79 protein-coding genes and 1 pseudogene are annotated in these 94045 nt (G+C 48.0%); 48 read left to right on the plus strand and 32 right to left on the minus strand.

The window, feature by feature from the left end; genetic code table 11:
* Positions 1 to 99: 99 nt before the first annotated feature.
* A pseudogene (locus FJM67_RS09005) lies at positions 100 to 294 on the plus strand (SMP-30/gluconolactonase/LRE family protein); the annotation flags it as partial.
* A 101-nt stretch (positions 295 to 395) separates the two neighbouring features.
* On the opposite strand, the gene FJM67_RS09010 reads toward FJM67_RS09005, so the two are convergent.
* The 3 genes from FJM67_RS09010 to FJM67_RS09020 form a co-directional block, all read right to left on the minus strand.
* Positions 396 to 1376 carry a TauD/TfdA family dioxygenase gene (locus FJM67_RS09010; RefSeq protein ID WP_140588587.1) on the minus strand — a complete coding sequence of 327 codons (981 nt, stop codon included), beginning with the start codon at positions 1374 to 1376 and terminating at the stop codon, positions 396 to 398.
* 174 nt (positions 1377 to 1550) lie between these two features.
* On the minus strand, positions 1551 to 2675 hold the full coding sequence (locus FJM67_RS09015; protein ID WP_140588588.1) for a Gfo/Idh/MocA family protein: 1125 nt from the start codon (positions 2673 to 2675) through the stop codon (positions 1551 to 1553).
* Positions 2676 to 2705: 30 nt separating this feature from the next.
* On the minus strand, positions 2706 to 3422 hold the full coding sequence (locus tag FJM67_RS09020; RefSeq protein ID WP_140588590.1) for a GntR family transcriptional regulator: 717 nt from the start codon (positions 3420 to 3422) through the stop codon (positions 2706 to 2708).
* Between the two features lie 313 nt (positions 3423 to 3735).
* Between FJM67_RS09020 and FJM67_RS09025 the strand changes: the two genes are divergently transcribed.
* From FJM67_RS09025 to FJM67_RS09045, 5 genes are all read left to right on the plus strand, one after another.
* Complete coding sequence (locus FJM67_RS09025; protein WP_140588591.1) at positions 3736 to 4638, plus strand: aldo/keto reductase; 903 nt, start codon at positions 3736 to 3738, stop codon at positions 4636 to 4638.
* Positions 4639 to 4680: 42 nt separating this feature from the next.
* Entirely contained in the window at positions 4681 to 5235 is a 555-nt protein-coding gene (locus FJM67_RS09030; RefSeq protein WP_140588593.1) for a TRAP transporter small permease, read from the plus strand.
* Positions 5236 to 5284: 49 nt separating this feature from the next.
* Positions 5285 to 6574 carry a TRAP transporter large permease gene (locus tag FJM67_RS09035; protein ID WP_140588595.1) on the plus strand — a complete coding sequence of 430 codons (1290 nt, stop codon included), beginning with the start codon at positions 5285 to 5287 and terminating at the stop codon, positions 6572 to 6574.
* 41 nt (positions 6575 to 6615) lie between these two features.
* Positions 6616 to 7686 carry a TRAP transporter substrate-binding protein gene (locus tag FJM67_RS09040; RefSeq protein ID WP_140588596.1) on the plus strand — a complete coding sequence of 357 codons (1071 nt, stop codon included), beginning with the start codon at positions 6616 to 6618 and terminating at the stop codon, positions 7684 to 7686.
* Positions 7687 to 7760: 74 nt separating this feature from the next.
* On the plus strand, positions 7761 to 8756 hold the full coding sequence (locus FJM67_RS09045; protein WP_140588598.1) for a YeiH family protein: 996 nt from the start codon (positions 7761 to 7763) through the stop codon (positions 8754 to 8756).
* A gap of 48 nt (positions 8757 to 8804) precedes the next feature.
* Here the strand turns inward: FJM67_RS09045 and FJM67_RS09050 are convergent, their stop codons facing one another.
* The 5 genes from FJM67_RS09050 to FJM67_RS09070 form a co-directional block, all read right to left on the minus strand.
* Entirely contained in the window at positions 8805 to 11675 is a 2871-nt protein-coding gene (locus tag FJM67_RS09050) for a ligand-binding sensor domain-containing protein (RefSeq protein WP_140588599.1), read from the minus strand.
* 248 nt (positions 11676 to 11923) lie between these two features.
* Positions 11924 to 13054: a DUF4147 domain-containing protein gene (locus FJM67_RS09055; protein WP_140588601.1), complete on the minus strand. Its 1131-nt coding sequence runs from the start codon at positions 13052 to 13054 to the stop codon at positions 11924 to 11926.
* Positions 13055 to 13166: 112 nt separating this feature from the next.
* Positions 13167 to 16142: an NAD(P)-dependent oxidoreductase gene (locus FJM67_RS09060; RefSeq protein ID WP_140588603.1), complete on the minus strand. Its 2976-nt coding sequence runs from the start codon at positions 16140 to 16142 to the stop codon at positions 13167 to 13169.
* 406 nt (positions 16143 to 16548) lie between these two features.
* Entirely contained in the window at positions 16549 to 17796 is a 1248-nt protein-coding gene (locus FJM67_RS09065; protein WP_140588604.1) for an HDOD domain-containing protein, read from the minus strand.
* A gap of 26 nt (positions 17797 to 17822) precedes the next feature.
* On the minus strand, positions 17823 to 18173 hold the full coding sequence (locus FJM67_RS09070) for a hypothetical protein (RefSeq protein ID WP_140588606.1): 351 nt from the start codon (positions 18171 to 18173) through the stop codon (positions 17823 to 17825).
* Between the two features lie 682 nt (positions 18174 to 18855).
* On the opposite strand from FJM67_RS09070, the gene FJM67_RS17960 reads away from it, so the two are divergent.
* The 13 genes from FJM67_RS17960 (at position 18856) to FJM67_RS09135 (ending at position 34268) form a co-directional block, all read left to right on the plus strand.
* On the plus strand, positions 18856 to 19512 hold the full coding sequence (locus FJM67_RS17960) for a methyl-accepting chemotaxis protein (RefSeq protein ID WP_407943598.1): 657 nt from the start codon (positions 18856 to 18858) through the stop codon (positions 19510 to 19512).
* Between the two features lie 30 nt (positions 19513 to 19542).
* On the plus strand, positions 19543 to 19821 hold the full coding sequence (locus FJM67_RS09080; RefSeq protein ID WP_140588611.1) for an STAS domain-containing protein: 279 nt from the start codon (positions 19543 to 19545) through the stop codon (positions 19819 to 19821).
* 9 nt (positions 19822 to 19830) lie between these two features.
* A complete protein-coding gene (locus tag FJM67_RS09085; RefSeq protein WP_140588613.1) occupies positions 19831 to 21492 on the plus strand; it encodes a fused response regulator/phosphatase in 1662 nt (553 codons plus the stop codon).
* A gap of 9 nt (positions 21493 to 21501) precedes the next feature.
* Positions 21502 to 21867 carry a response regulator gene (locus FJM67_RS09090; protein ID WP_140588615.1) on the plus strand — a complete coding sequence of 122 codons (366 nt, stop codon included), beginning with the start codon at positions 21502 to 21504 and terminating at the stop codon, positions 21865 to 21867.
* A 36-nt stretch (positions 21868 to 21903) separates the two neighbouring features.
* Positions 21904 to 24069: a chemotaxis protein CheA gene (locus tag FJM67_RS09095; protein ID WP_140588617.1), complete on the plus strand. Its 2166-nt coding sequence runs from the start codon at positions 21904 to 21906 to the stop codon at positions 24067 to 24069.
* Positions 24047 to 24529 carry a chemotaxis protein CheW gene (locus FJM67_RS09100; RefSeq protein WP_140588619.1) on the plus strand — a complete coding sequence of 161 codons (483 nt, stop codon included), beginning with the start codon at positions 24047 to 24049 and terminating at the stop codon, positions 24527 to 24529. The genes FJM67_RS09095 and FJM67_RS09100 overlap by 23 nt, the downstream gene beginning before the upstream one ends.
* 74 nt (positions 24530 to 24603) lie before the next feature.
* Positions 24604 to 26493: a methyl-accepting chemotaxis protein gene (locus FJM67_RS17910; RefSeq protein ID WP_140588621.1), complete on the plus strand. Its 1890-nt coding sequence runs from the start codon at positions 24604 to 24606 to the stop codon at positions 26491 to 26493.
* Positions 26494 to 26638: 145 nt separating this feature from the next.
* Complete coding sequence (locus tag FJM67_RS09110) at positions 26639 to 28408, plus strand: methyl-accepting chemotaxis protein (protein ID WP_140588623.1); 1770 nt, start codon at positions 26639 to 26641, stop codon at positions 28406 to 28408.
* 3 nt (positions 28409 to 28411) lie between these two features.
* Positions 28412 to 29209, plus strand: a complete 798-nt coding sequence (locus FJM67_RS09115; RefSeq protein WP_140588626.1) for a CheR family methyltransferase — start codon at positions 28412 to 28414, stop codon at positions 29207 to 29209.
* A 9-nt stretch (positions 29210 to 29218) separates the two neighbouring features.
* Positions 29219 to 29830 (plus strand): chemoreceptor glutamine deamidase CheD, encoded by a 612-nt coding sequence (cheD, locus tag FJM67_RS09120; protein WP_140588628.1) that lies wholly within the window; start codon positions 29219 to 29221, stop codon positions 29828 to 29830.
* 18 nt (positions 29831 to 29848) lie between these two features.
* Positions 29849 to 30874 (plus strand): protein-glutamate methylesterase/protein-glutamine glutaminase, encoded by a 1026-nt coding sequence (locus tag FJM67_RS09125; RefSeq protein ID WP_140588630.1) that lies wholly within the window; start codon positions 29849 to 29851, stop codon positions 30872 to 30874.
* 143 nt (positions 30875 to 31017) lie between these two features.
* Complete coding sequence (locus FJM67_RS09130; RefSeq protein WP_219845944.1) at positions 31018 to 32637, plus strand: sensor domain-containing diguanylate cyclase; 1620 nt, start codon at positions 31018 to 31020, stop codon at positions 32635 to 32637.
* Between the two features lie 251 nt (positions 32638 to 32888).
* On the plus strand, positions 32889 to 34268 hold the full coding sequence (locus FJM67_RS09135; protein WP_235890024.1) for a peptidoglycan DD-metalloendopeptidase family protein: 1380 nt from the start codon (positions 32889 to 32891) through the stop codon (positions 34266 to 34268).
* Between the two features lie 74 nt (positions 34269 to 34342).
* On the opposite strand, the gene hisA is transcribed toward FJM67_RS09135, so the two are convergent.
* Together hisA and FJM67_RS09145 are read right to left on the minus strand one after the other, a co-directional pair.
* A complete protein-coding gene (gene hisA, locus FJM67_RS09140) occupies positions 34343 to 35107 on the minus strand; it encodes a phosphoribosylformimino-5-aminoimidazole carboxamide ribotide isomerase (protein ID WP_140588632.1) in 765 nt (254 codons plus the stop codon).
* A 138-nt stretch (positions 35108 to 35245) separates the two neighbouring features.
* The gene (locus tag FJM67_RS09145; protein ID WP_140588634.1) at positions 35246 to 35590 is read right to left on the minus strand and encodes a carboxymuconolactone decarboxylase family protein; all 345 of its coding nucleotides are present in this window, start codon (positions 35588 to 35590) and stop codon (positions 35246 to 35248) included.
* A gap of 215 nt (positions 35591 to 35805) precedes the next feature.
* Between FJM67_RS09145 and FJM67_RS09150 the strand changes: the two genes are divergently transcribed.
* The 6 genes from FJM67_RS09150 to FJM67_RS09175 all read left to right on the plus strand — a co-directional run bounded on the left by FJM67_RS09150 (position 35806) and on the right by FJM67_RS09175 (position 42793).
* Entirely contained in the window at positions 35806 to 36126 is a 321-nt protein-coding gene (locus FJM67_RS09150; protein ID WP_140588636.1) for a hypothetical protein, read from the plus strand.
* 387 nt (positions 36127 to 36513) lie between these two features.
* Positions 36514 to 38091, plus strand: coding sequence for a cytochrome ubiquinol oxidase subunit I (locus tag FJM67_RS09155; protein ID WP_140588638.1), 1578 nt, complete (start codon positions 36514 to 36516; stop codon positions 38089 to 38091).
* Position 38092: 1 nt separating this feature from the next.
* A complete protein-coding gene (gene cydB, locus FJM67_RS09160; RefSeq protein WP_140588640.1) occupies positions 38093 to 39229 on the plus strand; it encodes a cytochrome d ubiquinol oxidase subunit II in 1137 nt (378 codons plus the stop codon).
* A gap of 68 nt (positions 39230 to 39297) precedes the next feature.
* On the plus strand, positions 39298 to 39408 hold the full coding sequence (gene cydX / locus FJM67_RS09165; RefSeq protein ID WP_140588642.1) for a cytochrome bd-I oxidase subunit CydX: 111 nt from the start codon (positions 39298 to 39300) through the stop codon (positions 39406 to 39408).
* 3 nt (positions 39409 to 39411) lie between these two features.
* Entirely contained in the window at positions 39412 to 41151 is a 1740-nt protein-coding gene (gene cydD / locus FJM67_RS09170) for a thiol reductant ABC exporter subunit CydD (protein ID WP_140588643.1), read from the plus strand.
* Complete coding sequence (locus tag FJM67_RS09175) at positions 41117 to 42793, plus strand: amino acid ABC transporter ATP-binding/permease protein (protein ID WP_140588645.1); 1677 nt, start codon at positions 41117 to 41119, stop codon at positions 42791 to 42793. Before cydD ends, FJM67_RS09175 begins: the two co-directional genes overlap by 35 nt.
* Positions 42794 to 42864: 71 nt before the next feature.
* Here FJM67_RS09175 and FJM67_RS09180 read toward each other — a convergent pair whose 3' ends face one another.
* From FJM67_RS09180 to rnt, 4 genes are all read right to left on the minus strand, one after another.
* On the minus strand, positions 42865 to 43131 hold the full coding sequence (locus FJM67_RS09180; RefSeq protein ID WP_140588647.1) for a YdcH family protein: 267 nt from the start codon (positions 43129 to 43131) through the stop codon (positions 42865 to 42867).
* 148 nt (positions 43132 to 43279) lie between these two features.
* On the minus strand, positions 43280 to 46753 hold the full coding sequence (locus FJM67_RS09185) for a DUF748 domain-containing protein (protein WP_140588648.1): 3474 nt from the start codon (positions 46751 to 46753) through the stop codon (positions 43280 to 43282).
* A 3-nt stretch (positions 46754 to 46756) separates the two neighbouring features.
* Entirely contained in the window at positions 46757 to 47158 is a 402-nt protein-coding gene (locus FJM67_RS09190) for a YbaN family protein (RefSeq protein WP_140588650.1), read from the minus strand.
* 106 nt (positions 47159 to 47264) lie between these two features.
* The gene (gene rnt, locus FJM67_RS09195; RefSeq protein ID WP_140588652.1) at positions 47265 to 47936 is read right to left on the minus strand and encodes a ribonuclease T; all 672 of its coding nucleotides are present in this window, start codon (positions 47934 to 47936) and stop codon (positions 47265 to 47267) included.
* A 97-nt stretch (positions 47937 to 48033) separates the two neighbouring features.
* Between rnt and FJM67_RS09200 the strand changes: the two genes are divergently transcribed.
* The 4 genes from FJM67_RS09200 (at position 48034) to FJM67_RS09215 (ending at position 52328) form a co-directional block, all read left to right on the plus strand.
* Entirely contained in the window at positions 48034 to 48933 is a 900-nt protein-coding gene (locus FJM67_RS09200; protein ID WP_235890025.1) for a flagellar protein MotY, read from the plus strand.
* A gap of 114 nt (positions 48934 to 49047) precedes the next feature.
* Complete coding sequence (locus FJM67_RS09205; RefSeq protein ID WP_140588655.1) at positions 49048 to 50277, plus strand: argininosuccinate synthase; 1230 nt, start codon at positions 49048 to 49050, stop codon at positions 50275 to 50277.
* A 180-nt stretch (positions 50278 to 50457) separates the two neighbouring features.
* Positions 50458 to 51363: a ribokinase gene (locus FJM67_RS09210; RefSeq protein ID WP_140588657.1), complete on the plus strand. Its 906-nt coding sequence runs from the start codon at positions 50458 to 50460 to the stop codon at positions 51361 to 51363.
* A 20-nt stretch (positions 51364 to 51383) separates the two neighbouring features.
* Positions 51384 to 52328, plus strand: coding sequence for a nucleoside hydrolase (locus FJM67_RS09215; protein WP_140588659.1), 945 nt, complete (start codon positions 51384 to 51386; stop codon positions 52326 to 52328).
* A 42-nt stretch (positions 52329 to 52370) separates the two neighbouring features.
* On the opposite strand, the gene FJM67_RS09220 is transcribed toward FJM67_RS09215, so the two are convergent.
* The 10 genes from FJM67_RS09220 to metG all read right to left on the minus strand — a co-directional run bounded on the left by FJM67_RS09220 (position 52371) and on the right by metG (position 63490).
* The gene (locus tag FJM67_RS09220; protein ID WP_140588661.1) at positions 52371 to 52697 is read right to left on the minus strand and encodes a hypothetical protein; all 327 of its coding nucleotides are present in this window, start codon (positions 52695 to 52697) and stop codon (positions 52371 to 52373) included.
* 158 nt (positions 52698 to 52855) lie between these two features.
* Positions 52856 to 54178, minus strand: a complete 1323-nt coding sequence (locus FJM67_RS09225) for an aspartate aminotransferase family protein (protein WP_140588662.1) — start codon at positions 54176 to 54178, stop codon at positions 52856 to 52858.
* Between the two features lie 118 nt (positions 54179 to 54296).
* Entirely contained in the window at positions 54297 to 54932 is a 636-nt protein-coding gene (nth, locus tag FJM67_RS09230) for an endonuclease III (RefSeq protein ID WP_140588664.1), read from the minus strand.
* Positions 54933 to 54954: 22 nt separating this feature from the next.
* Positions 54955 to 55719: an electron transport complex subunit E gene (locus FJM67_RS09235; protein WP_140588666.1), complete on the minus strand. Its 765-nt coding sequence runs from the start codon at positions 55717 to 55719 to the stop codon at positions 54955 to 54957.
* Between the two features lie 9 nt (positions 55720 to 55728).
* Positions 55729 to 56346, minus strand: coding sequence for an electron transport complex subunit RsxG (gene rsxG / locus FJM67_RS09240; protein WP_140588668.1), 618 nt, complete (start codon positions 56344 to 56346; stop codon positions 55729 to 55731).
* Positions 56346 to 57404 carry an electron transport complex subunit RsxD gene (gene rsxD / locus FJM67_RS09245; RefSeq protein ID WP_140588669.1) on the minus strand — a complete coding sequence of 353 codons (1059 nt, stop codon included), beginning with the start codon at positions 57402 to 57404 and terminating at the stop codon, positions 56346 to 56348. Before rsxD ends, rsxG begins: the two co-directional genes overlap by 1 nt.
* Positions 57405 to 60008: an electron transport complex subunit RsxC gene (gene rsxC / locus FJM67_RS09250; protein ID WP_140588671.1), complete on the minus strand. Its 2604-nt coding sequence runs from the start codon at positions 60006 to 60008 to the stop codon at positions 57405 to 57407. It abuts the gene before it with no gap.
* Positions 60008 to 60604 (minus strand): electron transport complex subunit RsxB, encoded by a 597-nt coding sequence (gene rsxB / locus FJM67_RS09255; protein ID WP_140588673.1) that lies wholly within the window; start codon positions 60602 to 60604, stop codon positions 60008 to 60010. Before rsxB ends, rsxC begins: the two co-directional genes overlap by 1 nt.
* Positions 60605 to 60614: 10 nt before the next feature.
* Positions 60615 to 61196 (minus strand): electron transport complex subunit RsxA, encoded by a 582-nt coding sequence (gene rsxA, locus FJM67_RS09260; RefSeq protein WP_140588674.1) that lies wholly within the window; start codon positions 61194 to 61196, stop codon positions 60615 to 60617.
* A 257-nt stretch (positions 61197 to 61453) separates the two neighbouring features.
* Positions 61454 to 63490, minus strand: a complete 2037-nt coding sequence (metG, locus tag FJM67_RS09265; protein ID WP_140588676.1) for a methionine--tRNA ligase — start codon at positions 63488 to 63490, stop codon at positions 61454 to 61456.
* A 256-nt stretch (positions 63491 to 63746) separates the two neighbouring features.
* On the opposite strand from metG, the gene apbC reads away from it, so the two are divergent.
* From apbC to FJM67_RS17970, 15 genes are all read left to right on the plus strand, one after another.
* On the plus strand, positions 63747 to 64586 hold the full coding sequence (gene apbC / locus FJM67_RS09270) for an iron-sulfur cluster carrier protein ApbC (protein WP_140588678.1): 840 nt from the start codon (positions 63747 to 63749) through the stop codon (positions 64584 to 64586).
* Positions 64587 to 64594: 8 nt separating this feature from the next.
* Entirely contained in the window at positions 64595 to 65182 is a 588-nt protein-coding gene (gene dcd / locus FJM67_RS09275) for a dCTP deaminase (protein ID WP_140588679.1), read from the plus strand.
* Complete coding sequence (locus FJM67_RS09280; RefSeq protein WP_140588681.1) at positions 65183 to 66229, plus strand: CobW family GTP-binding protein; 1047 nt, start codon at positions 65183 to 65185, stop codon at positions 66227 to 66229.
* Positions 66230 to 66354: 125 nt separating this feature from the next.
* Complete coding sequence (locus tag FJM67_RS09285; protein ID WP_140588683.1) at positions 66355 to 68169, plus strand: acyl-CoA dehydrogenase C-terminal domain-containing protein; 1815 nt, start codon at positions 66355 to 66357, stop codon at positions 68167 to 68169.
* A gap of 21 nt (positions 68170 to 68190) precedes the next feature.
* Positions 68191 to 68505, plus strand: coding sequence for an SCP2 sterol-binding domain-containing protein (locus FJM67_RS09290; RefSeq protein WP_140588684.1), 315 nt, complete (start codon positions 68191 to 68193; stop codon positions 68503 to 68505).
* 69 nt (positions 68506 to 68574) lie between these two features.
* Positions 68575 to 70248: an AMP-binding protein gene (locus FJM67_RS09295; protein ID WP_140588686.1), complete on the plus strand. Its 1674-nt coding sequence runs from the start codon at positions 68575 to 68577 to the stop codon at positions 70246 to 70248.
* Between the two features lie 83 nt (positions 70249 to 70331).
* The gene (fadB, locus tag FJM67_RS09300) at positions 70332 to 72503 is read left to right on the plus strand and encodes a fatty acid oxidation complex subunit alpha FadB (protein WP_140588687.1); all 2172 of its coding nucleotides are present in this window, start codon (positions 70332 to 70334) and stop codon (positions 72501 to 72503) included.
* On the plus strand, positions 72500 to 73678 hold the full coding sequence (gene fadA, locus FJM67_RS09305) for an acetyl-CoA C-acyltransferase FadA (protein ID WP_140588689.1): 1179 nt from the start codon (positions 72500 to 72502) through the stop codon (positions 73676 to 73678). Before fadB ends, fadA begins: the two co-directional genes overlap by 4 nt.
* A gap of 115 nt (positions 73679 to 73793) precedes the next feature.
* Positions 73794 to 74261: a hypothetical protein gene (locus FJM67_RS09310; protein WP_140588691.1), complete on the plus strand. Its 468-nt coding sequence runs from the start codon at positions 73794 to 73796 to the stop codon at positions 74259 to 74261.
* Complete coding sequence (locus FJM67_RS09315) at positions 74258 to 75418, plus strand: GGDEF domain-containing protein (RefSeq protein ID WP_140588692.1); 1161 nt, start codon at positions 74258 to 74260, stop codon at positions 75416 to 75418. Before FJM67_RS09310 ends, FJM67_RS09315 begins: the two co-directional genes overlap by 4 nt.
* A 116-nt stretch (positions 75419 to 75534) precedes the next feature.
* The gene (locus tag FJM67_RS09320; protein ID WP_140588694.1) at positions 75535 to 76989 is read left to right on the plus strand and encodes a TrkH family potassium uptake protein; all 1455 of its coding nucleotides are present in this window, start codon (positions 75535 to 75537) and stop codon (positions 76987 to 76989) included.
* 7 nt (positions 76990 to 76996) lie between these two features.
* Positions 76997 to 77974 carry a sensor histidine kinase gene (locus tag FJM67_RS09325; RefSeq protein WP_140588695.1) on the plus strand — a complete coding sequence of 326 codons (978 nt, stop codon included), beginning with the start codon at positions 76997 to 76999 and terminating at the stop codon, positions 77972 to 77974.
* Between the two features lies 1 nt (position 77975).
* Positions 77976 to 78665 (plus strand): response regulator, encoded by a 690-nt coding sequence (locus FJM67_RS09330; RefSeq protein WP_181161465.1) that lies wholly within the window; start codon positions 77976 to 77978, stop codon positions 78663 to 78665.
* A 164-nt stretch (positions 78666 to 78829) separates the two neighbouring features.
* Entirely contained in the window at positions 78830 to 79288 is a 459-nt protein-coding gene (locus FJM67_RS17965; protein WP_407943595.1) for a glutaminase, read from the plus strand.
* A complete protein-coding gene (locus FJM67_RS17970) occupies positions 79189 to 79695 on the plus strand; it encodes a glutaminase (RefSeq protein ID WP_407943597.1) in 507 nt (168 codons plus the stop codon). Before FJM67_RS17965 ends, FJM67_RS17970 begins: the two co-directional genes overlap by 100 nt.
* A gap of 86 nt (positions 79696 to 79781) precedes the next feature.
* Here the strand turns inward: FJM67_RS17970 and oadA are convergent, their stop codons facing one another.
* Both oadA and FJM67_RS09345 read right to left on the minus strand, forming a co-directional pair.
* A complete protein-coding gene (oadA, locus tag FJM67_RS09340; RefSeq protein ID WP_140588699.1) occupies positions 79782 to 81578 on the minus strand; it encodes a sodium-extruding oxaloacetate decarboxylase subunit alpha in 1797 nt (598 codons plus the stop codon).
* 21 nt (positions 81579 to 81599) lie between these two features.
* Positions 81600 to 83015 (minus strand): acetyl-CoA carboxylase biotin carboxylase subunit, encoded by a 1416-nt coding sequence (locus tag FJM67_RS09345; protein ID WP_140588700.1) that lies wholly within the window; start codon positions 83013 to 83015, stop codon positions 81600 to 81602.
* Between the two features lie 129 nt (positions 83016 to 83144).
* Here FJM67_RS09345 and FJM67_RS09350 point away from each other — a divergent pair, with 129 nt between their 5' ends.
* Complete coding sequence (locus FJM67_RS09350) at positions 83145 to 84083, plus strand: LysR family transcriptional regulator (RefSeq protein WP_140588702.1); 939 nt, start codon at positions 83145 to 83147, stop codon at positions 84081 to 84083.
* Here FJM67_RS09350 and FJM67_RS09355 read toward each other — a convergent pair.
* On the minus strand, positions 84029 to 85531 hold the full coding sequence (locus tag FJM67_RS09355) for a glycosyl hydrolase family 79 N-terminal domain-containing protein (protein ID WP_235890026.1): 1503 nt from the start codon (positions 85529 to 85531) through the stop codon (positions 84029 to 84031). The genes FJM67_RS09350 and FJM67_RS09355 overlap by 55 nt on opposite strands.
* Before the next feature lie 192 nt (positions 85532 to 85723).
* Between FJM67_RS09355 and FJM67_RS09360 the strand changes: the two genes are divergently transcribed.
* On the plus strand, positions 85724 to 87061 hold the full coding sequence (locus tag FJM67_RS09360; protein ID WP_140588703.1) for a DUF3422 family protein: 1338 nt from the start codon (positions 85724 to 85726) through the stop codon (positions 87059 to 87061).
* Between the two features lie 127 nt (positions 87062 to 87188).
* Here the strand turns inward: FJM67_RS09360 and trpA are convergent, their stop codons facing one another.
* Positions 87189 to 87977 carry a tryptophan synthase subunit alpha gene (gene trpA / locus FJM67_RS09365; RefSeq protein WP_140588705.1) on the minus strand — a complete coding sequence of 263 codons (789 nt, stop codon included), beginning with the start codon at positions 87975 to 87977 and terminating at the stop codon, positions 87189 to 87191.
* Between the two features lie 2 nt (positions 87978 to 87979).
* The gene (gene trpB / locus FJM67_RS09370) at positions 87980 to 89236 is read right to left on the minus strand and encodes a tryptophan synthase subunit beta (RefSeq protein WP_140588707.1); all 1257 of its coding nucleotides are present in this window, start codon (positions 89234 to 89236) and stop codon (positions 87980 to 87982) included.
* 256 nt (positions 89237 to 89492) lie between these two features.
* On the opposite strand from trpB, the gene FJM67_RS09375 reads away from it, so the two are divergent.
* The gene (locus tag FJM67_RS09375; RefSeq protein ID WP_235890027.1) at positions 89493 to 90251 is read left to right on the plus strand and encodes a siderophore-interacting protein; all 759 of its coding nucleotides are present in this window, start codon (positions 89493 to 89495) and stop codon (positions 90249 to 90251) included.
* 1 nt (position 90252) lies between these two features.
* Here the strand turns inward: FJM67_RS09375 and FJM67_RS09380 are convergent, their stop codons facing one another.
* The 3 genes from FJM67_RS09380 to FJM67_RS09390 form a co-directional block, all read right to left on the minus strand.
* Entirely contained in the window at positions 90253 to 91326 is a 1074-nt protein-coding gene (locus tag FJM67_RS09380; RefSeq protein WP_140588711.1) for a CobW family GTP-binding protein, read from the minus strand.
* Between the two features lie 11 nt (positions 91327 to 91337).
* Positions 91338 to 91769, minus strand: a complete 432-nt coding sequence (locus FJM67_RS09385) for a cytochrome c (protein ID WP_140588712.1) — start codon at positions 91767 to 91769, stop codon at positions 91338 to 91340.
* A gap of 67 nt (positions 91770 to 91836) precedes the next feature.
* Complete coding sequence (locus tag FJM67_RS09390) at positions 91837 to 92733, minus strand: homocysteine S-methyltransferase family protein (RefSeq protein ID WP_235890028.1); 897 nt, start codon at positions 92731 to 92733, stop codon at positions 91837 to 91839.
* Between the two features lie 268 nt (positions 92734 to 93001).
* On the opposite strand from FJM67_RS09390, the gene FJM67_RS09395 reads away from it, so the two are divergent.
* A complete protein-coding gene (locus tag FJM67_RS09395) occupies positions 93002 to 93799 on the plus strand; it encodes a transporter substrate-binding domain-containing protein (protein WP_140588714.1) in 798 nt (265 codons plus the stop codon).
* Positions 93800 to 94045: the final 246 nt, after the last annotated feature.

Raw genomic sequence — 94045 nt, forward strand, 5'->3', positions numbered from 1 at the left:
GCATTCATATTGTGTGCTCCGTGGATGAATAGACGAAACACAGTTTGGGCGGGGTTAAGCGCGAAAACTAGAGGCTGATTTAGTGACGCTTACGGTGAAACTATAGGAGAATATCGCTTTCCCGCGTCCCAGGTAAGCTGCCCAGCTTTCGGTGGCCCTGACAACCGACACCTCTATGTTACTACTGCTGCTGAAGGTTTAACTGCTGAGCAAATTGCCGGGGAACAGGCTGGCCAAGTATTCGTTACGCAAACAGAATGCTCCGGTAAACCGGAGCCTCAAGTTATCCTTTAAAATTTAGACCCTCTTAGTGGAGGGTCTGACTGCCACCTGCTGTAGTCTGAAGATTAGGCTAGGCAACACCATTCAATTATCTACTAGCCACGTAATTGCCATTATTTAAAAGAAATAGAAGCCAATATACGGCGTTCGCCTTCAAATGGCTGCCGGGCATGAAGTACAGTGTGGTTGTTCACCCACAGCACATCTCCAGCTTGCCAAGGAAAGTTGACGCATAGTTCGTCCATTTCTTGCACGAGTTGATCCAATACCGCTTCATCCATGGGTTCACCATCAGCAGTGGTCACCGCCTTTTTACCCTCATTGCGGGCGTCGTTCCAACCGGTAAAAACAGCCACAATAGAGTTGAAAAAGACCTTTTGTTGAGTTTCTTCATCAAAGCGAATTGCAGGCAGAACGCGAGTCTCGGTACGCACGTCGCCATTTTCTAACCATTCCCAATTCATGCCAGCTTCGCGCATTTTTTCTTCCGCCTGTTCTTTTGTCGTAACATGAAAAGTGTCTTTCCACGAACGGCCTATAGCTGAGCTATTGTCGGTTGTTTCTGGCATTACCCGTACATAGCGCACCCCCTGTTCTTCCACCTTCTTGGCGAATTCTGGGGCGATCTCAAAGAAGCGTTGGCAGATCTCTGCAGAGTGCAGTATAGAGGTTGCACCGCCTTTGGCAGCGGAGGTTTCGCAATAGAAGAAAATATAACCAGGAGGTGTCGGAACTTGCGCCATTTCGTGGTGGAATGGGATTTTCTCCGAGGCTGGGGATTCATTCGCCGTCACAATGCGCGATTGCGTAACTTGAGCCCGGGGAGCAGCGCCGCCCACATAAGGCATATTTTGATAATCCGTTTGATCTAGCATTTGCTCAAAATCTTCGGAGCTAGCCACAGGAAAGCCTCGGAATAGAAGTGTCCCGTGTTTAATCAAATGATTATGTAGTTCTGTTTTATGCTCGGATATCCACTGAAGAAACGCGGCTTTGTCTGTTTTTACGGCATCGTTATGTGGTACCACCAGTAATGGAAAATCCAACCCATTTACTTGTTTTTGTTCTGCAAGTTTGGAAATTGCCACACTCATAATTGCTCCCCTAAATTGCTACTAATTAAATAAAGAATTCATTTATTGATATGAATCAATAGTAGATGAATTATAAATCACTCTAATCGCTGCTGAGAAAAAAGTAAATCAATAGTGAATGAATTTTATGTAAATTTTACCTTTTCCATTCTTAGCTATTGATTTACTTATATTTTATTTAAACGAAAAGCCGGACTCAGTGATCTCGACAGCCTGACCCGTTTGCGCAGAATGCTGGGCAGCTAAGCCTATTACCACTGCTTTTAGTCCGTCTTCGATCGAGACATCAACAGGTTGCCGTTGTGTGACTGCCGCGAAGAAACCAACGTGCTGATAATAGGTCGAGCCGTTATGGTCTCCGGCGGCTAACAGCGTATCATCGACGGGGATGTCGGCCTCAATTGGCCCTTTGGGATGGCGCGGGCTGAGTATGACCTTGGGTACCGGTGCCTCACCTAGCGTTTCAGTTGGCCAGAAGCGTCCAGGTCCTGGTACAAAGCATTCTAGTTTGGCTGTAGGGCCGATGGCGCAGATTTCCTCTTGGTAGCGAGATCCTTCAGCGAACATATTGAGATCCAAGCAAGCACGTTTACCGTTGGCAAAGTCTACGATGACAAAAGCATTGTCGATGATGTCTGGCGTTTGTCCGGCGTAGCTTTCATCCAAATGATTACAGTCTTGACCGGTTGAGGCGTAAACCCGTTTAGCTTCACTTTGTGTGAGCAAGCGCATTAGGTCGAAAAAGTGACAGCATTTTTCTACCAGTGTACCGCCGGTTTTAGCGTTGAAACGATTCCAGTCATCCACTTTTTCTAGGAATGGGAAGCGGTGCTCGCGGATATTGAGCATCTTCAGGTCACCGATATCGCCAGCGAGTAATTGTTCTCGAAATTTCGCAACGGGTGGCATATAGCGGTATTCCATTGCAACCCAAACTGGCGCAGGATGGCGACTGGCAGCTGCCCGTACCTTTGCTATTTGATCCAGACTACTTACTACTGGTTTTTCCACCAAAATGGGGAGGTGAGTACGTTCGAATAATGTCAGTAGTTGGTCTGCGTGCTGGTAGTTGGGTGTAGCGATTACCAGGGCCTCAAGTTTCAGGTCAGCCTTCAGCATTTCTTCCAGCGTGTCAAAAAAGATCGCATCGGGCACCAATTGCAAACAGCTTTGCCGCATCTGAGCGTTGGGCTCAGTGATCGCAACGACTTCAGCTCCGTCTATAAGGGCAAGGTTGCGCAGGTGCTCCTGCCCCATCATGCCACAACCCAGAATGCCGTACCGGACGGTTTTTCCCATGGTATAAACCTCTTATTGTTATGAGTTGGTTTAATGCCATCGGGCAATGTACCTACATCTGGTTGGGTCATACCAAGTAAAAGAAAATTCCTCGATAAGACCCTCATTCGACCAGCTGCGACGATGCACCTTTGGCAATATTGTTTCTTGGGGTAATCCCAAGTGATCTGTCACCCAATTTGGAGCGACAGCGCAGTCTATTTCATCCTCTACCCGACTGATCCAAAACGAAAAGTGATCTCGGTAGTGCAAGTACAAGGATTCATGTAAATCCTTGGGTTTAAGATTTGGAGCGTGGGCATGCTTAAACCAAATTTGCTCCATTGCAACAAGCTCCCGATTTAGGTAACGGGCTCGTTTTACACACCAAAGCTTGTCATCACCCGCTACCCCTAACTGTTGCCGAGCAAAACTATCATCATCTATGCTCACAGCGAGAGTATCTGCGGTAGGTACGCCGCCTCCGGTAAGTGTTTCCAAATGAAAAAACTGATAAATGGCGCGTCCCCCCGGAGCTCGCTTTACATAGTTACCAGAGCCCTGGCGACGCTCAAGTAAGCCATCGTCTTCCAATTTTTTCAGTGCTTTACGCAGTGTGCCAACTGCTACTCCAAGGGTTGCCGCAAGTTCCGCCTCGATTGGCAGACGATCTCCTGCTTGCCAGTGACCGGCAGCGATCTCTCGGTGCAACAATTCACTGATTTGGATGTACAACGGCAACTGTTTGGTCTTGTTTTTTTTATCCATAGCGCTTTCCGATACTGTGTTTCTGCATTGGTATTATCTTACCTGCCGTTGCTGTCACTGTAAGCATAAAGCGCCATCGGCGATGATTTTTCCCTACAAAATCGCCGTCATCTGTCTGCATTTTTCCTCTTCGAGGAGATTTTTTTTAAAATTCATTCACTATTGATTTACATCATTAGAATACACTGTTAGGGTAAATATACAAGCTCCTGACAAGCCGATTCCTACTACGGTGTCTATGACGGGAGTCAAAATAAAAACAAATCCAAAGAAAATGGCCGTTGATAGGCTTTTCGAAATTGGGAGATCCGTAATGCAAAAGGTGCAAATTGGTAGTACACAGGTTCAGTTGAGTCGACTCGTGTATGGCGTGTGGCGGTTAGCCGATGATAGTGATGTCACTTTGTCTCATGTAAATAAAAAGATCGATTTGTGTCTCGAGCAAGGAATCAGCACCTTTGATCATGCCGATATTTATGGCGACTACGAGTGTGAACAGTTATTCGGCCGTGCTCTAGCTACTGGCGGGGCTCGACGGGAACAGATGCAATTAGTGTCAAAGTGCGACATTGCACTGTTATCCGAGAAATTCCCAAATCGCCGAGTCAAATTTTACGATACCAGCCCAACTTACATTACTCAGAGTGTGGAGCAAAGCTTACGTAACCTGCATACCGACTATCTAGATTTGCTTTTGATTCATCGTCCAGACCCGTTTATGGATGCGGCGCAAACGGGAGCAGCATTAGATGCTCTTGTGGACAGTGGCAAGGTACGTGCAGTAGGAGTGTCGAATTTCAATGTATGGGACTGGCGTTTGCTACAAGCGAATATGCGTCATCAATTAGCGGTCAATCAAGTGGAGATGAGCCTCCTCAAACAGGATGCCTTCATTGATGGCACCCTAAGTGCCATGCAGATTGATGGTTTAACACCAATGGCTTGGTCACCTTTAGGTGGTGGGGCACTATTCGGGGATACGCCTGCTGCCCAGAGACTGCGTGATGTCTTTCATAAAATCTCGGCAATTACTGGTGTGACTGACGATCATATTGCGCTAGCTTGGTTGTTGGCACACCCTGCGAATATCTTGCCAGTAGTCGGCACCAACAATTTAGAACGAATCCAAAAACTGTCCCAAGCAGTAAGCGTTCATATGGAAAGGGAAACTTGGTTTGAACTCTGGACTGCTGCTAACGGACAAGAAGTGCCTTAAGACTATTCGAAAAAAAGAATAACAAGATTGGGAGAACGTCTCATGGCTCTGTTACACACTTTGGTGGCGTGGTTAACGTCCCTTAATTTGCTGCTACATCGCATCGGTAGAAATATTGCTTGGATATTGGTTGCGCTAATGATTAGCGTGATTCTGTTGCAGGTATTTTGTCGTTATGTATTGGGTAATGCTCTGCCTTGGCCAGAAGAAGCGGCTCGGGCACTTATGATTTGGATGATGGCGATGGTGGCTGGAGAGGCCTATCGTAAGGGCTCTTTCGTTGCCATTGACATGTTTCTCTATGCCTTACCCAGAAGAGCGTCAAGTTTGCTAAAGCTTTTGCTCTTACTCACTGCTGGTGCTGTCTTGGTAAAACTTTCCATGATGGGGGTTGAGTTCTTCGAGCGAGGATTCCGCTCCCGTGCCGCCTCCATTCATATTTCACGTGCATGGATCTATTTGGCAATGCCGGTGTGTTTTATCACCATGCTGCTGGCGAATATCGAATTATGCCTCAGGGAAATTGGGGTGTTGTTTGGGCGTCGAGACGATTTTGCATTACGCGGCGAAGTACGTGCTGACGCTACAGCAGACTAATCAATAAGCTCATCTGACAGAACTTACAATAACAACAAGAGACAAAACTATGTTAGCGCTGTTCTTACCTCTATTTTTAATTCTGCTGCTTATCGGGATGCCGGTCTTTTTCGCCATGTTGGCAGCGCCGGGAATTATGCTGTACGCCACCGGTATGGAACGGGACATTTCCCTACTATTTCGGAATATCTACAACGGTATAGACTCCTTTCCGTTAATGGCCATTCCGTTCTTCATGTTGGCCGGAGAACTGATGAATCGGGGTGGCATTACGATGAATCTGGTGCAGTTTTCCCAATCATTTATTGGTCATGTTCGCGGCGGGTTGGCTCACGTCAACATCCTATCTAGTATGCTATTTGCCGGACTTTCCGGTTCAGCAGTAGCTGATACTTCGGCAATTGGCTCGATGATGATTCCAGCCATGGAGAAGAATGGCTATTCGCGTAAATTCGCAACGGCTATCACCGCAGCTTCTTCGGTAATCGGACCAATAATCCCCCCATCCGGCATTATGATTATTTATGCCTATACCATGGAAGTCTCAGTAGCCGCCTTATTTGCCGCTGGTATCGTCCCTGGAATCTTAATTGGCCTCGGACTGATGGCCATGGTTGCCATGATGGCGAAGAAATATGATTTTCCGGTGGCTGGCCCCAAAGCAACTTGGCGTGAGCGGGGGAGTGCCACACGTAACGCGGTGTTTCCTTTATTCGCTCCGGTGATTATCTTGGGGGGAATTATTGGTGGTGTGTTCACACCAACAGAGGCATCTGCCGTAGCGACTGCCTATGCATTGATTATCAGTGTGTGGGTAATGAAAACGGTCAAGCTGAAGGATTTACCGGATATCTTTATTAAAGGAGCCAAAGCATCAGCTGTTGTGTTGCTGCTAGTTGGGTCCGCTATTGCTTTTAAAACGGTCGTTAGCCTGTCTCACAGCGCAGAGATTCTCGCAAATTGGGTGTTAACCATAAGTGAAAACCCACTAATGCTACTGTTTTTGATCAATATCCTGTTGTTCATTGTCGGTATGTTTTTAGATGCTGGTCCGGCCATCATTATCTTAGGGCCGATTCTGGGACCCATCTTTGTCAATCTGGGAATCGATCCAATTCATTTTGCCATCATTATGAGCGTGAATCTGACCGTGGGACTGGCTACGCCACCTATGGGGTTGGTGCTGTTCGTGGCCTCCAGCGTGTCGGGCGAACGCATCGAAACTATCTCCCGAGCAATTCTGCCGTTTTTGGCAGTCGAAGTTGCCGTCATATTTCTGGTGACTTTCTTCCCATCTCTATCGATGACAGTACCTAGATTACTAGGGCTGGCGACCTGATAGACATAACGCAAAGCAAAAAACCAAAAGAGGACTGATCAATGTTCACGAAAACAAAAATAAATGGTGTGGTTGCCGCTACGTTAATTGGTGCTGGAGTTCTGCTATCTGGCTTAAGCCAAGCGGCGGAGTTTAACCTGCGTGCGGTGGCAAACTCTAACGAGAATGACGAAGACTACGACGGTTTGGTCGTGTTTAAGGACTTTGTAGAATCTCACTCCAATGGGCGCATCGGTGTAGATATCTATATGGGCACTCAGCTTTGTGGCAACGGTGTAGAATGTCTGGAGGGATTGGAGTATGGATCGCTAGATATTTACATCTCGACATCTGGTGGAGCATCAGCCATGTACCCTTATGTACAAGTGTTGGACTTGCCTTATGTACTGCGTGATGACCGTATTGCTGAAGAAGTGCTAACCGGTGATTTCACCCGTGAATTACGTAAACAAATTCTCGAAGATTCGGATAATACCGTACGCTTGATGACCATCGGTAACACAGGTGGCTGGCGTAACTTTGCGAATACCAAACGTACAATAAAAGAACCGGGTGACCTGAAAGGGTTGAAGATCCGTACCGTGGTATCCGATTTACCGCAGGAGTTAGTACGTTCGTTGGGGGCAAGCCCAACGCCAATTCCATGGGGTGATTTGTTCACTTCATTCCAAACTGGTGTTGTTGAGGGGTCAAAAAATGGTATCACCGACATCATGGGCATGAAGTTCACTGATGCTGGTCTCAAATATGTCACCCTAGATGGTCATGCGTACATGTCTGCTCTTTGGTACATGAATAACAATACGTTCATGGACTTGCCTGAAGACCTGCGTCGTGTAGTCGTCGACGGTTTTTCAGCCCTGCAACAAGCTACCTTTGCTTCGCCAAAGCGTAAGTCAATCGCGGCATACAAAGCCTTTAATGAAGCAGGGGGTGAGCTTTATGTACCAACGCCTGAGCAAAAAGCAGAGTTTGCCAAAGCTGCGGCCCCAGTTTATGACTGGTTCAAAGAGAACGTAGAAGACGGCGAGAAGTGGTACAACCTGCTGAATGATGCCGCGCAAAAAGCGGAGCAAAAAGTCGCAGCCGAGTACGCTGCTGATCTTAAGTAATACCTACTCATATTAGGGGCAGTGTTCTCTGCCCCTTTCTCCAACAACTTGATACTTTCCTAAATGGGTGATTTATGTTCAACCCAATTGGCTTTTTTGCGCCCAAAATTCGTGGTGTGATGCTAGCAGCAATGATGGGGCTATCGGCAGCGTTCCTTAGTGAGCATTATGGTGCCCCAGTGATGCTGATGGCACTGCTACTTGGCATGAGCTTTAATTTTATGTCTGAGTCAGAGGCAACCGTAAAGGGCGTCGAGTTTAGTGCAACAACCATCCTTAGAGTCGGGGTAGCGCTCCTCGGGGCTCGTATCACCTTCGGCTCATTGACTGATTTTGGTGTTCCCATATTAGTTGCAACGGCGACCTTGGTTGTTGCCGTCATTTTGCTTGGAGTTGTGCTTGGGAGACTAATGAAGTTACCCGCCAATATGGGTCTACTGGGGGGATGTGCTGTCGCTATTTGTGGTGCATCCGCTACTGCCGCAGTGGCAGCCATTTTACCTAAAAGCCAAGATGCTGATCGGTCCGTCGTGTTCACTATCGTGGGTATTACTGCAATGAGTACTACGGCGATGATTTTTTACCCGATGCTAGCAAACTGGCTGGGAATGGATGAGAGGGCCATCGGATATTTTTTGGGAGCAACGATTCATGACGTTGCCCAGGTAGTCGGGGCTGGCTATGGGGTATCTGAATATGCAGGAGACACGGCTACGGTGATCAAACTGTTTAGAGTCGCTATGCTGGCACCTATTGTATTTTTTCTGGCGCTATTTTTTGCTCGTCATCAATATGAAAGTCGGGCAACGCGAACCTTCCCAATACCGGGTTTTCTAGTGGTGTTCATTCTGCTTATGTTGGCAAACACTATGGGATTAATCACTCAAGATCTAAGTGAGATGGTGGCTAGTCTATCACGATGGTGTCTGATCGTGGCGATTGCCGCGATTGGTATGCGTACCCAGCTAAATAAACTACGTAAAGTCGGTATGGCCGCTATCTTACTGCTGGTTATAGAGACCATTTTTATGGCTGTGTGTGGCTCTGCGTTGGCACTAATGTTTTTGTAGGATGAGAACCGCCCGATGAATTACTAGTATTCACCGGACAGTGATGGATTACCAATGCACAACTCGGTTACGCCCACTTTTCTTAGCTCGATACAGCGCTTTGTCAGCGAGTTGCAGTAGCTCGCTGTAATTTCTGCTTTGAGAGCTACTGGCGACACCGATACTCACGGTGACACTTAAGCGCTCCTTGCCAATATCTACTTGAGTCTGAGCAATGCTGTTGCGAAGTTGTTCGAATTGCTTAAGCACGGACTCGGTGTCACCGTAAACTAGACAGGCAAATTCCTCACCGCCCCAACGTGCGGTAATGTCTAAATTCGGGAAATGCTTTAACGTGTCTGCAACAGCATTGATTACCTGATCACCAGCCACGTGACTGTAGGTGTCATTAATCTTCTTGAAATGGTCAATATCTAGAATCGCCAAGGTAAGTGGGGTTTCCGCGCTAGTATTGCTTAAGTGCTGACGCAATGCAGTATCAAAGGCACGTCGATTGGCAAGTCCAGTTAATACGTCTTCGTTACTTAGGCGTTCAAACTCTTCTGATTGCTGACGCAAGGCTTTTGTTTGAATATCGACTTGTTGCTGGAGGTGACGCTCTCTCTGTTGCAATGAGTAGATGCGTAAGTAAATGATGGCGCCCAAACCAACCAGTGTAATCAATACTAGGCCAACGCGTACGTCCGCACGCTGCCACCAAAATGGTTCTACCGTGAATGCGTAGTGAAAATCTGCCTCACTCCAGGTGCCGTAAGGATAACGAGCCGCGACGCGAAATTCATAGTTTCCCGGTGGTAAGTTGGTATATTCCGCGACGCTTTGTGCTCCTTTAAAGCTCCAGTTCTCCTCAAACCCCAATAATTGGGTGCGGTATTCCAATCGACTTGGCATCAGGTAGCCTAGTCCTGCATAAGAGAAACGAATACGGTCTGTGCCTGCTGGTACAATATTGTCATGGGATGGATTAATAGCGTTCTCGCCAAAGGCGACTTCTTCGATCACCACCGGAAGTAGATATTGATCTGCCTGACTAAGTGCAAATGGATTGACCCGAGAAACACCTAATGCCGTTGCTACATACATATTGCCATCTGGGGACATTGTTAAAGCAGGGTTGGAGCCACCATTAGCTTGGCTGCTTCCCATGCCATCCCCACGTCCAAATCGATCAAACGGGATAGTCGCTTGTTTCCCATCGGCTACATTATGAGCTTGATCATAGGGAATACGCCACAAGCCACGGTTGCTAGATAGCCACAAGCTGCCGCTGTTGTCTTTTACAACTTGGAAGAATTTGTCGATCGGGAGTCCATGGGAGCGGCTTATGATAGCCAACGATTGATCCGCTTGTTTGAAGCGAATAATGCCACGGTCGGTTGCTATCCACACAAAGCCGGGCTCGATTTGAAAGCCGAAGCTAAACTGGGCTTCTTCGTAGTCTTCAATCGGCAGTGCAGTGACTTTACCATTCTCGATATAACCGGCACCAATACCCGTACCAAACCAGATACGACCAAATTCATCTTCTGCTAAAGCCACCACATAGTCATCAGGCATAGCGCTATTGGCTTTGGTGTAGATTTGAACCTGTTTCGTAGCTACGGAATAATGTGCTAGACCAACTGGCGTGCCAAACCAAAGGTCGCCACTTTTATCCTGCAATATGGCGCGTACTTCTGTAGTTGGTAATCCTTCAGCCATACTCATAAATGGAGTGAGTTGATCTCCAGCAAGTCGATAAACTCCATGTAAATAAGTGCCCACGAGCACATCGCCATTTTTTAGCGACGCTAAACTTAGGACTGATAACGTTGGCGCTGGCGCTGGAGTAAATGAGCGGATCTGATCACCAACGATAAGGTTTAAACCCGCATCTGAGCCAACTAAAACGCCTTCGTTCCCATAGGGCAATACCGCTCGAACGAAGTCACCATAGAGCCCATCTGTTTTGGTAAAGGCAACAAAAGGGGCTTCCCGTAAGCGCATCAAACCGCCATTTGTTCCGACCCAAATACTGCCTTCTAGATCTTGGAAAATAGAGATGACCCGGCTATTTGGTAGTCCATCAGCGACCTCCATGCGTTCCACGATCTCCCCATCAACTCGAATCAGACCAGAGGCGATGGTGCCCAACCAAAGGTTGCCATCGCTGTCTTCTTCAATGACAGTAATCGATTCGTTAATCAGGCTTTCATGGACTGGGGTAAGAACCTGATTATCCATGCGCCAAGCTCCCATTTCTGTCGCAACCAGCAGTCGCCCTTGGCTATCGGTGGCAACATGCATGATGCGCTTTGGCGTAATCCCATCAGGGAAATGAACGGGTTGCGCCTTTTCATCATGAATGCGGTATAGACCTAGATCTGTTGCCGCATAAATATCCCCATTGGGGAGTTGGGTCAGGCGATAGCCGCTGAAACCAGTAACGATGGCTTTCTCGGCTGCATATTGGTGGGTTGCTGTGTACTCACGTTTAAAAATTCCTTTGCCTTGAACGGCAATCCAGAGATTTTTAGCTTGGTCAATCATGACGTGATTCACTAGGCTAGTTGCAGCTGGTTGCGGAAACCAGTCATAGCTTTCGCGCAGGGTCAAACTCCCTCGAGCACCGCCTATCCAAAGCTGGTTATTGCTGTCTGCGACCAAAGCTCTCGTGCCAGAATCCAGTATGCCGTTAACCGCATCGCGCCCTAAAAGCTTAAAGTCTCGACCATTGTATTGCGCTACACCTTCCCATGTAGCAAACCAAAGATAGCCGTCTTCAGATTGAGCAATGGCATTAATGCTATTGTGAGGTAAGCCATCGTTAGAGGTCCATGTTTCGATAAAATAATCAGCAAGTTTAGCTGCATAGCTGGTTGATCCTGCCAACATGACAACTAATACTAAAGCTGACGACAACCAGCTGCGCATATTCATGGGAAACTCCCTTTCAGTGACTTTTTTAGGCGGATATGGGAAAGCTGACAAACTCGTGCCGCAGGCTGTGCATCCGCTTTGATAAATGCAGACCAAGATGATAGGAGATAACCGTGGAGCGTACCAATATATAGTGGTTGCTTATGGTATGAGTTTGGTAAAGATTTGATATAACTCGGTACTTTAAAGCAAAGAAACTCCCCCGGACGTTATTGATCGCCGGGGAGAGCTTTTGTTATGCGAAAAGGTTAGCTCACGATCGCAACCACAATATCCATGACATTGGTGTTGGTAGGTCCTGTTATAAAAATGCCGCCGTGTTCGCGGAGGTAAGTTCCCGCATCGGCACGTTTAAGCGCATTATTTGCTCCTGCAACATCCGTTGCCGTGGTTCCATCGACGATACCGCCAGCTGCATCGGTTGGACCATCACTACCATCGGTGCCAGCGACTAAAATGGTTACGTCATTTCGACCTACAATATGTTGTGCTAAACCAAGCGCTAACGCTTGGTTACGGCCGCCACTGCCTGGGTTTTCAGGTAGTTTTACAGTGGGTTCGCCACCGAAAATATAGACGCCAGTTTCTGCTTGTGCGATTTCTTTACCCAAGCGCTCAGATAAGACGGCAACATCATCGTATAGGCATTCCCGATTTTGTTTTACCTCAAAGCCGAGTTCGCTTGCCTTGGCGGCTGCAGCCAGTCGGGCCACTTCATTGGTGGCAATTAAATCAATGCTAGATTGGGTTGGGCATCGCTTAGTGTCGCCGGTGCCAGAGCCAATGGTGCTAATGCTATCACCTTCTACATCGGAAATGGCTAGCACGCGAACTTCTTTTCCCTTGAAGTTTTCCAGCAATTTACCATCTTTGATCAAAGAGGTTTCTTTGCGGCGCGCGTTAATTTGACCGATGTTAAAACCTGCCGCCAGCATTTGATCGGTCAGTTGCTGCCAGTCTTCTAGCGTCACGTCATCAGGCAACGCTTCGGATAGGGCGGATGTACCCCCCGATACCAATAGCAATAAATGACTGCCGATCGGCATTTCGTTTACTGTCTCTAGCATCTTTGTACCGGCATCTAACGAGTGCTGATCCGGTACGGGGTGCGCAGATTCAATGACAGTAACATTTTCTGCTGCCCACATTGCTGCGTCAGTGTGATCGTATTTTGTGACCAAGAGGGCAGGGCAGTGATAGCCTAATGCGGCTAACGCACCGGCACACATACCGCTCGCTGCTTTTCCAACGGCAATGATTTGGTCGGGTTTAAAGTCATCAAATGCACTTACTGCTCGTTGGGTTGCGTTGTAACCGGCAACCGCATCAATGGCCGCATTAAAAATGGCGATGGCAGACTCTTTTTCTACGGTTTGCAAATCTACTCTCCTTTATACGCTTTCCAGCATAAGAACATAAAAAAGCCGCATCAACAAAACCATTTATGGTGTTGATGCGGCTTGTTGGTCTATCTAGTCAACCAAATGGCTGTTATTTACCGAAAGGTCCTTGCAAACCGTTCTGAGCCATCAAGGTGCCGTAGATATTAGAGTTCAACACCATCATTTCAGTGTACTCAGCTACTAGAGCTGCACGCTTGTCTGCGTCTTGAGTTGCATTGATCGCGCCCCAGTAAGCCGCCATTTTCGTTGCGCTGTCAGCAAGTTGCTTGATCTGCTCGTCAGATAGGTTCGCAACAGAGCTAGAGTTAACTTTGCCCACACCATTAACAGTCTTCGCACCACCATCTGTGTAACCTTCTGGTAGATTACCTTTTAGGTTCACTACTTTACGGTACTTGATCACAGATAGAATCTGATCAACTGCTTGCTTAGCGCCTTCTACACGTGAAACGTGCTCAGTGTCCGCTGCCGCGTGTGGTAGTAGCTCCATTTTACCTACGTGTTTCTCGTAGATATTGCGGTAAGGCACCATTGGGCCAGACAAAGCACCAGTTTCTGGGTCTTTGAATAGGTCCGCGTCGATAGCTGCGTAGCGGATCTGACCGCTCGCAAGTGCTGCATCAAGGGCTTCGATGTCAACCACTTCACCACGATCATAGTTTACTAATACTGCTCCTTGCTTCATGGCAGAGAATACTTCTGCATTGATGATGTCGGAGTTAGCAAATTTGCCTGTTTCTGCGTTGAATGCACCAAGACCAGTGTGTGGGCTAAGTACGTCAGCGTCTTGTGCTGCTTCAACGATGCTAGCAGCGTAGGTGAAGCCTTCAGACTCGATCCACTGTTGGTGAGCTGGACGAGCATAAACGGATACTTTCATACCGAACGCTGCGCCTAGTTTCGCCACTTCACGACCGATGTTGCCGTAACCGATGACAGCAAGTTTCTTGCCTTCAAGTTTAGTGGTTGGGAATTCCGCTAGGTTTTTACCTGTGTCGAAGTCGCCAGCCACAACGCGATCGTGCATTGCGCTTACTTGCAGGTCTGGAAGTACTTTTAGAAGCGCTTTCATGGCTGCTTGTGCAGTGGCACGAGAGTTGAAGCTTGGTGTGTTCATCAGTGGTGCAACACCACCTTCACCGTTACCGCCACCCCAGCTAGCAGAACCCATGTTGCCAGTACCCGCACCGATACGTACGCCGCCTAGCTCGAATTTAGCTGCAGCAGGGAAGAAGGTAGCAGCTGCGATTACCGCGTCGTATTGACCTTCTCCAGTTTCTGCTAGTAACTCGTCTTCACGGCTTAGGCTTGGCTGATAGAAGAAGTGAACTTTACCTTTTTCTAGATCGCCTGCTTCTGAAACAGAACCGAAATGGAATTCGCCACCTTGAGATTTAATGTAAGCAGCCACTTCAGAGCAGTCAGCTTCCCCATCAGCATTGAATACCATACCAACAAGATCAGCGATCAATACTTTGTAAGCGCGGTTCGCGTCATCAAAACGCACTTCTTCGGAAGAAGAGGCAGATACGGCGCTTTCAAAAGACTCGCCTTGAGCTACTAACATGTCTTCAAGTACCGCATTTTTTGCACGTAGGTAGCAGTACTGGATGTTTTCCAATAGGGCAACGATGTCTTGAGTCGGACGGATGCCACCGATCCACGCACGGTAATCACCAGGCGTGCTTGGGAAAGCGTTTACGTAGCGGGCTACATCAAGACCTTTCTCGTGGGTGCCATCGGCATGAGTGATACCCTCATAACCAAGCATCTGCTTAGATTTTGCGATGATCTTAGCGTGTACTTCTGGGTCAGTAATATCACTGTCGGTCACTTTCAACAGAGTTACTGCAGCACCGCGAGAATCAGCATTCGCAACACCAAGCTCGAATAAGTCGTTGTTAGCAATCCATTCATTTACCAAATCACGGTTTGCTTTAGAACGAGCGTTTAGCGCGTAAACATCACCGATCATGCGCTCATTACGGAGAATTGCGAAAGTGGTTTCGGCAAATGCTAATGTACTGAAAGTGTTGATAATGCCGCCAAGCATTTGATCTTTTTCAGCATCGTAGATAGGACCAAGGTCCGTTGTTTTCTCACTTGTTAAAGGTGCTTTTGCATCACGAGGCACAGCGATTTTTAGCTGACGTGGGATCGCCCAAGAAGGATCCTTTTGGTTCGCATTGATGCGAGCAAGCGCTGGCTTGGTTAGGGATACGATGAAGTAACCAGAAATACCACCGATTGCTTTTTGGAATGGCATGAACATATTACATTTCGTCAATACGCCATCAACTAGCTCTTGTGCCCAAGGCATAGCGCCTAGCAGAGAAGTCGCATCGATTACCGCATGGTGCTCTTCTGGGTTTGCGTCAACCCACTCAAGTAGATTGCGGATTTCTTGTTCAGTGTAAGTGGTTGCGCCAGTGGTCTCGTGACCTACACCGAAGAATAGCTTAACGCCCTTTCCTAGTAGGAAAGATGCACTTGGAATCGCGCCTTCGCCTTCAGCGAAGATAATGCGACTTTCGTCACCATTCGTGGCGTAGCGTTGTAGTTCAGTCAGCTGTGTGCCCCAAGACTGACGGAAGAAACCGCCTGCTTTACCCTCTGCAGATTCAGGTTTAGGCGTGTCAACGAAAACGATCTGAGATGGATCGTTAGCCGTCATGAGGTGTAAAGCGGCAGCTGTAAAACCGCTGTGACCACCACCAAGACCAACAGCCATGCTGTTAGATTTTGGGAAACCGAAGTAGCGGTGGATTTCGCGCATCATGTCGTTTAATACTTTATCTGCAGGATAACCACGGTGCATACCACGACCGATTTCCGCCGTAGTAAAGCTGCCGATGCGGTTACCTTTGTCATCCAATTTCGGGTAGTTTTCTTCCAACCATGCGTCGAACTCGAAACGCAACAAGCGTGCGTCTACTTCGTTCAAAGTCATATCGGTGATTGGACCTACACCAAAAAATTGGTTGCTAGTAGCCTGAGGTGCGCCGTTCTTAGTTAAAGAAACTGCGCTCTCACGAGCAGCTTTTAATTGTTCAATTGAAGTCATCTTTTCGTTTCCTGCAAGATAGTTAAATGCCTAGTTCTGGAGTAATTCCTCTCCCGTGGTTAGGCCAAAAAGACTTGTGAAAAAGCGCAAAATGCACTGACAAAGTCTTGGCTGAAACACTATGAGGCAGACATAAGTCTGCATTACACCTGTGCTATCTCCACAGTTTAATCTTGTTTAAACCTCCAATTGTTTTCTGAAAACGGCAGAATTATGCATTTACACTACGTTTGTTATGCGTAAATTTTGGGCAGGTAAAGAGGCTTGAAACGCCATATTGAGGAGTAGTGTGGAGTCTTTGTGGCACTATTATCGGAGTATGAAACCGATAATAGTGCAATATATTGTGTGGCGCGGTTTCCGACGGGGATTCCTCTGGAGGGACAGTTTAATGAGACAAGCTGAGTTAGCTGCCAATTAGCTGCGTAAAAATTTCATCGGCCTGTTTCAAAGCCTTGAGGTAAAGTTGATTTAGCAACGGTTGCTCTAAATTGCTACAGCTGCGTAATGCTTTAAAATCAAGATCGCCGCTGATCTCAGCGTTTTCGAGCGCTTGAAGAGCTAAGCCAAGGGGGCCCTGCTTGTAGAGAATAGCTAGCTCAACGTCTTCCGGTAAACCGAGATTGGCGATAAGGTTCTTTTGATTAACCTCTAGGATCAAATCCAAAACAGAGAATAGCCCGACAATATAGCCATGAAACACATTCCCTTCATCCAAGGCTTCGGCAACGCCTTCGCAGAAAGCGGCGTAGGTAAATGCTGTTTTTAATAAGGCGTGGGGCTTGCCACGACCTGCCTCGGTGACAATAAACAGCGAGATAATTTTTTTAACTTCTATTTGTCCAAGATATACCAGCGCGTGCTCAACGCTCGATATCATCACCTTGGAGCGACCTGCGGCGTTGGCCACCTTTAAAAAGCGATACATCATATTGATATCGCGTTTGACCACCTCAGCCACTTTCTTAAAATCGAAGTTGACGCCCAGATCTAATTGCAATAATGCATTTAAATTGCTGCCGGAAAGAGAGAAGTCCTTACGTACGTATACGCTACGATCTGAAAAGATTGGCCCTTGAAAGCGCTTAATCCCAAGCCCGGCAAAAAAATCAATTAGATCTCGACTATTGATACCGTCTACCAAGATTCTATCCACATCGACTTGGCAAGCCTTTAAGTGATAGATTGCAGCGGTACTGGCTTCCATGCTGGAAAAGTGCACGCGAAACTCGGAGAACAGATCACAAGCAGCACGGCTAGGGCGCCGATGATCCTCAAAATCTAATAGAAACCTATGGTTGGCTATAGTGCCTTCTTCTAGGGTTTGGCGTATAAGCGGGTTTTGCAGCAGCGTGTCATTCACTACCATGACCGTATTGCCGGGTGCTTGCACCCGTAGCGAAGCCTTCAGCATATTGACGCTGTGAGTAGTCAAATAACTTGGAAGAGTCTCCGTCAATTCTATCTGAGCGGTAAATTGGACAATTTCATCCATTACGTCAGCATTAGTCTCATTGCCTTTGAGCATCACCTCGTAAGCTACAGGCTCAAGCTTGCAGTTTATAATGGTACGTCTTGCCACTGCACCATCTGGCAATAATTCGTCATTTTTTATACGTTCGTAAAAAAGATCAATAATCGACTGATTGCTCATACAACTACTCTAAAACAAGAATGGGGCTATCCTGAAACTTTGCTTAGCAAGCTTTCACCAGCTTTGCAGGCATAGGTCAGATTTAACTGTAACCGATAACTGTTGTCTTTGAGTATACAGCTTGCGACTTTGCCGATGAAATCGACCTGATTTTTGACGCCATCAATCAAGACGACGGCTCTCACTTTGATCATGGATGCAATCGTTACTTTGATGTCTGAACGAATGAGAAGCTTGCGACTTCCCAGATGCGTCACGCCAATATCGTAGACTTTGAAGTCCTGCGTCAACATTTTGGCGCCAAAAGGGAAAGCAACCAGACGTTGGTTGTCGGGTGATTTTTGGGCCTGAGGGTAATGTTTTTCACTAAGTGCCATTTTGGAGAGACTACCTGTCAGAATAAGTAAGGATGATCCTTGGTGCCTCCTAGACTTCCTGTGACACGAGTATGTCAGAGAAACTTAAGATGAATCTGTAGTGAGTTGGCGTATTTCAGGTGCGTTTTTGCAGACAAATGTATGGGAACGCAACAGAGTGTAATCTTTCGTGTAATAGATCACTTTTACTTGCGTTGGATCCTTCATGCTAAAAATAGCCTCCATTCATCTTTTTGCAGTTGTTGTTGCAGGTGTACTTGCGTTCTCTCAATTCCACTGGCCAGCCTTCATTGTGTTAGCTTTATCTGGGATCCTGCTGGTTTTTCTATCCCGCCCTCAAATCGAGAAGATTGAGGAGGCTCCTGTCACTACACAGTTGAACAATGCCCATGAAGAGGCGCAAAAGCTGTTTCATGACGAATTGGTGCCGATCATTGAAGTGTGTACCGATGACCTTAACAATGTATTAACTACCCAAATGAGTGCTGTCTCGCTGTTGAGTCAATCATTTGAAGAAACCAATCGGCTGATTGGCAACCAATCTGACTGTATTCGTACGTTGGTGTCTGACGGTCAGAGTGACGGGCGTAGTTATAGTGAAGTCATGCGTGATTTTGCTGATCATACTGCGAATACCTTAGACCGATTTATCAATAGCACAGTGGAAATGTCAGCGGCTTCCATGGAGCTCCTTACCAAGGTTAACGCAATCCATGACGAGATGCCTCAGATTACCAAGGCGCTAAAAGATATTGATGATATTGCAGAGCAAACGAACTTGCTTGCTTTGAATGCAGCGATCGAAGCTGCCCGCGCCGGTGAAGCAGGACGTGGCTTTGCTGTGGTAGCAGATGAAGTACGGTCATTATCAAACCGTTCAGCGGGTTTCAGTGTCGCAATTCAAGGGCGTTTGCAAAAGATGCAGCAACAGGTGGCAGACCTGACCACTTCAATGGAACGTCTAGCGGCTCACGATGTAACTTACATTATGGAATCCAAGAAAACCATGCAGCAAGCCTTGGATCATATCGTTGATAAGGCAGAATCCGATGCCGAGGTCACGCGTGAATTGGATGCTTTGGCTAGCAGTTTGGAATCGTCCATTTTTGCAGCTACTCGAGGTCTTCAGTTTGATGATATCAACCGTCAAAATATTCAATACACGTTGGACACACTCCAGTTTATTGCCGATCACTTGCAAAGTATCAAGCAGCATTCCTTTGAGGATCTAGAACGAGTTCTTGGTGAAAAACTTGAAGCGATCAGGACGAGAAACAAAGACAAGCATAATCCCGTGTCACAACAGGATATTGAGAGTGGTGACATCGATTTGTTCTGATGTCCGTTTACAGAGTAGTAGGTAGAGGCTATGTCACAATCAGCAGTTATTAGCATTCCCGAGCGTTTCGACTTTAGTACCCACAAGTGGTTTACGGAGGCGTACGACAAAGCGTTAGCGACTTCAAAAGAAATCGTGCTCGACTTTTCTCGAGTGACTTATATCGATTCTTCTGCGTTGGGGATGATGGTTTTATTGCATCGAAAAATCACCACAAATGGTGGTAAGGGTGTTATTCGCAACGTCACCGGTACCGCCAAAGATATTCTGGATATGGCTAACTTCTCGACTCTTTTTAAGTACGAGTGAGTCTAGGTTATGCAGACTCCACCACGAGTCCTAATTTTAGAGGACAATGCCACTACCCGCATGATCATTTCCAAATCTCTGGAAGAGCAGGGAGTGGACGTGGTAGTAGCTTGTACGTTGGCAGAAGCAGAACAGCATTTTCACGATGCTAGCATTGATTTGTATTTGTTGGATGTGAATCTTCCAGATGGGGATTCAACCTCTATTTTACCAAAGATACGCCTCTTGTATCCTATGGTGCCCGTGTTGATCATGACAGCAGATCATGAGCATTCTCGTATCTCGGAGTTTTTCGCGGCTGGAGTCCGTGACTTTATTCGGAAGCCGATTCATCCACTTTTGCTGGCGAGTAAAGTGCTGAGTTTTATTAAGGCCTATGAGACTGAAAAGGCATTATTCGAAGCCAACGAGATGTACCAACGAATCTCTCATGAGAAAGAACAAGAGGAGCAACTGGCTCACTATGTGTATGACCACATATTGATGATGCACAACACGCCGGTTTCTGGTCTGCAAGTGGTTGAGCGCTCCAGTGGGCGTTTTTGTGGTGACATTCTTGTGTCATCAAAGGCACCTAATGGCAGCTTGATTGTGATGCTAGCCGATGCAACTGGTCATGGAATGGCAGCAGCATTAACTATTTATCCGATGGTTTCCACCTTTTCGGCAATGGTAGGCAAAGGCTTATCACTTGGGGCAATCATCAAAGAGTTAAGTGTTAAGCACTCTCAAAGTATTCCTCAAAACCGCTTTGTGGCGACTATCCTGATGGAGGTTTCTCCTTCCTCGGACACCATCCGAATCTGGAGTGGTGGTATGCCTAAAGTGCTGGTGTTTGATCATGACGGACGCTTGGTTAACAAAGTTGCTTCACAAAATATGGCGATTGGGATTTTGCCCGCTGATATGGTTAGCACCAAGATGGAAACGTTGCCGCTCAGGGGGGTCGGGGCGTTAGCCTTGTTTAGTGACGGACTCATCGAGAACAAAGTCATCGAGGGGCGTAAAATTTCATTTGATGAAGCTTACGAGATGATTGCTGACGGTATTTCTGACCTACCTGGGTTGGTAGAGCGAATGCACTCTTATGAAGATTATATCAATCTATCTAAAGATCATGATGATATTACCTTGGCGCTACTGAATGTTGCCGAGGTCGTAGACGAACTTAATTCGTCAAAAGAAGTACACGAGCCAGTAAGAGGCGATTTCAAATTCCATTTTGAACTATCTGGGAAATCATTAAACAACGAAAAATTCCCATTCAGCCTATCCGAAATGTTGTCAGGTTATGGATTCAAAAAAGATTTTTGTCAGCGTATTTTTACCGTAATCACCGAGCTTTTCTTGAATTCTGTAGATCACGGCTTGTTTGGTATATCGTCGGATACCAAAGAAAATGACTTTATCAACTACTTAACCTTACGCGATGAAGCGAAGCTTGCTATTGCAAAAGATGCTAAGGTTTGTATAGACATCGCTTGGGACGAACAAACACAAACATTGACATTAGCTCTGTCTGATAGCGGCAGCGGCTATGTGCTAGATATTAACAAAAGCGGCTCTGAAGGAGCAGCCCATGGTCGTGGACTTAAGCTGATTTCCACCCTTAGTTCACGCTTCCACTATGACCAAATTACAAATACCACTCATGTCACTTTGGAGTATTAGGTAACCGTTATGAGTAAAAATTTACTGATCGTTGATGACTCGCCATCAGTACGTCAGATGGTAGAAATGACGCTTAAAGGCGCTGGTTATGCTGTTAAATCAGCGAAAGATGGCCAAGAAGCGTTAAATATGTGTCGCTTGGAGCGTTTTGATTTTGTCCTTACAGATCAAAATATGCCGAATATGGATGGCATTACTTTAATCAAGTCATTGCGTACTTTACCTGCCTACGCCCGTACTCCACTTATTGTCTTGACGACGGAAGCGAGTGACGCGATGAAGCAGAAAGGCAAGGCGGCGGGTGCGACAGGTTGGATGGTGAAGCCATTTGATCCGAAAAAACTGTTAGACGTGGTTGCCAAAGTACTGCGCTAAGGCGCGGGTGTCGTTTGTTAGCGCTTGGGGTTAAGCATGGATAATATGGGTCAATTCAATGAGGTCTTCTTCGAAGAAGCACAAGAACACCTCGAGACCATGGAAACACTGTTATTAGACTACGATATCGTTGCGCCGGATATCGAAGTATTAAATAGTGTGTTCCGGGCCGCCCACTCGATTAAAGGTGGTAGCGGTATTTTCGGCTTTACCGCCATGACTGGCTTGATCCATGTAATGGAAAACATGCTGGATCTAGCTCGTAATGAAGAGTTGCACCTAACGAACGAATTAATCACAGTTCTGCTGGAAACCGTAGATGTTCTCAAAGATATCCTCGATCGTTACCGCAACGAGGAAGAAATCGACTGGGAAGAAGTGGAATCTAGTAAGGCTAGACTGGAAACGGTGCTCAACTCTGCAACTGCTTCTGACAGTCCTGCCACTTCTCCAAGTGCGACTGACTCAGCTACAGACGAAGGTTTCGGCTTCTTCGATGACGACGAGGAAGATGAAGGTTTTGGCTTTTTTGATGATCTTGATGAACCAGTTAGTGCAACATCTGATGATGAAATCGAAGGCTTTGGCTTTTTTGAAGACGATGATTCAGAAGTGGCGACTTCTGTCCCTAGTGACAACTCAGACGAGGAAATAGAGGGATTTGGTTTCTTCGACGATCTCGAACCACCTACTAACAATACGATAGTCAAGTCGAGTGTAGATTCTAACGCCCAAGTTAGTGCGCCGAATGTTTCCCAGCCAGAGCAAACGACGGATAGGGATGGATTCGGTTTCTTTGACGAAACTCTCAAAGCACGTCACGAGCAAGATATTGAGGACAATGCCCGAGGATACGGTTTCTTTAAAGAGGGTGCGCAAGAAAGTAATAATTCTAAAAAGCACGAGTCATCAGCTGCTAGTACCAATCCCGCTGTTGTGGCAAAAAGCTCTGTAAGCTCCGAGCGCAAGGCGAAATCGTCTTCTGAACATAAGCACACAGAAGCCACCAGTATTCGTGTTGAAACGAATAAAATTGACAAGTTGGTGAATTTAGTGGGTGAGCTGGTTATCACTCAGTCCATGCTCAACTTGATCGGTAATGATGTTCATGATGCGATAGCGGACAAAATGCAAGCCGCTTTGGCAGAGCTCGAACGGAATACCCGAGAAATTCAAGAAGCGGTTATGTCCGTCCGTATGTTACCTATCTCTTTTGTATTCAATCGATTCCCACGATTAGTGCGCGACTTGTCGGTGAAGATGAGTAAAGACATAGAGCTCGTGATAGAGGGCGGTGGTACTGAAATTGACAAAAATTTGGTGGAGAAAATCTCAGATCCATTGACGCACTTAATTCGCAATAGTGTCGATCATGGCATCGAAATGCCGGATGTGCGCGTTGCGAATGGTAAACCCGCCAAAGGAACCGTGCGCCTAACCGCGGCGCAGAAAGGCGGAGAAATTGTTATCTCCATTCTCGATGATGGTGCTGGTCTGAACTGGGATAAAATTGTCGCTAAAGCCGAAGAAAAAGGCGTAGAGCTGCCAGAGCCATTAACCGACGAAGCGGTTTGGCAGTTGATCTTCGCTCCCGGTTTTTCTACTGCTGCTGAAGTGACAGATGTGTCTGGTCGTGGTGTTGGAATGGACGTGGTGCGTCGTAATATCGAATCCCTAGGTGGTCGCGTCGAAATTAATTCATCTCCAGGTCTAGGCACTGAGTTCGTGATTAATTTGCCACTGACTCTGGCGATACTAGACGGCATGTGTGTGGATGCCAATGAACAGATTTTTGTTGTTCCGTTAGTGAATATTGTTGAAAGTATTCAACCTGCGGCTGACCAAGTACGAGTGATAAAAGGTAGTCGCATCCTTTATGTGCGAGAAGAATACTGGCCCTTGGTTGATGTAGGTAAAGTACTAGGGGATCGTGACGCTAATGTTGCCGATCTGACGCAGGCAATAGTGGTGCTCGTGGAGACGTCTAAATCCCGATTTGGTTTAGTTGTCGATAACCTTGTGGGTCAGCAGCAAGTCGTTATTAAGAGTTTAGAACGTCATTACCGCAGAGTAGAGGGTGTGGCCGGTGCCACCATAATGGGTGACGGTAGTGTCGCCCTAATACTCGATGTGGATTCATTGACTCAGTTTATCAGTTTTGATCAAGGAGACCAGACTTATGGCATCCGCGCAGCAGGCTAGTGTTTCATCTGGACCGTCACGAGAATTTCTCACATTTGTCCTAGGGGACGAAACCTACGCCCTTGATATTATGACCGTAAAAGAAATTCGCGGTTATGAGGCAACGACCAAGATCGCAAATGCCCCATCTTATATCAAAGGGGTGATCAATTTACGTGGTGATATTGTTCCTATTGTTGATTTACGCACTAAGTTTGGTATCGGGGAAGCGACCTACAATGAGTGGACGATAGTGATTATGCTCAACGTCCGTGATCGGATCGTAGGGATTGTCGTGGACGGCGTATCGGATGTTATGAATCTTGAGGACGAAGATATTAAGCCGGCACCTGAGTTTGGTGTGGCATTTGATAGTCGTTATTTGCAAGGTCTAGCAGCATTGCAAAATGAGATGGTTATCATCGTAGATATTGAGGCATTAATCTCAAGTGACGAGTTAGGTATCTTTGAACCAGCTTAGTAATGTCTTGCGGCGATATATCGATTATCAGTCATCATATGACTTGTAGGCGAACAAATTAGGAAGGCGAGAGTATGTTTAAAAATTTATTTGCAGCGCCAGTAGATGACACCAAAACGCTAGTGTCAAAGGAAGAGTTAATTAGTTTACGTGGCCAGATTGAAGCCTTGTCACGCTCGCAAGCTGTTATTGAATTCGATCTACAGGGCAATATTGTTCATGCCAATGATAACTTTCTGAAAACGCTTGGTTATCAGCTTAGTGAGATTGTTGGTAAACACCATAGTATTTTTGTAGATGCTAGCTACAAGTCTAGTAATGATTATCGCCTATTTTGGGAAAAACTCCGCGCGGGAGAGTTCCAAGTCGGCGAGTTTTGCCGAATTACTAAGACGGGGGAGCGAGTTTGGATAGAAGCGAGCTATAACCCAATTTTTGATTCATCTGGCAAGCCGTATAAAGTGGTCAAGTATGCTTCAGATATTACTGCGAAAAAGAATGCAGCGGCAGATATGAATAGTCAGCTTACTGCCATTTCTAAGGCTCAAGCGGTTATATCCTTTGACCTTGATGGCAAGATTCTAGACGCCAACGATAACTTTCTAGCATGTCTTGGATACCAGTTAAAAGAGGTACAAGGTCAACATCATAGCTTGTTTGTAGACAAGGATTACCGCCAGTCAGAGGAGTATCAATCGTTCTGGCGTCGTTTGCGCAGTGGTGAGCATTTCGTTGGGCGTTTTCCGCGTATAGCTAAGACTGGTCAAGTCATTTGGATTCAAGCGAATTACAGTCCGATTGTTGATGCATTAGGTAATATTTACAAGGTTGTTAAATATGCTACGGATATTACTGCCCAAGTAGAAGCGGAACAGCAGCTACAAGCGGTAGTAGCAGAGGTTAACCTTGCCATAGAAGCCGCAAGTGCTAATGACTTGACTAAGCGTATTCCACTGGATGGCAAGGACGGCGCCTTATTGAGCCTATGTGAAGGTGTAAATGGTCTGCTAGTCACTATGACCGAGATTATTTCACAAATTAAGGAAGCGTCGGATGCGGTTTACACCGGTGCTCGTGAAATATCGAATGGTAATAGCGACCTGTCTAGCCGTACCGAGCAACAGGCATCTAACCTAGAGGAAACCGCTTCCAGTATGGAGCAGTTGACTAGTACTGTGCGCCAGAACTCAGATAATGCCAAGCAGGCTACCAGCCTTGCCAGTAGCGCTGTCAATGTCGCTACATCTGGTGGGGATTTGATCGAGGAAGTGGTACGAACCATGGCTTCTATCAATGAGTCCAGTCAGAAAATCGCCGATATTATCGGAATGATTGATGGTATCGCCTTCCAGACCAATATTTTGGCCTTGAACGCTGCGGTAGAAGCAGCGCGAGCTGGTGAACAGGGAAGAGGCTTTGCCGTGGTTGCCTCTGAGGTGCGTACGCTAGCTCAACGTTCTGCGAACGCCGCCAAAGACATAAAAGACTTGATTTCAGAGTCTGCTGCGAAAATAGCAACAGGTAACGAACTGGTTGGCAAGTCTGGTGAAACCATGCGCGAGATCGTCACCTCAATTAAATCTGTTAGCGATATTATGTCGGAAATAGCGGCAGCTTCGATCGAGCAATCCTCTGGGCTTGATGAAATCAGTAGAGCGGTTGCGCAGATGGATGAAATGACTCAGCAGAATGCGGCGCTGGTAGAGGAAGCTGCAGCTGCCTCCGAGAGTCTGCTCAACCAAGCAGACCAACTGTCAAGTAACGTAAACCAGTTCATCGTGGATGATGGTAGGAGCGCTCCGCGTTTGTCTGCTTCTGCTTCATTTGCAAAACCTAAATCGCAGCCGCTCAAAGGTATCCCCAAGCAGCTATCGAAACCGGCCACCAAGTCTGCATCGAGCTCGGCACGTAAACCCCTGCCCAAGCCAAAAGTGCAGGATGACGATGGCTGGGAAGAGTTTTAATTGTAGTTTACGAGTTGGCAGGAGCTAACAATTGGAACTCCATTACCGGACTTAGTTTGGCGTGGAAGGATCCAAGTAAAAAGGATGAATATCAACAAAATTCATCACAGCTTGTTGTTATCGAATCGCTGACGCAAATGACAAGATGGTGCTGAATTTTACACTCATTGGAGTAGGGGTTCTTGCTCTGGCGATAATATCTATTGTTGTTGTTCGTGGTCTACGTCAGTCCCTCAACGCTCTGTCTAAGGCCAGTGAAGCGATCGCTAATGGTCAGTTTGCGGTGACTCTTGATACGAAGCGTAACGATGAAATTGGGCCGATTAACCAGGCGATCACAGCTATGGCACAGCGTTTACAGCAGGCCCGTGATGAATCCGAGGCTCATCAAGCGGAAATGCAAGAGCGCTTGATTGAGTCAACACGAATCCTAGAAGCATTGAATGCGACGTCAACTAACGTAATGATCGCTGATGCTGACCGCAATATCATATACATGAACCGAGCTGTGACTGCTATGTTGCGTGGCGTTGAAAAGGATCTGCAAAAAGCGCTTCCTCACTTCAAGGTAGACACCGTTATCGGTTCAAACATGGATATTTTCCACAAAAATCCTGCTCACCAAGCCGATTTGTTAGCTACCCTAGAAAAACGTCACCAAACTCAGATTCAAGTCGCGAATTTGCACTTCCGCCTCACAGCAAATCCAATTTTTGACAAAGAAGGCAAGCGTCTTGGCTCAATCGTAGAGTGGTTGGATCGTACTGCCGAAGTCGAAGCCGAGAAAGAGATTGGGCATCTCGTTAATGAAGCAGCTGCTGGTAACTTTACTATCCGTGCTAAAGAGCAAGGTAAAGCGGACTTCATGCTCTTTATGGCTCAGTCTCTTAACAAACTAATGAGTACTGCGGATCATGGTTTGGCAGATGTTGCCCGAGTTTTGATGGCACTCTCGAATGGCGATTTAACCCAGCGGATTACTCAAGAATACAGTGGTCAATTTGATGATCTGAAGCGCTACTGTAATGAAACTTGTGAGAACCTAAGCGAAATGATTGGCGAAATTCGCACCGCAGCAGAGACTATTAGTCATGCCGCGAGTGAAATTGCCCAAGGTAACGCAGATCTGTCAAGTCGTACCGAAAACCAAGCATCCAACTTGCAAGAAACCGCTTCAAGCATGGAAGAGATGACCAGTACGGTGCGTCAGAACTCAGAAAATGTTTCTCAGGCGAGTAGCCTTTCCAGTGAAGCAAGCGAAATTGCTCAAGCTGGCGGCCAGCAAATCCGCGAAGTGGTCAATACCATGGCGGCAATTAATGAGTCTGCTCAGAAAATTTCGGACATCATTGGTGTTATTGATAGTATTGCTTTCCAAACTAACATCTTGGCGTTGAACGCAGCGGTTGAGGCGGCTCGGGCAGGTGAACAAGGTCGCGGCTTTGCTGTGGTTGCTTCAGAGGTTCGTACATTAGCCCAGCGTTCCGCAGATGCCGCAAAAGATATTAAAGAGCTTATCTCTGACTCTGTGGCTCAAGTTGCAGATGGCAACAAACGGGTCAATGCCTCTGGTGAAACTATGGCGCGGATTGTTTCTGCCATTGAACGGGTGAGTAACCTGATGGAAGAGGTGTCAGCCGCTTCTAAAGAACAAGCTTCAGGTATCGATGAAATCAATCAGGCCGTATTGCAAATGGATGAGATGACGCAACAAAACGCGGCATTGGTAGAGGAGGCCGCGGCTTCTGCTGACAGTATGCGCGGTCAGGCTGCTACACTAAGAGAGAGCATGTCCCGCTTTAAACTAGACCAGAATAATGGCGGCAGTCACTTCTCTCTACCAGCACCTAAAGTTGCTTTATCCAAGCCAAAAGCTGCATCCAAGCCGGCGCAAGATGAATGGGAAGAATTATAATAAATGGATAGAGAATTTGCCTATACAGAGTCGGACTTTAACAAGGTCCGCTCTGAACTCAGGGATTTGACCGGCATTAACCTTGCGGACAGTAAAATATCCCTGGTCTATAGTCGCTTAGCACCTAGGGTGAGGAAACTCGGACTAACGGAGATACGCCAGTATCTCCGTTATCTTGAAACCCATGCAGATGAACAGGAGCATTTTATTAATGCTCTAACGACCAACCTGACTTCTTTTTTTCGCGAGCCCCATCACTTTGATCTGCTCAAAGACTTTATCGCCAGTGGCGAGAGAGTAGAGCGTATTTGGTGCGCGGCTTCGAGTACCGGTGAAGAGCCTTACTCCATTGCAATGACTTTGGTTAACACCTTCGGTAGCTTTGATATCAAAACCCGTGTTGTCGCTTCTGATATTGATAGCAATGTACTAAATACGGCAAGTCTCGGCGTATATCCATTACAAAAAGTAGACACGTTAGAAAACAAAAAGCACTTTTTTTTACGGGGCAAAGGTAATAATTCAGGCTATGCTAAAGTAGTTCCACAGTTAAGACAGCTGCTGGATTTCCAGCGAGTCAACCTGCTGGATGAGAACTACCCAATAAAGCCGGATCTTGATGTTATTTTTTGCCGTAACGTGATGATCTACTTTGATAAAGATACCCAAGCCAAAATATTGAAGAAGCTCTTAAGCAAGTTGCGTCCAGGCGGATTGTACATTGCAGGTCACTCAGAGAACTTCAATAATTTTGCTGAGCTGATGCAGCCGGTGGGCCGCACGGCCTATGTAAAACGTTAGGATGTACCCATGGCTCTGAGCGCTGCTGCTCGCGAACACTTAGCTACTCGCAAATACCACGATCGACAGTTTGACATCATGGCGGTAAAAGTACTGCCAGGTGAGTACTACGCCACTCAAGACGACGTGATGATCACAACACTGCTTGGTTCATGTGTGGCGGTATGTTTATATGATCCAAAAATTCATGCTGGTGGTATGAATCATTTCCTTTTACCTGAAGGTGACGCCAGTGATTTCCTATCTGAGTCGGGCCGCTATGGTGTTTACGCCATGGAGATGCTGATAAACCATTTATTAAAATTAGGAGCTCGTCGGGAGCGATTTAGAGCGAAGATTTTTGGTGGTGGTAACGTAATCAGAGGTATGACCCATAATAATGTGGGTGGTAATAATGCCGACTTTATTCAGACCTATCTGAAAAATGAGGGTATTCCTATTGAAGCATCTGATTTGCTCGATATTTACCCACGACGAGTTAACTTTTTTCCGGCCTCTGGACGGGTGATGATGAAGAAGTTGGTGAATCATTATGATAATGAGTTCATCAATGAAGAAATGCGCTATAAACAAGCGGTTACAAAAAGCCGTCAGGAAACTGGCGATATTGATTTGTTTTAATTTGGAACAAAGGAAGTCATGGAAACTCAGCCGATTCGTGTATTAGTAGTCGACGATTCCGAGCTTATTCGACGTATTCTAACTGAATTATTAAACTCCGATCCGACTATTAGGGTCGTCGGGGTTGCTCGTGATGCTTTTGAAGCCAAGGAACTGGTAACCAAACTGCAACCGGATGTGATTACCCTTGACGTTGAAATGCCGGAAGTGGACGGTATTCGCTTTCTTGAAGTTCTGATGAAGGCGCGCCCTACTCCGGTGATCATGATTTCTACGCTAACTAAAGCGAATGCTGATGTTACATTAAAAGCCCTTGAATTAGGGGCGGTTGACTACATCGCCAAACCTGTCATTGACGAAATTTCTGTTTTTAATCGCTATGCGAGCACTGTTATAAGGAAAGTTAAAATGGCAGCGGAAAGCCACGTAAGTAACCGAATTGGTATTAAACATCAGCCTAGTGTTGCTTCTATTCACGCTAATCGGGTACTCGCTATAGGTGCTTCTACTGGCGGAACAGAAGCCATAAAAGCCGTGTTGCAGCAACTGCCGGCGAAAAATTTTGCCGTTGTAATGACCCAGCATATGCCAGCGGGTTTCACCACCACTTACGCTGCACGTCTCGATAGAATTACCGACTTCACAGTAATTGAAGCTCAAGGTGGTGAGTTGATCAAACCAGGTCATGCATACCTTGCGCCTGGCAACCTGCATATGCGAGTTGTACGCAAGGGGAATCAGCTCTACACGGACGTATTTGATGGGGAAAAAGTCAGCGGACATCGCCCATCAGTTGATGTCTTGTTTGATTCTGTCGCCAAGGAGCTTGGCAAGCAATCGTTAGCAACGCTTCTTACCGGGATGGGCAGGGACGGTGCCGACGGTTTAAAGCGTATCCATGATGCTGGCGGGTATACCATCGCCCAAGATCAGGCCAGTTGTGTGGTATTTGGTATGCCACGAGAAGCCATTCGTCTCGGTGCGGCTAGTGCCGTGGTAGACTTGGATTCAATCGGGGCTCAGTTACTCGGTAAGCTTTCCTAATTCCAACAGAATTTATTTTTCTGAACCGTATGACGGTTAGATTACAAATACTTACTCCTGGTGTTCTGTTACTTGTTGCGAGTCAACAAATTACTTATTCAGGAACGTAGAATTACAGAATACTCCATGGATTGTTGAGCCCTATGCCTGTTGTTCGCTATTTCTTTCGCTTTGATCTGCGCCGCTTGATATTGGCCTTAACGGTAGTTAGTGTCTTGGTTACCCTCGGCAACAGTTACTACTCCATTTATCACGTACAGAAAAAGCTTCTTATAGAGCAGACTCTAGCTGCAAATCAGGTATATGCTACCAAATTAGCGGAGTCCGCCGATGTGATGCTCCGCTCTGCTGAAAAGGTCGTGGCTTATTCCGCGCAAACTTTGCAACAGCAGGGCATGAGTCAGAAACACATGGATGAAGAAGTGGCGCGTTTAGTCTCCCAAGCGGATATGTTCAACTCCGCTGTCGTAGTAGACGCCAACGCCACTATCGTAGCTGTGTATCCAGACACTTTGGCGCTGAAAAATACCCAGTTATCCCCAGCCTCACGGCAGTCTTTTGACCTTCGATTACCATTAATTACCAAACCGTTTTTTTCGCCATCGGGCAATACTTTAGTCAGCGTTTCCCACCCCATTTGGAGTTCTAGTGGCAGTTATCTTGGTTATGTATCGGGGACGATTTATCTCAATAAGTTAGGCTCGTTAACTAAGTTGCTACAAAGCCGTGATGAGGCCGGAGCCAGTTACTTCTTTGTGGTCGATGAAGATCGTACGTTAATATTTCATAGAGATTTGGCTCGAGTTGGCCAAACAGTGTCTGATAATCGATTTATTGATGAAGTACTGATGGGGCGCATTGGCCAAGGGCAAGGACTCAATAGTCAAGGAATTGAAATGATTGCAGGATATGCCCCAATTGAGTCTAGCGGTTGGGGTGTTGTAGCGCAAAGCTCGTTAGAATCCACTATGGTGGCGTTACGCCAGCAAATGCAGGATGTATTTATTCGAAGTTTGCCTTTGGCGCTGGTGACACTGGCAGGAATATGGTTGTCCGCTATGCTAATCGCGCGACCGCTACGACAACTCGCTAGTAACGTGGGGCGGGTAAACGACAAGGATCTACAACAACGTATTTTGGATATTCGCTCCTGGTATTTCGAGGCGACGCAATTAAAAATGGCGATCCTCCATGGCATTGGTCTCTTTAATGAGCGAATCCACAAGCTAGATAGTGACAGCAATACCGATCCTTTAACACGACTGTCGAATCGCCGAGGTATGCAGAAATACCTGGATGAATTTGCCGAAACTCATAGTGAATTTGCCGTGATTGCTTTGGATATTGATCACTTTAAGAAAGTGAATGACACCTTTGGTCACGGGGTCGGTGATATGGTGATCGCAAGACTAGCAGACATAATGCGTCGCCATGCTACCGATGGGGATGTGCTCTGTCGTATTGGTGGTGAAGAATTTCTGATGTTTCTACCCAATACCGATATGGAAGAAGCCCGCTACATTGCCGAAGGACTACGGCAAGACATCGCCGATAGCAAAATGCCTAAGGTGCGTAAAATTACTGTCTCCCTTGGGGTCAGTTTAGTCAAACCTCACCCAGACAATAAAGATATTGATATAGCGATAAAGAACGCAGACGCTGCCCTGTACCAAGCCAAAAATGATGGCCGTAACTGCACCCGTGTCTATCCCTTTTCTGTAGTGACTGGCATTGATGCAAAGGTATCTAACTTAGCTATTTGATAGGGCGAGTTTGCTTAAGATTATCGGACTCGCAATGTAAAGGTTCTTTGGATTGCTTAGCAAAACTGTCATTTTCATTCCATTTGCGGCAAGATGTGTCTCCAGAGTTGGGGCGTAGCTGCCAAGCTGGTAATATGTCTCCAATATTGATCAGTACGATCATAGACACTATTGGCAAAGTAGAAGTGATAAGTTAAGACCCTATGCTCCCATCCCAAAGGAAAATGCGCTGGCTGCCCCGTGGGCCACGATTGTGGATTCTGGTAATTGTCTCGGTATTTGTGGCTCTTTTGGCTGTTTACGAATCCTCGGTGCCAGTGCAAGACCGCCAAGCGGAGTTTGATGCACTGCCTTCAACTACTATCCAGCTACAGCCAATAGGTAAACAAGCCCCTACCGCTCCGGTGGCATTGCCTCCACTTATGCCTATTGCGCCAGCTCCGGTGGAACCGCAACCAGAAGTAGCCGATGATTTGGTAGCGGACCCACTACCTGCTCCTATGCCACCGGTTGTCTCCGTCGATCCAGTAGAAACAATCCAAGAATCGGTACTCAAACCCAAATTGGTGGAACACATTATCGAGAGTGGCGATACCCTCGAAGCCATTTTTGTGCGCTATGGCTTCCCGGTAAACACCCTCTACAATATTTTGGAAGCGGATCAAGAGTACTTGGTGCTAGAACCGTTACAAGTAGGTGATCGCCTCAATTTTGAGACCGATAAGCATGGCGAATTGGTCAAACTATCGCGCCGTATCGACCCGAGTAAAACCATTAGTTACGTTTCCCATGACAATGGTGGGTTTGTTTACGAAGAAGATGTAAAGCCAATCAGTTGGAGTCAGCTGACCCGTCATGGTGAAGTGAAGGGGAGCTTTTATGTATCGGCAAAACGCGCAGGTCTGAGTGACCGCAATGTCATGGTGGTGAGTGAACTGTTGAAAAATCGTTTCGATTTCCGCCGAGATTTACGGGCTGGTGATACCTTCGATGTGGTTCTCAAACAAGGTGATGTTGACGGTGAATTAGTCGGAGCAGAGATACTGGAAGCGGTTCGCATCAGTGTGCGAGGTAATTACTATCAAGCTTTTCTACACAGCGATGGGCGTTTCTACGACGAAAATGGGAATAGTCTGACACCGGCGCTACGCCGTTGGCCTACCTCCACTACTTATCGCATTAGTTCAGCTTTTAACCCAAGACGTATGCATCCGGTAACAGGTCGTCCTTCACCACACAATGGTACCGATATCGCCACACCTAATGGCACCCAGATATTGGCGACCGGTGATGGTGTGGTGACGCGCACGGCAGACCACCGTTACGCCGGTAAATACATTGAAATTGATAATATTGGTAAATACAGCACGCGCTTTTTGCACCTAAGTAAGATTTTGGTGAAAAAAGGCCAGCGGGTGAAGCGCGGGCAGGTCATTGCATTGAGTGGCTCAACGGGACGAGTTACTGGCCCTCATTTGCATTATGAGCTACATATTAATGGTCGTCCGGTAAATCCGATGACGGCGAAAATTCCGACTATGCAGGCAATCGCTAAAGATGAGCAAGTTGCTTTTAATAACAGCAAAAAACAATGGACGCAGATGATGGATGCAGGTGCTGTGTCTTTGTAGTAGCTTAATTGCTTAATCGTACACAACAAAAAGCCACCCAAGGGTGGCTTTTGCGTAGAACCTAAACTGGCAAGTTATTTTTGCTGATTCCAGCGTATGCACTCTTCGAGTGTCACCCCTTGACCACCGAAGATGTCTAGGGCGCTACCGATGGTTAAATCTACTGTGCCATTGGATAGGTCATGCACGCGTTTCAAATCTTCTAGGCTACGAGCTCCACCTGCATAGGTCACGTCAACTGGGCAGCCTTGTCCCAGCAATTTCACAAGATCTTCATCAATACCTGCTTGTAAGCCTTCCACATCGGCAGCATGGATAAGAAACTCATCACAGTGATTCGCCAATTCGATAAGATTATCCATGGTGACTTGAGTTGAGGTAACGGTTTGCCAGCGATCGGTAGCGATAAACCAGCCGTCTTCCGTGCGACGGCAGCTCAGATCGAGAACGAGTCGGTCTGTCCCTGTTTCTCGTTTGATTTTATCTAAGCGATCCCAAGAGAACTCGCCGTTCTCAAACAAGTAAGACGTGACAATTACATGGGACGCACCAGCATTAAGATAGTCCGATGCATTTTTAGCAGTAACGCCACCACCATATTGCAGTCCTTGGGGGTAAGCTTTAAGAGCGCTGATCGCTTCACGCCGCGTATCATCATCCTTGCCGAGGGCGATCACATGTCCACCGGTGAGTTGATGCTCTCGATATAGACCGGCGTAATAGGCTGCGTCGTATTGACTGACAAAATTCTCTTTGGCTCCAGCGTCATTTAGGCTACCGCCAACGATTTGCTTAACTTTCCCCTGATGCAGGTCGATACACGGACGAAACAGCGTCACAGATAACTCCATAATTCCTAGAAATAAGATAAGGATTGTAGCGCAACTTTTGAGAAGGCTAGAATGATAAAAGCAAATTTAATCGTTGCAGATCAAATTTGCTTTTATTTAGGGCATGATTACTTGTGATTGAGTGGCTTAGGCGGCAAGAAACTCATCCACAGCCGCTAGGGCCTGAGTTCCGTATATCACAGACGGGCCACCGCCCATCATGATCGCCACATCAATGGTTTCGATAAGCTCTTCGCGATTGGCGCCATGGCGCACTGCAGCGCGAACATGAGCAGCAATGCAACCGTCACAGCGAGCGGCTATACCAATAGCCACGGCCATCAACTCTTTGTGTTTAACCGATACCGCTCCTTCGCGCATAGCGGCTTTATGCATCGCCATAAAACCGTCCAATATTCCAGGTGCCGCCTGACGATAGGCCTTTGCTAGGGCATTTTGATCTGCTTGAATTTCTTGGTAACTCTTTGGCATGGGAGCCTCCTAATTAGTGAATGTGGTCTACCAAAGATTCTATAGTTTTTTCTAATTTAGTTTTTGTTTGATTTGTTGGTTGTTGATTTAAGGCAACGGGGGAATGATTTTAGATTTTCCAGCTTTGTCTGAAAGCGCCTCCTGCCCGGGGAAATGTTTGACTAAGCTAATATTCCTACTATGATGAACGCGCATTTTTACTGGTTGGGCACATTTTGCAGCATATTGTTTCCCGTTTCACCATTCTCTACCTTTACGCTCTATTGAGCTTTTGGGCGATCCCCATTGCTAATGGCACGGCCACGGGCGATGGCGCTTTGCGTATTTGTACGCTTAAAGGTGTGGAGATTGTTGAAGTCACTGCCGATGGCAATGTTCAGGAAAATAATTGTCCTTGCGTACAAGCGACCCACCTTGCTCATACTGCGGAATTGATTCCGAATCCACCCAGTTCACCCCAGTGTCTGGAGCGTTCCAGCTCCATTACGCTTGCCTCTTCACTGGCCTATTTTTCTCGGGCGCCACCCTTTATATAGTTTTTATTATGTAGGCAATAAACAATATGAATAAACTCGTTTTTACTTATTCCAAAAAGATATAAACTTATTCAATTTAGAGTTTACTAATTTAATCTGATTGGGTTTAATACTCTTTAGCCCTTTTATGACGTGGCTTCCAGCGATTTACAGACGTTATCAATAAGTGTGTAAATACTATGAAGCTATTTGCTAGATTTATACATAAATTATATTTATTGATCTGGGGCAACAAGTCATAAATGGTGCTAATGAATAATGACGGTGAACGCTGCATTCTACGGTGTGTATCGTCAAGAGTTAGGCGACAACAAACAACAAGAGCACACGGGTTGATGTGCCTGGCAAGCTGCCGCCCCCAATCAACTAGAAACATGGATTCAAACTATGATTAATGAAGCAGTTGTAGACCTCTCGCGGTTACAGTTCGCTCTTACGGCCATGTACCACTTTTTGTTCGTACCACTGACCTTGGGCTTATCGTTCTTGTTGGCAATTATGGAGTCGGTGTATGTGATCACCGGCAAGCAAATCTATAAGGATATGGTGAAATTCTGGGGTAAGTTGTTTGGTATCAACTTTGCTCTTGGTGTAACCACCGGTCTCACCATGGAATTCCAGTTCGGTACCAACTGGTCGTACTATTCCCACTATGTGGGTGATATTTTCGGTGCGCCACTGGCAATCGAAGGTTTGATGGCCTTCTTCCTAGAGTCTACCTTGGTCGGTTTGTTTTTCTTTGGTTGGGATCGCCTCAGCAAAGTAAAACACTTGATGGTGACTTGGGGGGTAGCATTAGGCTCGAATTTGTCCGCTCTTTGGATTTTGATTGCCAATGGCTGGATGCAAAATCCTGTAGGTTCCGAATTTAACTATCAAACCATGCGCATGGAATTAGTGGACTTCGGTGCTCTGTTACTTAACCCTGTGGCTCAAGTGAAATTCGTACACACGGTTTCTGCAGGTTACACCACTGGGGCAGTGTTCGTCCTAGCAATCTCTGCCTACTACCTGTTGAAGAATCGAGATCTCGCTTTCGCTCGCCGTTCTTTCGCGATTGCTGCAGCCTTCGGTTTGGCGTCATCCATTAGTGTCATCATTCTTGGTGACGAGTCTGGTTACGAGCTAGGTGAAGTTCAGCGCGTTAAACTGGCTGCTGTAGAAGCTGAGTGGGAAACCCACGAACCACCTGCACCATTTACGGTGATTGGCTTTCCTAATCAAGAGTTAGAAGTCACCGAGTACGCGATTCGTATTCCCGCTTTGATGGGCTTAATCGCTACCCGTTCCTTGGACGAGGAAGTGGTCGGTCTGAAAGATTTGAAAGAATACCACCGTCAACGCATTATCAATGGTATTTATGCCAACCAGTTGCTGGCTAAGTTACGTGCTGGCGATGAAGATCCGGTGTTGAAAGAAAACTTTGAAAAAGTAAAAGATGACTTGGGTTACGGTTTGCTAGTCACAGCTTTTACCAATGATTTCAACAATGTCACTGAGGAACATATCAACAAGGCGGTGGAATACTCGATCCCTCAAGTCGCTCCACTATTCTACGCCTTCCGTATTATGGTGGCAGCGGGCTTCTTTATGTTGTTGGTATTTGCCATTGCTTTCTACCAAAACGCACGTCGTCGCATTGGACAAAATCGCTTCTTCTTAAAAGTGGTGTTGTTCACGCTACCTATGCCGTGGATTGCCTCCGAAGCCGGTTGGTTTGTGGCAGAATTTGGTCGTCAACCTTGGGCCATCGGTGAAATCTTACCAGTTCATGCAGCTGTTTCCTCGTTAACGGCAGGAGAAATCTTGACCTCACTGCTACTGATGACTGGGTTATACACAGTGTTCCTGATTGCAGAAATGTACTTGATGATTCGTTTTGCCAAGCAGGGGCCGTCCAGTCTGCATACCGGACGCTATGACTTGGAAAAAGAAGCCGCGCAGTTAAAAGGTCAGGAGGTGTAACATGGATTACGAATTACTGAAAATCATTTGGTGGGTGTTGGTTGGCGTGTTGCTAATCGGCTTCGCCATTACCGACGGCTTTGATATGGGGGTCGGTAGTTTGCTCAACGTGATTACCAAAGATGATAATGAACGTCGTGTCATGATCAACTCCATTGCCCCCCACTGGGACGGCAACCAAGTTTGGTTTATCACCGCGGGTGGTGCGTTATTTGCGGCTTGGCCGGTGGTGTATGCGACGTCTTTCTCTGGTTTTTACTTTGCCATGGTGCTGACTTTAGCAGCATTGTTCTTCCGTCCGATCGGTTTTGATTACCGTTCGAAGCTGGAAAATAGTCAGTGGCGTAAATCTTGGGACTGGGCTATCGGCTTTGGTTCCGCCGTTCCGCCACTGATCTTTGGTGTGGCGTTCGGTAACTTGTTGCAGGGTGTGCCCTTCCAGTTCGATGAGTACCTACGTGTCACCTACACCGGTTCATTCTTCGCACTATTGAACCCTTTTGCCTTAGTCGCGGGATTGGTCAGTGTGATGATGCTGGCTACTCAAGGTGGTGCTTGGTTGAGCATGAAGACCGAGGGTGCGTTGTTGCGTAAGGTTCAAGCAGCGACCTTCCTTTCTGGGTTGCTAACAGCGTTGTTGTTTATCTTGGCAGGTGTTTGGTTAGCATTCGGTATCGATGGCTATGTCATTACCAGTGCCATCGATGGTAATCAAGTTTTAACCCCGGTCATGAAAACCGCAGAGGTCGCAACTGGTGCTTGGCTCGCGAACTACAGTAAGTTTCCACTATTGATGTTGGCTCCAGCATTGGGTATAGCCGGCATGGTGATTGCTGCACTAGCGGCGAAAAGTGGTAAGGGTGGCGTGGCTTTCTTAGCGTCCTCTCTTGGCATTGCTGGGATTATCTTAACCGCAGGTGGCTCTATGTTCCCGTTCTTGATGCCATCCTCCAGTTTCCCAAGCATGAGTTTGACCATGTGGGATGCCACTTCGAGCGAGAATACCCTGATGATCATGTTTGTAGTGGCCTGTATTTTTGTGCCGATTGTGCTGAGTTATACCGTCTGGAGTTACTTTGTTATGTTCGGGCGTTTAAGCAAAGAACATATCGAGAAGAATAGTCACTCCCTGTACTAGGTCGATGTGACTAACAACAAAAGTATCTGAAAGGGGCGGGCTTAGCGCCCGCCAAGAGGAGAAAAATTATGTGGTATTTTGCTTGGGTTTTAGGTGTGTTATTAGCCTGTTCATTTGGCATCATTAATGCTGTATGGCTTGAATTCCAGGGCTACGAAGGGGAAGCGGAACAGGATTAATCCATGCCCAAATCTCCAACTAAGGGGCGCGCCCAGCGCGCTCCTTTATCACCTGAAAAGACATTTCTTAATTTGTTGGCGACTGATCAGCAATCGACATTTCGACGGGTTCATCTTCTTGGGCTGCTGCAAAGTGTTTCTATCATGCTGCAGGCGCTCGGTTTTTCCCTATTATTAGCCCATCTGGTCTTACATCAGTCTCTCGATTTGTTTGGCAGTGGGTTGGCTATTACAGGTTTTGTGCTGCGTTATTTGTGCCAGTGGGGGCGTGAACTACTTAGTGCAAAAGCGAGCCGGGAGATTCGATTTCCATTACGCCAACGCTTGGTAAGCAAGCTTGCTCACCTGGGGCCGCAACGCCATAGGCTTGACGAGGACGCTGGCTTATCGACTAGGATTTATGAGCAAGTCGACGCGTTAGATGACTATTTCGCCCGCTATCTTCCGCAAACTGTCATGGTGGTGTTGATTCCAGCGGTGCTGCTAATTGCTACCGCCTTGGTGTCATGGATCGCCTTCTTTATCTTCTTGTTCACCGCTCCGCTTGTCATCTTCTTTATGATTTTAGTGGGGCATAAAGCCGCACAAGCCAATCGCAAGCAATTCGCGGTGTTAGCTCTGTTGTCGAATCAATTTCTCGATTTAAGCCGTGGCCTCAGTGAATTAAAAAGATTGGGAGCGGTGGATCAAGGTCGTGAACGCCTTGAATTTAGTGCCGATGCTTATCGCAAAAGCACCATGTCAGTATTGCGGTTGGCTTTTCTGTCGACAGCGACGTTGGAGTTATTCGCGTCAGTTGCTATTGCTATGGTGGCATTGTATCTGGGGCTGGGCTTGGTGGAGCAGTTGCCTTGGGCTCAAGGAAATACCCCCGTTCCGTTGCAGCCAGCCTTCTTCTTATTGCTGATGGCTCCGGAGTTCTACTTACCATTACGGCAACTCGGCAATGATTATCATGCTAAGCAAAAAGCAGAGGCGGCAGCCTCCCAGTTACTTGCCATTGATTCGGCCCAGCTCAGCAGTGCAACAAAGCAAGCTCTTGCTGTCAGTAGCCAAACTGATAACGCTAGGGTTTACTTCAACGCAGTAACTTGGACGCAAGATGGCAGGGTAAGGCTTGAGCAAGTGACCCAGAAAATTGCAGCGGGACAAAGAGTCTGGCTACGGGGACCATCTGGAGCGGGTAAATCAAGCTTGATGGCGCTATTGCTGGGTTTTGAGCAGCCTACTCAGGGCCAGATCTATATTGATGGTGAAATATTAGACGCTCAGCAGTTACCGAACTGGCGCAAACGTTTGGCATGGCTACCACAGCAAGCGGAATGGATTCAGGGAACCATTCGTGCAAATTTATTGCTTGGGCTCCCATCGGTGGATGAGACTGCAATCAATCGAGCTTTGGTGCTATCAGGATGTGACGAGTTTATCCGGCGTTTGCCTTTAGGTTTAGATAGTCAATTAACTGAACTGGGAGCAGGGGTATCGGGTGGCCAGCTACAGCGTATTGCTATTGCTCGAGCTTTGCTAAGTGATGCGGATGTTTGGTTATTAGATGAACCTTGTGCCAGCCTCGATCCGGAAACAGCGGAGGCGCTACTGAATACCCTAGATGAAGTGACGCAAGGAAAGACCTTGCTCATCATTAGCCATGATACTCATCCGGTGGTCTGGGCAGATGCCTATTGGATTATGAAAGGAGGGGAGCTATATGTCGAAACGCCGGACAAATGCGCTTTCTTTTAAACAGGTATTAGCGGCAAACTCGCTCGGGTTAATCATCGCCATCCTAGTGGGTGCGGTTGCTAGTATCGCGGGTATCGCTCTGCTGGGTATTTCCGGCTGGTTTTTATCGGCAGCAGGCCTTGCTGGTATGGTCGGTGGCGCTTTGGTATTTGATTATCTTACTCCCGGAGCCATGATACGCTTGATGGCAATATTGCGTACCGCCGGGCGCTATGGAGAGCAAGTATTTTCCCATGATCATCTATTACAGGTTCTGAAGCAGTTACGCTTGTGGGTTTGGGATCAGCGCGTCAGCGCGCCTGCTTGGCGTAGTCAGCGGCAGGCTCAAGGGGATTTACTACAACGCCTAATTGGCGACTTGGACCACCTTATTAAATGGCCATTGGCAGTAGTGATGCCGCGTATTTACGCCTGGCTAGTTCTCGCTCTCGTAGCTTTGTTTGCCTTTTGGTTAGCACCGCAGTTGTTGATTCCCATTGGGGCGTTAGGGGTGATCCAGCTGATGATTATACCTTGGTGGTTGCGGCGGCAAGTTACTTTACCGGTTTACCGACAGCAGGCACTAGCGCTACACCGGCGCCAGCGTTTCCTGAGTCTCATGCGCAGCTTGGTTACACTCACTATCCGTGGGCGCTGGCAAACCTATGCAAAACGACTGGATACCCTCGACCTACGTCAAAGGAATGATCAGGCTCGTATTCAGTTCTGGATGAGCACTGCGAGAGTTCTCGCTCATCTGACGACTCTACTATGTTTAATAACTTCTATTGCTTTGGTGATGACACCTAGCGCCAATGGTTGGCAGTTACAGCCAGATGTATCAGCCACCCTATTAGCTGGGTTTGTGCTGTTGCTACTTGGGGCGAACGAAGTACTGCAAATCAACCTAAATGGGCAAATAGCGGCGGCAGAGGCCAAACTCGGTCTGCACCGTTTGAATCAAATCGTGAGTGAAGAGGAAGCCATTGAATCCACATCTATTAGTGCTAGTCAGTGCCTCAATTTAGAAGCAGTGGCTGGAGTCTATCCCCAGGTGTTTGGTCCATCCCTGCTTGCTCATCAGCCTGTAACCGTCACTTTTGATTATGGCCATAACTATCGCCTACAGGGAGCCAGTGGTACGGGTAAGAGTACTTTACTCGGTGTTATTGCCGGTGACCAGAGCTATGAGGGACGCCTGTTGTGGGGCAACGAACTACTCAATCCGAGGCAGTCTGAATGGCGTAGGCAGCTTGCCTATTTGGCCCAACAGCCAGTGTTGTTTCAACAAACTCTCGGCGCGAATGTGCGTTTAGGGAATGAAGAGGTTAGTGACGAGGAAATCCGAGGATTACTGACTAAGTTAGGTTTGGGGGTTTGGTTGGATAGTTTACCGCAAGGGCTCGATACCTTGATAGGCGGACAGGGACGAAGTCTTTCAGGTGGTCAGGCGCGGCGTATCGCGCTAGCCCGTGTGCTATTACGTAGAGCGCCGATACTGATTCTAGATGAACCCTTTGATGGGCTAGATCGGGTTAGTATCAGTCAGATTTGTGATCTATTGGCACAGGGACCATACCAGCCGAAAATGCTAATTTATGCTAGCCATGTGGCGTCAGATCTAGATCACGATGTGACAACGATCAATTTAATGTCACCCTAGGAACTTAAAAGCTCCGGTGTATAAAAAATGGGAGCACTAGGCTCCCATTTTAGTACTTGGTGTTCTATCCGTTACACGGCTTGTGAATCGCGCTCGTGCTTCGCTTTTTTCAAGTAATCGTAAAGGGTGTCTTTTAATAGTAGACGACGCTTCTTAAACTCTTCTTCTTCCATAGTAGTCGCCAATACGATTTCTTGCTCCATGTTCTCAATTTCGCGAGTTAGGAAATGGTACTCGTCGAACAGTTTACGGAAATGGGCATCGCTCATCTTTAGCTCGTGAATCTCTTCCTTGAATTCAGGTAGCTCGTTTGCAAGGCTGTGGTTCTCTAGTGACATGGGTCTTTCTCCTATATTTTGTTTGCCTTATGAGCTAAGACTACGCCTATATGAGAGAAGTTAAATTGACCTTGGTCATGTATCGCGCCGTTGTCACTGATCAGTAAACACCGACTTGTATCAACTTTTCCAGATGCCAAGAAAGCGGCTAGAAATTCAACTCTACCCTTGGCCTATCGTCCTCTTGATCAAGCTCTGGTGCGCAAATATATAGGCGTGTTGACGAGATGCCTTGGGCGACTAGTTGTTGTTTCAAGGCTTGCGCACGCGCTTCTGCTAGACCGTAGAGTTGTTGGGTTAAGAGGTTTTCATTCCCTATGGTTGCGTCAGTCAGAGTTGGTTTATCGGCATTAGTGGCGTAGCCGCATAATCGTGCTTCACTGGCAGATTTATCCTGCATCAGTTTGGCTAACTCATCGATGTAGGCTTGCTGGTTAGCGTTGATATCACTACTACCCGCGTCGAACAGCAGCGGTTTAACACGAATACGCAGTAGCTGTTCCCCTGCAATTTGGGCAATGCTAACGACATTTGCATAGGGCACGAAGGTTTGCATAACGTAGCTGGTTGAGGCTTTGTAGAGTGCCTGTCTGATCGGTAACATCAGGAAGCTTTGTACCTGGAATTGCGGGTTATTGATGTCGCCTTTAAGGGGTACATCCAGTTCAATTACTCCATCCCCATCCTTTAGAAAATCTACCGCTAGGTTGAGAGGAATGGCTCCCACTTGCATCACTTTGCCGGAGTTTACTTCGCTGCCCAAGTCTAGTGAGCGCAGAGCAATTTGCGTTTGTCCGTTTAGTTCACCTGATTGAGAAGATAACACCAGCTGCATATCCAACTGGCCAGAAGCGATTTTGTAGCCAAGCACGTCAACCAAATAGGGTGAGAAAGGTGGCAGCTCAGCCTCATTGACATTGACCTTGAGATCTATGTCTAGTGGTGTTTTAAAAGGAAATAGGCTGCCGCTGGCGGTAAGTGTGGCATAGGTGCTGTTGGTTAGTCCGACAGTAAATTGGGTAGGTTGATCTGGCAGCTCAGAGTTTATATCTGTCACTTCAAATTGTTGAATCTGCACATCATTGCGTAGCACCGGCGTGACACTTTGATCGGTAAGCTGTAGGCGGCTAGCCCCCAAAACTCGAATCTTACCGACCTGTAGGGCCGGTGCCATAGCCGTATCCGACGCTTCTAGCGGTGCTTGGGTAGGTTCGGTTGACGTCTCTTCCTCGATCTTTGACTGCACCGGGAGAGTGACCAGATTATTTAGAGTGCCATCTGGGAGAATGTCGATCGTACTATTTAGGTCGATAATATCGAGACTGTCCACTTGAATTTTGGCTGGTGTAACTCGGATATTATGAGCTTCTAATTCACCGACGTTCACAAGAGGGATACTTGCTGTCTGAACCTGTGACAAAGCAAGGCCGGATAGCAGCTGAGAGTCGAGTTGAATTGACCAGTCTTGCGCAGACCAATTGAGATCCTGTAGTCGCGTAGTAGATTCCGTAAGGGATACTAATTTATCGCCATTTGGCTGAAGGGCTGCAAAGTTGTTGAGGTAGGTGGTTGCCTGTTTCAGCACCACATGTAAAGGCGAGTCCTGACCTTGTTGAACGTTAAGTAGGTCCCACTTTAGGGTGAATAGGTCACTTGTCCCGTTGATTTCGGCGGTATTGAGCCTTAGATCTCGCCATTCACTTTGGTAGTCCGCTAGGCTGACGGAGAGGCTATTGTTTGACTCATCTGCAGCTTGCAAGTCAGTCTTGATGCTCAGTCCAGAAAGGCTTGCTTGAGTATCATTTTGTTGCAGGGATAAGTCTGACAGAGAGGTGTCCAATTGGGTTGTTAATGACCATTGGGGCGACTTGGGAACAGAATTTACCACACCGCTGCTATCGGTTAGGTCAGTTTGCCAGTGTTCGTAAGCCACCGATTGATTGGTGCTATTCAGTGCTACCCCTTGGCTTAGTAAACTAATCAAGCTGCTGGAAAATTCGGTCTGCAGTGCTTGTTGTGACAGGTTGATGCCTTCCGTTAGTAAATCAAGCCTGTCAGCCTTTAATTGGCTGTCATCATAGGTCGCTATGACTTGGTCGATCTCGCTACGTAGACTTCCCTGTAGGGACAATCCGGTATCATTTTGTTGCAACACAAGATCAGGAGACGATAAATAGATCGCAGCGATGTTTGTCTCGGCACTCGGAGAATCCGTACTTTGGCTGTTGAGTTGGATTTGCTGAATCTGGGAGAGTAGTTTCTCTAGCTGCAACTCCGTCAGATTAGGGGCGATTGTTCCGCTGCTCAGTACACTGGATATGGCAAAGGAGGCTAGGCTGGCTTGATTAATACCATCGGTTAAGTCTGCGTTTTTCAGATTTAGCGCAGCAGTATCCAAGTTGATCTTGGATTGGTTGCTAGCCAGATCCAAGGTGATCTGATTACTGCCGAAGGCAAGTTGCTGCAATCTCAACTGATTCTCTTGGTGCTTTGCGTTTAGCTCGTTAAGCTCAGCCGAGAAATTTAGCCATTCAACTGACGAACTATTTGGAGTGAATTGAGAGTGAACGAGGGAGTGGAAATTCGCCTGTTGCAATTCAAGATTTGTCGTATTGTCTGATTGGAATACCAGTCCAGTAACCGCTAGATTGGGTCTAAACTTCAAATCCAGTACATCTTTCGATTGTAAAACGTGTACTGAGGAGACCAGTTCGGCCTCAGGTAGTTCTAATGACAGCTCACCGGTTAGATCCTGGTAGGTAATATTTTTAGCATTTAACTGGGTGCCCGTGCTGCTTAATGCAACCGCTAACTCTGATTCACTTTGATCAAGCACAAGTTCAATAGCAGCGGTTAGTGCAACGTTTCCACTTAAATGACCAAACTGTGTCTCTATCCATGGTGCCCAATCCGCCAAAGGGATTTGCAGTCTATTATCGAGACCATCAAGACGAATCTGGTTATGACTAAAGCGAATATCGCCTAAGCTATTAAAGGTGGAATTCTGGTTGACGCGCAAATCTAGCTGATAAGAGGCATCACCGCTAGCATTAACTAAGTCGTAATGGGCGTTGCTTACTAGGGCTTTCTGCAGTGTAGCCGTCAGCTGCCGATGCTCTTGGTCATGGTAAATGACTTGGATGTCCTTTAAAGACATGGCGTCGAGTTGCATGGCGAGATTTAGCGGATCGGTCGCAGCGGTACTGGATTCCCGGGGCAAACTGGAGTTTTCACTGGTAGGAAGTGCAAAGCCAGCGACCATAAAAGCGTCAGCCTGCTGCTTGATAGTGAGTTGCAAGCCTTCTACCTGAACTTGTGAGATGGTTAATTTATCTTGTAAGAGCTCAGTGGGACTGAGTTCCAGGTAAAGGGTTTTCAGTGATGTCTCTGGTTTCGACGAGTCACTTGATGTGGGTGATAGGCGCACATCATCCGCAATCAAGGCGAGTGGAAACAGATTTAACGTAAGCGTTTGAAAAGATAACTTAAGACCATGATCAGCAAGATAGTGATTGGCCCCGAAGCGGGCAATGCTAGGCAAGGCAAACCATAGGATCAACAACCCAGCCAAGAGGCTTGCTATTATCCCTGTTAACAAGCGCCTTAAAATCGTTGATCCCATTGTCTACCTCTTGTTGTCCTCATCGTGAAGAACCGTCTCATTTCGCAAGGGCATACGCAGTAAATGCCAACTCACTGCTGTACCAATGGCAATCAGACCAACTGTGGCCCAAAAACGCCACACTAATATCATCGACAGCCCCATACCGCACCACATAAAAATCAATGCTCGGTTGCGAGTTTTACGGGGAATACCGTCAGCTGACTGCCAGTCCCGCACGATCGGGCCAAAATACTTATGGTTAAGCAGCCAATCATGGAAGCGCTGGGACGACTTTGAAAAACACCAGGCGGCTAACAAAACTAGCGGTGTGGTAGGCAACAAAGGAACGAAGATGCCAATAACACCGGTAACTAAGGAAAACCAACCTAAGGCCAGATACAAGTACCGCTTAATGCCAGTCACTAGGATTTACCCGAACACAATTCAGGGACTGCACCACAAAGCCTGACGAATAGTATAAAGGGCATGGCTAGTCTCAGTTGACAAATAAGGTGCAGTAATCGAGGGATTACTGCCCACTAGCAAAAATATCTGACATGGTTGGCTCACTATGTTGATTGGTGGCCATGGCCCAACCGCCAAGGCGTTTCCAGCTATTGACGATATCACAAAACAATTCTGCCGTTTTCTCGGTATCATACTTAGCACTATGGGCTTGGGAATTGCTGAAGGCAATGCCAGCTGCTTCACAGGCTTTCGCTAACACGGTTTGACCATAGGCCAACCCCGCCAAGGAAGCCGTGTCGAAGCTAGAGAACGGATGAAACGGATTGCGCTTGATATCACAGCGTTCAATAGCGGCATTTAAAAAGCCTTGGTCGAAAGCTGCATTATGGCCGACCAAAATAGCACGCTTGCAGCCTACGGATTTCAGCTCCTTACGCACCTTTTGAAACATTTGCGTCAAGGCTTCTTTTTCATCAATCGCATCACGATCTGCGGCAAACGGATCAATTCCAGTGAAATCTAAGGCAGATTTTTCCAGATTTGCGCCAGCGAATGGGGTAATGGCGAACTCCATGGTTTCATGAACATACAACTCGCCATTGTCATCCATGCGGATGATACTGGCAGCGAGTTCTAGAAGGGCATCGGTTTTTGCATTAAAGCCAGCGGTTTCAACGTCGATAACAACAGGTAAGTAACCGCGGAACCGATCTTTGATTGCATGATTTGACAAAAGAGGATCCTTAATTCTGCCACTTGCTCAGAAAAATTTAGGTAGATAAGATCGCATGATAACACACATAAATAGACCAGAACGAGAACTCTTCAATATGGTCCCAGTGCTCCCCAAAGCTATATTCTGCCTACTACTGGGCGGCTTGCTTGCTGCTCCTGCAAGCGCGCTCACCCGTTATCAATCCGGTATTGAGGATTCGGAGTGGCGCCTATCCGGTGATATTTTTGCCTGTACATTACGGCATCGCATCCCTCATTTTGGTGAAGGCGAATTCATCAAGGAAGCGGGGGAGCCGATGAAATTCATCCTGAACCCGGAAAACGAAAAAATGGGGCCGGGGCAAGTATTTATCCTCGCCCAAGCGCCCAGCTGGATGCCGGGACTATCTACTGAAACCTTGGATGTTTTGCCATATCCAGGTTATGGCTTGACCGTCGAGGTTGGCGGTAAAGTGGCCGAGCGAATGCTTACCTTCCTTGATAATGGCCGTCATCCAGTTGTGGCGGGTACTGCGTGGGAGAACAACGGTGAAAACGTTGAAGTAGCATTAAGCAACATCAACTTTGCTCCCGCCTACAACGAGTTTCGCCGTTGTATGGCTTCGTTACTACCTGTGAACTACGATCAGATCGCTCGGACGGCGGCCTTATTCCCGAGTAATGCATCCGACCTTACAGATCGTATTAAGCGGCGATTGGACCTCGTTGCTGTCTACGTCGCGGCGGATCCGACGATTGAATACATTTACATCGATGGCCATACGGATTTAATCGGTAGTCGTCGGGATAACCGAGAGCTATCCAAACAAAGGGCAGAGAAAGTCACCGCTTATTTGCTGGAAAAAGGCGTGCCGCCGGAAATGATTGTTTCCCGTTATCATGGTGAACGCTATCCGGTTGCGACAAATAACAACGCGGATGGTCGCGAGCGGAACCGTCGGGTAACAATCCGCTTAGAACGTGCCAACCCTAACGTGAAGTCGCTTTCTGAGTAGTTCTGCCCTTGCTTAGCGCTGGGCGAAAATTTACACTAGGCGCCTATTTTGAAATTCATATAGCGTGCAGACACTGTGCCTGCGCGCCTCATCCCGTTAAGGAGAATCGCAATAATGTCTGACGTGAAGAAGGTAGTGCTTGCCTACTCGGGCGGCCTAGATACTTCTGTTATCGTGAAGTGGCTTCAAGAAGAGTATCAGTGTGAAGTGGTAACTTTTACCGCTGACTTGGGTCAGGGCGAAGAAGTGGAGCCAGCTCGCGCGAAAGCTCAAGCGTTGGGCGTTAAAGAAATCTACATCGAAGACCTACGTGAAGAATTCGTACGTGATTTCGTATTCCCAATGTTCCGTGCGAACACCGTATACGAAGGCGAATACTTACTAGGTACTTCTATTGCACGTCCCTTGATCGCTAAGCGCTTGATCGAAATCGCAAACGAAACCGGCGCCGATGCCATCTCTCACGGCGCAACCGGTAAAGGTAACGACCAAGTTCGTTTCGAGCTAGGTGCTTACGCACTTAAACCCGGCGTTAAAGTAATCGCACCTTGGCGTGAATGGGATCTGACTTCCCGCGAAACCCTAATGAACTACTGCAAAGAGCATAACATTCCAGTTGATTTCTCTAATGCGAAGAAGAAATCTCCGTACTCAATGGATGCTAACCTGCTACACATCTCTTACGAGGGTGACTTGCTAGAAGACCCATGGGCGACAGCGGAAGACGATATGTGGCGTTGGTCTGTTTCTCCGGAGCAAGCTCCTGATGAAGCGACTATCATCGAGCTTGGTTTCGAAAAAGGCGATGCTGTTTCTATTAACGGCGAGAAGATGTCTCCTGCAACTATCCTTGAGACACTTAATAAACTGGGCGGTGCCAACGGTATCGGTCGTGATGACCTAGTAGAAAACCGTTTCGTTGGTATGAAGTCTCGTGGCTGTTACGAAACCCCAGGGGGCACTATCCTTCTGAAAGCGCACCGTGCTATGGAGTCTATCACTCTAGACCGTGAAGCAGCACATTTGAAAGACGAGATCATGCCACGCTACGCGAAAGTCATTTACAACGGCTTCTGGTGGTCTGAAGAACGTCGTATGCTGCAAGCCTTGATCGACGCTTCCCAAGAGTTCGTAACTGGCTCTGTACGTTTGAAACTGTACAAAGGCAACGTCATTGTTGAAGGCCGTGAATCACCATACAGCTTGTTCGATAGCAAAGTTGCGACTTTTGAAGACGATGCTGGTGCTTACGATCAGAAAGATGCGGCAGGCTTTATCAAGCTAAATGCTCTGCGCATGCGCATCGCGGCTCAGAAAGGTCGTACCTTCCTAGACCGTAAGTAATAGATACGACTTTAGGTATTGCGTAAAACGCTTGTCTCACTGAGACAGGCGTTTTTTTTCGCCATAAATATCCATAATTGGTTGCAAAGCTATCCGTCAGTTAGGATAAATACCAACAAATAGGTGATTTTTTTGACTCTTTGGTTAATATTGTCTGTCCATTGAAAAATAGGTGACCCCATGACGGTTTTTAACATTGGCTCGATCAACATCGATCATTTGTATCAGGTTGGTCATTTTGTGCGTCCCGGTGAAACGTTGGCCTCCACCCAATACCAGCAATTGCTTGGCGGTAAAGGGGCAAATCAGTCCATTGCCATTGCCAGAGCTGGGGGGCAAGTATGTCATGTGGGAGCCGTTTTTCATGGTGATGACCAAGTGCTCCACAGTTTGAATAATCATGGTGTGGATACTAGCTTGGTGGCGAAAACCGATACCCCAACGGGTCACGCAATTATTCAGCTAACCCCAGAGGCGGAAAACGCCATTATTCTTTACCCCGGCGCCAATCACTCCCTGACCCAAGAGCAAATTAGCGGAGTTCTTGCACAAACGTCCGTTGAAGATTGGGTATTGCTGCAAAATGAAACCAACCTCGTTCTAGAAACATTACAACAGGCCGCAGCCAGTCCTGCCCAAGTCGCATTTAACCCTGCTCCTATGGATTTGGAACTGACCCGTGCAGCCTTGTCATATATCGATCTTCTAGTTGTGAACGAAGTGGAAGCCATGGATTTAACTCGTACAGAAACCATAGAGGCGGCCACCACAGCGCTGGAGCAGGACTTTCCGCAGCTCTCTATTTTATTAACATTGGGTAAGGATGGCGTACGCTATATTAGCCATGGCCAAAATGACTTTGTACCGGCATTCAAAGTAGAGGCAGTGGATACGACAGCGGCAGGAGATACCTTTATTGGTTTTTATCTCGCCGCCTTAAGTGAAGGCAAAGCCCCTAATGCTGCCATGACCATAGGTTGTGCCGCTTCTGCATTGTGTGTGACCCGCCTTGGTGCTGCCGATGTGATCCCAACCAGAGATGAAGTAAATCAGTTTTTAGCAGAGCATCCGACTGCTTCCTTATAATTCGTCTACAGGAAACCTCCATGACACGTAAAATTATTATCGACACCGATCCCGGCATTGATGATGCGATGGCGATCTTATTTGCCTTTCAATGTTCGGAGCTAGAAGTGCTTGGTTTAACCACAACGTACGGTAATGTTCCGGTAGAAATTTCTACGAAAAATGCCATTACCTTAACCGAGATCGCCGGTGTGAACGTACCTGTGGCTCAAGGTGTGGCGGTGCCTTCAGTGATTGCTCCCCGTCCGTTCCCCGATTTTGTCCATGGCAAGGATGGTTTTGGCGATATCAACTACCCAGATCCAAAAGGCAGTGCCCATGCCTTATCTGCCGCAGAATTTATTATCGAGCAGGTGAAAGCCCACCCAGGGGAAGTCACTATTGTTGCGTTGGGGCCATTGGGAAATTTGGGGAAAGCATTGGAACTGGCTCCAGAAATCGCCGATTTAGTGGATGAAGTGGTACTGATGGGCGGCGCGGCGAAAGAGTATGGCAACGTCTCGCCGGTGGCAGAAGCGAACATCATCAACGACCCCCATGCGGCGGATAAAGTGTTCACCGCTCCATGGCAAGTAACCATGATTGGCTTGGATGTTACCCACCAGGTTTGCCTAGGCAACGATGTGTTGGAGCGAATTCGTGCCAAAAACCCAAGCCAAGGTGGCTTCCTTTACGATTGTGCTCAGTTTTATATCAACTTTTATAGCGATCGTTTTAACATGGATGGTTGCTACTTCCATGATGCTTCGACCATTGCCTACGTACTTGATCCGAGTATTTTCGAAGTCGAACTGGGAGCAGTACGCGTGGCCTGTGAAGGTATCGCCATGGGACAGACGATTTTCCGCCCCGAGGGTGTCAGTTACCCGGAACCTCACTGGGATAATATGCCTGTGACTCAAGTGTGTATGGAAGTGGATGGTGAGCGGATGCTCAAGCTATTCGAGGACAAGCTATCTGCCTAGATAGAGTCGATAGACAATAAAAAAGCGCCATTTGGCGCTTTTTTAACTATGAGCTTTGATAAAGTCGGCAATGAAGGATTTCTCTGCTTCGCCAATACTATGGAACTTTAGCGTAATGTAATGCTGGTCATGCTCGTTGAGAACGTCCAATATGGGGTCGCAGATAGTCTTAATCAACATAGTGCGGCCTTCGTGCATGGCCTGTAATTCGAGCTTAACCAATTTTGAACCTTGTAGACCAAATGGAGATTCTACTTCGATACTGGTTTTGGTTAGATGGGTACAGTGAACTGCCATGGACTTACCATTAGTCAGAAACATGGTACCTGTCCAAAAACAACGTACTTTAACTGGGCCAGATTTGCTCATTGATTCACCTGTGTGCTGTGAAAAAACGTCTTTATGATCAATCCATTATAGAGCAAAGGCGGCTTGAAGCCAGCTTTTCCAGACGCGAATACGCGCCCAAAAAAACGCCATCTGCCGCAAGCTGGCTAGATGGCGCGAAGTGGAGGCCAGCGTAGTGATTACGCTAGTTTATGGAAACTGTCCGATAGGGCATCGATTAGACGGTCGATTTCTTCTGACTCGGTAATGAATGGTGGAGCAAGCTGAATCGTGTCGCCACCGAAGCGCACGTAGAAGCCTTTTTCCCACATATCCATCGCTACTTGGAACGGGCGCTTAGCCGGTTCCCCGTCTGGCGCAGCTAGGGTGATCCCCGCAGCAAAGCCATAGTTACGAATATCAGTAATTAAGGTAGAGCTAGAACGTAAGCTATGTACCGCATCACCAAAATAGCCGCTCATTTCTTTTACGCGGGCGATCAGATTTTCACTACGAATTTTTTCGAGGGATGCCAAGCCCGCCGCACAGGCAACCGGATGAGCCGAATAGGTATAACCATGTGGAAGTTCCAACATGTATTCGGGGCCGCCGTGCTCCATAAAGGTGTCGTAGATTTCCTGTTTGAATGCCACTGCGCCTAGGGGAATTGCACCATTGGTAATTTGCTTCGCCATGGTCATCACATCAGGTGTCACTCCAAACTCGATGGCGCCACAGTCACCGCCCATACGACCAAACCCGGTAATAACTTCATCGAAAATCAGCAGAATGTTGTGCTGATCACAGATTTCCCGCAGGCGTTCCAAATAGCCTTGTGGGGGGACGATGACGCCCGCAGATCCAGACATGGGCTCCACGATCACCGCGGCGATATTGCTGGCATCGTGCATGGTGATTAGGTTGAGCAGATCATCAGCTCGTTCCGCACCCTGTTTTGCCATGCCGTTGGTGAACTCTGTCCCCGGCACTTGAGTATGTGGCAGGTGGTAAGAGTCTAAACCTTGGCCATATAGAGTGCGGTTAGCTGGGATACCGCCAACAGAAAAACCGGAAATCCCTGCGCCATGGTAGCCCTTGGCACGGCCAATGAATTTGGTCTTGGTGCCCATGCCTTTTTTACGCCAGTAAGCACGCGCAACTTTTAGCGCCGTATCCACGGACTCAGATCCTGAGCCAGTGAAAAACACACGATTCAATTCGGTCGGTAGAAATTCAGTAATCTTTTCCGAGAGTTGAAAGGATTTTTCATGGCCAAACTGAAACGCCGGAGAGTAATCTAACGTCTTGATTTGCTCGGCAACCGCTTCATTAATCTCGGCTACGTTGTGTCCTAGGCCACACGTCCAAAGACCAGATAGACCATCAAAAATTTTACGCCCTTTGTCGTCGGTGTAATAAGCACCAGAGGCCTTGGTGATGATACGTGGATCTTGTTTGAACTGACGGTTACCGGTGTAAGCCATCCAGTGGGAGTCAAGTTGCTTTTGGGTTAGATTGGTCATGGTGCATTCTCAGCTAATCATTGTTTATTAGTAGAGAATGCCCGTGGGGAAAGTTTAGTTAAATGACAAGTTTATTAAACTTGCATAAGTGTTTGATTAACTAAACCGGAATAAGAATTTAGGAAGAAGTCTTTTCCCGAAACTCGCACAAATCTTCGATAATACAGGCGTCGCATTTGGGTTTGCGGGCAGTACAGATATAGCGCCCATGCAAAATTAACCAATGGTGGGCATCGAGAAGAAACTCTTTGGGAACAAAACGCAGCAGCTTTTCTTCCACCTCGAGCACGTTTTTACCGGGGGCGATCTTGGTGCGATTGGATACCCGAAATATGTGCGTATCTACCGCCATCGCAATCTGACGAAACGCCGTATTCAGCACCACGTTAGCGGTCTTGCGCCCGACACCGGGCAGTGCTTCCAGAGCCTCCCGATTATCGGGAACTTGACTGCCATGTTTGTCGATTAACATCTGGCAGGTTTTGATGACGTTTTCTGCTTTAGCATTAAACAAGCCAATGGTTTTGATGTATTCCTTAACACCGTCCACTCCCAGCGCCAACATGGTTTCAGGGGTGTTGGCCACGGGGAACAGCTTGCGAGTCGCTTTATTGACGCTGACGTCGGTTGCTTGGGCGGAAAGCAACACGGCAATTAATAGCTCGAACGGTGAGCTATATTCTAATTCGGTCTGCGGATTTGGATTTTCATTACGCAGCCTAGTAAAAATTTCCTGACGCTTTGCTTTGTTCATTATCCGCCCCGATTGTTATGCGTTAGGTAATTTTACCGGTTACCCGCACCCGACGAGAGACTTTTTCTTTGCCCGCTTCGGCAGCCGCTTTGCGCTGTTTCTCACGCTCATCAAAGAAGTTTTTCAAAGCGATCAAAATACCCAAGCCGATGAAAGCACCCGGTGGCAAAATGGCAAAGAGCATGTCAGGGTAATTAGGAAATAGGGTAAGTTTCCAACTGGCTGCGGCTTCGCCAAACAGTAAGTGCATGTCACTAAACAGAGTGCCTTGGCCAATTAACTCACGCATTGCCCCCAACAGCACCAGTACCACCGTAAAACCAAAGCCCATGGTTAACCCATCTAGGGCTGATGGCAAAACTGGGTTACGACTGGCGTAGGCGTCGGCACGACCCAAGATGGCACAGTTGGTCACGATCAACGGGATAAAGATGCCGAGAATTTGGTATAGCTCGTAAGTAAAGGCCTGCATGATCAATTCAATACAGGTAGTAAACGAAGCTATGATCATCACAAAGGCGGGTAAACGTACCGCATCGGCAACATAATTACGAATTAAGGATACGGCAATGTTGGAGCCGATCAACACCACCATAGTGGCTAAACCCAAGCCAAGGGCGTTGACCACGGTGCTGGTTACGGCCAACAGCGGACAAAGACCTAATAGCTGGACGAGTGCTGGGTTATTTTTCCAGATGCCGTTGTAAACCAGCTCCTGGTAATTCACACCGCTGTTTGTGGTTTCAACGTCGGTGGCGGTATTTGCTGTGTCTGTATTTGAGTGCATGCTACTTACCTATCGGGCCAACAACTCAGCTTTGTGCTGTTCAAAGTAGATCAAAGTATTTTTCACGGCTTTGACAACCGCCCGTGGCGTTATGGTCGCGCCAGTGAACTGGTCGAACTGACCGCCGTCTTTCTTCACGCCCCAGAGTGACTCTTTTAAATTAAGAAACGACTTTCCAGCGAAGGATTCGATCCAAGAGGATTTTTTCAAATCCACCTTGTCACCCAGTCCTGGGGTTTCTTTATGGGCAATAACCCGAGCGCCGGTAACTACTCCATCTTTGTCGATGGCGACAATCAGATCAAGGGAGCCGTTGTAGCCACCGGGGGCTTTAGTTTCAAAGATGATCGCCGACACTTCCCCATCTAAGCGACCAATAAAGGCCTGCACCGGTTCATTGGTTCCAAGTAACGGGTCTCCTGCTAGGGTGATTACGTCTTGGGTAATGTCATTATTATAGCGCTCGTGGGGCAAGACTTCGTTAAAGGCTGCGCGCTGGGCGGCCACAATATTGTCGGCAATAATTGGGGCGCTTAAATATTGGGTCACTCCGATAAAGCCAGCAGTGACAACGGCAAAGATAGCTAAACCAACAGCGTTACGACGAATAGAAGCAATTAATTCCATTACTTGTCTCCTCCGATCGCCACGCCAGACTTGGGCTTTTTGTGGCCATAAGCGCGAGGCTGCGTGTAGTAATCGATTAAGGGAGCGGCGAAGTTCATGAGTAATACACCAAAGGCGACACCGTCTGGGTAACCACCCCAAGTACGAATCACATAAACCAAGATTCCAATGCCAGCACCGTAAACGAGTTTGCCTCGGTTGCTGGTACAGGAGCTCACTGGGTCAGTTGCAATAAAGAAAGCGCCAAACATGGCTGCCCCGGAGGTCAGATGAAATAGCGGTGTGGCAGCATTGCTTGGATCTAAGATGTAGAAGAAAGTCGCTACCACAGCTAATCCAGCCAGCATGGCAACTGGGGTATGCCAAGTAATAATGCGTAGACCAATCAGGGCTAATCCACCAGCCAAATAAGCCAGGTTGACCCACATCCAACTGTTCAAGCTAGCCGCTTGCAATGCCGTGACCGAAGCAAAGGCTTCGTCGCTCATTAGGCCGCCTTTATGTTTAAAAGCATCCAAAGGCGTCGCCATGGTGTAAGCATCGACAGTGGATAACCCACCAAAAATGGCACTGAGGCTATCGCTAAATGACATAGTGCTACCGGCACTAATGAGATCAGCATGACCTAACCATTGGGTCATTGGCACTGGAAAGGAAACCAAGACAATGGCATAACCGACCATGGCTGGGTTAAATGGATTATTCCCTAAACCACCATACACCTGTTTGGCGAAAATAATGGCGAAGGCAACAGCCGTCACGGTTAACCACCAAGGTACGGTAGGTGGTAAAGCAATGCCCAGCAATACAGCAGTGAGTAATGCGCTATTGTCTTTTAGGAAGAAAGCAATTGGGCGACCACGCACTTTGAGGAAGAGGGCTTCCGCGCCAATGGCGGTCAAAGCCGCAATCAGAATATTGATTAGCGTGCCAAAACCAAAAAGCCAAGTTTGTACCAAAATACCCGGAATGGTTGCCAGAATGACCATCTGCATCACCCAGGAAGTACGGCGTCCCCCACGATGGGTGTGGGGGGAAGTAATGCGCAATAATGCCATTTAACGATTCTCTTGAGAGTTTGTCAGTTGTTCTAACTTGGCTTCTTCTTCCTGCTGCTTGGCTTCAGCAACACTCAGTTGTTGCTGGAGATCTTCGGCTTCAGGTTGTTGTGCCAGTTGCTTTTTCAGCTTATTTACTTGTGCCTTAGCGAGGGCCGCAGCAATTTTCTGCTGTTTGATTTGCTCTGCCAGCTGATTTACTTCCGCTTTTGGTGCTGCTGCCGGTGGTGGTACTTCACCTTTGGTCAGTGCTTGCTCCAATGCCTCAGCACGTCCACGGGCTTCGTCAACTTGCTGGCTTAGTGTGTCCACGTTATCCGCACCAATTTCTTGGGCGTGAGCTAATGCCTTTTCCGCCTTTTTCAGAGCGGCTTTGGCAATGGCGGTATCGATTTTTAACTTACGCAAGGCTTCGTCGTCGGCTGGCGCTGTTGCTTTCGCTTCTGGCTTAGCTGTGACCGGCGCGTGGGCTTCAAACTTGGCAAGCTCAGCCTGAGCCGTTGCTAAGGCCGCTTGGAATTCAGCTTGTTTGGCTTTCAGCTCAGCGTTATCAGGATCTTCACCTAACTGCTTTTCTACTTTCTTCAACTTTGTCGAAGCGAGTGCCACATCGACTTTAGCCTTTTTGTGGTCGTCGCTCAGTACTGGTTTCGCTGCTGCAGGCTTGGCTTCAGAGGAAGCCTGCTCTGGTTGTAGTTTGGCAAAGCGAGCCTCTGCCGTAGCTAACTCTTGCTGTAAAGCAGATTGCTTATCTCTCAACTCTGCGTTGTCAGGATCGTCCGCGAGTTGTTTTTCAATCTTTTTCAACTTGGTAGACGCCAGCGCCACATCTACCTTGGCTTTTTTCGCTTCGTCACTTAAGGCAACTTTAGGCGCTGCGTCTTTGGGTTTAGCGACTGGTGCGGTGGCTGGCAATTTCGCTTCCATCTCTTTGATGTCAGCAGTCGCACCATCCACTTGTAGCTGTAGGGCAGAAATTTCTTCTACCGCTTGGCGCTCCTGCGCCTCTTGCAGCGCTTTGTCTAGTTTCTTCAGCTTCGCCTTAGCGATCGCTAGATCCACTTTTAATTTCTTGGTTTCTTCATCGACCGGAGCACTAGAGGCTGCTGGCGCTTCGGTTACCTTAGTTGGTGCGGCCTTTTTAGCAGCGGGTTTGGCGGCCGCGGCTTTTTGACGCTCTAGGCGTTTGGCTTCTTTCTCAGCGGCTTCCGCTTCTTGGCGGGCTTTACGGGCTTCAAAACGCTGCTTGGCAATGTCTGATTTCACCGCTGCTTCACGGGCATCACGAATGGCCGCTTTGGTATGGCGGTAATACTGCACTAATGGAATGCTACTTGGGCATACGTAAGAGCAAGCACCACACTCGATACAATCAAACAGGTTGTAGTGTTCCGCTTTTTCATGCTCTTGGCTTTTGGCGAACCATAGTAGCTGCTGCGGTAGCAGACTCGCTGGGCAGGCTTGCTCACACATGCCACAGCGGATACAAGCTTGCTCTGGCTCCGGTAACGGTAGCTCCTTGCGAGTAGCGGCCAAAATACAGTTGCTAGTCTTAACGATGGGGGCGGACAAAGAATCCAAGGTAAAGCCCATCATCGGCCCGCCCATAACAATACGTTCAACCTGGCTTAAGTTGGCATCGGCGTAGGACAACAAATGGGAAACCGGTGTACCAAGCAGTACTTCGACATTCTGTGGTGCGCCGAAACCGTCCCCTGTTAGGGTGGTAAAACGAGAAATCAACGGGCGACCAAACTGCACGGCTTCGTAAATAGCCACACAAGTGCCGACGTTTTGACACAAAATGCCGATATCAGCCGGTAATTTGCCGGTGGGAACTTCTTGATCTGTCAGCAGCTTAATCAGCTGTTTTTCGCCGCCAGACGGGTACTTAGTGGGGACTACCACCAGTTGGATATTGCTTTGGCGCTCACGAATGACTTTTTCCAACGCCGCAATAGCCGTTGGTTTGTTGTCTTCGATACCAATCATCACCTGCTGAGCATTGGCTAGGTGTTGCACGATTTCGATGCCGAGAATCAGCTCCAAGGACTTTTCCCGCATCAACATATCGTCAGCGGTAATGTAGGGCTCACATTCCGCGGCATTGATAATGAGGTGGCTTAGGTTGTGCTTTTGTGCCCCTTGTAATTTCACTTGCGTTGGGAAACCTGCGCCCCCCATACCCACAATGCCTTTTTCAGCTAAAAAGGCCAGTAGATCGGTTTTGCTAACTTTTTGCCAGTCACGCAATGGCTCTAATTCTTGCCATTCATCGGCACCATCCGGTGTGATGACAATACATACATCTGCTAAGCCAGAAGGATGAGCAATAGGGCGTTCTTCGATAACTTTAACGGTGCCAGAAGTGGGAGCATGTAAAAAACTGCTCAAAAAACCATTGTTAATGGCAATAGTTTGACCTTTCAGTACCTTGTCACCAACTGCCACAAGAGGTCTTGATGCCTGACCAATATGTTGCCCGAGAGGTAAGATGAGTTCTTCTGGTAATTTTGGGTGCCCAAGGGGTAAACGCAATGACTGCGCTTTGTTCTCCGGTGGGTGAATACCGCCATGAAAGTTGTAGACTGTCGCAGCACTCATTACGCATTCACCTCCGTCTGACGGTCCGTGGCAATAATATCGAGTGATTGCGTGGCTACACCATTGGGTTTTTCCCAAGACCAGGTACGTGTTGTCACCCCTACCTCTACCATATCAATACAACTCACTGGGCATGGCTCGACACACAAGTCGCAGCCGGTACATTCATCGGCAATTACCGTGTGCATTTGCTTAGCGGCGCCCAAAATCGCGTCAACGGGACACGCTTGGATACATTTGGTACAGCCGATACATTCATCTTCGCGAATGACGGCTACTTTTTTCTTGGGTTCTTCCGCTTCCCCACCATCTAGAGGTATGGCTTCCACATCCAATAAATCGGCGAGTGCTTGTACTGTCGCTTGGCCGCCTGGAGGACATTTATTGATGGCATCGCCGTTTGAAATCGCTTCCGCATAGGGGCGGCAGCCGGGGTGACCACATTGACCACATTGAGTTTGCGGCAACAGAGCATCGATCTGATCGACAATCGGGTCGCCTTCCACATGGAAGCGTACGTTGGCATACCCCAAGATGGCACCAAAAATCAGGGCGAGTACAACCAAGATAGCAACGGCACTTAAAACAGTTAGCATGACGTTACTCCTAAATCTGAACCAAGCCGGTGAAGCCCATAAAGGCTAGAGCCATCAAACCAGCGGTGATCATGCCAATGGCAGAGCCTTTGAACACAACGGGCACATCTGCCACATTGATACGCTCACGCATGGCAGCGAAGAGAATTAAAACGAAGGAGAAGCCCACCGCAGCACCAAAGCCATAGAGGATGGAATCAACAAAACCATTTTGACGGCTGGTGTTTTGTAGGGCGACACCCAAGACCGCGCAGTTGGTGGTGATCAAAGGTAAGAAAATCCCCAGAACCCGGTACAGGAGAGGACTGGTTTTGTGTACCACCATTTCAGTGAACTGTACCACTACAGCAATTACCAAAATAAAGGAGATGGTTTTTAGGTATTCCAACCCTAACGGGGCCAGAATAAATTCATAGGTGAGATAACTGCATAGGCTCGATAACGTCAGCACGAACGTCGTTGCCATGGCCATACCGATGGAGGTTTCCAGTTTGCCGGAAACACCCATAAACGGGCACAGTCCAAGGAATTGCACCAACACAAAGTTGTTGACCAAAATGGTACTGACCAGAATTAAGAGATACTCAGTCATCTCACGTCCAAAATAAAAATAAATAACAACAAGCCCGACACAGGGGAGGCGCCGGGAGTGTAACTATATCAATCAGCTTATAACTAACAAACCTAAAAAATAGGTCTATCTAGTATATTTTTGCATAAAGATATCGCTGTGTTTGTATAACCATTTTTTATTAGATGGCGCTTCCATGCCGACATTTTGAATCTGGTGTAAACAAGATCGCCTACACGAGGGTAGGCGACCGAGTCACGAAGAAAAGGGCGAAGAGGTTACATCACCCGCTGACCTGGTTTTGCTCCTGCATGTGGCTCAAGTAGGTAGATTTCTTCACCACCTGGGCCTGCGGCTAGTACCATGCCTTCAGAAAGGCCAAACTTCATTTTGCGTGGTGCAAGGTTGGCCACCATCACCGTCAACTTGCCTTCCAAATCCTCTGGTTTGTAGGCTGACTTAATACCGGAGAATACCGTGCGAGTCTCGCCGCCCAGATCCAAAGTCAGCTTCAGCAGTTTGTTCGCTTTTTCCACATGTTCCGCTTTAGCGATTAAAGCAATACGCAAATCCACTTTGGCGAAATCATCAAAGTTAATTTCTGCCGCGATCGGGTCTTTGCTTAGCTCGGTTTCTACTGCAGGAGTAGTTGGCGCTTGGGCGGCCGCTTCCTCTTTGCCTTCCTCGATCATAGCTTCGATTTGCTTAGCATCAATGCGAGCCATCAAGGGTTTGAAAGTATTCACACTTTGTCCAAAAAGTAGCTCACTACGGTTGTCCCAAGTCAGCTCTTTATTTAAGAAGGCTTCCGCGTCGGCCACCAAGTTCGGCAATACCGGTTTCAGATACGTGGCTAAGATTGCGAATAGATTTAACGACACAGTACAAATTTCTTGTACTTGCGGCAGTGTTTCTTCGTTTTTGGCTTTGACCCATGGCTCTTCATCAGCAATGTAGGTGTTGGCAATGTCCGCAAGACGCATGATTTCCCGCATGGCGCGGCCATACTCGCGGGTTTCATAGTATTCAGCAATGGTGTCGCCAGCGGCGATAAACTCATTGATCATGGCTTCCTGGGCTGGTGTGCCGAGCAGTTGACCATCGAATTTCTTGTTAATAAAACTGGCGGTACGGCTCGCGATATTGACCACTTTGCCTACTACGTCGGAGTTCACACGCTGTACGAAATCCGTCAGGTTTAAGTCGATATCATCGACGCGGGAATTAAGCTTGGCCGCAAAGTAGTAACGCAAGTACTGTGGGTCTAAATGATTTAGGTAAGTACGCGCCTTTATAAAGGTGCCGCGGGATTTGGACATTTTCTCCCCATCAACCGTGACATAGCCGTGAGCGTTGACTGCGGTTGGGGTACGGTAGCCAGCGCAATCCAACATAGCAGGCCAGAATAGGGCGTGGAAGTTGATAATGTCTTTACCGATAAAGTGATAGAGCTCGGTCTCTGAGCCTTTTTTCCAGTACTCGTCGAAATCCAAGCCTTCGGTACGGTCACAGAGATTTTTGAAGCTCGCCATGTAACCGATTGGAGCATCTAGCCAGACGTAGAAGTACTTGCCTTCTGTATCTGGGATTTCGAAACCAAAGTAAGGGGCATCGCGGCTGATGTCCCACTCTTGTAAACCTGAGTCCAACCATTCCGCCAGTTTATTGGCGACTTGATCTTGCAAGGTGCCACTACGAGTCCATTTTTGTAGGAACTCTTGGAACTCCGGCAGTTTGAAGAAATAGTGTTCTGATTCTTTTTCAATCGGCGTTGCACCGGAGTAAACCGAGCGCGGGTTAATCATTTCCATTGGAGTGTAGGTGGCAGAGCAGACTTCACAGTTGTCACCATACTGATCTTCCGCCTTACATTTCGGGCAGGTGCCTTTAATAAAGCGATCCGCCAAGAACATCTTTTTCTCTGGGTCATAGGCTTGGGTGATCGAACGTACGGCAATTTTGCCATTGTCACGACAGGCTTTGTAAATCTCCTCGGAAAAGGCGCGGTTTTCAGGGGAGTGGGTCGAATAGTAGTTATCGTAGCCGATCATGAAGTCATTAAAGTCGGCCATATGTTCTTGACGTACCCCTTCGATTAACTCTTCCGAAGTGATGCCGTTTTGCTCCGCTTTGATCATGATCGCCGTGCCGTGGGCGTCGTCAGCGCAGACCGCAGTACATAGATGCCCGCGCAGTTTCTGGAAACGTACCCAGATATCCGTTTGAATATGCTCCAACATGTGGCCTAAGTGAATTGAGCCATTGGCGTAGGGAAGGGCGCTGGTAACTAGAATCTTACGTTGCGATTGAGCCATTATGAATGAGCCTGCCGGATGTTAAAAAGTGAATGATAAAGGCGTAGTTTGCCAACTAAGGGTGCATTTTGGGCAACAACATCACCGCCCAAGGCACTAGCCTAAATGGAAATGGCGAACATTATAGATTGCCCCATTTTGTGCGCAAGGTTTTGGGGTTGGTTTTCATAACTTTGCCCACATTATCGATGCAAATTAGGCAACACTCATCCCATTTCCCCTGATTGCGGGAGTGGTAACAACGTTAGGAGCTTCCATGGCTGAACAAGCTGGCGTACCTCAGGGCCTTGCCGGGGTTAAGCACATCATTGCAGTGGCATCGGGCAAAGGCGGTGTCGGTAAATCTACAACCACAGTGAATCTAGCCTTAGCAATGGCGGCAGATGGCTACAAAGTCGGTGTACTCGACGCCGATATCTACGGCCCGAGCCAAGGCATGATGCTAGGTTTTGCGCCAGATACGCGCCCCCAAGTGCGTAACGAGAAATTCTTTATTCCCCCTGTGGCCCATGGTATCAAAACCATGTCCATGGCCTTCTTAACGACCCAAGAAACACCAATGGCTTGGCGTGGCCCCATGGCAACGGGAGCGTTGATGCAAATTCTGACGCAGACCGAGTGGGATGAGTTGGATTACCTCTTTATTGATATGCCACCGGGAACAGGGGATATTCAGCTGACGCTAGCGCAAAAGGTGCCGGTGTCTGGTTCTGTTGTGGTCACGACCCCGCAAGATATCGCCCTGCTAGATGCCCGTCGGGGTATCGAGATGTTTAACAAGGTGAATATCCCTGTATTAGGCGTGGTAGAAAACATGTCGGTTCATGTTTGCTCTAACTGTGGTCATAAAGAAGCTATCTTTGGCGACGAAGGTGGCCAGAAACTCAGCGCCGAATACGGTGTAGATGTGCTTGGTAAACTGCCACTTAGCCTCGCTATCCGCGAAGGGGCGGATGCGGGCAAGCCTACTATGGTTTCTGCACCAGAGTCCGATGCTGCCAAGACATATGGCGAGATTGCGCGTAAACTACACGCCCTGCTGCAATCCCGCGCTGAGCCATTTGCTGTGCCAACTATCGGCATGAGTGACGACTGAGGTAAACCATGAGACTTTGTGACCGCGATATTATTCAAGCTTTGGACGATGGCGTCATTGCCATCGAACCCCGCCCTGACAATGGGGTGATTAGTGGGGTGTCCTGTGATTTGCGCTTGGGTAACTCCTTTCGCGTGTTTCAAGGTCATCCTGCTCCTTATCTGGACCTGAGTGGCCCCAAGGAAGATCTCAACACAGCGATTGAATCCGTAATGAGTGAGGAGATCATTGTCAAAGATGATCAACCATTCTTTATCCACCCCGGCGAGCTGGTGCTTGGGGTGACTTTGGAATCAGTCACTTTGCCGGATAATCTTGTCGGTTGGCTGGACGGTCGTTCGTCGTTGGCTCGTCTCGGTTTGATGGTGCACGTCACTGCCCACCGCATTGACCCCGGTTGGAGTGGCGCCATCGTCTTGGAGTTTTTGAACGGTGGTAAATTGCCAATCGCACTACGCCCCGGCATGACAATCGGGGCGATTAACTTTGAGACCATGTCTGGCCCGGCGGATCGCCCCTATAACAAGCGTGACAACGCCAAGTATAAGGACCAAAAATCCGCCGTCGGTAGCCGTATCAGTGGGGATCAAAAGTAAGTGAAATACACTGGCATCAAGGTCAACATCATTACTGGCTTTCTGGGTAGTGGTAAAACCACCGCCATCCGTCATTTACTTACCCAAGTACCTGCCGGTGAAAACTGGGCGGTGTTGGTCAATGAGTTTGGGGAAATCGGCATAGACGGTGATCTGCTTGCCGGGCTTGATGTCAACTCAGGGCACAGCATCGCCATCAAACAAGTGCCGGGTGGGTGCCTATGCTGCACCACCTCCGCGGCTTTTGGTGCGGGCTTAAATGAACTGATAAAAACCGCCAATCCGACCCGCATTATCATCGAGCCAACCGGGATCGGTCACCCAGACCAAATCCTTAAGCAGCTTGAAGCCGATCATTATCAAGGCGTGTTAGATATCCGCGCTAGCTTGTGTTTGCTCGATGCGCGCAACCTAGATAACCCCCGTTACGTGGGGCATCCGGCATTCTTTGACCAGATCAACATGGCGGATGTGTTAGTGGCAACCAAACAAGACCTTTACCAAGAAGGGGAAAGCGGACGCTTTCTCGACTTTGCTAAACAATTCTCACCGGCAAAATCTGTCATTGCTTTGGTGGAAAACGGCCAAATGGATGTAGCTTGGCTCGACGCTCCCCGCATTCACCAGCAACATACTCACCACGATCACCACGATCACCACGATCACCACGATCACCACGATCACCACGATCACCACGATCACCACGATCACCACGATCACCACGATCATACCCATGTGCTGACCAGTCAGCCCAAGCCCGGCATGACCTACTACCAGCGTCGGGACAGCGAACTCACCAGCCATGGCTGGATCATCGACAACCCTCTCGACATCACCATCGACCAGCTACGCCAATGGGCCGAGCAGACCAAAGCTCTTGAAGGCTTCTGGCGCTTGAAGGGCATCGTACAACTAGCCAATGGCACAGCGTGGCAATTCAACCTAACCACCACAGAAAGCGATTGGACAGAAATTGACGATATTGAACAAAGCCGAGTGGAGTGCTTGGTGGCGGTGGAGAGTGGGGCTCCCAACCTACCAATTTAAACTGCCCCAATCTGCCACTGACTTTGACTGTCTTTGTCATTGAGCAATTCTCGCCTATGGTCAACTCTTAAGTTATGTTCCGCGAGTGATCTCGTAACCGAGTATAACAATAAGAGGTGATGATCATGGGCAGTTACCAAACACCACTACGTGATATTCAGTTCGTTACCGATGAGTTATTAGATTTCCCGAGCCATTACGCCAATTTACCCGGCGGCGATGAAGCGACGCCGGATATGGTAGCGGCGATTTTGGAGGAGGGTGCCAAGTTTGCCGAGCGGGTGCTGTCTCCCCTAAATCATAGTGGTGATCAGCAAGGCTGTCAGTATCACGACGGGAAAGTAACCACGCCAGAAGGTTTTAGAGAAGCGTACCAGCAGTATGTTGAAGGCGGTTGGCCATCCCTAGCACATCCGGTGGAAATGGGTGGGCAGGGGCTACCAGAATCCCTCGGCATGTTGGTAACAGAAATGGTCGCCACGGCAAACTGGGCCTGGTCTATGTACCCTCTGTTAAGCCATGGTGCGATGAATACCTTGGAGCGCCATGGTAAACCTGAGCAACAGCAAGTCTATCTACCCAAACTGATTTCTGGCGAATGGACGGGCACCATGTGTCTAACAGAGCCCCATTGTGGCTCTGACCTTGGGCTGCTGAAAACCAAAGCCGTTCCCAATGCCGATGGCTCCTACGCTATCACCGGCACTAAAATCTTTATCTCCTCCGGCGAGCATGATTTGTCTGACAATATTGTCCATATTGTGTTGGCTCGTTTGCCAGATGCTCCAGAAGGCACCAAAGGTATTTCCCTTTTTATCGTGCCGAAATTTGTTCCCAATGCGGAAGGTGAAGTGGGGGAGCGCAACAGCCTTTCCTGTGGCTCTTTGGAGCACAAAATGGGGATCCATGGCAATGCTACCTGTGTGATGAATTTCGACGGCGCCAGAGCCGAATTACTGGGGGAACCCCATAAAGGCTTGGCGGCCATGTTTACCTTTATGAACTCCGCCCGCTTGGGCATCGCTATGCAAGGCTTGGTACATGCCGAATGGGGTTATCAGAACTCCCTTGCCTACGCCAAAGATCGCTTGCAAATGCGCTCATTGTCTGGCGTGAAAAATCCCGATCAGGCGGCTGACCCGATTATTGTTCATGGGGACGTACGCCGTATGCTGCTCACCCAAAAGGCCTTTGCGGAAGGTGGTCGTGCCTTTATGCACTATTGCTCCATGCTGGCTGACACGGTGAAAGTGGGGGAAAGCCAGGATCAGCAGCAAGCTGAGCAACTGTTGTCTTTCCTTACCCCAATCGTAAAAGGCTTTTTAACTGAAGTCGGTTGGGAATCCGCCAATCACGCTCTACAAGTATTTGGTGGGCATGGCTATATTGCTGAATGGGGCATGGAGCAAAACGTGCGGGACGCCCGTATTGCCACTATCTACGAGGGCACGACCGGTATTCAGGCCTTGGATTTACTAGGGCGGAAAGTGTTGTTAACCAAAGGGGACTCCCTAAAAGCCTTTACCAAAGTGATTCATAAATTCTGCCAAGCTCATCTCGAACGAGAAGGTCAGGAACAAGAGGGTCTGACCCCTTTAGTCAACAAGCTGGCGCAGTTGAATAAGGAATGGGGTGAGGTGACTCTGCAAATTGGGATGAAGGCCATGAAAAACCGCGATGAAGTAGGCGCGGCATCGGTGGACTATTTGATGTATTCCGGCTACATCGTGTTGGGTTACTTCTGGGCCAGAATGGCTGTGGTCGCGCAAGAAAAATTGGCGGCCGGTTTAGATGATGATGGCTTTTATGATGCTAAAGTGAAAACGGCTCAGTTCTATTTTGCGCGGATTTTGCCGCGAGCAGTTGCCCATAAAGAAGCGATGTTAGCAGGATCAGATTGCCTGATGTCGTTAGATGACAACCAGTTTGCCTACTTTTAACCGTATCGCAGGAGTCAAACCATGAGTAATTTAGTCAGTGTGTTACAGCAATGGGTTGAGCGTTTTCAACCGAGCGCGGCGGGCGGGGTTAGCGCCGTATTCGAGTTCCAGGTGGATCAAGAAACTCAGCATATTTTGCTGCGAAATGGTCAGTGTTCATTAGAATCAGGGGAACATAATGACCCGGATGCGACTCTACGTATGAACCTGTCTACTTTGCAGGCGATTGCCTCCGGAGAGTTAGATGGCATGGCCGCGTTTCTTTCTGGTGACATCGAAGTGGATGGGGATGTTATGCTTGCGGCTCGCTTAACGGAATTCTTCCCACCGCAGTAATTTGGGTAGCGTGCAATAGGGTTAGCTGAATGATGCCGCTCTCCATAATAACAAGAATTGGAGTCAGTCATGAGCCAGTCAGAAACAACATCAAGTGCTCCCGGTCGTTATGTGCCGGCGAGTCTTAACCCACAAGGGTATCAGTCGGTTACCGAGCTACTGTGCTCTGCCTGTGAGCGCTTCTCGAATTTGCCCGCATTCACTAGCTTAGGGCGCAGTCTGAGTTATCGAGAATTGGCGCAAAAATCCGATGCTTTTGCGGCCTACTTGCAACAGCACACTGATTTGATCCCTGGGGATCGCATCGCTGTGCAACTACCCAATGTGATTCAATTCCCGGTTGTGGTGCTCGGTGCTTTAAAAGCGGGCTTAATCGTTGTGAATACCAACCCTTTGTATAGCCCGAAAGAGCTAGAGCACCAGTTCAAAGACTCCGGTGCCAAGGCCTTGGTGGTGTTTGCCAATATGGCCCACAATGTGGCGCAGATTATTGATAAAACCCCAATCAAGCACGTTTTTATCACCGAGATTGCGGATTTTCACCCTCCTGTTAAGCGTCTGCTAATCAACAGTGTGGTGAAGTACATCAAGCGCATGGTGCCGGCCTATGATTTGCCCCAAGCGAAAAGCTTGAATCACATCTTGGCACAAGGCGGTACACTGCCCCCCAAGCGTTACCAAGCCAAGTTAGAAGACATTGCTGTGCTGCAATATACCGGTGGCACCACGGGGGTAGCGAAAGGGGCGATGTTGACCCACGCAAACTTAATCGCTAATAGCTACCAATTGCGCGAGCGTCTCACCGAGGTACTGATCGAAGGCAAAGAGACCTTTATCGCTCCCTTGCCCCTTTACCATATTTACTCCTTCGTGATTCACGGCTTAACCCTAATGGACGTAGGTGGCCACAGTATCTTGATTCCAAATCCACGGGATTTGCCAGCCTTTGTTAAAGAATTGGCGAAATGGCGTTTCACGGGGTTCATTGGGTTAAACACCCTATTTGTCGCTTTATGTCTGCGGGACGATTTCAAACGGCTGGATTTCAGTGCTCTTAAATTAACGGCCTCCGGGGGGATGCCGCTAACCAAAGCAGCAGCAGAGCGGTGGCATAGTCTAACTGGTAACCCGGTGACAGAAGGGTATGGCTTGACTGAAACCTCCCCGGTGGTGGCGTTTAACCCAGTTGGGCAAGAACAGCTGGGGGCCATTGGCCTGCCGGTGGCAGAAACTCAAGTCAAACTCATAGACGAAGCCGGTCAACCGGTAGCCCTCGGGGAGCCCGGGATGCTGTGTGTGAAAGGGCCGCAAGTGATGAAAGGCTACTGGCAGCGTCCCGATGCCACGGCGGAAGTCACCACCCCAGATGGTTACTTAATTACCGGCGATATTGCGACCCAAGCCGAAGACGGCTATTTGCGCATTGTCGACCGGGCGAAGGATATGATTATTGTCTCTGGTTTTAACGTCTATCCCACGGAGGTGGAGGATTGTCTCACTTCCCACCCCGATATTTTGGAAGCGGCTGCCATTGGTGTGGAAGATGATAAAACCGGCGAGGCGGTGAAAGCCTTTCTTGTACTGGTGCCGGGGGCAACCTTGGATAAAGAAGAATTACGGCTATTTTGTCGCCAGCATTTGGCGCCTTACAAGGTGCCAAAGCAGGTCGAAATCCGTGAGGCGTTACCAAAAACCAATGTAGGCAAGGTATTGCGTCGGGCGCTACGAGAAGAAACGAACTAAACTCATGAAAAGCAGCTTTGGCTTTTCTAGCTAAGCTGCTCCACTCTGCTAGCTAAATGTGGCACTTTCCCAAGGAGTACACCATGAACTACCAAGGGCAAAAACTTAGTCTCACCCAAACCTCAGGGAATGTGGCGTTACTCACCTTCGCCGCGCAAGATCAAGCCATCAATAAATTCGATCAGGCAACGTTACAAGAGCTTGCCCATGCTCTCGATTTGCTAGAACAACAGGCTTCGGCGCTGATTGGATTGGTGATCCAGAGCGATAAGCAAGCCTTTATTGTCGGGGCGGATATCACCGAGTTCCTGACTTGGTTTGGGTTGCCCGACGAGCAACTAGCGGACAAGTTACGCGATACCCATAATCTATTCCAGCGCTTGAGTAATTTGCCTTTGCCAACTGTTGCGGCGATTAATGGGTTGGCCCTTGGCGGGGGCTTTGAGCTTTGTTTAGCGGCTGATTTTCGGGTCGCGACCGAATCAGCTCAAGTAGGGCTACCCGAAGTCAAACTGGGGATTTACCCCGGTTGGGGGGGCACAGTGCGTTTGCCTCGGCTGATCGGTGTCGATAATGCCTGTGAGTGGATTTGTGGCGGTGCCCAGAAAAAGGCACTGGAGGCACTGCGCTTCGGGGCAGTAGACGCGGTGGTCGCGGATGGTATGGCAACGGATTCAGCCCTAGCACTAATTGCCCAATGTCACGCTGGGCAAATAGATTATCAAAGCCGCCGACAACAGAATGCTGCGCCGATAACGTTTGCTCCGGTAGAAAAACTGATGGTGTTTGAGTCTGTTAAATCAGTGGTTGCCGCCCAAGCAGGACGACATTATCCCGCACCCATGGCGGCGGTAAAATCTATTGAACGCAGCATTAGCCAATCCTTTGACGAGGCTATAACGACGGAAATCAAAGGTTTTATTACGCTGGCGAAAACTGACGTGGCGCAGGCGTTAGTAGGGATTTTCCTGAAAGATCAGCAGGTAAAAAAAGTTGCCCGCCAAATCACCAAAGAGGTTCGTGCACCAAACCAAATTGGGGTGCTAGGTGCTGGTATTATGGGTGGCGGTATTGCTTATCAAGGGGCGAGCAAAGGCGTCAGGGTGGTGATGAAAGACATTCGCCAAGATGCTCTAGATCTCGGGCTTAGCGAAGCGCAAAAACTGCTGAATCAACAAATTGAGCGAGGTCGATTAACCGCCCCCGAAGCCTTGGCGACTATGACTCAAATCCAGCCAAGCCTGTCTTATGAATCGCTGGCCGATACACCTTTGGTGATCGAAGCCGTGGTGGAAAAAGCAGAAGTGAAAGCCGCTGTGCTTGCAGAGCTAGAGACAATCGTTAGCTCAGAGTCTGTCATCGCTACTAATACCTCCACCATTCCGATTGATCAGTTGGCAGCGGCGTTACAACACCCCGAACGTTTTTGTGGCATGCACTTCTTTAATCCGGTCCAGCGTATGCCCCTAGTAGAAGTCATTCGCGGTACGAAAACTAGCGCCGAAACCATCGCCAAAGTCGTTAGCCTAGCCCAAAAGCTCGGCAAAACACCGATAGTGGTCAACGATTGTCCCGGTTTTTTCGTGAACCGAGTCTTGTTCCCTTACTTCCAAGCCTTCACCCAATTGGTGAGTGATGGGGCGGACTTCCGTCATATCGATAAGGTGATGAAAGGCTACGGCTGGCCCATGGGGCCTGCGGAGCTGTTGGATACGGTGGGCATTGATACCGCCTACCATGCGGCACAAACCATGGCTGCCAGTTTTCCAGATCGCATGTCCCATGATAAAACTAACGTGTTGGATCAGCTATTTATGGCGGGGCTATTTGGTAAGAAAACAGGTCATGGCTTTTACCAATACCAAGCGGATCGCAAAGGTAAAATTCAATCAAACCCCGACGAGGGTTTAGCCCTATCTTGGATGCAGGAAAAGCTCGCGCTGACCGACGCGCAGATTATCGAACGTATGATGATTCCCTTATGTCTGGAGGCGTGGCGTTGTTTGGATGAAGTGGTTATTGCTAGTCCCACAGAGGGCGATATGGCGCTGGTTTATGGGTTGGGCTTTCCACCGTTTCAGGGTGGGGTATTCCACTATCTAGATAGTGTTGGAGCGAAGAACTTTGCCGAGTTGGTATCTCAGTATCAAGATTTGGGGCCTTTGTATCAGTTAACCGATGGGATGCGATCTCGTATTGACCAAGGCATGACATTCTATTCGCCAACGGCGCTAGTAGCAGGAGGTGCAGCATGAGCTTACAACCTAATGATGCCGTGATCGTAGCGGCGCAACGCACTCCCATGGCGAAGTCGAAAAATGGTGGTTTTCGCAATGTTCGTGCTGATGACTTGTCGGCAGATTTAATCAAAGCATTGGCTTCTAAATTGCCGGCTGACCTGCTCCATAGTACCGATGATTTGATTTGGGGTTGCGTCAACCAAACCCTTGAACAGGGTTTCAATGTGGCAAGGGCGATCGGTTTACTTGCCCAATTACCTGTTACCGTGCCGGCACAAACTGTGAATCGCTTGTGTGGTAGTTCCATGACGGCACTACACATGGCGGCTCAAGGCATTATGAGTGGACAGGGGGAGCTATACTTGGTCGGTGGTGTGGAGCATATGGGGCATGTGCCCATGATGCATGGCGTGGATGTGAATCCGGCGCTGTCAAAGCAGATGGCGAAGGCCTCCATGATGATGGGGGTGACCGCAGAAATGCTCGCCAAGGTGCATCAAATCTCCCGGGAGCAGCAGGACGCTTTTGCCTTGCGTTCCCATCAGCGTGCCCACGCTGCCCAGCAAAGCGGCGCTTTTGCCAATGAAATGGTGCCTGTGCTAGGTCATGATGCCAATGGCAACTTGGTGTCTATCGTAGAAGACGAAGTGATTCGCCCAGATACTTCCTTAGAAGGTTTGGCGGCTTTGCCCACCGTATTTATGCCGAAAGGCGGCACAGTAACGGCCGGGTCTTCGTCGGCTCTATCGGATGGTGCTGCGGCGCTGGTAGTTATGTCAGCAGCCAAAGCACAGGAGCTCGGGTTAACGCCCTTGGTGAAAATCAAGGCCATGGCGCTGACCGGCTGTGATCCGGCTATCATGGGCTATGGCCCAGTCACCGCGACCCAAAAAATCCTCCAAAAAACCGGCCTTAGCTTGGCAGATATTGGAGTCATTGAGCTGAATGAAGCGTTTGCCGCACAATCGTTAGCGGTATTGAAAGGGTTGAAGTTGCTGGATGAGATGGAGGAAAAAGTGAACCTGAATGGTGGTGCGATTGCATTAGGGCACCCGTTAGGTTGCTCCGGTGCTCGCATCAGCACTACTTTGATTCATCAGATGAAGTCGAAACAACAGCAATTTGGGTTAGCGACCATGTGCATTGGAATGGGGCAAGGTATCGCAACCTTGTTCGAAAACGTCAGTTAATTGCCATTGTTAATGTAAATTGGCATCTTAAATCAGGCATTATTGGTCAAACTGTGCTACAAAGATATTTGCCCATTTGGTTACAACAGAGCAGGGATCATTAAGGAAGCAGGGCATGATAAGAAAACATTTGATTATATTCGTCGTCAGCTTAATGGGTTTCGTTGGCGCAACCCAAGCTTATTCACAAGATCTGATTTTTAAAGAAAACAATCGTATCATGGTTGTGTCTTTGGAGGAGCTACGTAGGCTCGCCAACGAAGAAGTTACCCGTTACGCTCCATTTCGACGTAAAGAGGTGACTTTTCGCGGGTATTATCTAGCACAATTGTTAGAGTCTCGTTTTGCTTACAATGCTAAAGATCTACGTATTGAAGCCATTGATGGCTACGCTGTTGAACTCAAAGATTGGGACCGAGATAACTGGTTTCTAGTTACCCATGAAGACGGGGAACCGCTAACCCTGCGAAACCATGGTCCCTTGCGCTTGATTGAAGTAGATACGGCTGATCGTTCCCCAACTAATTTATCTCTCTATGACGACTGGATTTGGATGATTCGTTCTATTGAGGTTTTGCGGTGAGATTGCGTCGTTGGCGACAGACGGGGCTGTTTAGCCTTGCCTTGCTAACGTTTGTGTTCGCTTTTGGCCTTATTTATGTGAACCAGTCACAGTTTGAAGGGGAATTGCAAACCTATTTTGATCGCACTCGCGGTGCCTATGATAACCAGTTGGTAACCCGTTCCCACGAGTATTTACTCGACGCCATGTTACACTTGGATCAACTAGAGCGTGACCCATCCCAGAAAGAAGACTTCTTGAAGCAGCTGGACCTTTCTTACGCTTATCTAAATATCGGGCGCTATCGAGATTTGTACCCTTGCACCAATCAAGCCCTCGACGCGATTTTGGATCTGCGTTTTATGGTTGAACAAAACCAATTTCCTGTTTCGAAGTCATTGCAACCTTGGTACACGATACTGTCCTGCCAGAATCAAATTGATAACTTGCTTAATGACAAAAAAGTTCAGCTTGCTGGGCAGATGCTGGCTCAGTCTCAGGATAGCCGTCTCTGGACCAACGTGATAATTATTGTCAGTTATCTGACCAGCTTACTTATAGGTTGGCTGTACGAGCGTCAACGCCACAACGTGATTCGTACTTTAAAAGACAAAGTAAGTTGGCAGCGTAAGGCTCAAAATGACCATTTAACCGGCATCGGTAACCGTATGGGGCTGGAGGAGAAGGTCAAAAGTATCTTGCGTGGCTGGCCGTCATCGAAAAGAGATGTGAGTATCTTTTTTTATGATTTAGACCATTTCAAAGCCTACAATGACGACTTTGGTCATGTGGCCGGTGACGAGGCTTTAAAAGCGGTATCTCAGGCGGTACAAGATGTTATCGATGGATATGGCCAACAGTATCGCTATGGTGGCGAAGAGTTTGTCGTGATTTTTGATGGTCTGCCCATCAGCCAAGCCAAAAAACTCGCCAACCAAGCGCGACAAGCAATAGAAAAACTGGGCATCATTCACCCCGCCTCTGCCACGGGGTATCTCACCATCAGCCTCGGTTTTTACCCTTTGAGTAAGCGTCGCTACGAAGCCGACGAGTTACTCGACTTAGCAGATCAGCTACTTTATCAAGCCAAAGTGTCTGGGCGAAATAAAGCGATCTTCTATTCCCATGAGAACCCGAACTCTGAACTCGACGAAGCGGAGCAAGCTCGATCTATATAAATAGCGTAGAGCCTGTTCGATAGGTTTCTTAACGCTTTCTTTACAGCCTATGCCTTAATATTCACACCTTATTTATAACGCCTTGCTTAGACTTGCCTCCTTAATCAGGAGGAAAGATGATCCGACTAACTTTGCTGATTCGCTTATTGGGCATGCCGATTTTGTGGATGGGTGTTGTTCAGATCGTATTTGGTGAGCTGTCTATCTATGTTTTTCACGACGGCCTAGAGCGCTATTTTACGATAACAGGTTTGACCGCAAGCTCTACTGCCCTGTTGTTACTGGGGGCTATGCGTCGTCACAAGATTGCCACGGTAACCAATCGGGAAGCAATTTTGTATGTGGTACTTACCTGGTGGCTTGTCGGGTTTCTGGGAGCTATCCCAATTATGCTGATCGCTGATCTAAGTTTTACCGATGCTGCGTTTGAGTCAATTAGTGCCCTGACCACTACTGGCGCGACTGTACTAAGTGGTCTGGACGAGATGCCGAAAAGCTTTTTGTTGTATCGCCAGTTTTTACAGTGGATGGGGGGATTGGGGGTAGTGATCTTTGTCGTGGCAGTATTACCGATGCTAAATATTGGTGGTATGAAGCTTCTTAAAGCGGAGACTCCCGGCCCTTTCAAGGATGAAAAAATCGCTCCTAGGGTAAAGCACACCGCCCACTTTCTTTGGTACGTTTATCTAAGCTTGACGATTGCTTGTGCTCTGAGCTACTGGTTAGCGGGAATGAGTGCTTATGACGCAATTGCCCATAGCTTTACAACGGTATCTACGGGTGGCTTCTCCACCTATGATGCCAGCATGGGGCATTTTGATAGCGAATTAATACTTTGGCTAGCGAATTTGTTTATGTTAGCTGGAGCTATCAGCTTTGCCCTCCATTATCGAGTCTTTTCCATGCGTTCTTGTTTACTTTATTTACATGATGAAGAATGTCGTAGTTTTCTGGTGATCGTTTTGGCCATGTCTCTTGTGGTAACGCTAATGCTATCCCAACAAGGGTTGTTTGACTCTTTATTTACTCGATTTACGCAAGCGACGTTTCATATAGTCTCGTTCATTACTAGTACAGGTTATGGTGCGACAGGATTTACGCAATGGGGTGGTGCCTTGCCGCTCATATTGGTTTTCGTCGGTTATATTGGGGGATGTGCAGGCTCGACTGCTGGCGGTAATAAGATAATCCGCAATGTAATTTCGGTAAAATCCATATTTCTTGAGACAAAACAGTTGGTCCACCCAAATGGAGTTTTTACGCTAAAATTCCAAGGCCGCCCAATCCCGTTTGAGGTACGTAATAGTATTATGGCCTACATGTGTTTAGCGGCGGTAACCACCATGGTGCTGACGATTTTAGTGATGATGACTGGGATGAGTTTCACGGCAGCGTTTACCGGAGTAGCCGCTTGTTTGAATGTATTGGGTCCCGGCTTCGGCGAGCTTGGTAGTAATTTTGCTCCATTATCAGATACGGGTACTTGGATTATGTCGTTTGCCATGATTTTAGGTCGGCTAGAGTATTTTACGGTATTGGCCATTGCATCCCCTTTAATGTGGCGTGAGTAGGAGAGGGATGATGCTTTCTTGGTGGGCGTTAAAGCGTTATGGATTAGCGCTAATTGCAGCAACAGGATTACAGCTGATTACTATCCCTGTTAGGGACTTTCTGACGGTGAGTGATGTGATGTTGCTGGGGGTTGCATGTGTGACCTTCTTTGCATTTCGCTTTGGTAAAGCAGAAGCCATTGTCGCGAGCATAACCAGCGTTTTGTTGGTGGATGTATTTCATGTTCAGCCCTATTACACCTTGGCGGTTCATAATATTGATTATTTTGTTAGTTTTTGCGTGATGCTCGCCGTTGGCATCTTTATCGCGCAACTTGCCCAGCAAAATAGATTGAGTGAGCAAGAGCGGCGCGAAGCGGAACGTTTAAAGGATCGAGAGTCGATTCGAGCCAACTTGTTGCGTTCAATCGGTCATGATCTACGCACACCGCTTGGCACCATTATGGGGGCGTCAAGCTTAATCAGTGACGAGACGTTACAACTGCCTCCCCACCGCTATCAAGAACAGGCTCGCAATATTTACCAACAAAGCCTCATTCTCAAAAATCAAATTGATAAGATGTTGGAGCTAAGTCGTATCCGAGATTTGGAATCCACTCATATCTGGTCTGAGGTTCCCGCAGAGGACTTAGTTAGTGCTGCTCTAGCGCGAAGCAATCAAGAAGCTAGAGATAAATTTATCATTCATTGTCATGTGAATTCCCTTATCGCAGATAGTGCGCTTATCGAAATAGCCCTAGCTAATTTAATTGATAATGCTTTTGTGCATGGGGAGCCACCATTCGAGATCCATCTATTTAAGCACGGCGGTGCCTATCAAGTGCGGGTCTGTAACAGCCCATGCCAGCGTCCCTTAAAACGCCAAGATGCCGGAACCGGGTTAGGTCTTCTGATTTGTGACGCTGTCGCTAAATTACACAATGGACGTTTTGAATTTAACAATGACGGTAGCGTTGTTACTGCCACCCTGATTTGGAATGCCTAATATGAGTGCCAATATTCTGATTATTGAGGACGATCCGGCTATGCAGAGCTTTCTGGTTACCTTGTGTGAATCAGCGGGTATGTCGGCACGGGTAGTCGATAGCGTAGATGCTGGCTTGAAGGCTTTGCAAACGGATATGACTGATATCTGTTTGTTAGATTTGGGGTTGCCAGGGCGAAGTGGTCATGAGTTTATAAGCGCAGCCCGAACTCTGAGTAAAGTCGCGATTATCGTGATTTCTGCCCGTAACACGGATTTTGATAAAATTACCGCTCTTGATGCCGGAGCTGATGACTATGTACCTAAACCCTTTAGCTCTGGTGAGTTATTGGCGCGTATTCGAGTTGCGCTGCGTAATGGAACGCGGGAAATAACGGCACCAGAAGAGATACTTCGCGCCCAACATGTCTGTGTCAATCTATCCTCTAGGCAAGTCTGTGTTGGCGCAGAAGAGGTGCTTGTACACCTAACACCAACTGAGTTTAATCTGCTCATCTTGTTGATGAAACATAGTAATAAAGTGCTAACTTATCGCATGATAGGGCAGGCCATTTGGGGTAACGCATACAGCGGAAGCTCCGAGAAAATTCGTGTTCACATCGCGCAACTGAGACAAAAAATTGAACTCAATCCGTCATCTCCTACCATTGTGATCAACGAGCCTGGAGTGGGTTATCGTTTGGTCGCATAATTTTCTCATGTAGGCCAAAAATTTATATAGAACCTAAATTCAGGCTGTTGTTTTTCTGTATCTCTGGCAAAATCGCACCTCCGATTCCCCATTCATAAGAAAAATAGCGAGCATTCAAATTGGATAGTCTACTCCAGCGGGTCTACGAACAGGTTAAACCTTTAGTGGGCGAAGGAAAGGTAGCGGATTATATTCCGGCCTTGGCGAAGGTAAATCCTCAACAATTCGGCATTGCCATCTACAGTAACGACGGTCAACTCTATCAAGTGGGAGATGCTGAAACTCCGTTCTCGATTCAGAGTATTTCTAAGGTCTTTTCCCTAACATTGGCGATTAAGCACTATGGCCCTGATTTGTGGCAGCGTGTCGGGCGCGAACCTTCGGGGCTACCGTTTAATTCTCTAGTGCAGTTAGAGTATGAAAACGGGGTTCCCCGTAATCCCTTTATTAATTCGGGTGCTTTGGTGGTGAGTGATATAACCACTCAAGGTTCGCTTCCCCCCATTACGCGATGCAAGGGTTCGTGCGTCGGGTATCCGGTAACCCTGGTATTCAAACCGATAAGGTGGTTGCTGATTCTGAATTTGAATTTCGTGCCCGTAATGCGGCGATGGCTTATCTGATGAAAGCATTTGGTAACTTCCACAATGATGTGGAAGAGGTGTTGTATAGCTATTTTTCCAACTGTGCTTTGCGTATGAGCTGTGTGGATTTAGCGAAGGCTTTTAGTTTCTTGGCAAACAAGGGCTACTGCCAATTTAGTGGTGAACAGGTGGTGAGTGCGGATGAAGCCCGTCAGATCAATGCTTTGATGGCCACAAGTGGCATGTATGACGAAGCGGGGTCATTTGCTTCACAGGTCGGTTTACCGGGAAAAAGTGGCGTGGGTGGCGGTATCGTGGCGATTGTTCCCGGCCGTTTTACGATTTGTGTGTGGTCTCCTTGCCTCAACAAAGTAGGTAACTCATTAGTTGGGGTGGCAGTGTTAGAGGCGCTGACCAAAGAAATTGGTTGGTCGGTGTACGCATAAAAAAAAGGGGCGCTAGGCCCCTTAAGGTTTTGCCGCAATATTACAAATGGCAAACGGAAATCTTTTGAACAAATTTGAGTCGAGAACTAGCCAATTTCGACTAAGGTTTCCCCAGGTGTAACGCGGTCGCCTTTGGCGACAAACACGCCTTTTACCGTGCCAGCGATAGGGGCTTGAATCTCGGTTTCCATCTTCATGGCCTCAGTGATCAGCACCGCTTGACCCGCTTCGACGGTATCACCAACTTGTACCAACACATCAACAATATTGCCTGGCATAGCGGTGGTGATGTCACCGGGGCCGTTAGCGCGACCACGTTTGTTGCCCCCCGAGGAATTGGCGTCATATTCATTGAGGGATTCAAAAATGACTTCCTCTGGCATGCCGTCGAGTGTTAAGTAGATATGACGTTTGCCGGAGGAGTCGCCGCCGACACCGGTGATTTCGACTTGGTACGTTTCACCGTGAACATCGATCGAGAATTCGGTAGCCACTGCAGTTGCGGATTTACCTGCCGCGACTGGTGGCTCCAAAGGTTCTGGCTGTAGGGTGCCCTCCGCCCGCTGCTCCAAGAATTGCTTACCAATATCTTGGAACATAGCAAAGGTCAGTACGTCTTCTTCGCTCGTTGCTAGGCTGCCAATTTCTTGACGTAAGCGGTTCATTTCCGGGGAGATCTGATCCGCTGGGCGACCATCGATTGGCTCTTCTTTACCGATGGCCTTCGTTTGCACGTCTTTGTTTACTGGTGCCGGTGGGTGACCATAGCCACCCTGCAAGTAGCGTTTCACTTCATTGGTGATGGTTTTATAGCGCTCTCCTGCTAGTACGTTTAATACCGCTTGAGTGCCTACGATTTGCGAAGTCGGTGTTACCAGTGGCGGGAAGCCCAAATCTTCACGAACTCGTGGGATCTCGTTAAATACTTCGCGAATACGATCCAGCGCTTGCTGCTCTTTCAGCTGGTTCGCCAAGTTCGACATCATGCCGCCGGGCACTTGGTTAATCTGGACGGACACGTCTTCTTTAGTGAACTCACTTTCAAACTGGTGGTATTTTTTACGTACCTCTTTGAAGTAATCAGCAATTTCCGTCAGCAGCTCTAAATCCAAGCCAGTATCCCATTGGGTGCCTTTTAATGCGGCCACTTGGGATTCGGTCGCAGGGTGACTGGTTCCAGACGCGAAAGCAGAAATCGCCGTATCAATGTGCTCAGCCCCCGCTTCGATGGCTTTAAGCTGACACAGTGGCGCTAGACCAGCCGTAGAATGACTGTGTACGAACAAGGGTAGATCCACATTCGCTTTAATGGCTTTGACTAGATCGTAAGTGGCGTATGGAGTTAACAGCCCCGCCATATCTTTAATGGCGATGGAGTCTGAGCCCATGTCTTTTAACGCTTGTGCTTGCTCGACGAATAGATCAAGGGTGTGTACTGGGCTGGTGGTGTAGCAAATAGTACCTTGGGCATGTTTGCCGGCTTTTTTCACCGCTTTAATGGCCGTCTCTAGGTTGCGAAGGTCATTTAAAGCATCAAATACACGGAACACATCGATACCGTTTTCCGCAGCTTTAGCAACGAAGGCTTCTACCACGTCGTCCGCATAGTGGCGGTAGCCCAGTAGGTTTTGACCGCGCAATAGCATTTGCAGGCGGGTGTTGGGTAGCGCAGCACGTAACTGGCGTAGGCGCTCCCATGGGTCTTCTTTTAGAAAGCGAACGCAGGCGTCGAATGTAGCGCCGCCCCAGACTTCCAACGACCAGTAGCCTACTTTGTCTAGCTTGTCACAAATCGGCAGCATATCTTCGGTGCGCATACGTGTGGCGATGAGTGATTGGTGGGCGTCCCGTAAGATGACATCCGTAACCTGTACTTTGCTCATGGTGTTCTCCTAATCCTCGGTTTACACGCCAGCGTGGGCGGCAATGGCAGCAGCGATAGCAAGGGCAAGTTCGCTAGGTGCGCGTTTATCTGAATAGTTCAATAGTTCCGGGTGGTTGGGGACGAAACTAGTATTGAATTCGCCGCTACGGAACTCGTCATTTTGTAAAATTTCTTGGTAATAACGGGCAGTCGTTTTCACCCCTTGTAGACGCATATCGGATAACGCACGGGCACCACGATCCAAGGCGTCTTCCCATTTTAGTGCCCATACCACTAACTTCAGACACATGGAGTCAAAGTAGGGCGGAATGGTGTAACCAGTATAGATAGCGGTATCGGTACGTACTCCTGGGCCACCAGGTGCGTAGTATCGAGTGATGCGACCAAAGCTCGGCAAAAAGTTGTTCTTCGGGTCTTCCGCATTAATACGAAACTGCAAGGCAAAGCCCCGGTAGCTAATGTCCTCTTGGCGATAGCTTAAAGGGAGCCCAGATGCCACACGGATTTGTTCTCGCACAATATCAACACCAGTAATCTGTTCGGTGATGGTGTGCTCTACTTGTACCCGGGTATTCATCTCCATAAAGTAGATGTCATTCCCAGTGACCAGAAACTCGACAGTGCCCGCATTTTCATAACCAACTGCTTGTGCCGCTTTCACCGCTAATTCACCAACATAGGCCCGTTGTTCTGGGGTCAATTGTGGGCTAGGCGCAATTTCGATCAGCTTCTGGTTACGACGTTGGATGGAGCAATCACGCTCGTACAGGTGAATCGCTTCCCCATGGCTGTCTGCTAGGATCTGTACTTCGATGTGTTTCGGGTCAACAATGCACTTTTCCAAGAAAACTTCGGCAGAGCCAAAAGCTTTCGTAGCTTCAGAAATCACCCGCGGATACTGGTCTTTCAGTTCTTTTTCATTATCACAACGGCGAATACCGCGACCGCCGCCGCCAGAGGTGGCTTTGAGCATCACTGGGTAGCCGATTTCGGCAGCCAAGGAGATGGCTTCATCGAGGTCGGCGAGGTTGTTTTCCGACCCAGGAGTGACCGGAACACCTGCGGCAATCATGCTCTGGCGAGCGGCCGTTTTGTCGCCCATTTTGGCGATAACATCCGATTTAGGGCCGATAAAGGTAATGCCACGCTCTTCACAAATGCGGGCGAACTCCGCATTTTCCGAAAGAAAGCCGTAGCCAGGGTGAATGCCATCGCAACCAGTTTCCACCGCTAAGTTCACTAGACGACGTGCATCTAAATATCCGGCAAGTGGATCATCGCCAAGGCTATAGGCTTCGTCAGCACGCTTAACGTGGAGTGCATGGCGATCTGGCTCGGTAAAAATCGCCACCGAGCGAATGTTCATTTCGGCGCAAGCGCGCACGATGCGTACTGCGATTTCTCCGCGGTTGGCAATTAATATTTTCTTGAGCATGGTTCTCTCCGTGATGGCAAACGAGCATGTCACCAACGTTAGAAGATTTTGATCAAAATAAAAAATTGATATTTTTTTGGAAAACCATAAGGTATTGCTTATAGATGACTGTCGTCGAAGGTCAAAATCATGGCATTTACTCTTAATCAGCTCTTAAACCGACTTACTTTTCGGCAATTGCAGGTATTCTTGTCGGTTTTTAAACATTTGAGTTATTCCAAGGCGGCGGATGAATTGGGCTTGACCCAGCCTGCCGTGAGCTCGCAAATGAAACAATTGGAGGCCGCTATCGGACAGCCGATGTTCGATTATGTAGGAAAGCAGTTTTATGTTACCCCTGCCGGGGCTCAGGTGGAGAGGGTGGTACGCACTCTGTTTGCCGATCTAGAACGATTGCAAATGGATTTGTATCAGCTTGAGGGACAGTTAAAAGGTGAGCTGCGCCTGTGTGTGGTGAGTTCGGCGGAGATGATCGTGCCTTACTTATTAAAGGGTTTTTTGGAGCAATACCCAGAGGTCAAGGCGCGCTTGACGGTGCTAAACCGAGCCAACGCTACTGAGCGCTTACTGCAGAATCGTGACGACATCGTCATAATGGGGGTCGTCCCTGATACGCGACTACTAAGCCGACAACCCTTCTACGATAACCTGCTTGTGCCTTGTATATGCTCAGATCACCCGCTCCCCAGCAAGTTAGATGCCCAAGGTTTTTTAGAGATGGGGCTGGTCGTCAGAGAGCCTGGCTCTGGCTCCCGCTTTGCGCTGGAAGAGTGGTGTAAAGAACACCGTTTGCAGTTACAGCCAAAATTAGAGCTTGGCTCCAATGAAGCGATTAAGCATGCCGTGCTGGCAGGGTTAGGCGTGGCCGTATTACCACTGGTGAATATTGTCGCGGATGTGCGCTTGGGGCAGCTTGCAATACCAAAAATAAAAGGCTTCCCACTTAAACGTAGCTGGTGTGCCGTTTATCCGTCGGCAAAGCAGCCTACCCCCGTAATGCAAGCCTTTTTGGATCACCTAGCGGCGGCCGGTACCAGCGTGCTAGACCCAGTGTTAGCGGTGGAATAAGTCCAAAAATTGATACTATAAGGGGCGACTAAATCCAGTTTAGCGAGCTTGGGGAAATCTTTTAAGCTGACCCGCCCCATGCGGAATTTCGGCTGTTTACCATTGATGAGAATCTTTTTCGCATTTAATTTGGCGGCTGTGATTTCAAAACGTTTACCTTCTCGCCCTAGCTGAGGGCATTTCACTCGGTAGCTTTTGCCACTTAGGTTAATAATAAGCAAGGTGCGTTTATTGGGTTTGTGTCCCCCATGGCAGTAAACCAAGAGGTCTGGGTGGCTGGATTGCACTTGGTACACGTCCGGTCCAATTAGCTTTTTCCATAGCCAGCTGACCCAAAAATCCGGGTTCGGTTTCATGGTGCGTCGATTTATCAAGCCATAATCGCCGCCGATCAGGCTTTGTCGAATCATCACTTTTTGTCCATGTAAGGCGCCTCGTCCGAGCTGATCGGCCCACCAGAAGCAGGAAGCAAAACGATCCGATAGCTTGGGCTGTCCGCCGCATTGTGCGGAGCCCGTTTCACCAGTCCAAAGTTGCGCTTGTGGTTGGTGATGCTGCTGCCACTGGCGTAGTCGTTCCGCGTGCTTGCTAAACTCTTGTAGTGAAGTGGGAGCGAGCAAATTTTCTAAACGGGCAGCGCGGGTTCGGATCGGAGACCGGCTGCTCTGAAATGGGTAGTAATGCCAATCGACGATATCCAGTGGCTCTTCGAGTTGCTCTAAAAATGAGTCGGTAATGTTGGACAGGGGGCGTATGGTTTCCCCTAATCTTGGCCAAAAGGCACTACCGGGGCCTGCAACTCGCGTTTCAGGGCTGAGTTTCTTTACCGAGCGGATAAAGCGGGAGTAATCTGCTGCGAGCGTGGTGGCTCTTGGCTGTGCGCTGAGACCGTGAAACGCCCAATAGGCGTTAAGCTCATTACCCAATTCGGCCACATCAATATGGCTACCGCGGGCGAGGGTGTAGGCGAGCAGCTTGGTTGCGGCAAACGGATTCCACTGCCCATGTTCCTGACGGGCAAATAGACCATAGCGAAAGGTGAACATGAACCCTAGCTGATTGCGGTTGATAAAGTCGAGCAGCCGATCCCAAATGATTTGGGTAAGTTCGCAGTCGTCTGGGGAAGATAGGTCTTGATCGCAAAAGTAGCGAATGGTGTCTGCCTCTGAGCCGCCTATCCTTAGATAGGCTGGCGCCAGCGCCTGAACCAAGGCATCTAACTTTGGCTGATTAAGATCGATGGGAGGGACTTTTTGGGTGCCTAAACCTCGGCTAGAGCCGCTGCCGCCCTCCCACCAATGGCCACCGACCAGCACTGAAATATCGATCGAAAAGGATAAGTAACGATCATCTAGCTGATGACAGGGAAGCTCGCTGGTCAGGTTAATGTTGGCAATAGCCGACTTTGGTAAATTGGACGTACGGCGGCGAAACAATAGATTCAGCACAAATTCTCTCCCTATCTTAACCGGTCATAAGTTACTAGCAAAAGATGACAGGTTATTGACCATGATTGGCAGGAGAGTGTTATATGCTGGTTTTTATACCCAGCATCGAACTAAAAGCATGGTGTAATGGTTGCATTATGTGATTGATTTTCTGATGATTTGGTTAATTAACTTAAAGACATTGAGATACCCATGGCCACCACAAATCCGTTTGGGTTGAATATCCACCAGCAGCGGGATGCGCTGTACGCGGAGCTTCATTCCCGCCCGTTCCAAGTGATTCCCAGCCCTGCTCGCATTAGCTATCTCGCTGTAATGATGGATGCGGAGGAAAAAGAGAGCGACTTCGATCACTTTTGTGGTCTGTTGCGGCGCTTCGGTGCGGTAGTGCCGGGGGAGGACAGTGTCTGCCTAGAAATCGGGTTTGGTCACCTCCGCATTCGCCGAGAAAAGCATCTGGAGTTCATTAGTTACTTGATTGTGAATGAAGGGGCGCCCTTTGTGTCGGACCCGTGGGTAAACAACGGACTTAGTTGTTTACCTAAAGATTGGCTTGCTGGTATGCCGGGAACCGTGATTTCCGCCCTGCATGTGGCGATTGAAGATGCCCGTGATGGGGCCGAGCCAGACTTAGCACAAGTGAAGTCCCACTTTGAAGGAATGCGTCTAGTGGGGAGTCGCCCACAAAATGGTGATGCCCAAGTCTGGACCTCTTTCCAAGTACACAGTGATGGCTGCGGTCGCATGATGGTCTTTAACCGGGGGATGAGTAATAGCCAACTTGGTCGTATGGTGCAGCGTTTAATAGAAATCGAGACCTATCGGCTAATGGCATTGATGGGGTTGCCCCTAGCACGCTATTACAACCAAAAACTCGCCAAGCGTGACAAACAATTGGCGGAGATTACTGCCCAGCTTTCAGAAACGGAAGAGGAGGTAGATGAACAAGAAGTGTTGGCGAAAATCATACGCATGGCCGCTTGGGTGGAAGCCGCTCGAGCAAAAACCACCTTCCGCTTCAGCGCCACAGCCGCCTACCATGATTTGGTCTTGAAGCGTCTATCGGAGTTGAAGGAAGACGAGGTATCTGGTCACTTAACGGTGACAGAGTTTATGACACGCCGTCTGACGCCTGCTGTACGCACTTGTAATGCCACCGGCGAGCATTTAGAAAACCTATCCCGCCGCATTGACCGCGTCTCGGATATGATGCGTACGCGAGTGGAGATGGCGATTCAATCCCAAAATCAGCATTTGCTGGCATCGATGGATCGGCGTTCCAAAATTCAGCTCGCCATGCAGCACACCGTCGAGGGCTTATCCGTTGCGGCGATCTCCTACTACAGTATTGGCCTGATCAAATACCTAATCGATGCGGCCTATGAAAATGGTGCGCCAATAAATAAAAGTCTCGCCATTGGTATCGCAGTCCCCGTCATGATCGGCGGCGTCTGGTGGGCGACTCGTAGGATACACAAACGTTTCTTGAAACTAGCCAAAGAGCAAATGGAGATTGGGGAGGGGCATTAAGCAAGCTGGCTAGTTAAGCGGTGGTGGCTCTGCGCCCTCAATCCTTATCTTGTTTCACAAAAAACGGAGACTTTTTGGTCTCCGTTTTGAGTTTTCATTCTGGTGGTATCGAAAAAGTCGGCACTGTTTAGCTATTGAATAGACTATTAAACAGTTTCAAACCTTCTTCTTTACCACCTTTATTGTACGCGTCCAATAGGGCAGAACCGATGATGGCTACGTCGGCTTTGCCTTTTAGCGCGTCAACGTGAGCTTTTTCGCGGATGCCGAAACCGACGCCGATCGGTGCGTTGGCGTGGGAGTTGATTTCCGCTAGGTATTCATCCAACGATTGTTGTGTACCGCCGTTATGTTTAGAGTTACCTGTCACACCGGAGCGGGCAACGCAGTAGAGAAAGCCGCGGGCTTCGCTAGCGAGGAATGCTAGGCGATCTTTCGGTGTCACAGGAGTCACCAACCAAACCGGGTCGATCCCATTCCCATCACAGTAAGCTCGTAGTTCACCGGCTTGTTCGTAAGGAAGATCCGGCAAAATCAAACCAAGGATATTTTCCTCGGCACAGCGTTTAACTAGCTTCTCCAATCCGTAAATGTACATCGGGTTTAGGTAGCTCATTAATGCAATGCGGCTGTTAGGGAAGTCGCGACCAAGTTTACCGATGTCGGTTAAGCATTGCTCAACAGTAAGTTTTTGGTCGTGTAGAGCACCGTGACAGGCTGCTACAATGGTTGGGCCGTCGGCAACCGGATCAGAGAAGGGGAATTGAACTTCGATAAAGTCCGCGCCCGCTTCTAGAAGTGTTGCCATCCAATCAAGACTTTCTTGTACGGTTGGGTAGCCATAAACCACATGGGTCATGGATAGAATCGGTTTTTGCTGACGTTTTTCAGCGATGTAATTGGCTAACTTGCTCATGCTTACGCCTCCCCTTGGTTGTCAGCAAGATGTTCTTTGTAGTCCGCTAGGTAATCTTCCAAGAATTCTGGGAAGGTAGCGTCGTTCATGGCTTTGGCCACGTTGAAGATATCTTTGTCGCCACGTCCTGAAAGGTTGATCACGATGCGAGACTCTTTTGGCAAATTTGGCGCATCTTTAAAGGCACCAGCTAATGCATGAGACGACTCAAGCGCTGGGATAATCCCTTCTTTTTTCAGCAACAATGAGCAGGCGTCTACCACTTCATCATCCATGGCATAGGTCATTTGAATGCGGCCGATTTGCGCTAAGTGAGCCATAATCGGGGATACACCAACATAATCCAAGCCGGCGGCGATGGAGTGGGTGTCCTGCAGCTGACCATTTTCGTCCTGTAGGAACATGGTGGCGAAACCTTGTGCGATCCCTTTCGAGCCTAAACCATGGGAAAGACGAATCGAGTGCTGACCGAGCTCTAGGCCTTTACCGCCTGCTTCCACACCCACCATTTCCACTTTCTCATCTAAGAATGGCAAGAAAATACCAGCAGCGTTAGAACCACCACCAACACAGGCATACAAACGGTCTGGGTATTGACCAAATTGGGCCATGCTTTGCTCTTTTACTTCTTCACCGATTACGGATTGGAAGAAGGCAACCATCTCAGGGAATGGCGCACAACCACAGGTGGTGCCGATCAGGTAATGGCTATTTTCGTGACTAGAAGACCAGTCCCGCAGAGCTTCGTCTAAGGCATCACGAAGTGTTTGTGAACCTTCTGCAACTGGTACAACTGTGGCGCCCAGTTGTTTCATCCAGAATACGTTGGGGTACTGGCGCTTAACGTCTTTCGCACCCATGTAAATGGTACATTCAAGACCAAGGCGAGCCGCGATTAGGGCAGTGGCGACACCGTGTTGGCCCGCACCCGTTTCGGCGATTACACGGGTTTTACCCATACGTTTTACCAGCAACGCTTGACCAATTACGTTGTTCATCTTGTGCGCGCCGGACTGGTTCAAGTCTTCCCGTTTAAGATAAATCTGGGCGCCGCCAAAGTGTTCAGTAAGGTTTTTACAGAAGGTCAAAGGCGTTGGACGACCAGAGTAGTTCTGCCAAGTGTCTTTTAGCTCAGCAATAAACGTTGGATCATTTTTCGCTTCTTCGAAGGCATGAAGAATTTGCTGTTGGCTGGCGTAAAGAATTTCTGGGATATAGCTCCCACCGAATTCGCCGTAGTAACCATTATTGCTTTGCATGGAAAACTCCTGAGAAGAAAGTCGATGCCAATCTGGCTGTCGATTTAATAACTAAACGATAGGGTAAAATTAATAAAGAATTGTCTGTTCGTCAAGGGGCATTGAGTTATTTTCTTAACGGTTTCGTGTAGTAAATAAAAGTACGCAAAAGCGCAGTTATTTCTAATACTGCAACACCCTATTTCTTATGAGTGCTTGCATTGGGCATGTATGCCTCCATAATAGAATCATTCTCAATTACAGCATTGGAGATATCGTGGAAAAGAAAGGCATCAACGCGCATCCACTACAGGTAGTGTACAAAACTCAAGTGACCCCTAATATGCTACGCATCACCTTAAAAGGGAATGCGGTACGGGATTACCCAGAAAACCATGCCAGTGGTTACATCAAATTAGTGTTTCCTCAAGCTGAAGGGCGTCCATTGGTTCGTACTTACACCATACGTGCTCACCAAGAGGACCAAATCGACGTGGATTTTGCTATTCACGGTGATCATGGGGATAGCGGCCCTGCCTGTCATTGGGCACAGACTTGCGAAATCGGGGATGAAATCTTGGTCGGCGGCCCTGGCCCGAAAAAGTTAGCGGCAGATGCCGAGCATTATTTATTTATCGGGGATATGACCTCTCTCCCTGCTATTAGTGTCAACCTTTCCCAGTTACCAGCAAATGCTAAGGGCTATGCCATTGTAGAAATTACGTCTGAGTCTGATAAGCAATCCTTACCTAAACCGCAAGGTATCGAAATGATTTGGGTAGTGAATCCTCATCCCGGCGAGGAAAGTGTGTTAGCAAATAAGGTAAGAGAGCTCGATCAGGATTGGTCGCAGACGTCTATTTGGGCAGCCTGCGAGTTCTCTTCCATGAGGTCACTAAGACAATACTTTTTCAAAGAATTGTCTCTCGCAAAGGATAAGGTGTACGTCTCTAGTTATTGGAAGTTCGGCCTGAGTGAAGACAACCATAAGGTCGTCAAACAGCAGGATGCACTGCAAGCCGAATTGGAACAGTAAATCAGTCGGCAGGCGTTGTTAAACAAGCCAACATGGCTTGCTCAATGTGCTGCCAATCCAGCTCCCGGGTACTGATGATTTCGATGCGGGAATCTCGACGGTAGGCTACCTTATCAAAGTCATGCTCGTCTCGAACTCGGTTATAAAACACCCAAGCATGGCCGATGCGAATCACGCCTTTAATTCGTTGAATGTCCTCAAGGCTCGATAAGATTTCATCGAGCTGCCAGTAGTCAAAGCAGTCCTCCCGATCAAAAATCCAACCACAGCTAAATAGACCGCTCCCATTTCCAATCCTACGGATTGGTTTGCCCGGCGTAGCGACACTTAGTTCAGAATGGCTGTGATCGTGGTGATCGTGGTGATCGTGGTGATCGTGGTGATCGTGGTGATCATGGTGATCATGGTGATCATGGGTATGATTGTGTGAGTGAGCCTCTGGGAACTGTGCCGCCAGCTGGCCGTTGCGTACTAGATCCAATAAGTCAGGAGCGATTTGTCCACGGGTCGTGCGGGCAATATGTTGTTTCGGTGGGAACATATTGGCCAAACTCTGTTCAACCACATCCACTTGCTCTGCCTCAGCCAAGTCACATTTGTTGATTAACACCACATCCGCAAGGTTGATTTGGTCGTGGAAGATCTCATTGTTGATGACATTTTCATCCCCTAATGACCGCGGATCTAAGAGGCAGATAGTTGCACGTAGATCTAACTTGTCTTTAAAGGCTGGTCCCATCAGGGTATCAATAATACCTTCAGGGTGTCCGATACCTGTTGGCTCAATAATTAGTCGATCAGGTGTCGCTTGTTCGATCAGCGCTTTAACGGTGAGATGCAGAGACGACCCTAATGAACAGCAAATACAACCACCTGACAGCTCTTTAATATGCAGACCTTCTTGGTCTGGCATCATTTCTTGATCAATGCCAACTTGACCAAACTCATTTACCAATACCGCCCAAATTTCCCCTTCCGGTTTATTTGCGAGCAGTCCATTGATTGCGGTGGTTTTACCGACACCTAGAAAGCCGGTGATGATATTGGTAGGTATGAGTTTGCTCTGGTCGTTCATAGTTTCTCTTGTTAGTTTTTGCCTTTACCTTGGCCATTCATGGAGCCTTTGCCATGTTCCTGCTGATAATGCTCAGCGTACCAGTCCGGCATTTTGCCGCCATTGTCATACAGAAATTCAGCGATTTGGCGAACTTGTTCACTATCATATGGCAAGGCTGGCATCAGACCGAATTTTTTCACCGCTCCGGGCATAAGCGCTTTGCTGGCATCTGGAGATGGTACCCAATTAACCACGTAGTTTACAAAGTCTTCTCTGTTTGGGTAAGTGCGTTTTACATGATCCACCATACCGAATACAGGTGGGGCGATCGTGCCTTGACCGGAAGTAACATGACAATTGGCGCAGAGGAATTGGAAGGATTCAGCCCCTTCGGACTCCGAGGCGAAAATAGGTGAGCTTAGACCGAGTAGGGTGCAGCAGAGGGCAATGGCTTGCTTCATGGTTGAGTTCCTTTTATTAGATTTATCTAAAATAATAAAAGGAACTCATAGGAATCACAACCTTATTTTATAGGTGATCCGTTAACGCCTTGATGTGTTCCGGTCCGATACCACAACAACCACCGATTAAAGTCGCTCCTAGATCACGCCATTTTTCCGCCCACACTAGGTAAGTATCTGGCGTTAAATCGGCTCGCAGTTCATCTAGGCCGTCATTCGCAGTGGCATTTTTCGGTTGCGGAGGAAAAGTATTGGCGTAGGCGCCAATCTGAATATCCAGTTCCAACTGATCAAGTATTTGCTTGGCGGTTTGAATGGCATCCGCGATGATTTCTGGCTGGCAACAATTGAACAGAATAGCGTTGACGCCCATGCCTGCCATAACCCGAACGGCTTCAGCAACCGTCTCCCCCGAGCGTAAACAAGGCTCTGTAGTCGGTTCCGCATCCTCTAATGTGAATGATACCCAGTAGGGCTTACGGTCCTGATCTATGGTGTCGACTAGCGCTTTGATTTGTCGTGTTTCAGCCAACAGACTCTGGGTTTCATTTAGCCATAAATCGACACTGGGACAGAGAGCTTCAATTAGTGGACGAGCAATTTCTTCAGCCCGAGCCGCTTCGTACAGGTCTGCCCGATAAGAACCAAATAACGGGGGCATAGAGCCAGCAATAAGAACAGACTTACCACTTTCTTGAACGGCGGCCTGAGCGACTTGAGCCGAGGAATGTGCGAGTTCTCTAGCTTGCTGCCGGAATCTTTCAGCGCCGATATGGAATGGCACTAGGGCATAGCTGTTGGTTGTAATGACCTTCGAACCAGCCTCAATGTAGGCCAAATGAACCGCTTTGACGATTTCAGGAGCTTCCATCATGGCAAGAGCCGACCATTCTGGTTGTCTGAAAGGCGCTTTGCGACGTTCCAACTCGCGGCCCATGCCGCCGTCTAAAATAGTGACTGACATAATAGTAATTTTCCAAAAGACTTCGATGGGGGCATTCTAGCGATGGAGCCGGTGAAAGCAAAATGCTTTCATTATTATATTTGGGTCAATATTTTGTTATTAGGTTATAATCAACCGTAATCTGCGCTTATTTTATAGAATCAATTAAAAAAACATGGTCTTAGGCATGGATTCCATAGTTACTCCTTTGGTTGTCTTTTGGGTATATTGCAGCTCGTTTATGCAAAGCTAGCCGTTGTATCATTCATATTTAGACACGAGGAAGAACATGAAAGGCACCCTTAGCAGTATCTTTTTAGCCAGTGCGGTATTCGCTGGTAGTCTTGCCAATGCCGCTACGTCGGCGATTGACAACATCCTAGCTAACGGAGAAATGAAAGTCTGCTTTGAGGCCGGTTACATTCCTTTCGAAATGAAGACCAAAGATGGGCGTTTTATTGGTTTTGATATTGATATCGCCAAACACATGTCCAGTGTCATGGAAGTAAAATTTACGCCAGTTAATACCGCTTGGGATGGGATTATTCCGGCGCTGCAGACAGGCAAGTGTGACATTATCATTGGCGGTATGGCGATCACCCCTCAACGCAATCTCAAGGTGATGTTTGCGGATACCTATCTTGAAATAGGGCAAACCGTGCTAATCAGTTCTTCAGTGGCAGGAACAGTAAACAGCTTCCGTGATCTGAACGATGCCAAGTACACGATTTCCACCCAAATCGGAACAACAGGCGCCCAAGCTGCCAAGAAATTTTTCCCGAAAGCAAAGATAGATTTATACGAAACATCGGCGGATGCTGTGTTACAGGTTGCGAATGGCAAAGCAGATGCCTTTGTTTATGATATGCCTTACAACGCCCTATATGCTGCCCAGCACAAAGACAGCGTTGTTCACTTGGATCAAGCGTTTACCTACGAGCCGCTGGGTTGGGCTATCCGACAAGATGATCCGAACTTCTTAAACTTCCTCAATAATTATTTGGTACAGATTAAAAAAGACGGCACCTACGATCGTATCTACGATAAGTGGTTTAATTCAGATGCTTGGGTGGATAGCATCCAATAAGGCCGATCTGGTTATCATAAGTACCACTAAAGAGCCTGTATTATCAGGCTCTTTTCAATTTATAGAATGAATATGCAAATACAAGCTAAGCGTTGGCTGGGGCATGGCCTATATCTGCTCATCATGGCTGCCTTTATTGGTGGTGTGTATCTCGTCGTCCCTGAATAATGGCGATTTTAGACTAAAGCGCCATTTCATTTTCTAGCCTTCTCGGCAATAAGGATTGTATCAATCTCATCCCGCTAT

The organism is Maribrevibacterium harenarium (assembly GCF_006385675.1).
Classification (GTDB): Bacteria; Pseudomonadota; Gammaproteobacteria; order Pseudomonadales; family Marinomonadaceae; genus Marinomonas; species Marinomonas harenarium.

Excerpts from the sequence above, each read along its gene's own strand:
- FJM67_RS09010 (WP_140588587.1), bottom strand. The coding sequence starts at position 1,376 with ATGAGTGTGGCAATTTCCAAACTTGCAGAACAAAAACAAGTAAATGGG.
- FJM67_RS09015 (WP_140588588.1), bottom strand. The coding sequence starts at position 2,675 with ATGGGAAAAACCGTCCGGTACGGCATTCTGGGTTGTGGCATGATGGGG.
- FJM67_RS09020 (WP_140588590.1), bottom strand. The coding sequence starts at position 3,422 with ATGGATAAAAAAAACAAGACCAAACAGTTGCCGTTGTACATCCAAATC.
- FJM67_RS09025 (WP_140588591.1), top strand. The coding sequence starts at position 3,736 with ATGCAAAAGGTGCAAATTGGTAGTACACAGGTTCAGTTGAGTCGACTC.
- FJM67_RS09030 (WP_140588593.1), top strand. The coding sequence starts at position 4,681 with ATGGCTCTGTTACACACTTTGGTGGCGTGGTTAACGTCCCTTAATTTG.
- FJM67_RS09035 (WP_140588595.1), top strand. The coding sequence starts at position 5,285 with ATGTTAGCGCTGTTCTTACCTCTATTTTTAATTCTGCTGCTTATCGGG.
- FJM67_RS09040 (WP_140588596.1), top strand. The coding sequence starts at position 6,616 with ATGTTCACGAAAACAAAAATAAATGGTGTGGTTGCCGCTACGTTAATT.
- FJM67_RS09045 (WP_140588598.1), top strand. The coding sequence starts at position 7,761 with ATGTTCAACCCAATTGGCTTTTTTGCGCCCAAAATTCGTGGTGTGATG.
- FJM67_RS09050 (WP_140588599.1), bottom strand. The coding sequence starts at position 11,675 with ATGAATATGCGCAGCTGGTTGTCGTCAGCTTTAGTATTAGTTGTCATG.
- FJM67_RS09060 (WP_140588603.1), bottom strand. The coding sequence starts at position 16,142 with ATGACTTCAATTGAACAATTAAAAGCTGCTCGTGAGAGCGCAGTTTCT.
- FJM67_RS09065 (WP_140588604.1), bottom strand. The coding sequence starts at position 17,796 with ATGAGCAATCAGTCGATTATTGATCTTTTTTACGAACGTATAAAAAAT.
- FJM67_RS09070 (WP_140588606.1), bottom strand. The coding sequence starts at position 18,173 with ATGGCACTTAGTGAAAAACATTACCCTCAGGCCCAAAAATCACCCGAC.
- FJM67_RS17960 (WP_407943598.1), top strand. The coding sequence starts at position 18,856 with ATGGAGCTCCTTACCAAGGTTAACGCAATCCATGACGAGATGCCTCAG.
- FJM67_RS09080 (WP_140588611.1), top strand. The coding sequence starts at position 19,543 with ATGTCACAATCAGCAGTTATTAGCATTCCCGAGCGTTTCGACTTTAGT.
- FJM67_RS09085 (WP_140588613.1), top strand. The coding sequence starts at position 19,831 with ATGCAGACTCCACCACGAGTCCTAATTTTAGAGGACAATGCCACTACC.
- FJM67_RS09090 (WP_140588615.1), top strand. The coding sequence starts at position 21,502 with ATGAGTAAAAATTTACTGATCGTTGATGACTCGCCATCAGTACGTCAG.
- FJM67_RS09095 (WP_140588617.1), top strand. The coding sequence starts at position 21,904 with ATGGATAATATGGGTCAATTCAATGAGGTCTTCTTCGAAGAAGCACAA.
- FJM67_RS09100 (WP_140588619.1), top strand. The coding sequence starts at position 24,047 with ATGGCATCCGCGCAGCAGGCTAGTGTTTCATCTGGACCGTCACGAGAA.
- FJM67_RS17910 (WP_140588621.1), top strand. The coding sequence starts at position 24,604 with ATGTTTAAAAATTTATTTGCAGCGCCAGTAGATGACACCAAAACGCTA.
- FJM67_RS09110 (WP_140588623.1), top strand. The coding sequence starts at position 26,639 with ATGGTGCTGAATTTTACACTCATTGGAGTAGGGGTTCTTGCTCTGGCG.
- FJM67_RS09115 (WP_140588626.1), top strand. The coding sequence starts at position 28,412 with ATGGATAGAGAATTTGCCTATACAGAGTCGGACTTTAACAAGGTCCGC.
- cheD (WP_140588628.1), top strand. The coding sequence starts at position 29,219 with ATGGCTCTGAGCGCTGCTGCTCGCGAACACTTAGCTACTCGCAAATAC.
- FJM67_RS09125 (WP_140588630.1), top strand. The coding sequence starts at position 29,849 with ATGGAAACTCAGCCGATTCGTGTATTAGTAGTCGACGATTCCGAGCTT.
- FJM67_RS09130 (WP_219845944.1), top strand. The coding sequence starts at position 31,018 with ATGCCTGTTGTTCGCTATTTCTTTCGCTTTGATCTGCGCCGCTTGATA.
- FJM67_RS09145 (WP_140588634.1), bottom strand. The coding sequence starts at position 35,590 with ATGCCAAAGAGTTACCAAGAAATTCAAGCAGATCAAAATGCCCTAGCA.
- FJM67_RS09155 (WP_140588638.1), top strand. The coding sequence starts at position 36,514 with ATGATTAATGAAGCAGTTGTAGACCTCTCGCGGTTACAGTTCGCTCTT.
- cydB (WP_140588640.1), top strand. The coding sequence starts at position 38,093 with ATGGATTACGAATTACTGAAAATCATTTGGTGGGTGTTGGTTGGCGTG.
- cydX (WP_140588642.1), top strand. The coding sequence starts at position 39,298 with ATGTGGTATTTTGCTTGGGTTTTAGGTGTGTTATTAGCCTGTTCATTT.
- cydD (WP_140588643.1), top strand. The coding sequence starts at position 39,412 with ATGCCCAAATCTCCAACTAAGGGGCGCGCCCAGCGCGCTCCTTTATCA.
- FJM67_RS09175 (WP_140588645.1), top strand. The coding sequence starts at position 41,117 with ATGTCGAAACGCCGGACAAATGCGCTTTCTTTTAAACAGGTATTAGCG.
- FJM67_RS09180 (WP_140588647.1), bottom strand. The coding sequence starts at position 43,131 with ATGTCACTAGAGAACCACAGCCTTGCAAACGAGCTACCTGAATTCAAG.
- FJM67_RS09185 (WP_140588648.1), bottom strand. The coding sequence starts at position 46,753 with ATGGGATCAACGATTTTAAGGCGCTTGTTAACAGGGATAATAGCAAGC.
- FJM67_RS09200 (WP_235890025.1), top strand. The coding sequence starts at position 48,034 with ATGGTCCCAGTGCTCCCCAAAGCTATATTCTGCCTACTACTGGGCGGC.
- FJM67_RS09205 (WP_140588655.1), top strand. The coding sequence starts at position 49,048 with ATGTCTGACGTGAAGAAGGTAGTGCTTGCCTACTCGGGCGGCCTAGAT.
- FJM67_RS09210 (WP_140588657.1), top strand. The coding sequence starts at position 50,458 with ATGACGGTTTTTAACATTGGCTCGATCAACATCGATCATTTGTATCAG.
- FJM67_RS09215 (WP_140588659.1), top strand. The coding sequence starts at position 51,384 with ATGACACGTAAAATTATTATCGACACCGATCCCGGCATTGATGATGCG.
- FJM67_RS09220 (WP_140588661.1), bottom strand. The coding sequence starts at position 52,697 with ATGAGCAAATCTGGCCCAGTTAAAGTACGTTGTTTTTGGACAGGTACC.
- FJM67_RS09225 (WP_140588662.1), bottom strand. The coding sequence starts at position 54,178 with ATGACCAATCTAACCCAAAAGCAACTTGACTCCCACTGGATGGCTTAC.
- nth (WP_140588664.1), bottom strand. The coding sequence starts at position 54,932 with ATGAACAAAGCAAAGCGTCAGGAAATTTTTACTAGGCTGCGTAATGAA.
- FJM67_RS09235 (WP_140588666.1), bottom strand. The coding sequence starts at position 55,719 with ATGCACTCAAATACAGACACAGCAAATACCGCCACCGACGTTGAAACC.
- rsxG (WP_140588668.1), bottom strand. The coding sequence starts at position 56,346 with ATGGAATTAATTGCTTCTATTCGTCGTAACGCTGTTGGTTTAGCTATC.
- rsxD (WP_140588669.1), bottom strand. The coding sequence starts at position 57,404 with ATGGCATTATTGCGCATTACTTCCCCCCACACCCATCGTGGGGGACGC.
- rsxC (WP_140588671.1), bottom strand. The coding sequence starts at position 60,008 with ATGAGTGCTGCGACAGTCTACAACTTTCATGGCGGTATTCACCCACCG.
- rsxB (WP_140588673.1), bottom strand. The coding sequence starts at position 60,604 with ATGCTAACTGTTTTAAGTGCCGTTGCTATCTTGGTTGTACTCGCCCTG.
- rsxA (WP_140588674.1), bottom strand. The coding sequence starts at position 61,196 with ATGACTGAGTATCTCTTAATTCTGGTCAGTACCATTTTGGTCAACAAC.
- metG (WP_140588676.1), bottom strand. The coding sequence starts at position 63,490 with ATGGCTCAATCGCAACGTAAGATTCTAGTTACCAGCGCCCTTCCCTAC.
- apbC (WP_140588678.1), top strand. The coding sequence starts at position 63,747 with ATGGCTGAACAAGCTGGCGTACCTCAGGGCCTTGCCGGGGTTAAGCAC.
- dcd (WP_140588679.1), top strand. The coding sequence starts at position 64,595 with ATGAGACTTTGTGACCGCGATATTATTCAAGCTTTGGACGATGGCGTC.
- FJM67_RS09285 (WP_140588683.1), top strand. The coding sequence starts at position 66,355 with ATGGGCAGTTACCAAACACCACTACGTGATATTCAGTTCGTTACCGAT.
- FJM67_RS09290 (WP_140588684.1), top strand. The coding sequence starts at position 68,191 with ATGAGTAATTTAGTCAGTGTGTTACAGCAATGGGTTGAGCGTTTTCAA.
- FJM67_RS09295 (WP_140588686.1), top strand. The coding sequence starts at position 68,575 with ATGAGCCAGTCAGAAACAACATCAAGTGCTCCCGGTCGTTATGTGCCG.
- fadB (WP_140588687.1), top strand. The coding sequence starts at position 70,332 with ATGAACTACCAAGGGCAAAAACTTAGTCTCACCCAAACCTCAGGGAAT.
- fadA (WP_140588689.1), top strand. The coding sequence starts at position 72,500 with ATGAGCTTACAACCTAATGATGCCGTGATCGTAGCGGCGCAACGCACT.
- FJM67_RS09310 (WP_140588691.1), top strand. The coding sequence starts at position 73,794 with ATGATAAGAAAACATTTGATTATATTCGTCGTCAGCTTAATGGGTTTC.
- FJM67_RS09320 (WP_140588694.1), top strand. The coding sequence starts at position 75,535 with ATGATCCGACTAACTTTGCTGATTCGCTTATTGGGCATGCCGATTTTG.
- FJM67_RS09325 (WP_140588695.1), top strand. The coding sequence starts at position 76,997 with ATGATGCTTTCTTGGTGGGCGTTAAAGCGTTATGGATTAGCGCTAATT.
- FJM67_RS09330 (WP_181161465.1), top strand. The coding sequence starts at position 77,976 with ATGAGTGCCAATATTCTGATTATTGAGGACGATCCGGCTATGCAGAGC.
- oadA (WP_140588699.1), bottom strand. The coding sequence starts at position 81,578 with ATGAGCAAAGTACAGGTTACGGATGTCATCTTACGGGACGCCCACCAA.
- FJM67_RS09345 (WP_140588700.1), bottom strand. The coding sequence starts at position 83,015 with ATGCTCAAGAAAATATTAATTGCCAACCGCGGAGAAATCGCAGTACGC.
- FJM67_RS09350 (WP_140588702.1), top strand. The coding sequence starts at position 83,145 with ATGGCATTTACTCTTAATCAGCTCTTAAACCGACTTACTTTTCGGCAA.
- FJM67_RS09360 (WP_140588703.1), top strand. The coding sequence starts at position 85,724 with ATGGCCACCACAAATCCGTTTGGGTTGAATATCCACCAGCAGCGGGAT.
- trpA (WP_140588705.1), bottom strand. The coding sequence starts at position 87,977 with ATGAGCAAGTTAGCCAATTACATCGCTGAAAAACGTCAGCAAAAACCG.
- trpB (WP_140588707.1), bottom strand. The coding sequence starts at position 89,236 with ATGCAAAGCAATAATGGTTACTACGGCGAATTCGGTGGGAGCTATATC.
- FJM67_RS09380 (WP_140588711.1), bottom strand. The coding sequence starts at position 91,326 with ATGAACGACCAGAGCAAACTCATACCTACCAATATCATCACCGGCTTT.
- FJM67_RS09385 (WP_140588712.1), bottom strand. The coding sequence starts at position 91,769 with ATGAAGCAAGCCATTGCCCTCTGCTGCACCCTACTCGGTCTAAGCTCA.
- FJM67_RS09390 (WP_235890028.1), bottom strand. The coding sequence starts at position 92,733 with ATGTCAGTCACTATTTTAGACGGCGGCATGGGCCGCGAGTTGGAACGT.
- FJM67_RS09395 (WP_140588714.1), top strand. The coding sequence starts at position 93,002 with ATGAAAGGCACCCTTAGCAGTATCTTTTTAGCCAGTGCGGTATTCGCT.